The 115,343-nt window shown below is 44.5% G+C and carries 88 protein-coding genes, 1 tRNA gene and 2 pseudogenes (1 of these 91 cut by a window edge); 42 read left to right on the top strand and 49 right to left on the bottom strand.

Annotated features, from left to right (window positions below; translation table 11 throughout):
• Positions 1-1,874, bottom strand: partial view of a polyribonucleotide nucleotidyltransferase gene (gene pnp / locus ONT19_RS12805; RefSeq protein WP_022120777.1) — the 5' portion only. It extends 445 nt beyond the left edge of the window; only the first 1,874 of its 2,319 coding nucleotides appear in the window; the start codon lies at positions 1,872-1,874; its stop codon lies off the left edge, out of view.
• Positions 1,875-2,070: 196 nt separating this feature from the next.
• Here pnp and ONT19_RS12800 point away from each other — a divergent pair, with 196 nt between their 5' ends.
• The 9 genes from ONT19_RS12800 (at position 2,071) to ONT19_RS12760 (ending at position 12,465) form a co-directional block, all read left to right on the top strand.
• Positions 2,071-3,249: a TlpA disulfide reductase family protein gene (locus tag ONT19_RS12800; protein ID WP_022120778.1), complete on the top strand. Its 1,179-nt coding sequence runs from the start codon at positions 2,071-2,073 to the stop codon at positions 3,247-3,249.
• 181 nt (positions 3,250-3,430) lie between these two features.
• The gene (locus tag ONT19_RS12795) at positions 3,431-4,885 is read left to right on the top strand and encodes a sialate O-acetylesterase (protein WP_264952126.1); all 1,455 of its coding nucleotides are present in this window, start codon (positions 3,431-3,433) and stop codon (positions 4,883-4,885) included.
• Between the two features lie 104 nt (positions 4,886-4,989).
• Positions 4,990-5,517 (top strand): NUDIX hydrolase, encoded by a 528-nt coding sequence (locus ONT19_RS12790; RefSeq protein WP_153072581.1) that lies wholly within the window; start codon positions 4,990-4,992, stop codon positions 5,515-5,517.
• A gap of 124 nt (positions 5,518-5,641) precedes the next feature.
• Positions 5,642-7,972 carry a type I DNA topoisomerase gene (topA, locus tag ONT19_RS12785; protein WP_117695295.1) on the top strand — a complete coding sequence of 777 codons (2,331 nt, stop codon included), beginning with the start codon at positions 5,642-5,644 and terminating at the stop codon, positions 7,970-7,972.
• Between the two features lie 31 nt (positions 7,973-8,003).
• Entirely contained in the window at positions 8,004-8,531 is a 528-nt protein-coding gene (locus ONT19_RS12780; RefSeq protein ID WP_153072582.1) for a shikimate kinase, read from the top strand.
• A 70-nt stretch (positions 8,532-8,601) separates the two neighbouring features.
• On the top strand, positions 8,602-10,494 hold the full coding sequence (gene speA, locus ONT19_RS12775) for a biosynthetic arginine decarboxylase (RefSeq protein WP_118254296.1): 1,893 nt from the start codon (positions 8,602-8,604) through the stop codon (positions 10,492-10,494).
• A gap of 81 nt (positions 10,495-10,575) precedes the next feature.
• Entirely contained in the window at positions 10,576-11,346 is a 771-nt protein-coding gene (gene argB / locus ONT19_RS12770; protein ID WP_022120784.1) for an acetylglutamate kinase, read from the top strand.
• Positions 11,347-11,459: 113 nt separating this feature from the next.
• Positions 11,460-11,975: an RNA polymerase sigma factor gene (locus ONT19_RS12765; protein ID WP_153072583.1), complete on the top strand. Its 516-nt coding sequence runs from the start codon at positions 11,460-11,462 to the stop codon at positions 11,973-11,975.
• The gene (locus ONT19_RS12760; protein ID WP_118153548.1) at positions 11,965-12,465 is read left to right on the top strand and encodes a pyruvate ferredoxin oxidoreductase; all 501 of its coding nucleotides are present in this window, start codon (positions 11,965-11,967) and stop codon (positions 12,463-12,465) included. Before ONT19_RS12765 ends, ONT19_RS12760 begins: the two co-directional genes overlap by 11 nt.
• 760 nt (positions 12,466-13,225) lie before the next feature.
• Here ONT19_RS12760 and ONT19_RS12755 read toward each other — a convergent pair.
• From ONT19_RS12755 to ONT19_RS12715, 9 genes are all read right to left on the bottom strand, one after another.
• Positions 13,226-13,702 (bottom strand): hypothetical protein, encoded by a 477-nt coding sequence (locus ONT19_RS12755; RefSeq protein WP_234564732.1) that lies wholly within the window; start codon positions 13,700-13,702, stop codon positions 13,226-13,228.
• A gap of 12 nt (positions 13,703-13,714) precedes the next feature.
• Positions 13,715-15,916, bottom strand: a complete 2,202-nt coding sequence (locus tag ONT19_RS12750; RefSeq protein ID WP_264952125.1) for a peptidase domain-containing ABC transporter — start codon at positions 15,914-15,916, stop codon at positions 13,715-13,717.
• Positions 15,917-15,943: 27 nt separating this feature from the next.
• Entirely contained in the window at positions 15,944-18,214 is a 2,271-nt protein-coding gene (locus tag ONT19_RS12745; protein ID WP_118155356.1) for an outer membrane beta-barrel protein, read from the bottom strand.
• Positions 18,192-19,475 (bottom strand): radical SAM/SPASM domain-containing protein, encoded by a 1,284-nt coding sequence (locus ONT19_RS12740; RefSeq protein ID WP_118155354.1) that lies wholly within the window; start codon positions 19,473-19,475, stop codon positions 18,192-18,194. Before ONT19_RS12740 ends, ONT19_RS12745 begins: the two co-directional genes overlap by 23 nt.
• Positions 19,476-19,536: 61 nt before the next feature.
• Positions 19,537-19,725, bottom strand: a complete 189-nt coding sequence (locus tag ONT19_RS12735; protein WP_118155352.1) for a hypothetical protein — start codon at positions 19,723-19,725, stop codon at positions 19,537-19,539.
• Between the two features lie 189 nt (positions 19,726-19,914).
• Positions 19,915-20,670, bottom strand: coding sequence for a hypothetical protein (locus ONT19_RS12730; protein WP_117988607.1), 756 nt, complete (start codon positions 20,668-20,670; stop codon positions 19,915-19,917).
• Positions 20,671-20,702: 32 nt separating this feature from the next.
• Entirely contained in the window at positions 20,703-21,653 is a 951-nt protein-coding gene (locus tag ONT19_RS12725; protein WP_234564731.1) for a relaxase/mobilization nuclease domain-containing protein, read from the bottom strand.
• On the bottom strand, positions 21,650-22,063 hold the full coding sequence (locus ONT19_RS12720; protein ID WP_264952123.1) for a MobC family plasmid mobilization relaxosome protein: 414 nt from the start codon (positions 22,061-22,063) through the stop codon (positions 21,650-21,652). Before ONT19_RS12720 ends, ONT19_RS12725 begins: the two co-directional genes overlap by 4 nt.
• Positions 22,064-22,247: 184 nt before the next feature.
• On the bottom strand, positions 22,248-22,730 hold the full coding sequence (locus tag ONT19_RS12715) for a DUF3408 domain-containing protein (protein WP_218433792.1): 483 nt from the start codon (positions 22,728-22,730) through the stop codon (positions 22,248-22,250).
• Positions 22,731-23,127: 397 nt separating this feature from the next.
• Between ONT19_RS12715 and ONT19_RS12710 the strand changes: the two genes are divergently transcribed.
• Positions 23,128-23,439: a helix-turn-helix domain-containing protein gene (locus ONT19_RS12710; protein ID WP_008656559.1), complete on the top strand. Its 312-nt coding sequence runs from the start codon at positions 23,128-23,130 to the stop codon at positions 23,437-23,439.
• Positions 23,440-23,521: 82 nt separating this feature from the next.
• Complete coding sequence (locus ONT19_RS12705; RefSeq protein WP_025066990.1) at positions 23,522-23,830, top strand: helix-turn-helix domain-containing protein; 309 nt, start codon at positions 23,522-23,524, stop codon at positions 23,828-23,830.
• 238 nt (positions 23,831-24,068) lie between these two features.
• On the opposite strand, the gene ONT19_RS12700 is transcribed toward ONT19_RS12705, so the two are convergent.
• The 7 genes from ONT19_RS12700 to ONT19_RS12670 form a co-directional block, all read right to left on the bottom strand.
• Positions 24,069-24,431: a hypothetical protein gene (locus tag ONT19_RS12700; RefSeq protein ID WP_264952122.1), complete on the bottom strand. Its 363-nt coding sequence runs from the start codon at positions 24,429-24,431 to the stop codon at positions 24,069-24,071.
• Positions 24,428-25,639 (bottom strand): site-specific integrase, encoded by a 1,212-nt coding sequence (locus ONT19_RS12695; RefSeq protein WP_264952121.1) that lies wholly within the window; start codon positions 25,637-25,639, stop codon positions 24,428-24,430. The genes ONT19_RS12700 and ONT19_RS12695 overlap by 4 nt, the downstream gene beginning before the upstream one ends.
• Before the next feature lie 63 nt (positions 25,640-25,702).
• Positions 25,703-26,935 (bottom strand): phage integrase SAM-like domain-containing protein, encoded by a 1,233-nt coding sequence (locus ONT19_RS12690; protein WP_264952120.1) that lies wholly within the window; start codon positions 26,933-26,935, stop codon positions 25,703-25,705.
• 606 nt (positions 26,936-27,541) lie between these two features.
• The gene (locus ONT19_RS12685) at positions 27,542-28,420 is read right to left on the bottom strand and encodes a hypothetical protein (RefSeq protein ID WP_264952119.1); all 879 of its coding nucleotides are present in this window, start codon (positions 28,418-28,420) and stop codon (positions 27,542-27,544) included.
• A gap of 80 nt (positions 28,421-28,500) precedes the next feature.
• Complete coding sequence (locus ONT19_RS12680) at positions 28,501-29,334, bottom strand: CPBP family intramembrane glutamic endopeptidase (RefSeq protein ID WP_264952118.1); 834 nt, start codon at positions 29,332-29,334, stop codon at positions 28,501-28,503.
• A 51-nt stretch (positions 29,335-29,385) separates the two neighbouring features.
• Positions 29,386-30,324, bottom strand: coding sequence for a bifunctional riboflavin kinase/FAD synthetase (locus ONT19_RS12675; protein WP_119237944.1), 939 nt, complete (start codon positions 30,322-30,324; stop codon positions 29,386-29,388).
• A gap of 45 nt (positions 30,325-30,369) precedes the next feature.
• Positions 30,370-33,009: a calcium-translocating P-type ATPase, PMCA-type gene (locus ONT19_RS12670; RefSeq protein ID WP_264952117.1), complete on the bottom strand. Its 2,640-nt coding sequence runs from the start codon at positions 33,007-33,009 to the stop codon at positions 30,370-30,372.
• A 178-nt stretch (positions 33,010-33,187) separates the two neighbouring features.
• Between ONT19_RS12670 and ONT19_RS12665 the strand changes: the two genes are divergently transcribed.
• The 14 genes and pseudogenes from ONT19_RS12665 (at position 33,188) to pafA (ending at position 50,810) form a co-directional block, all read left to right on the top strand.
• Positions 33,188-33,261 (top strand) — tRNA-Ile (locus ONT19_RS12665).
• Between the two features lie 142 nt (positions 33,262-33,403).
• A complete protein-coding gene (locus ONT19_RS12660) occupies positions 33,404-34,675 on the top strand; it encodes a site-specific integrase (RefSeq protein ID WP_264952116.1) in 1,272 nt (423 codons plus the stop codon).
• A 72-nt stretch (positions 34,676-34,747) separates the two neighbouring features.
• Complete coding sequence (locus ONT19_RS12655) at positions 34,748-35,710, top strand: hypothetical protein (protein WP_153089756.1); 963 nt, start codon at positions 34,748-34,750, stop codon at positions 35,708-35,710.
• A 226-nt stretch (positions 35,711-35,936) separates the two neighbouring features.
• Positions 35,937-36,869 (top strand): IS4 family transposase, encoded by a 933-nt coding sequence (locus tag ONT19_RS12650; RefSeq protein WP_264952115.1) that lies wholly within the window; start codon positions 35,937-35,939, stop codon positions 36,867-36,869.
• 151 nt (positions 36,870-37,020) lie between these two features.
• Positions 37,021-38,229, top strand: a complete 1,209-nt coding sequence (locus ONT19_RS12645) for a site-specific integrase (protein ID WP_264952114.1) — start codon at positions 37,021-37,023, stop codon at positions 38,227-38,229.
• The gene (locus ONT19_RS12640; RefSeq protein ID WP_264952113.1) at positions 38,222-39,226 is read left to right on the top strand and encodes a tyrosine-type recombinase/integrase; all 1,005 of its coding nucleotides are present in this window, start codon (positions 38,222-38,224) and stop codon (positions 39,224-39,226) included. Before ONT19_RS12645 ends, ONT19_RS12640 begins: the two co-directional genes overlap by 8 nt.
• Positions 39,210-40,241: a site-specific integrase gene (locus ONT19_RS12635; RefSeq protein WP_264952112.1), complete on the top strand. Its 1,032-nt coding sequence runs from the start codon at positions 39,210-39,212 to the stop codon at positions 40,239-40,241. Before ONT19_RS12640 ends, ONT19_RS12635 begins: the two co-directional genes overlap by 17 nt.
• A 126-nt stretch (positions 40,242-40,367) precedes the next feature.
• A pseudogene (locus ONT19_RS16405) lies at positions 40,368-40,461 on the top strand (IS4 family transposase); the annotation flags it as partial.
• 316 nt (positions 40,462-40,777) lie between these two features.
• Complete coding sequence (locus ONT19_RS12625; protein ID WP_153089755.1) at positions 40,778-41,383, top strand: hypothetical protein; 606 nt, start codon at positions 40,778-40,780, stop codon at positions 41,381-41,383.
• A gap of 66 nt (positions 41,384-41,449) precedes the next feature.
• Positions 41,450-43,135, top strand: a complete 1,686-nt coding sequence (locus ONT19_RS12620) for a hypothetical protein (protein WP_264952111.1) — start codon at positions 41,450-41,452, stop codon at positions 43,133-43,135.
• An 875-nt stretch (positions 43,136-44,010) separates the two neighbouring features.
• Positions 44,011-45,003 (top strand): DUF3871 family protein, encoded by a 993-nt coding sequence (locus ONT19_RS12615; RefSeq protein WP_264952110.1) that lies wholly within the window; start codon positions 44,011-44,013, stop codon positions 45,001-45,003.
• 499 nt (positions 45,004-45,502) lie between these two features.
• A complete protein-coding gene (locus ONT19_RS12610; RefSeq protein WP_147347050.1) occupies positions 45,503-46,267 on the top strand; it encodes a hypothetical protein in 765 nt (254 codons plus the stop codon).
• Between the two features lie 880 nt (positions 46,268-47,147).
• Positions 47,148-49,118, top strand: coding sequence for a heavy metal translocating P-type ATPase (locus tag ONT19_RS12605; RefSeq protein WP_437183501.1), 1,971 nt, complete (start codon positions 47,148-47,150; stop codon positions 49,116-49,118).
• Positions 49,119-49,199: 81 nt separating this feature from the next.
• Complete coding sequence (pafA, locus tag ONT19_RS12600) at positions 49,200-50,810, top strand: alkaline phosphatase PafA (protein ID WP_264952107.1); 1,611 nt, start codon at positions 49,200-49,202, stop codon at positions 50,808-50,810.
• 110 nt (positions 50,811-50,920) lie between these two features.
• Here the strand turns inward: pafA and aat are convergent, their stop codons facing one another.
• From aat to ONT19_RS12580, 4 genes are all read right to left on the bottom strand, one after another.
• Positions 50,921-51,586 carry a leucyl/phenylalanyl-tRNA--protein transferase gene (aat, locus tag ONT19_RS12595; RefSeq protein WP_264952106.1) on the bottom strand — a complete coding sequence of 222 codons (666 nt, stop codon included), beginning with the start codon at positions 51,584-51,586 and terminating at the stop codon, positions 50,921-50,923.
• Positions 51,587-51,628: 42 nt separating this feature from the next.
• Complete coding sequence (locus tag ONT19_RS12590; protein ID WP_420377554.1) at positions 51,629-53,863, bottom strand: AAA family ATPase; 2,235 nt, start codon at positions 53,861-53,863, stop codon at positions 51,629-51,631.
• 110 nt (positions 53,864-53,973) lie between these two features.
• Entirely contained in the window at positions 53,974-54,276 is a 303-nt protein-coding gene (locus ONT19_RS12585; RefSeq protein WP_006849241.1) for an ATP-dependent Clp protease adaptor ClpS, read from the bottom strand.
• A gap of 10 nt (positions 54,277-54,286) precedes the next feature.
• A complete protein-coding gene (locus ONT19_RS12580; protein ID WP_118066656.1) occupies positions 54,287-54,793 on the bottom strand; it encodes a flavin reductase in 507 nt (168 codons plus the stop codon).
• A 381-nt stretch (positions 54,794-55,174) separates the two neighbouring features.
• Here ONT19_RS12580 and ONT19_RS12575 point away from each other — a divergent pair, with 381 nt between their 5' ends.
• Complete coding sequence (locus tag ONT19_RS12575; protein WP_264952105.1) at positions 55,175-57,232, top strand: TonB-dependent receptor plug domain-containing protein; 2,058 nt, start codon at positions 55,175-55,177, stop codon at positions 57,230-57,232.
• A 145-nt stretch (positions 57,233-57,377) separates the two neighbouring features.
• On the opposite strand, the gene ONT19_RS12570 is transcribed toward ONT19_RS12575, so the two are convergent.
• Complete coding sequence (locus ONT19_RS12570) at positions 57,378-58,361, bottom strand: cation diffusion facilitator family transporter (protein ID WP_437183498.1); 984 nt, start codon at positions 58,359-58,361, stop codon at positions 57,378-57,380.
• A 239-nt stretch (positions 58,362-58,600) separates the two neighbouring features.
• On the opposite strand from ONT19_RS12570, the gene ONT19_RS12565 reads away from it, so the two are divergent.
• Entirely contained in the window at positions 58,601-58,780 is a 180-nt protein-coding gene (locus ONT19_RS12565) for a hypothetical protein (RefSeq protein ID WP_264952104.1), read from the top strand.
• 253 nt (positions 58,781-59,033) lie between these two features.
• On the opposite strand, the gene ONT19_RS12560 is transcribed toward ONT19_RS12565, so the two are convergent.
• From ONT19_RS12560 to ONT19_RS12545, 4 genes and pseudogenes are all read right to left on the bottom strand, one after another.
• Positions 59,034-60,239: an IS256 family transposase gene (locus ONT19_RS12560; RefSeq protein ID WP_264952103.1), complete on the bottom strand. Its 1,206-nt coding sequence runs from the start codon at positions 60,237-60,239 to the stop codon at positions 59,034-59,036.
• A 151-nt stretch (positions 60,240-60,390) separates the two neighbouring features.
• Positions 60,391-60,705, bottom strand: a pseudogene (locus ONT19_RS12555) (energy transducer TonB); the annotation flags it as partial.
• A 906-nt stretch (positions 60,706-61,611) separates the two neighbouring features.
• Positions 61,612-62,442 (bottom strand): zinc ribbon domain-containing protein, encoded by an 831-nt coding sequence (locus ONT19_RS12550; protein WP_218433434.1) that lies wholly within the window; start codon positions 62,440-62,442, stop codon positions 61,612-61,614.
• 6 nt (positions 62,443-62,448) lie between these two features.
• Positions 62,449-63,054: a hypothetical protein gene (locus tag ONT19_RS12545; RefSeq protein ID WP_118139235.1), complete on the bottom strand. Its 606-nt coding sequence runs from the start codon at positions 63,052-63,054 to the stop codon at positions 62,449-62,451.
• Between the two features lie 757 nt (positions 63,055-63,811).
• On the opposite strand from ONT19_RS12545, the gene ONT19_RS12540 reads away from it, so the two are divergent.
• From ONT19_RS12540 to ONT19_RS12515, 6 genes are all read left to right on the top strand, one after another.
• Positions 63,812-65,041 (top strand): nucleoside recognition domain-containing protein, encoded by a 1,230-nt coding sequence (locus ONT19_RS12540; protein ID WP_089545119.1) that lies wholly within the window; start codon positions 63,812-63,814, stop codon positions 65,039-65,041.
• A 101-nt stretch (positions 65,042-65,142) separates the two neighbouring features.
• Positions 65,143-66,606 (top strand): oligosaccharide flippase family protein, encoded by a 1,464-nt coding sequence (locus ONT19_RS12535; RefSeq protein ID WP_022121361.1) that lies wholly within the window; start codon positions 65,143-65,145, stop codon positions 66,604-66,606.
• Positions 66,607-67,345: 739 nt separating this feature from the next.
• On the top strand, positions 67,346-67,885 hold the full coding sequence (locus tag ONT19_RS12530) for a hypothetical protein (protein ID WP_119237940.1): 540 nt from the start codon (positions 67,346-67,348) through the stop codon (positions 67,883-67,885).
• Positions 67,886-67,932: 47 nt separating this feature from the next.
• Positions 67,933-68,100 carry a hypothetical protein gene (locus ONT19_RS12525; protein ID WP_264952102.1) on the top strand — a complete coding sequence of 56 codons (168 nt, stop codon included), beginning with the start codon at positions 67,933-67,935 and terminating at the stop codon, positions 68,098-68,100.
• Positions 68,093-68,587 (top strand): hypothetical protein, encoded by a 495-nt coding sequence (locus ONT19_RS12520; RefSeq protein WP_264952101.1) that lies wholly within the window; start codon positions 68,093-68,095, stop codon positions 68,585-68,587. The genes ONT19_RS12525 and ONT19_RS12520 overlap by 8 nt, the downstream gene beginning before the upstream one ends.
• Positions 68,588-68,835: 248 nt before the next feature.
• Complete coding sequence (locus tag ONT19_RS12515; protein ID WP_264952100.1) at positions 68,836-70,977, top strand: S46 family peptidase; 2,142 nt, start codon at positions 68,836-68,838, stop codon at positions 70,975-70,977.
• Between the two features lie 153 nt (positions 70,978-71,130).
• Here the strand turns inward: ONT19_RS12515 and ONT19_RS12510 are convergent, their stop codons facing one another.
• The 7 genes from ONT19_RS12510 to ONT19_RS12480 form a co-directional block, all read right to left on the bottom strand.
• Positions 71,131-73,809 (bottom strand): beta-glycosidase, encoded by a 2,679-nt coding sequence (locus tag ONT19_RS12510; protein ID WP_264952099.1) that lies wholly within the window; start codon positions 73,807-73,809, stop codon positions 71,131-71,133.
• 14 nt (positions 73,810-73,823) lie between these two features.
• Positions 73,824-74,996: an ATP-binding protein gene (locus tag ONT19_RS12505; protein ID WP_264952098.1), complete on the bottom strand. Its 1,173-nt coding sequence runs from the start codon at positions 74,994-74,996 to the stop codon at positions 73,824-73,826.
• Positions 74,997-75,282: 286 nt separating this feature from the next.
• Complete coding sequence (locus ONT19_RS12500) at positions 75,283-76,740, bottom strand: IS4 family transposase (protein ID WP_234564684.1); 1,458 nt, start codon at positions 76,738-76,740, stop codon at positions 75,283-75,285.
• A 127-nt stretch (positions 76,741-76,867) separates the two neighbouring features.
• Positions 76,868-77,467: a hypothetical protein gene (locus ONT19_RS12495; RefSeq protein WP_118139729.1), complete on the bottom strand. Its 600-nt coding sequence runs from the start codon at positions 77,465-77,467 to the stop codon at positions 76,868-76,870.
• Positions 77,468-77,527: 60 nt separating this feature from the next.
• Complete coding sequence (locus tag ONT19_RS12490) at positions 77,528-78,115, bottom strand: hypothetical protein (protein WP_234564674.1); 588 nt, start codon at positions 78,113-78,115, stop codon at positions 77,528-77,530.
• A gap of 38 nt (positions 78,116-78,153) precedes the next feature.
• Positions 78,154-78,915: a hypothetical protein gene (locus ONT19_RS12485; protein ID WP_147334308.1), complete on the bottom strand. Its 762-nt coding sequence runs from the start codon at positions 78,913-78,915 to the stop codon at positions 78,154-78,156.
• Between the two features lie 590 nt (positions 78,916-79,505).
• The gene (locus tag ONT19_RS12480) at positions 79,506-81,464 is read right to left on the bottom strand and encodes a DEAD/DEAH box helicase (protein ID WP_264952097.1); all 1,959 of its coding nucleotides are present in this window, start codon (positions 81,462-81,464) and stop codon (positions 79,506-79,508) included.
• Between the two features lie 239 nt (positions 81,465-81,703).
• Between ONT19_RS12480 and ONT19_RS12475 the strand changes: the two genes are divergently transcribed.
• Together ONT19_RS12475 and ONT19_RS12470 are read left to right on the top strand one after the other, a co-directional pair.
• A complete protein-coding gene (locus ONT19_RS12475; RefSeq protein ID WP_264952096.1) occupies positions 81,704-83,071 on the top strand; it encodes a DUF3843 family protein in 1,368 nt (455 codons plus the stop codon).
• Positions 83,072-84,113: 1,042 nt separating this feature from the next.
• Positions 84,114-86,480, top strand: coding sequence for a leucine-rich repeat domain-containing protein (locus ONT19_RS12470; protein ID WP_264952095.1), 2,367 nt, complete (start codon positions 84,114-84,116; stop codon positions 86,478-86,480).
• 80 nt (positions 86,481-86,560) lie between these two features.
• Here ONT19_RS12470 and ONT19_RS12465 read toward each other — a convergent pair whose 3' ends face one another.
• The gene (locus ONT19_RS12465; protein ID WP_264952094.1) at positions 86,561-87,790 is read right to left on the bottom strand and encodes an alpha/beta hydrolase family protein; all 1,230 of its coding nucleotides are present in this window, start codon (positions 87,788-87,790) and stop codon (positions 86,561-86,563) included.
• Positions 87,791-87,964: 174 nt separating this feature from the next.
• Here ONT19_RS12465 and ONT19_RS12460 point away from each other — a divergent pair, with 174 nt between their 5' ends.
• Positions 87,965-88,498 (top strand): TIGR00730 family Rossman fold protein, encoded by a 534-nt coding sequence (locus ONT19_RS12460; RefSeq protein ID WP_264952093.1) that lies wholly within the window; start codon positions 87,965-87,967, stop codon positions 88,496-88,498.
• Between the two features lie 130 nt (positions 88,499-88,628).
• Here ONT19_RS12460 and ONT19_RS12455 read toward each other — a convergent pair whose 3' ends face one another.
• From ONT19_RS12455 to ONT19_RS12445, 3 genes are all read right to left on the bottom strand, one after another.
• Positions 88,629-89,879 (bottom strand): ATP-binding protein, encoded by a 1,251-nt coding sequence (locus ONT19_RS12455; RefSeq protein WP_022120143.1) that lies wholly within the window; start codon positions 89,877-89,879, stop codon positions 88,629-88,631.
• Between the two features lie 275 nt (positions 89,880-90,154).
• A complete protein-coding gene (locus ONT19_RS12450; protein WP_144152782.1) occupies positions 90,155-91,342 on the bottom strand; it encodes an FprA family A-type flavoprotein in 1,188 nt (395 codons plus the stop codon).
• Between the two features lie 16 nt (positions 91,343-91,358).
• A complete protein-coding gene (locus ONT19_RS12445; protein ID WP_264952092.1) occupies positions 91,359-92,294 on the bottom strand; it encodes a carbohydrate kinase family protein in 936 nt (311 codons plus the stop codon).
• A gap of 119 nt (positions 92,295-92,413) precedes the next feature.
• Between ONT19_RS12445 and ONT19_RS12440 the strand changes: the two genes are divergently transcribed.
• Complete coding sequence (locus ONT19_RS12440) at positions 92,414-93,682, top strand: M16 family metallopeptidase (protein ID WP_218458739.1); 1,269 nt, start codon at positions 92,414-92,416, stop codon at positions 93,680-93,682.
• A 924-nt stretch (positions 93,683-94,606) separates the two neighbouring features.
• Here ONT19_RS12440 and ONT19_RS12435 read toward each other — a convergent pair.
• The 6 genes from ONT19_RS12435 to dapB form a co-directional block, all read right to left on the bottom strand.
• Positions 94,607-97,150, bottom strand: coding sequence for a hypothetical protein (locus ONT19_RS12435; protein ID WP_147330142.1), 2,544 nt, complete (start codon positions 97,148-97,150; stop codon positions 94,607-94,609).
• Between the two features lie 203 nt (positions 97,151-97,353).
• A complete protein-coding gene (locus ONT19_RS12430; RefSeq protein WP_264952091.1) occupies positions 97,354-99,015 on the bottom strand; it encodes a hypothetical protein in 1,662 nt (553 codons plus the stop codon).
• A gap of 753 nt (positions 99,016-99,768) precedes the next feature.
• Positions 99,769-100,500, bottom strand: a complete 732-nt coding sequence (locus tag ONT19_RS12425) for a WbqC family protein (protein WP_264952090.1) — start codon at positions 100,498-100,500, stop codon at positions 99,769-99,771.
• A gap of 187 nt (positions 100,501-100,687) precedes the next feature.
• A complete protein-coding gene (locus tag ONT19_RS12420) occupies positions 100,688-101,128 on the bottom strand; it encodes a S26 family signal peptidase (protein ID WP_151201770.1) in 441 nt (146 codons plus the stop codon).
• 17 nt (positions 101,129-101,145) lie between these two features.
• On the bottom strand, positions 101,146-102,594 hold the full coding sequence (locus ONT19_RS12415) for a S26 family signal peptidase (protein WP_117694967.1): 1,449 nt from the start codon (positions 102,592-102,594) through the stop codon (positions 101,146-101,148).
• A gap of 9 nt (positions 102,595-102,603) precedes the next feature.
• Positions 102,604-103,365, bottom strand: a complete 762-nt coding sequence (dapB, locus tag ONT19_RS12410; RefSeq protein WP_264952089.1) for a 4-hydroxy-tetrahydrodipicolinate reductase — start codon at positions 103,363-103,365, stop codon at positions 102,604-102,606.
• A 161-nt stretch (positions 103,366-103,526) separates the two neighbouring features.
• Here dapB and ONT19_RS12405 point away from each other — a divergent pair, with 161 nt between their 5' ends.
• The 4 genes from ONT19_RS12405 (at position 103,527) to dusB (ending at position 107,672) form a co-directional block, all read left to right on the top strand.
• The gene (locus tag ONT19_RS12405; RefSeq protein ID WP_117694969.1) at positions 103,527-103,940 is read left to right on the top strand and encodes an acyl-CoA thioesterase; all 414 of its coding nucleotides are present in this window, start codon (positions 103,527-103,529) and stop codon (positions 103,938-103,940) included.
• A gap of 107 nt (positions 103,941-104,047) precedes the next feature.
• Positions 104,048-105,340, top strand: a complete 1,293-nt coding sequence (locus ONT19_RS12400) for a DUF2851 family protein (protein ID WP_264952088.1) — start codon at positions 104,048-104,050, stop codon at positions 105,338-105,340.
• A gap of 122 nt (positions 105,341-105,462) precedes the next feature.
• Positions 105,463-106,593 carry a DNA-processing protein DprA gene (gene dprA, locus ONT19_RS12395; RefSeq protein ID WP_264952087.1) on the top strand — a complete coding sequence of 377 codons (1,131 nt, stop codon included), beginning with the start codon at positions 105,463-105,465 and terminating at the stop codon, positions 106,591-106,593.
• A gap of 92 nt (positions 106,594-106,685) precedes the next feature.
• Positions 106,686-107,672, top strand: a complete 987-nt coding sequence (gene dusB / locus ONT19_RS12390) for a tRNA dihydrouridine synthase DusB (RefSeq protein ID WP_118152516.1) — start codon at positions 106,686-106,688, stop codon at positions 107,670-107,672.
• A gap of 266 nt (positions 107,673-107,938) precedes the next feature.
• On the opposite strand, the gene ybeY is transcribed toward dusB, so the two are convergent.
• The 3 genes from ybeY to ruvB are packed head-to-tail and all read right to left on the bottom strand — an operon-like array spanning position 107,939 to position 109,973.
• A complete protein-coding gene (gene ybeY, locus ONT19_RS12385; protein WP_006848933.1) occupies positions 107,939-108,373 on the bottom strand; it encodes an rRNA maturation RNase YbeY in 435 nt (144 codons plus the stop codon).
• A gap of 19 nt (positions 108,374-108,392) precedes the next feature.
• A complete protein-coding gene (gene coaD / locus ONT19_RS12380) occupies positions 108,393-108,878 on the bottom strand; it encodes a pantetheine-phosphate adenylyltransferase (RefSeq protein WP_118416948.1) in 486 nt (161 codons plus the stop codon).
• Positions 108,879-108,938: 60 nt separating this feature from the next.
• Complete coding sequence (gene ruvB, locus ONT19_RS12375) at positions 108,939-109,973, bottom strand: Holliday junction branch migration DNA helicase RuvB (protein ID WP_117587145.1); 1,035 nt, start codon at positions 109,971-109,973, stop codon at positions 108,939-108,941.
• Between the two features lie 273 nt (positions 109,974-110,246).
• Between ruvB and ONT19_RS12370 the strand changes: the two genes are divergently transcribed.
• Positions 110,247-111,218, top strand: coding sequence for a bile acid:sodium symporter family protein (locus ONT19_RS12370; protein WP_118191779.1), 972 nt, complete (start codon positions 110,247-110,249; stop codon positions 111,216-111,218).
• Between the two features lie 50 nt (positions 111,219-111,268).
• Here ONT19_RS12370 and ONT19_RS12365 read toward each other — a convergent pair whose 3' ends face one another.
• From ONT19_RS12365 to ONT19_RS12355, 3 genes are all read right to left on the bottom strand, one after another.
• Positions 111,269-112,144: a hypothetical protein gene (locus tag ONT19_RS12365; RefSeq protein ID WP_264952086.1), complete on the bottom strand. Its 876-nt coding sequence runs from the start codon at positions 112,142-112,144 to the stop codon at positions 111,269-111,271.
• A 4-nt stretch (positions 112,145-112,148) separates the two neighbouring features.
• Positions 112,149-113,396 (bottom strand): hypothetical protein, encoded by a 1,248-nt coding sequence (locus ONT19_RS12360; protein WP_217326523.1) that lies wholly within the window; start codon positions 113,394-113,396, stop codon positions 112,149-112,151.
• 300 nt (positions 113,397-113,696) lie between these two features.
• Entirely contained in the window at positions 113,697-115,280 is a 1,584-nt protein-coding gene (locus ONT19_RS12355) for a S41 family peptidase (protein WP_118080189.1), read from the bottom strand.
• Positions 115,281-115,343: the final 63 nt, after the last annotated feature.

Below are 115,343 nucleotides of genomic sequence, written 5' to 3'. Positions count from 1 at the left end.
TTAATCTTAGCCAAAGCTGCATCGATAGAATCCTTGTTAGGAGCAGATACCTGGACGTGACCCTTACCATCAGTCTCCTCGATAGTGATAGTAGCACCAGTATCCTCCTGCATCTGCTGGATAATCTTACCACCAGGGCCGATAACAGCACCGATGAACTCCTTAGGGATATCGAATGCTACGATACGTGGAACCTGTGGCTTCATCTCAGCACGTGGCTCAGAGATTGTCTCCATCATGCAGTTGAGGATGTGCTCACGACCAGCCTTAGCCTGCATCAAAGCCTCCTCAAGAATCTCGAAGCTCAAACCGTCGCACTTGATATCCATCTGTGTAGCAGTCAAGCCATCGCGGGTACCAGTGGTCTTGAAGTCCATATCACCCAAGTGGTCCTCATCACCGAGGATATCACTGAGGATAGCGTACTTGTCCTCACCTGGGTTCTTGATAAGACCCATAGCGATACCAGAAACTGGCTTCTTCATAGGAACACCTGCATCCATCAGGGCGAGAGTACCGGCACAAACAGTAGCCATAGAAGAAGAACCGTTAGACTCCAAGATCTGGCTTACCAAACGTACTGTGTAAGGGAAGTCTGTAGGAATCTGACCCTTCAAGCCACGCCATGCCAAGTGACCGTGACCAATCTCACGACGGCCTACGCCGCGCTGAGCCTTAGCCTCACCTGTAGAGAATGGAGGGAAGTTATAGTGAAGGAGGAAGCGCTGGTAGCTCTTCTCGAGCACACCGTCGATAAGCTTCTCGTCCATCTTTGTACCAAGAGTACATGTAGAGAGAGACATGGTCTCACCACGCTGGAAGATAGCGCTTCCGTGAGGCATTGGGAGTGGAGAAACCTCGCACCAGATAGGGCGGATTTCTGTAGTAGCACGGCCATCAAGGCGCAAGCCCTCGTCGAGGATGCAACGGCGCATAGCATCGCGCATTACGTCATCATAGTAGCGGGTAGCCTCAGCGTGCTTCTCCTCCAAGTCTTCCTCAGAAAGATCGGTATGAGCAGCGTCATACTTCTCGAGGAAATCAGCCAAAACCTTGTCGAAAGCATCCTGACGTGCATGCTTCTCCAAAGCCTGGTGGTTGATATCATAAGCTGGCTTGTAAAGCTCAGACTTAATCTGCTCACGGAGTTCCTCATCGTTGATCTCGTGGTCGTACTCACGCTTCACGTCAGTACCCTTCTCCTTAGCCAACTCATACTGGAGCTCGCACATAGGCTTGATAGCCTCGGCAGCCACCTTGAGGGCACCAATGAGATCCTGCTCAGAAACTTCCTTCATCTCACCTTCTACCATCATGATATTGTCCTTGGTAGCACCAACCATGATATCCATGTCAGCCTCTTCCATCTGCTGGAATGTAGGGTTAACAACATACTCACCATTGATACGAGCTACACGAACCTCAGAGATATAGTACTCGAAAGGAATATCTGAACAAGCCATGGCAGCTGAAGCAGCGAAACCTGCGAGGGCATCTGGCTGGTCAACACCATCGGCTGAGAGCAACATTACCTGTACGTAAACTTCTGCATGGTAGTTAGAAGGGAAAAGTGGACGCAGAGCACGGTCCACGAGGCGAGAGGTAAGGATTTCCTCATCGCTAGCCTTGCCTTCGCGCTTGGTGAAACCACCAGGGAAACGACCAGCAGCACTGTACTGCTCACGGTAATCTACTTGCAAAGGCATGAAATCTGTACCCGGAACTGCATCCTTTGCTGCACAAACAGTTGCGAGAAGTACTGTGTTACCCATGCGGAGAACCGCAGCACCATCAGCCTGTTTTGCAACTTTTCCGGTCTCAATTGTGATGGTTCTTCCATCAGGCAACTGAACACTTTTTGTAATTACGTTCATCTAAATTAAAAAACTTATTGTTTTGTCTAACATCTAAAATATCTAAAACGCTGCAAAGATACCTCTTTAATTATTAATAAACAAATAAATCAGCAATTATTTTCCACTTTTTTAAATAATTTATCTATAGAAGGTACATTATTCGCAATTTTATTACTATCTTTGCACTCGATAATTTTGCAAAATAATAAAATTCATGAAGATAACTAGACTCTTTTCAGTGGCAGCGATTATGGTAGCTGCACTGGCTTTGACTTCTTGTAACAACAAGAAATTCCACATCAACGGCAATATCACAGAGGCTCAGGACTCTATGCTCTATCTGGAGAACATCAGCCTGAACGGTCCTGTGAAAATCGACTCTGTGAAACTGGGCGAGGATGGCGCCTTTGCCTTCGACGAGGCTGCCATGGACTCTGTTACCCCAGAGTTCTACCGCTTACGCATCGCCAACCAAACCATCAATCTTTCCATCGATTCTACAGAAACCGTCAAGGTAAAGGCGGCTTATCCGCAGATGAGCTTCAAATACGAAGTGGAAGGTTCTGAAAACTGCAACAAGATTAAGGAGCTGTCTCTTAAGCAGATGACTCTCCAGAGCAATATCAACGGGCTCGTGAAAGATCCTAACATCGGCAACGATTCTATCGAATCCATCGTAGGCCGCATGCTTCAGGCTTACAAACAGGACATCAAGACCAACTACATCTTCAAGGAGCCAATGAAGGCATACGCTTACTATGCGCTCTTCCAAACGGTACAGTTGGGCAATGTGAATACACTTATCTTCAACCCTCGCAACAACAAAGACGACGTGAAGGTATTTGCTGCCGTAGCAACCAGTTGGGATACCTACTATCCTGGCGCTGAGCGTGGCAAGAACCTCCACAATATCGCCATCGAGGGAATGAAGGACATCCGCATCATCGAGAACCAGATGGCACAGCAGCAGATTGAGGCCAGCAAGGTGAGCGTAAACGGATGCATCGAACTTGCACTTCAGGACAACAAGGGACAGGTACGCCGTCTCTCCGACCTCAAGGGCAAGGTGGTACTGCTCGACTTCCATCTCTTCGCCAGCAAAGAGAGCACCAAGCGCATCATGATGTTGCGTGAACTCTACAACAAGTATCATGCTGCCGGACTGGAGATTTATCAGGTATCAGTAGACCCAGACGAGCACTTCTGGAAGACCTCTACCGCTGCCATCCCTTGGATTTGCGTACGCGATGAAGATGGCATTCAGGGCAAGAGTCTGGCTCTCTACAATGTCCAGAGCATTCCTACCTTCTTCCTGATTGACCGCACCAACACCCTGCAGGCACGTGATGCACAGATTAAGGACATAGAGGCAGCCATCAAGAACCTTCTTTAAGATAACCAGGAGTTAGAAGTTTGAAGAGAACAGTTTCGGTTTTTCATCTTCCAGCTTCTAACTCTTATTCTTTAACGTCAGTTCTGTATCTGCTTTCATGATAACATAGATGGCAATATCAGAATACAAACCATACAAGGAACTTAAGAACAAAAAACGATAAACTTTTAAACCCTAAAAAATGAATAAGAAATTTTTAGCAATGGCAGCCTTGGCACTTATCACAACAGGAGCGCAGGCTAAAGTAAAGTTGCCACACATCTTGGGTGACAACATGATTTTACAGCAAAACACAGAGGCTAGCCTCTGGGGATGGGACAAACCAGGAACCATCGTAGAGGTAACCACCTCATGGTCTGGGCAGAAATATTCTGCCAAGACCGGAAAGGATGGCAAATGGGCTATCAAAGTACAAACCCCGAAGGCGAGCTACACCCCACTCTCCATCACTTTCGATGATGGCGAAAAGACCACTCTCAACAATGTGCTGGCAGGAGAAGTATGGGTTTGTGCAGGTCAGAGCAACATGGAGATGCCTGTAAAAGGATTCGGCAACTGCCCTGTAGAAGGTTACAACAAGGCGGTGCTCGAAGCAAACCAGTACAAAGGCGTACATTACGTAAAGATTCCTAGCGTAATGAGCAGTAAGCCGTTAGACGATGCCAACTGCGAATGGAAGGAAGTTAACCCGGAAACCGTAGGCGATGCATCTGCTACAGGATACTTCTTTGCACAGGTTATAAACAAGACTCTTGATATTCCGGTAGGTCTGGTCATGGCAAACAAGGGTGGAAGCCGTGTAGAAAGCTGGCTCGACCGCGACTACCTGAAGAAGAACACCAAGGAAGATCTCGACTCTGTAAAGATGACCAAGAACCCTAAGTTTAAGTGGGATTTCCTCTACCCTCTTCTCTGGGGTAACGGAACTTTCCACCCTATCCTCAACTATAGCGTAAAGGGTATTCTCTTCTATCAGGGATGTTCTAACGTGGGCGACCCGGACGGCCAGTATACCAAACGTCTTGCCGACCTCGTTGCCCAGTGGCGCAGAGACTTCAAGCAGGGCGAACTGCCATTCTATTTCGTACAGATTGCACCTTATCATAATGGCGACGTAAATGGCGATTGGGGACCTAAGCTCCGTGAACAGCAGTTCAATGCAGCCAAGGTGATTCCAAACAGCGGCATCGTCTGTACCGAAGACCTGGTTTACCCATACGAGGTTGAGCAGATTCATCCATGTCAGAAACAGCCTGTAGGCGAACGTCTTGCACTCCAGGCACTCAGCAAGACCTATGGCATGAAGGGACTCTTCAGCGAGAGCATGACCTTCAAGGAGATGAAGATTGTAGGTGATACAGTAAAGGTGCATTTCGACAACACCTACGGAGCCTACAACCGCTTTGAAGGTATCGAAGGTTTCGAAGTTGCAGGCGAAGATAAGGTATTCCATAAGGCTACAGCCAAGCACTTCTGGCAGGAAGGCAACGATCCTTGGAATGAGTGCGTCATCGTAACCAGTCCTGAGGTAAAGAAACCAGTAGCCCTTCGCTACTGTTTCCGCAACTTCCAGCTCGGCAATATGGCAAATGCAGGCAACCTGCCTCTCTTCCCATTCCGTACAGATAATTGGTAAATATCAGATAACCAGCGGCCGATCTTTGTTCAGCAGTCAAAGACCGGCCGCTTTTCGATTATAACATGATGATAAATTCTTTTCCATTATACATTAATCATAATATGAGTCACGTATTAGATAAGTTTCAGTTTTGCCCGGTTTGCGGCTCTAATCATTTCGAAATCAACAACATCAAGAGCAAGAAGTGTAAGGACTGCGGATTCTCTTATTACCTCAATCCAAGCAGTGCTACGGTAGCTCTCATACTCAACAGTAAGGAAGAGCTCCTGGCAGTAAGGCGCAAGAAAGACCCAGCCAAGGGAGCACTCGATTTGCCAGGCGGTTTCGTCGACATGGATGAAACAGGTGAAGAAGGTATAGCAAGAGAGGTAAAAGAGGAAACCGGACTGGATGCAACTGACGTTAAGTATCAGTTCAGCTACCCAAATCTCTACCTTTACTCAGGTTTCATGGTTCATACCCTCGATATGTTCTATGAAGTGAAGGTGAAAGACGACACTCATATAGAAGCAATGGACGATGCTGAAGAATCATTCTGGATACCATTGAGCAGACTCAATCCTGATGAGTTTGCATTCGATTCCATACGCAAGGGGCTCCATCGTTATTTGGAAACAAAATTGGGGTAAAAAGGGTTCAATACAGCCAAATATGGCTCCCAAACATTAAAAAAACCAAAAAAAACACCATATAATAAGGTATAAGCAAAAAGTTTACTTACTTTTGCCAACCGAAAAAATTGTGTATAAGCTTATGCAAGAGAATTTAGTAATCGTCGAGAGCCCTGCGAAGGCTAAAAAGATCGAAGAGTTTTTAGGTAAGGACTATAAGGTTATGTCTTCTTACGGTCATATCCGTGACCTGAAGAAGAAGGAACTTAGTATAAACGAGAAAACCATGGAACCTGATTATGAGATTCCAGAGGAAAAGAAAAAACTCGTTACAGAATTGAAAACGAATGCGAAGAAAGCCAAGAAAATCTGGTTAGCATCCGATGAGGACCGCGAGGGAGAAGCCATCAGCTGGCACCTTTGCGAAGTACTGGGATTGGATGAGGAGAAGACAAACCGTATTGTCTTCCACGAGATTACCAAACAGGCTATTCTTGACGCAATCAAGAACCCACGCCATCTGGACATGAACCTGGTGAATGCCCAGCAGGCACGTCGTGTACTCGACCGACTGGTAGGTTTCAAGCTTTCTCCTATCTTGTGGAGAAAGGTTAAGCCAGCCCTTTCTGCAGGTCGTGTACAGAGTGTTGCTGTCCGTCTGATAGTAGAACGTGAGCGTGAAATCCAGAAGTTCCAGAGTGTTCCATACTATCGCGTTACCGCTATTTTCGCCCTGATCAGCGACAGCGGCAATGCAACAGAGGTAAAGGCAGAACTGGACCAGCGTTTCAATACCCACGAAGAGGTTGAAGCTTTCCTTGAGAAGTGTAAAGATGCTAAGTTTATGGTTGAATCTGTAACCAAAAAGCCTTTAAAGCGTTCTCCTGCACCACCTTTCACTACTTCTACTCTGCAACAGGAGGCAGCACGCAAGCTTGGTTTCACCGTTGTACAGACCATGATGATAGCCCAGAAACTTTACGAAAGCGGACGCATCACTTACATGCGAACCGATAGCGTAAACCTCTCTACGCTCTGTTCCAACGCCAGCAAAGATGAGATTATCAGAGAATATGGCAAGGAATACAGCCAGACTCGTGCCTACCACACCAGTTCAAAGGGTGCACAGGAAGCGCACGAGGCTATCCGTCCTACATATATGAATGAACCAACCATCGAAGGAACCGCTCAGGAGAAGCGCCTTTACGAACTCATCTGGAAGCGTACCATCGCATCTCAGATGGCTGACGCACAACTCGAAAAGACAACTATCAACATCAATATCGGCAACACAAGCGAAAAGTTTGTTGCTACCGGCGAGGTTGTTTCATTCGATGGCTTCCTCAAGGTTTATCTCGAGTCAACCGACGATGAAGAGCATGCTGAGGATTCTTCCCACATTCTTCCAGCCCTGAAAGAAGGCGATGAGTTGCAGCGCAGAGAAATCCTTGCTACAGAGAAGTATTCTCTGGCTCCTGCAAGATACACAGAGGCCAGTCTGGTGAAGAAACTGGAAGATCTCGGCATCGGCCGTCCATCTACCTATGCTCCAACTATCAGTACCATCCAGCAGCGTCAATACGTAGTAAAGGGTGACAAGACGGGTGAAGAGCGCACATTTACCATAGATTCTCTGAAGGGCATCAAGATAACCCAGAAGTTGAAGAAAGAGATGGCAGGCTCTGAAAAGGGCAAGCTTCTGCCTACTGATATCGGCATCGTAGTAAACGATTTCCTGATGGAGAACTTCCCGAACATCATGAACTACAACTTTACAGCAGACGTAGAGAAGAAGTTTGATGATATTGCAGAAGGAAAGACCGAATGGACCAACTGGATGAAGGATTTCGACAAGGGCTTTGAGCCTGAAGTGAAGGAAGTCCTGGAAGCCCGCAACCAGCACAAAGCCGGCGAGCGCAATCTCGGAAATGATCCAAAGACCGGAAAGCCAGTATTCGTCAAGATTGGCCGTTTTGGACCAGTGGTACAGATTGGTTCTGCAGAAGACAAAGACAAGCCTCAGTTTGCCCAATTGCCATCAGACAAGAGCATCGAAACCATCACCCTGGAAGAGGCTTTGGAACTCTTCAAGCTACCAAGAGAACTCGGTGATTATGAAGGCATTACTGTAACAGTTGGCTCTGGCCGATACGGCCCTTACATCCTCCATAACCGCAAGTATGTTTCTATTCCAAAGGAGGATGATCCGCTGACCATCACACTGGATAGAGCCATCGAACTGATCAAGGAAAAGCGCGAAGCCGAAGAGAAGCGCCATCTCAAAGTTTTCGATGAGGACGATAAGATGGAAATTCTCAATGGCAAGTATGGTCCATACATTGCTTACGACGGCAAGAATTACCGCATTCCAAAGGCAAAACATGAGAGTGCAGAGGAGCTTACATACGAGGAGTGTATGGAAATTATCAAAGCTGCTCCAGAACCAAAGGCTAGAGGCAGAAAGAAATCATAAACATGCCTCATTGACATAGAAACAGAAGAAAATGAAGTCAATCATCATCATAGGATACATGGGCGCCGGCAAGACAACGGTCGGCAAAGCCCTCGCCAAAGACCTTGGCGTTATGTTCTACGATCTCGACTGGTATATCGAGAGCCGAATGCGCAAGACCGTTAAACAGATCTTCGACGAAGTTGGAGAAGAGGGATTTCGCAAGATAGAGCACAATATGCTACACGAAGTGGCAGAGTTTGAAAATGTAGTGGTAAGTTGCGGAGGAGGAACACCATGTTTCTTCGACAATATGGACTACATGAACCAACTTGGCGAAACGTTTTACCTGAAGGCATCTCCAGAAACCCTTCACGCTCATCTGAAGATGGGCAAAGGCGTACGCCCTCTGCTGCTCAACAAAACACCGGAAGAGGTAGACGAGTTTATCCATGAGCAGCTGAAACTTCGAGAGCCTTACTACGAGAAGGCAAAACACATCATCGATATCAACGTGATGGACAATTATGATAAAATCAACGCTATTGTTCAGCAGATCAGAGACCTGCTGAACATATAGCCGTATCTAATAAAGTAATATATAATAAAGGTAACAAACAAAACTGATTTCCAGCAAGCAAGATTAGAAAATGAAGAAATGGACTATTGAAGACTCGAAGGAGCTCTACAACATCTGTGGTTGGGGTACTTCTTACTTTGGCATCAACGGCAAGGGTGATGTCTATGTAACTCCATGCAAGGACAACACGCAGATAGACCTGCGCGACATCATGGACGAGTTGGCATTACGCGACATCAACGCTCCCGTACTGCTCCGTTTCCCAGACATCCTCGACAACCGCATCGAGAAAACAGCCAGCTGTTTTCAAAAGGCAAAGGAAGAGTATGGATACAAGGGAGAAAACTTTGTCATCTATCCTATTAAGGTGAACCAGATGCAGCCGGTCGTTGAGGAGATTATCTCTCACGGCAAGAAGTTCAACCTCGGACTGGAGGCTGGCTCTAAGCCTGAACTCCACGCCGTCATCGCCGTACAGGCACAGAGCGACTCGCTCATCATCTGTAACGGCTACAAGGACGAGAGCTACATCGAACTTGCCTTGCTGGCTCAGAAGATGGGCAAGCGCATCTTTATCGTAGTAGAAAAGCTCAATGAGCTGGATATCATCGAAAAGGTAGCCAAAAAACTCAACGTAAAGCCAAACATCGGTATCCGCATCAAACTGGCTTCTTCAGGCTCAGGCAAATGGGCTGAAAGCGGCGGCGATGCATCTAAGTTCGGCTTGACCAGCGCAGAACTGCTCACAGCCCTCAAGAAGATAGACGAGATGGGGTTCCACGACTATCTGCGCCTTATCCACTTCCATATCGGAAGTCAGATTACCAAGATTCGCCGCATTCAGACTGCTCTCCGTGAGGCAGCCCAATTCTATATTAGCCTCCACAAGATGGGCTACAATGTAGATTTCGTAGATTGCGGTGGCGGACTCGGTGTAGATTACGACGGCACCCGCTCTTCAAGCAGCGAGAGTTCCGTAAACTACTCTATCCAGGAGTATGTGAACGACTGTGTCTATACATTCGTAGATGCAGCCAATAAGAACAATATCGAGCACCCTAACCTCATCACCGAGAGCGGCCGTTCGCTCTCTGCCCATCACTCAGTCTTGGTTATCGATGTCTTGGAGACAGCTTCCCTGCCAGAAATGCCAGAGGAGTTTGAGGCGAAGGAGACTGACCACCAGCTGGTGAAGGATCTTTATGAAATATGGGACAACCTGAATCCTCGCAACATGCTGGAAGACTGGCATGATGCCGAGCAGATTCGCGAAGAGGCATTGCAGCTTTTCTCTCACGGCATCGTAGATCTGAAGACCCGTGCAGAGATTGAGGCTATGTACTGGAGCGTGTGCCACGAGATCAACAATCTTGCCAAGCACATGAAGCATGTACCTGAGGAGCTCAGAGGATTGGATAAAATTCTTGCCGACAAGTATTTCTGCAACTTCTCTCTGTTCCAGAGCCTGCCAGACAGTTGGGCTATCGACCAGCTCTTCCCTATCATGCCTATCCAGCGCCTGAACGAGCGTCCTACCCGCAACGCTACCTTGCAAGACATCACCTGCGACAGCGACGGAAAGATTGCCAACTTCGTTACCGACGGTCATATAGGAAACGTTCTTCCTCTTCATCCATTGAAGAAGAACGAGCCATATTATCTCGGTGTATTCCTCGTTGGTGCCTACCAGGAGATTCTGGGCGACATGCACAATCTCTTCGGCGACACCAATGCTGCCCACATCTCTGTAAAGGACGGCAAATATAGCATCGACCAGATATTCGATGGCGAGACCGTAGAAGAGGTATTGGATTACGTACAGTACAATCCGAAGAAGCTCGTCCGCCAGTTGGAGCAGTGGGTAACCAAGAGTGTGAAAGAAGGCAAGATTTCGCTCGATGAGGGCAAGGAATTCCTGGGCACCTATAGAAATGGTCTCTTCGGATACACATATCTTCAGTAAGAATTAACAGTTGATAGTTAATAGTTTACAGCAAGATTGCCCTATAAACTATTAACTATTAACTATAAACTAAACTTAAAGATGGAAAAAGTAACAGTAGTAAAGGTAGGCGGTGCCATCGTTGAAGACAGCGAGCAGCTGGCACAGCTCTTGAAGGATTTCGCAGCCATTCCTGGCAAGAAAGTATTGGTACATGGCGGTGGCCGCCGTGCCACTAAGGTAGCCTCAGCCCTCGGCATAGAGAGCAAGATGGTAAACGGACGCCGTATCACCGATGCAGACATGCTGGAAGTGGTAACAATGGTTTATGGTGGTCTGGTCAACAAGAACCTGGTTGCCAAGCTCCAGGCTAACGGCGTGAATGCTCTCGGTCTGACCGGTGCTGATATGGACGTAATCCACAGTCACAAGCGTCCGTTGAAGGACGGTATCGACTTCGGATTCGTGGGCGATGTAGAGCGTGCCAACGGCAAGATGCTCCAGACCCTTATTAATGAAGGCATTACTCCAGTGATGGCCCCATTGACCCATGACGGCAAGGGCAATATCCTCAACACCAATGCCGACACCATAGCCAGCGAGACAGCCAAGGCTCTGGCTCCTTACTACGACGTGACATTGATATATAGTTTTGAAAAGAAAGGCGTGCTCAGTAATCCTGAGGATGACGACAGCGTGATTCCAGTAATTACCCATGCCGATTTTGAGAGATATAAAGCAGATGGTACCGTAGCAGGCGGCATGATTCCCAAGTTGGAGAATGCCCTTGCAGCCATCGATGCTGGTGTGAAAGAGGTGATTATCACCCTTGCTACCGCCATCGACGGAAAGCACGGAACGGTGATTAAGTGAAGAACGAAGAGTGAAGAATTCATCACTTTTTTTCTTAACAAGAGTTAAAAACAGAAATAAATTAAGATTGGTTGTAACTTTCTTATAGCATAGTCGTCATTAATTATAGAGGGATGAAAGAAATCAGTTTCCAGAACGATGTTTTGCCGCTGAAGAACAAACTCTTCAGGCTGGCCCTTCGCATTACTCTCAACCGGGAGGAAGCGGAAGACGTTGTGCAGGATACGCTGATTAAAGTCTGGAACGCCCGCGACAGATGGCTGGAGCTTGACTCCATCGAGGCATACAGCCTCACCATCGCTCGCAACCTCTCGCTCGACCGCATCAAGAAGATGGAAAATCAGAATGATTCGCTGGAAGAGCAGAATACAGAAAGGTTAGACGAAAACACTTCTACCCCCTCAGAAAGGATGATTCAGAAAGACAAACTGGACATCGTAAGGAATATTATCGACGAGTTGCCTGAAAAGCAGCGCAGCTGTCTGCAGCTTCGAGACATCGAAGGAAAGTCCTACAAGGAAATAGCAGACATCCTCTGCATCACGGAAGACCAAGTAAAGGTGAACATCTTCAGGGCTCGTCAAACAGTCAAACAAAGATTTCAACAATTCGACAGATATGGATTATAAGTACATCAACCAACTTTTGGATCGCTACTGGAAGGGCGAGACTTCTCTCGAAGAAGAGGAGATTCTCCGTGCATTCTTCAGCCAGGACGAGTTGCCTGCCGAGCTGAAGCCATACCAAGCGCTCTTCTCTTACGAGATGGGCGAGGCTAAGCAAGAGGCGCTGGGTGATGACTTCGACCAGAAGATGATGGCGATGATTGAAGATGAATATACCAAGAAGCCTAACAAGGCAAAGGTGATTTCTTTGACAGAGCGCCTGAAGCCTCTCTTCAAGGCTGCTGCCGTGGTAGCTATCATCCTGACATTGGGCAATGCTGCTCAGGTACCTTTCCAGAGCAATGACATTGATTCTGTTGAAAACGTAGGATACATCAAGAGTGGCAAGGGCGTGTCCGTAGCCATGGGAGATTCTGCTTCGGTTGATTCTATGCAACGCACAGGCATCGATCAGGTAAGCACTCCAACAACGTCTCCAACGTTATTAAAGTAGATTATTTCTATGCTTTCTCTATAAAAAATCATGTTTAGTAAAACAATTCTGAAGCTGTGAAGTTTCAATTCTCTCAAATTTTTCATAACATACTAACGTAATAGGGCTGCCAGGATGTACTGGCAGCCCTTACTTATTTTATATATTTTGCACGCAAGCGTATGATAAAGGATACACAAGTAGCTCAATTTATTGCTACTGCGAAGCTTCATTTAAGTCTCCTTCCGGTCATCATTGATGACTCTTACTTACCTCAATATAAGACACTTAACCTGTTTAAGAAGGAGCGTTTGAGAGGTTATTTTTCCAGATGGGGGTTAACAGAGTTAACAGTTAACAGCCCAGAATGTATACTTCCCCCCACTCACATATAATAATAAGTATATATATTTATATATAATATAAGGTATGGGAGAGGGGAGGATGCAAAAAACAGCTGTTAACTGTTAACCTGTTAACCCTTTGCCCCTTTTGTTAACAAAACTAACTCGCTCTAATTTGGACTTTGATTGAAAATCAAGAAGTTGGGCGTTTGCCTATATTATATAGGTAACAATATGGAAACGAGCGGACTTCTGCTCGTTTCTGTATTTTGCAATATGCAAAGAACGCCTTAATTCGGGGACAAAGATACGATATTTTTCTAAATATCCAATGATTTACAAGAGGAATTTTATGGAAATTAGAACTTTTGCGTAAAATCTGATGCTTAGCAACACAATATGCATCCTAAAACAAACGGCAGGTGTTCGGACATAGACTATCCGAACACCTGTTGCCATAACGTTTTATTGCTGACAATGATTCTGACATCAGCTTTCATATACTTTTGCAGTATAGGAGTATTTTGTCCCTGTGTGCTCACTGTGGCTATAGCCATAAAATAGTTGCCATCTTCCCTATGTATGAGCTTGGCATTATGGCTTATAATGTTGCAGTTATAAGATACATTGTCGTTACCCTCGAAAGATACATGAGCCGTCCTTGGCTCATCGAAAAGGTACAAATACTTATATGGCACAAACACTTGCACTGTTCTTTGATTGATGACCTCACCATTAGCATCTATGGATATAGGATAAGGTATCTTGTAGAAAGCAACTGCGAGGGCGAGAACTATTATCGTAATGGCAACCGTTCCCAAGCTGACGAGGCGAGGAGGAACCTTGCCTATCACGTTCCTCACCTTCTCGCTTCTCAACTCGATATTATCTGTTTCTTTTTCTTTCTGTTCCATGTCAAAAGCATTTTAGTTTCCCAATTCCAACTGATTCTTCACAAGATTATAGTATGCTCCTCGCTTGGCTGTCAGCGATTCATGATTGCCAACTTCAACGACCTTACCATGGTCTATGACTACGATTTGGTCGGCATTCTTCACCGTGCTTAGGCGATGAGCCACAATCACAACAGTCTTGCCCTTGTAGAACTTATCCAAGTTCTCCACGATGCTTCTCTCGTTGTTAGCATCTAGCGAGTTGGTTGCCTCGTCAAGGAAGATATAGTCAGGATTCTTATACACCGCCCTCGCTATCAAGATGCGTTGTTTCTGTCCCTGGCTCAGTCCCACGCCATCACGTCCAATCTTGGTGTTGAACTTCAGAGGCAAAGCCATCACATAATCCTTGATACAAGCTATCTCGGCTGCTTTTAGCAACCGTTCCTTGTCTATGTCACCATCATCAACAGCAATGTTACGTGCGATACTCTCCGAGAAGATGACACCTTCCTGCATCACAACGCCACATTGTCTGCGCCACCATTTCTTGTTGAGCTTGTTGATGTCAGTATTGCCTATGTTGATTTGTCCCTCCAAGACAGGATAGTAACCAAGCATCAAACGAATGAGGGTGGTCTTTCCACTGCCAGATGCGCCAACAATGGCTGTCACCTTGCCTTGCGGAATGTGAATGTTCACATCGTCTATGGTCTTGCGCAAGGCATGTGGGTCATACTTGAACATGATGTTCTTGATGTCAATGCCCTCATTCTTATCTTCAATAGAAGTTAGCAAGCCTTCCTTTCCATTCTCATCATCCATCTGGTGAATCTCGTTGATACGTTCCAAACTAATCTTCACATCTTGCAGGGAATAGAAGAAGTTCATCAGTTGCTCCACAGGCGAGTTGAGCTGTCCGATGATGTATTGCACGGCAAGCATCATACCGAGTGTCATTTGACCATGAATCACAGCGGTAGCAGCCACTACCGTGATGATGATGTTCTTCACCTCGTTGATAAAGATACTTCCTGCCTCCTGTGTCTGTTGGAGTTTGAGTGATTTCATCTGCACTCCAAACAAGTCTGCTTGCGTATCTTCCCATTCCCATCTTCTGCGCTGTTCACAATCCTGCAACTTGATTTCCTGCATGGAAGTTATGAACTCGTAGGTCTTGTTGTTGTTGATGGCTTGCTGCTCAAACAGTTCGTAATCAAGCACCTTCCTCCGCTTCAAGAACAAAGTCATCCATGCACCATAGAGGATGCTTCCCAATAAGAAGATGGCAAACACCAATTTATTGTAGAAGAACAGCACCACCGAGAATACCACGAAAGTAAGCATGGCAAAAGCGATGTTGAGTGTCTGCTGAGTAAGGAAGTTGTTCACACGGCTATGGTCGTTCATCCTCTGCATCAAGTCACCCATGAGCTTCGTGTCAAAGAAAGACATCGGTAGCTTTAAGAGCTTGATGAAGAAGTCACTTACCAATGATATGTTGATACGTAAGGAAATGTGAAGCAACAACCATCTGCGGATAAAGTCGATTGCCGTTCTGCTGATTGTAAGCATCAACTGTCCCAACAGAATAAGCCAGACAAAGCCGATGTTTTGGTTCTTGATGCCGACATCCACGATGGATTGGGTAAGGAATGGCAGAACTAGTTGCAAGAGACTTCCAACTAACAAACCCAAGATGATTTGCCCGAAATACTTGCGATATTTTCTCACATACCCAAGGAGAAAGCGGAAAGACCTCTTCTCTTTGGTGTTCTCTTCGTCCTCCATCTTATAAGTGAAGAAAGCAGGAGTGGTTTCCAAAAGCATAGCAATGCCCCTGTCCTCACCATTAGACGAGGTGCTTATCCAATGCAGTTTGAATTCTTCTAGATTATAAGTTACTAATCCTTTGCCTGGGTCTCCGACATAAAACTTGTTCCCTTTTTTGACATTATATAAAACAACGAAGTGATTTTGATTCCAATGTAGAATGCAAGGTAATGGCATTTCCATTGTATCCTTAATGTCCAACCTTGCACAAAGTGTATGGAAACCTAATTGTATGGCAGTTTCGTTGATGCCATGCAAAGATACACCTTCCGCTGAAGAAGTACAAATACCCGACAGATAAGACAGAGAGTAATCTCGTCCATAATATTTGCAAATCATCTGCAAGCAGGCTATACCACATTGCATTGTGTCAAATTGATATGTTATTGGAAAACACTTCATTTCCATATTATTGTAAATAATTTATTGTTACTTAGCCGTGTTAAATTGGGTAAGACCTGCATCTTGATCCTTATTTCTCAAACGTTTACTTCCCTGATTATGCCCTTTTCCTTTTGTAAAATAATAGGTAAAGTTAACTGCAATTAAATTTTTAAAATTATTCCATTTTGTTTCTTCTTCAAAAGAGAAGTTTTTTATACTTGCATAAGTCCTATTTGGTTTTGGATTATGTATATACTCTACTCCCAAAGAAATTGATTTAATCTTATATAATATGGAAGTTGTTGTCTGAAAACCTGTTTGCTGAAAAATGTCGCCATTTGCAGTTGTCGTAGGAAAGTTTCCATTCCATGATATTTGCCATTTTTTAGGTAAGAGATTGACACTGACACCAGTGTTATGCATAGAATGCCGAATACATTGGTTAGGTGTGTCATACTTTGAATATTGATAATTATAATAGGGTTGGATATTAATCCAAGATGCTGGTTGATACCTAAAGGATACTGACGTACTTAGTTCATTTGCATTTTTTATTCTTGATATACTTTCTATCATATCATCTCCATAGCTAGCTATAACAGGAACGTTCTTACTAGGATAAAAGTCATTACTTACAGAAGCTACAAAATACCATTTTCTATCATTTGAACTATATTGATATTGTAGATTGGTTCCATAAACATAATATGGCTTTAAGCCCATGTTCCCTTGGAGGAAAAAATGTTCGTCAATCGCAACTTTGCTATCTGTAAGATTGCCTACATTAGGGACAATTGACCTTATGGAAGAAGTGAAACGCAAAGAAGACAACTTTGTACATTGTAAACTTAACGCTAATGAAGGGCGAAGAACCCAGTAGTCAAAGCTTTTTTTATCTGCGGTATTATAGTGATTATTTTCAATCCCAACTCCAAAAGTATAAGAAAAGTTACTTACACCCTTACTATATTCGCCATAAAAATATTCCTTTTGTGTGCCAACTTTCGAGAAACTATCTACATTATATGTTTGTGAAAAGTTTTTGTACAGATAATAGGCACCTAAGCCAAAACTGCCGTTAAATAATTTACAATTATAAAGCAACTCTGCAATTATAGAATAAGATTTATTATCTATATTGTTTTCTAATTTTTGAGAAGAACAATCATTTAAAATATTGTTGGAATTGGATTTGTAGAATGTATTGAGGACATTCAGAGAAATGTTTTTATCCTTATTGAAAGAATAGTGATAGTACAAATCTACAGAAAGTCCATTATAGTCACTTTTTAGCCTTCGAGAATTAGAAATATTTTCCGCATCATTGATATTTTGCTCATATTTCTGAGTGCCTGGATTTTTTGTGAATTCTATTTGAGAACTAAACAGACTTTTGCCTTGACTATGTTGGTAATTTACCTGCCCAATATGAAATTGTCCGACATATACTCCAGAAGTGCCTTGGTAAATGTTACTTTTATTTCCATAACGGTAGCTATTATTCATAAGGTTACTATTCAAATCACGATAGTCGATAAAATAAGCCGCTGAAATGGTGTTTAATGAATCTTGATAGGTCATGGATGCTAAATTGGTTCCATATCCAGCATTTACTCCATTTTTAGTACTTAAATAAAATGTATATAGCGTATCATTTTGCTTTTTTGTAACAACATCAATCACAGCTCCAATACCTTCATGTGCATAACGTGCTGGAGGATAACTATAATAATTAACATATTTGATGTCATTCGGTTTGAGTAACATTAAATCTCTAGCAGTTCTGCGAATTCCGTCAATAAGGACAAGGACGCTTTTGTTATCTACAGTCGTAATACCTATTTCTGCTGGGTTGGTCTTAAACTGTGGCAAACAACTAATTGTTTCTAAGGCATTCGTTCCAATTTTCCTATCGTTTTCCGACAGAAAGATTTGGTCTTTATTACCAAAACTTCTTAAAGATTGTGACGTAATGACAACTTCATTAAGCTTCAAAGAATCTTCTTGAAGTTCAATAGTCCAAGTCTCAGAATTACGAAAAGTTCTGAAAAAGTTTTTGTAGCCAATTGATGAGATTTTCACGATTCCCTCTTTGCTTTTTGAGATTAACTCAAAAGTTCCATCAGTTTTACTAGTCGTTCCTTGTATAAAGGATGAATCTCGTGTGTTGAGCAGAGAAACGTTCACAAACGACAAAGGGTCACCATTGTTATTGATGACCTTTCCTTTTATTACAGTATTTTGTGCATAACTTAAAATGGGTAATCCTATAAAAAGTAGAAATGCACACAGTCTATTTAACACTTTTCGTTTCATAAATTGTATCAATATAGTTTACTAAAGAATCTTCTATATGGAAATCTACATTTTCAAGTTTGCATGCTTTTGTATAATTGTCACGGGGACAAACTCCCATGCACAATGGCAAATATTTACATTGCAAGCATCTCTTATTTTCAAAGAAAACCATTTTGTATTTCTTTATAAAGTCATGATTCCATTTTATGCTTCCATCTGGCTCAATCTCTCCATGAGTACACTTCTCATACAAATCGTTTGAAGCGGTACATTTTACGACATCCCCATTATAATTAATTGCATTGTAGTATTTACGATTAGCATAACAAGGAATAAACGTATTTACCGCATCAAAATGGACAGTATTATATCCAGATGCATGAAATTTTTGCAGTATTGTCTTTACGCTTTCATATCTGCTTTTACGAACATTTTCTTGCCATACTTTTTTAGGCATAACACGGACTTTACAACGATTTTGTGGAGAAATAATTTGGTTTACTTCCTCTACAATAATTTGATCTAAGTTTTCTTCCGTATAGTTTATTCTCAATAAAATTTCTATTGATGAACTATTGCTAAGAATATATTCTATATTATTCAAGACATGAGTAAATGCAGATGGACAATTATTTTGAAATTTTACTTTGTCATGTTGCTCTTTAGGACCATCAAGAGTTATTTGAAATCTTTTAAACCCTAAAGTTACTAAATCTGGGCATATTTTAGGAAGTAAATAGTATCCATTTGTAGTTGCTGTGGTTGAATAAGGTATTTGTTTTTGTGCACAAAGTTTCTGTGCATATTCACAAATAGGCAATATGACTTGCTTGAAATATAGGAAGGGTTCTCCACCAAACCACTCGATTTGTAATGACTTTATTTTTTCAACATTTATCATGTAATTTATATGTGTCTTTACTTTATCAATGGTGGCAACAGACATCTTTGAACCAACATGGTCTTGAATGCAATACCAACATTTAAAATTACAATTAAGTGTTGGCAGTATTGTTAGCAAATAGTCTTTACGACAAACTTGTTCATTATATTTTTCCCGAATAATATCCAATTCTTTGGTGTTGTCAGAAACTATAAAACCTTTTTCAACAAGACGAGAGCAAAAGTTTGTAGGAAGCATATTGATGTTATCATTCATGATATGCTCCAATTTCTTTCCCAAAGAAATTGGTACTTTGAAAAAAGTATGATTAATTCCATTGTACCAATAAGAATAGGAGTTTTTATGTATAATGTAATTATAATTACTTACTTTCATATTCTCTATATTTTAATAAAAAGGTAGGATGAAATTTCATCCTACCTAAAATTTTTCATTTTTACAAAGCTTTTGTACCATCACCAACAGATGGCTTTTGAATTGGCACTTGAATGATCGTACAATTACATCCTACAACATTGTTTGAACAACCTGTTTGTGATGCTTCTGCGCTTGCTGTACCACCCATAATATCTAATGTTTCCAAGGTGGACAACTCACTTTGAGTGAAAAGTTTTAAATCTTTCATGCTTGTAAGTTTTAAAATAATCTACTCTATACACTTTTCGATTTCTGTGCCTTTTGTCAGAACGGTCTGTATTTATGTGCAAAAATAAAAAGACTTTTTGAAACAAAGTAATTATCAGAGAATATTTAAACTACATTAAGCAATGTTATACGTGTTTACACTTTGCATAATAATACAAAAATAACGTTTTCATTTACTTTTCTTACTGTTTATCTGCATTTTTATCCTATTTGATTCATCAATAAGTTGTCTTGCTATACTATCTTTATATGATGCTACCTCAACCATTTTATGGTGTTGATAGACAGAATCTTCATAAACATCAACTCTGGTTCTGAGCTTGTATATCACATCTTCATCTCGTTGCACATTGAAATGCTTTTCGATGTAGCGAATATTCGGGTCATCAGATGGAAGAAACATTTTCAATGCCCTATATTTCAAGTCTGCCTCCTCCCAATCTTGATGCTCTCGCCATTGGGTGAGATTGCCCCAAATGGAAATGACAAGAGATAGAGCCAATCCACCTATGAAAAGAAGAACATTCTTTGAGATTGGCTCGAAGCGATGGGTTACAACCTTCTTTTGAGGTGAATTGTTCAACACTTCAAGTTTGTCCTGCAATGCCTTCGAGGAAACATCATTCTCTTGTCTCATCAGCTTGATGGCATTAACAAAGAACTTGCTTCGCTGCTCATTTTTGCTAAGTTCTACCTTGATAAGGTCAACAAAAACAACAATGGCATCTCTTAATTTGGATATTTTACCTCTGATTTCCTCTTCTTTGATAAACATCGCATTGATTGACATATCCAACTTGGTTATGTCATTACTTGCAGGAACGGTTTCCGCTCCTGCGTTCTTTGTGGAGGCAGAAAGTTCATCGACTTTCTGCTCCAATCTCTCAACTGTGCCGTAGATGGCTTCCAATAGTTCTTCTTTCATGTTCGATTCTATTTTTAAGTCTGTAACTTGCATCAAAGGCTGAAGCCCTTTCTGCGTTTTCTCTTTTTCTTCTTGGATGATTCATCCTCTGGGAATTGCTCAAAGGTCTGAGCATTGGCTGGAGCAAAAAGTCCAATGGAAGAAATACCGCCCCAAGGGTCTTGGGTATGTTCTGCCGTTGGTTGAGTCTGTTCTACTTGGTGACAACTTGTTTGTCCTCCCTGCATAGATTCGGCTCTTGGCGATACACGATTATGCTCTGTGCCAAGTCTTGCATCCAACTTGCCAAAGCTGCATTCTCTGCAAATCTGCGTACCCTTGAAACTATATCCGTCCTTGCAGAATCGGATGCCTTGCACCTTGGTTCGCTCCTTGTCCTTATAGACTAACTCCAAGAGAACACCTCGCTTTGCAAGTTCATTCTTGAACTTCTGCCAACTATCAGCGCCTTTCAAGGCATCCTTGACGGCATTGTGAATCTCGTATTTGGCACGCTCAGCATTGCGTAACTTGCGAGTATTAGTATTGCTCTTGTCCGTTCCGCAGGTCAATCCATACTTGGATTTTAGAGCCTTGGTCACCTGCTCATTACGCCTGTAATCATTCCTGTCTGATATGAGCTTGCCCTCATTTTTGATGCGGTTGTACACGATATGACAATGTGGATTGTCCGTATTGTGATGCCTTACGATGATGAATTGGGTATCGGTGATGCCCATCATCTGCATGTATTCAAGGGCTATCTTAGCCATGAACTCATCCGTCAAACGTGGCTTGTCCTCTGGTTTGAAGCTCAATGCAATGTGTCCCACAGGCTTCTTAATTCTTGGATTTAGCTGCCTCTGTAGCTCAAAACTTTGAGCCATCTCGGCATTCGTGCCGAGCAACACGCCATCTGAGGCGATGATTTTCGCCTCGTCCTTGCCTGTAACATAGCGGATGCAACCACCAAATGAGCTGCCCTTCTTTAGCTTGCCTATCATGTGGTATCCTCCTTTCTGCCCATACTGCTTAGCTTCGGTTTATAACTTGCTTGGCGATACTCGCCAAGGATTGCTTTCAATCTTCTCAACAAGTCCACCACATACACATGGGTTTCCTGGAACCCTCTCTGATGCGACAGCTTGGTAAGTTGGTTGAGGTTGTTCGCCATGCCAATGAGGTGCTTGGCGATGGCTACCGTCTCTGCGTTGTGTCCGCTGACCACCTCGCCGTTCAAGGCGGACTCACGGATGTACTCCGCCAACTTGCAGTTGGCTTTTCTCGCCCTCAGTCTCAAAGCCTCGTAGCTTGGCTTTGAGAACTTCACCGTGACAGACTTCGAGAGCTTGCGAACCCTGCCCGTGGGCGGTCTTCCGCCCTTTCTCCTATTCTGTTCCTGTACGTTTGTCATTCGATATACTGTTTACAGTTGGTACACTCACTTTCTGCGACCGTCGGGAGCAAAAAATCTCCGCCCTCATGGTGGAGCGAGGCGTTTTGGGATTCCCAAAACATAACCTCGCTCCCTCTCAGAACACGTTAGTTGGAACTACAGCCTTTCAGCTATCCACGTCCAAGGTCGCAGACCTTAATTCTCACAATTTGCGCCAAGCCTCGAAGTCCTCTTCATAAAGGCTTAGGTGGTGGCGCACGATGTTCTCGATGATGCCCGATACGCTCATGCGTCTCCCTCCGAGGATGCGGACGACACGATCAAGACGGTCTCGTACATCGGAACTGACGAAGACCGGCTTGCGGTCGTCAATCCTTGGAACTTGGAGGAAGGTCTGCTGATACTCCTCCAATGTCGCCTTGCGCTGCTTGCCGCTGATGCGCTTCAGCGGATTCGGTGGCGATTGAGCCTCGTTCGTTGATGTTTCCTCTCTATAGGGAGTTGTTGCAGCAACTTTCTCTACAATTGCTCTCAACTCTGGGTTCTCTACATCATCATAGAGAGAATCACAACTACTTGGATTGGCTTTGTTGCCATACGTAGATGGTTTAACAAAATCCAAATACTCTTTTTCCATCAGCTCCTTTTGCTCAGGAGCCAAGACTGCATCTTTTGTTCTTGCCATAGCTTATGCTGTTTTATTTGTTAGTATAGTGGTCACGGTTTGCACCATTGACCGATTGTCGGGTGCAAAGTAAGTGTACTGAGTGCAGCCATGCAACTGATTGGGTGTAACGTGGCAATTTAGTTGTGGCTTGCTTATTTGCATACCGAGATAGTTGTGAGAACTTCAACGTATTTCTCAACTCATCATTGTTCATGTATTCGTTGCAGTCGTGCAAGTTTTTCTTGTTGTTTTTGGCGTTGAAGTCGGCAAACCCCGGCAACATACTGCCACAGAAATTGAAAACGCTTGTTTTTAGATTGCCGTGCCTTATCTTTGCACTCACAAACGTGGAGCACAGCATATGCGTGGAGCTTTGCGACATATAACATAGTATTAACTTAGAAAAAAGAAAAGTATGGGATTCATCGTATTCGAGGAAGAGGCATTCAACTATCTTGATGCCCAGTTGGAGAACTTCGTGAAGCGCATGGACAGAATCCGTGAGCGCAGTGAGGACAAGACCATGAACAAGTGGCTCGACACGCAGGACGTGTGTCAGACGCTCAACATCTGCCCACGGACAGTGCAGACGCTTCGGGACAACGGAACTTTGGCTTATACGCAAATCAGCCACAAGACCTACTACAAGCCGGAGGACGTGATGGCTATCGTAGCAGTAGTGGAGGACAAGAAAAAGGACATGCGCTTTCGCAAGCGCACAGGTTAGGCTGTCAATATACAACAGCCACTTAATCCAATGCAGCAAGTAAAACGAGTAACGTAAGTATCAACAATAAAACGAGACAACTATGAGCAATGAAGTAATGACAAGAAACAGCGAGTGGATGAACCACATCGTGAACCACCTCAACCGAATGGTTGACAATTTTGAACGTGCCGTGATGAACTACCGTCCCATGCTTGATGGTGAGCGCTTCATGACGGACAAGGAGCTTTGTGCCAGGCTGCAACTGAGCCGAAGAACCCTGCAGGACTACCGAAACAACGGTGTCATCCCGTATATCCAGCTTGGCGGAAAGATACTCTACCGCGAGTCCGACATTCAGAAGATTCTGATGGCTAACTATCGTGAGGCGTACAGAATGAAGGGCTTGTAGGAGAAATACATGTCCTTGATGAGTGGGGTGAAATGAACAAGGCGACAACGTATAACTTACCGAGCGTGGTTGTTATAGGTTGTCGCCTCGTTTTATTGGCTATACCGAGTTGGTCGTGTTTGCCGGGTATCATTTGTGTTACCTGTATAAATCTAATACCATGCTAAAACACACTGCGGTGGTTCGCCCAAGTGGCTGGAGGCGCAAAGCCTCCAAGGAACGTTGCTTTATGGCAGGTCTATGCCATTGCGTTCTCTGTAAAGATACAGACCAGTTTCGTGCGGCTTGTCTGCTTGCCGATGACGGACTGCATGATGAACTCCCGAAAGGCTCTGCTCTCAATGCTGTCAATACGGAAGGCTACCGCAATGACGAGTTCAAGGCTATACACATCATAGCTGATGCGGTCGTTCTTCCTGACATGACGGTGTACACCCTGCTCTTTCAGAATGCCATCCTTGAATATAGCCTTGACAGCCTTGCGCACATAGCAGCCGAACACATTATACATGTCGGCAATCTCCTGCATGGTCATCCATACAGTATCGGTCGGCATGGATACCGTTCCGCTCTCGCTGATAGTTATAACTCCTCTGTTCATTTTCCAATAGTTTTTTCGTTCGACAATCTGTTCCTTTCTCGCTTGGCAATAAGCTTATCCATGTCATTTGAAATCTTCTGCTCCGTCACCTGCGCATAGACCTGTGTGCTTGTAATGTCTGCGTGTCCCATCATCTTGGCTATGCTGCCGATGGGAATTTCCTCGTTGAGCATCAAGACTCCGAATGTATGGCGGCTGGCGTGGAATCCCAACTTATTACTTATGCCAAGCACCATTCCAAGGGTATGCACATCAAGATAGATGTCTTTCTTCTCACCCAGTGGAAAAACAGGCTTGCTGTCGTCCGTGGTATTGTAGAGCGAAAGAATCTTCTCGGCTATCGGATGGAGTGGCACGAAGAACTCCACGCCTGTCTTCTCTCTTTCCTTGCGGATGAACTTCCTACCCTCGGAGTTCTCACTGACATGGTGAGGGTACAGTTTCTTTACATCTATATAGGATAAGGAGGTGAGCGAGGCAAAAATGAAACATCTGCGTGCAAGCTCCGTTCGCTCGTCAGCCATCGGGGTAGAGAGCATCCTGATGAAGTCTGCCTTGCTGATATGGGTCATCTTCGGGGCTGCCTTCTTCTCATACCCTATCCTGGCTATGGGATTGAAGCGGATAATGCTCCTGTCCACTGCCTTGTACATCAACATGTTCAGCCAGAGAAGGCAATGGTTCACGTAGCTGTCGATACGTCCCTGGTCTCGTTTCAGGAATAGCTTGTATTCCTCCCCGAAATTCTCGTCTATGTCCTCAAAGGCGATGTCGTCCTTATCCAACGAATGGACAAAGGCTCTCAGGTTCTTCTGCCATGTCCGCTTGTGCAGAAAGGTCTGTCTGGCTTTTGAGGTTCGATACCATTCCACGATGGTATCACCAAAGTTCAGCAAGAACCTTCCTGTCGTGTCCTTGTCCTTCAACACAGCCTTCAGCATTTCCACGGTGATGATGCCATTGGCGGTAAGAAGTGAGTTGTATTTATCCTTGACCTCAGCAAGGAAACTTGCCAATCGTCCGTTGTCCCTTGCATTCCGTACCTCTCCCTTCTTGGCGTTCCACTCCTGTGGTGTACAGGATATGCCTGTGGAAATGGCTGCGCTTTTGCCGTCAACGGTGATGCGGCAAAGTATGTTGGCTGTTCCGTCTGCCTTCACCTTCTGTCTGTTGATGTAAGGCAAAATTGAAAATGTACTTCTGCTCATAGTTGTTGTCCTTATAATATAATAATGTAGTTGAACTGTAAAAAGAAAAGTTGAAAGCCTTGTTCATAATGCGAGAACGAAGTCCTTCTCGGTTGCAGCGATGAACTTGTCCATGTCCTCAAACAGCTTCTTCTGGGTCACTCTCGCATACCGCTGCGTCATCTTCACATCCTTGTGACCGAGCATCTTGCAGATGGTCTCCATCGGCACACCAGCCTCCAGCGTAATGAGGCTGGCGAACGAGTGTCGTCCCGAATGGTAGGAATAGGTCTTGCTCGTTTCCGCCAACTTGCAGATGGTGATGAGATCGATACGAACACGATTCGTGCTCAGCAATGGGAAAAGGGTATCTCTTGCCACGTCCTCGTATTTCGCCATCAGCTCCAACGCCTCGGGCAGGAGTTTCACCCTGGCAAGTGTTCCGGTCTTCTTGCGGTTATAGACGAGCCATTTGTCACCATCCTCCAACACCTTGACATTGGCTTTCGTGATGGAAACGGTGTCTATGAAGGCTGTTCCTGCATAGCAGGCGAAAAGGAACAGGTCACGGCTAACGGATAGTCTCGGCTTGTCTTCGGGCAGTTCCACATCACGGATTTTTATGAAATCAGACATGCTGAGAGCCTTGGGTGTCGTAACCCTTGGAGTGCCAACCCGATAATGGGCGAACAGCAGGTTCTTGCACAAGCCTCGCTCAAAGGCAATGCGGCACATCTTCTTGAAGAGCGACACATAGATGGTGATGGTTCCTGATGAAAAGCCTTTCTCGTCAAGCAAGTAATGGTGAAAGTCACTGATGAAAGGCTCGGTCAGCTGTCCGAAAGCCAAATCAGTCAACCTATACTTCTCCCTGATGAACTCAGCGAGATTCTTGCGAATCTTTCTGTAAGTCCAGACACTGCTCTTCGACATATCGATGCCCTCATGGGTGCTGAGTTCACTGATATGCTCGTCCACGAAGGAGAGAAGGGTGGTCTGTGTCTTGACGCTGCCCTGCAAAGCCTCCTTGACATCCTTAGCCTCGAAGTCCGTTCTCTTTTCCACAAGCACATCGAATGCCTTTTGGATGGAAAGCAACAACTGCTCGATGTCCTTGTTGGTTTCCACGGCTTCCTTGCTCTTGCCCTCCAATCGGCTGGCACGAGGATTCCAAAGCGATGGAGAGCAAGACAACTTGCAGGAGAACTGCGCCATAGTCCTGTTCACCGTGATGCGTCCCATGATGGGAGCTTTTCCATTCTTGTCCTTTCCGCTCTTTTTTAGGTAGAGCAACACCTTGAATTTTTCGATTTTCATAACGCTTACATTTTGAGTGTGCAAATATAATCATTTTGTAAGCGTTCCTTGATACGCAAAACATTGAGAATCAGCGCAATAAAATCCGTTGATGCACAAAGTTGCCTTTCCGCATTGTTACCTGCTTTGCATAGGTAACTGTGGCTCACGATTTAGTAACTGAACTACTTCAATATTCCTCACTCGCTTGCTTTATGGCGATTTGGCAACTTTGTGCAAATCTGCTCATTCCCAACTGTTTACGTTCCAACCTCTCTTATTCTCCTTTGGCTGCTTTAGAGTTTTATGTTAATAATCCTAACTCATAGTTTTCTCCACTTAAACTCACCGTTTCTCGGTGCAGAAGTCATCGTTTTCTTCTTGGGAATACATCGCCTACCGGATGGAAATCCTTGCTTTTCTTTACAAATTCATGCTAAAAAAATAACACGGACAAATTGAATTTGTCCGGACAAATTGTCCGGCGACTTATAAATCTCTGATTATTTGACAGTTACAAACTTCCGGACAAACAAGCCGGACAAATTCAATTTGTCCGGCTTGTTTTTTTCTGGCGGAATCAGCCATTTTTGTTTATTGCCAATAAATAAATCTGCGTTTTTTTATTTACTGGCAATAAACAAATCGGATATAAGTTCTATCATCAAAGCTTTTATTGCCCTCTACGATGCCCTTGGTGGCGATAAAGGAATGGATGTTCTGAGGGTCGTTGGCAATCTGCTCTGCCAATGCAGCCTCACTCGCTGCCAAGGTTGGCTTCAGGAACGGATAGCCATCGCTCGCCAAGACTATCTCGGAGGAAGAAGATGGAATTGTATCTGATGCAGAAGCGGAGTCAGAGCAAGGGACAGAATCTGATGCTGGAACAGAATCCTGAACAGAACTAGAGTCTGAAACAGAGACAACCTTCACTCCCTCCCGATAGATAGGGAATCCATCGATAACCGTATAGGTCTGGTTCTGCCCCAAAAGCATCGCCTTGATAAGCAATGGCTCTATCTGCTTTCTAGCCTCAGCAGGCGAAAGGCCCTGCTCTATCAACTCTACCCTCTTACGGGCAATTTTCTCCTCATAAGGCTTGCCATTCTCATAGAGTTTTCCATCAATGATTGCCTGGCAATCGCCCACCATCCATACTTCATTCCTTGTCCGGCTATAAAGGATAGCCGAGGCGGTAAGCCGCTCTTCCGGATGCTCCTTCAACCGCTCTTCCACCCCAAACTTTTCATACACCTTATTATATATATACGCCGTTACGCCCTGGCAGAATTCATCTACCGAGGCATCCGCCTTCAGTTCCTCCCGGATATATTCCGAGATAAGCATCATGGCGTATCTTCCATTCTTCATATCAGAATTGAGATGCTTCGGCGTTTTGCTCGTACTGCCATCTATCACAGCGATGAAATCATCGGTAACTACCATTCCATCCTCACAAGCCTCCTGGCTCTTCTTTCCTATGATACTGCTTTCTATAATCTTCATAAAATCTACTTATCTATCCGGTTATATATCTGAAAAAAGGCTACCCATCCAGGTAACCTTTTTACTCGTTTATTTATCTCTTAAGCCTTCACCTTCTTTAATCTGATAACCAGCTGTATGAAACTTGGAATCATGATGCAGAGAGAGAAGCCTACGGCATAATACATGGTCTTGTCATCACCATGGAAGAGGTCGATGAGTTTGCCATCGCTCTGAGGCATGATATTGGACAGGACATACGCCATCGTATTATTCACCCAGTGGAGCAGGATGCCCGGAACAAGACTCTTGGTGCGATAATACATCCAACCCAGGAGTAAGCCCAGCAGGAGAGCATTGACAAACTGCGCTACGTTGGCGTGAGCCAGACCGAAGATGGCAGCCGAAATCATGATGGCTACCCAATGGTTCTTCTTGCTCATAAGACCCAGCAGGGTGCGGAGAATGGCTCCACGGAACACAACCTCCTCAGCAAAAGGCGCCAGAACGCCGATAGCCACATAACCCCAAGGCTCCTTCATGAGCGATGCGAGTATCTGCTCGGCATTCTCGTCCATCTCGATGCCTATCTGCTCATATATGAGCTCCAGAGGAATGATGGTTCCCAGGGCGAACAATGCCACCCAGAGAAGCGTTGCCCAAGGCTTGGAAAGCAGATAATCGCGGGTCAGCGGTGTCCACTTCGTCTTCAGGAAGATGACGAGGGTGATAACGTTGCTGAACGCTGAGGTAAGCGCCATCAGGATAGGATTGCTGCCCGAACTGACAGCCAGGAGCGTTGCCTGGTAACCTTCGCCCTTAATGCCCGCCCAGATTCCTGCGCCAGCATACATCACGATAATCTGTACTACTATAAATATAATCAGGTAGAGGACGATATCCGTCAAACCTCTCTTTAAATTAATCTTTGCCATTGCTTTTACTGTTTATAATTAATCGTTTATAGTTTAATAGCATTCTCGCTATCATTCCGCTTCCTTTTCAAAGAGATCCAGCACGGTCTGCTCATCCTCTTTCAGCTGCGCCGCCAACTCCTCGGGACTGTCAAACTTCTGTTCGCCCCTTATTCGCTTCACGAAGCTTACGAGCAAGAGCTGGTCATAAATATCCCCGTCGAAATTGAAGATGTGCGTCTCTAGCGTCAGTTGTCTGCCATTGAAGGTTGGGCGATTGCCCACATTCATCATTCCCCGTTTCCATACCACCGTATTCTCCAGTCTTACCCTTACGGCATAGACACCAGGAGCAGGAATCAGCTGTCCGAAGTGAGAGATGTCGAGATTGGCTGTAGGGAAACCGAGCTTTCTGCCTTCATGGAATCCATTCACCACCTTTCCGATGAGGGTGTATGGGAAACCGAGGCACCGGGCTGCCATCTCCACTTCTCCCTCTTTCAGGAAAGAGCGGATGACGGAAGAAGAGATGTTGATGCCATCTATCTGGAAGGCTTCGTTCCTGATTACCTCGATGCCCATCTCCTTGCCGTAGCGCACGTAATCTTCGAAAGTCTCCTCGCGGTTGTGACCGAAGCGATGGTCGTAGCCGATGAAGAGTTTCCTTACGTTGAGATGGTCGTGGAGCACCTGCTGCATAAACTCTCTTGCCGACATGGCAGCCATCGCCTTGTCGAAATGCAGCACCACAGCATTATCCACTTCTGTCTTCGAAAGCAGCAGCAGTTTGGAGTCGAGTGTGCTCAGCATCTCTGGCTGATAATCTGCCTGCAATACCTTGCGGGGATGCGCATCAAAGGTGATGACGGTAGATTGCAAGCCATCCTTTCGTGCCGTCTCTACGAGATGATGAATCAGGAACTGATGTCCCCGATGCACCCCGTCGAAGAAACCAATCGTTGCCACACAAGGCGGCAACTGCACGATATCGTTATAATGTATTGTATTCATAAGGACTGTCTTTAACATTCATTTCAGAAGAAGAACTCCGATGGATTATCTTCTCTTTGCTATCATTCTCTTAAAAGCTCTCCACAGCTCGCCCGCCCAAAGTACAACGGAGGTTGAGCCGATGATGAGCAGCCACTCATGGAGCGACAATGGTGTGGTGCGGAACATTTCGCCACCAAAGGTTACGATAATCCACTGACCCACCAATACCAGTACAAGCACCAGAATCATTCCCTTATCCTTCAGGAAATGGCGGAATGCAGTATGATGGCTCATCAGCGCCTTGGCATTGAAGAGGTTCCAGAACTGAATCATCACGAAGGTGGTGAAGAACATGGTCAGTTCATGCACATCTACGCCACCCTTGCCTCTGCGCTCACAGTAAACCAGCAGGGCAAACATAACGAGGAAGAAGACGATGCCGCAGAACAGGATACCGAAACCGATGCTCTTGTTGATGATGAAATCGGATGCCTTGCGTGGTTTATCCTTCATCACCTCGTGAGATGGAGGCAATGAGGCAAGTGCCAAGGCTGCGAAGGTATCCATGATAAGGTTCACCCAAAGAATCTGGGTTACCGTCAACGGCATTTCAGTTCCGATAACTGAGCCGCCAAGCACCAGCAGGAGGGCTGCTACGTTTACTACCAACTGGAAGAAGAGGAAGCGCTGCAGGTTGCGATAGAGCGAGCGTCCCCACATCACGGCATTGGCGATAGACTTGAAGGAATCATCGAGCAGGGTCATATCCGAAGCCTCCTTAGCCACGGAAGTTCCCGAACCCAGCGACAAGCCCACGTGAGCATAGTGAAGCGCCGGAGCATCGTTGGTACCGTCGCCTGTTACGGCAACCACCTCGCCACGCTTCTGGAGCATGGCCACCAGTCGCTGCTTATCGGTAGGACGAGCACGGCTCATCACACGGATATCCTTCGCCCGTTCGTAAGCCTCTTCGTCAGAAAGAGCCTCCCACTGTTCGCCCGTAATCATCTGCTGGTCGAGCGAGGTCAGAGAGCCATCTGCTCCGATATTCTCAGGTTCATCTTCAAAGACACCTATCTGCTTGCCTATCTCCAAAGCGGTGGCAGCCGTATCACCCGTAACCACCTTCACCTCGATACCCGCATGGCGGCACTCCTGCACGGCAGCAGGAACATCCGGACGGATAGGATCGGCAATGGCTGCAATGGCCTGCAACTGAAGGTCGTTGGCATCGAGAAGTGCTACCACTTCGGCAGTAGAGGTTCTGGAAGTTCTCATGATAGAAGCTTCTATCTTCTTATAGGCGAACGCCAGGGTTCTCATCGCCTTATGCTGCCACTCATCGAGTTCTTCGGCTGACTGTCTCAGCATTCTATCTTCGATGATGCATTTCTTCATCACGATTTCAGGCGCACCCTTCACGAAGAGATAGGTCTCGCCATCAACTTCTGCCAAGGTTGCCATCATCTTTCTCTCGGTAGAGAAAGGCAACTGCTTGAGCACGTTCACCTGCTTGCGGAGTTCTTCATAATCCTTGCCCTGGGCATCGAGCCAGAGCAGGAGAGCCGACTCGGTAGGGTTTCCGATAGGTTTGCCGTCATTCAACTCGGCTGTAGAGTTGAGGGCAATGGCAGTATCGAGCAGCGCCTCATCGCCCTGCTTGAGTTCCAGGGCACTCACCTGCATCTTGTTCTGGGTAAGTGTACCGGTTTTATCGGTACAGATCACGGTAACGGCACCCATGGTTTCGCAGGCATGGAGCTTGCGCACCAGATTGTTCGACTTCAGCATTCTTCGCATGTTGAGCGCCAGAGAAAGGGTAATCGCCATCGGCAATCCCTCCGGCACCGCCATCACAATCAGGGTAACAGCCATCATGAAGTATTTCAACACGATTTCTGCCATATAGAAATAATCCTTGCCGCCCCATACCGGATTGGTGAGGATATCGTGAATCAGGAAGATGAAGAAGGCTGCCACAGATACTACAGAGCCTACCTTGGAAATCATCTTAGCCAACTTGTCGAGCTGCATGTGAAGCGGTGTCTCCACCGAAGTCTGTTCGGTAGATTTCTTCGCTACCTTACCAATCTCGGTAGCATCGCCCACGGCAGTAACCACGAACTCGCCCCTGCCATTCATCACCATGGTAGAACGGAGGATGACGTTGCGAGGATAGGCACCATCGCCACCGCCTTCCAGAGATTTCTCGGCAACAGGTTCGCCCGTAAGGGCAGATTCGTTAATCTGCAGGTCGTTGCAGACGATGAGTTCTCCATCGGCAGGCACCTCGTCGCCCACTTCTACGAGCACTACATCTCCCACCACCACATCGTGGCGCGGAATCTCCATCACCTTACCATTGCGGCGCACCTTAACCGGCTGCTCTTCGCTGAGCGCCGTGAGCAGATTAAACTTCTTGGCAGCATCGCGCTCAAAGTAGAAGCCCACGGTAGTAGCAAGGAAAACTGCCACGAAGATACCGATGGTCTCCATGAAATTCTTTTCGATAAAAGCAAGGATAAGGGATACAAAAGCCGCCACAAGAAGTATCTGGATAATCGGGTCGCGATATTTATCCAAATACAATTTCCATAATGAAGTACGTTGAGGAGGGGTAAGCACGTTCTTGCCATGCTGTTCCCTACTCTGTTTAACTTGTTCATCGGTAAGACCGATTCTTTTATTTTTGTCTATGTCCATTTCTGAATAGAAATTCTTTTCCTTTTTTGTACGATTAATAAGTACATACGCACGTGTGCGCACATAATTTGGTGCAAAGATACGCTATTTTTCTGATTCTAAGAAAATTTTTAAGATTTTATTTGGTTATTTGCCCAAAATCTAGTATCTTTGCACTCGAATTTAATAAAAATTCAACGGACTTGTAGCTCAGTTGGTTAGAGCAACAGACTCATAATCTGGAGGTCCTAGGTTCAAGCCCTAGCTGGTCCACAAGGTTAAGCATCTGAATATTAGATACTTAACCTATTTTTGTTTCTAGACCTTTCTGGATTAAGAAATACAACCACCAGAGCTTTTCCTCTTTATTTGCTACATTGTTGACTGATTGTTGACTAATTAAATTAAACGTAACATGCTGACAATCAAAGCAGAAATTAAAAAAGGAGAGCTTAAAGCAAATGGTACTTACAATGTAAAGATACGCTTTACGCTCAATCGTAAGGTGAAGAGACTATCATCGAGTCTTTTCGTTTCTCCAAAGGACTTAACTAAATCTGGAGATTTCAAGAAAACAACCAAGATTTACAAAGAGATTGAGAACTTAGTACAAGGGTACAAGAACAAGTGCAATGAAATGCAGGTTGATTTAAACAGCTATTCTCTTGATGATATTTTCAAGCACCTAAAGTTTGAGGATATGAAAGACAAGGAGATTGACTTTATCGACTTTTCCAGAAAGTGGATAGCTAAGGCTACCATAAAAGGAGCAAACAATTACAAGACCGTTCTCAACTCACTCACTTCATTTATTGGACGTGACAGCCTCAACATTTCAGAAATCAATTTATCCTTTATCACAGGATATGCTGATTATATAAAGAAATGTAGAGAAGCTAAAATAGAGAAGTTGGAGAAAGCAGGGAAGCGTGTTCCATCTAACAGAATGATGTCTTTATATTTAGGCAGTTTACGACACCTATTTAAGGAGGCACAGAAGGAATACAATAACTACGACAATGGTTTGATACTTATTCCATCATCCCCTTTCGATAATTTCAAGATTCCGAAACAGGAGGCAACCCGAAAGAGAGCACTTGATAAAGCCACCATCAAGAAGATTTATGCTCTTCCATATAGGAATACAAGTAAAGGAATCAAGGGGACGTGCAGATACGACCTAGCTAAAGATTGCTTTATCTTATCTTTTGGGCTAATCGGCATGAACTCTGTTGACCTTTATAACGTGACAGATTACAAAGATGGTAAGCTGACATACTACAGAACCAAGACAAAAGCACGTAGAAATGACAAGGCGAAGATGGTGGTTGATGTTCCTCCAATGCTGAAACCTTTGATTGAGAAGTACAGAGACAAATCTGGCAAACGAGTCTTCAACTTCTATCAATATTACGCAAACGACAAAGGCTTCAATAAGGCGATAAATCGAGGCTTGAAAGAAATTGGCTCAGAATTAGCTATAGATGATTTGGAGTTTTACGCTGCAAGACATTCATGGGCTACCCTAGCCATTAACAAGGTTGGCATAGACAAATTCACTGTCCATGCAGCACTCAACCACGTTGATGAGTCTATGAGAGTGACCGACATTTATATCGAGCGAGACTTTCAGAACGAGAATAAAGCTAATGGAAAGGTCGTAAAATACGTTTTTGGGACAAAATAATAAAGATTTCCTCATTTACATTTGCGTAGGTGAGGATTTCTTTTTAATTTTGCAGCAAAAAGATATACTTATATGGAACAAGGAAACAACAAAATCAGTAGCATACCTATGCTATCAGAAATACTAGACAAGACAAATGAAGAAATCTGCAATCTGCCACAATTTGAATACATTAACGAAATTGTAAATTCATTTGGCATAGGGCAAAAATCACCAATCCACCCTACTATTATATTTGCGTTGAGATATAATTATGCCATCACGACAAAAGAGGAAGTACTAAGACTGTCTGAGCCTAGCTATTATTCCGCACATAAAGAAAGCATAGATAAAGCAAAAAGCTATATAGATTGTCACATGAATGGATTAGGAGACAGTTTTATAATTAGAGATATATGGAAAAGATACGTAGATAACCAACTTTTAATGCTGACATTAGAAACTTATAGTTTTGACACCATTAAGTTCTGGTTTCTACTTATATTCATATATGACTACATCGAGAACACAAAAATAGACATGGGGCATAGCATTCTAAACTCTATAGCTAATTCTAAAAAAATTACAATAGAAATGGAGAGCGATGAAAAGAAAACAATTGACGATACTTCAACTTTATCAAATTTGAAATTTCTCTTCAACAAATTAGATAGTCTTTCTACATTGGCTATAGAAAATAATTTAATCTCACAAGAAGACACTATACGATTAAAAGTAGCATTAAACGAAATAATGATATATAAAGAAGAACTCAGAATAGGAAATAAAATTTTGCTCTTTGACGATATGTTCTACAGACATTTTCTATCTGACAAAATCTATAAAGTTCCTCAAACTCAAACTAAGGATATGGCTACAGGAAAAGAAATCCTTTCTTCCAGAGTTTGGTACACCCTAGGCTATGGAGATGACAAATATAATGAAGTAAACCATTTTGGCGAACACTCAAGACCATATGACAGCTTATTAAGAAAGCAACGTAAAACACGTAAAGGATTCCATTTATGGAAATTTTGGAATTTTCTATACGACTAATTATTATGTGTACTTTTCGTCAAGATTAGTACACATTTTTTTTGCGTACTTTTTCAATATAAAGGAACGCAAGCCATGTTTTCATTTTATTTGCTCGCATCACTAGTGTCCCGTTAAAACGAGACGATTATTAAATAAGTTATTAATACTCAAAAGTTTACGGACTTTTTATAGTGTATTCGATTTGATTTTGTATCTTTGCACGCATATTTAAAATACGTGTGCGATGAACAAAGGCAAAACTATATTCTCTCAGATTATGTCACTTATACCAGAACGTGATTTCAAAACTTGTGTAGACCGTTATAAGGGAAACTACAGAGCAAGAAACTTCTCTTGCAAAGACCAATTCCTAGTAATGAGCTATGCTCAATTAACAGGTCGTGATAGTCTTCGAGATATAGAAAACTGCCTTACGGCACTCTCCAGCAAACTTTACCATTGTGGTATTAGTTATGCTGTACCACGTAATACTCTAGCAAAAGCTAACGAGAAGCGAGATTGGCATATCTATAAAGATTTTGCAGACGTTCTTTTGAAAAAAGTACGTCCTCTTTATGTCAAAGACAAGTTCAGATTAGACCTAGACAACATGGTATATGCTTTTGATAGCAGTACTATAAGTCTGTGTCTCAAATTATGTCCTTGGGCAAAGTATCGCAAAAACAAAGGTGGCATCAAAATGCACACATTAGTCGATTTGCGAGGAAATCTTCCAGTCTCAGTTTATTTGACTTCTGCATCGGTTAATGATGTAAAAGCTCTTGATGATCTCTACATAGAACCTTCTGCTATCTATTTGATGGACAGAGGATATGTAGATTTCAACAGACTCTTCAAGTTGATAACTAAGAAGAATGCATTCTTTGTTACTAGGGCAAAAGATAACATGCTTTTTGAAGTTGTATCAGAAGCCGAAGTTGACAAGAGTACTGGTATCATTTCTGATGAACGTATCAAATTAACAGGACTACATACTGCCAAATGGTATCCTGAAGAACTTAGAATGGTAACCTATGAGGACTATGCAACAAGTAAGGTGTATAGGTTTCTCACAAACAACATGGAATATGAAGCGCTTACCATATCTGAATTATATAGGGAAAGATGGAACGTGGAACTTTACTTTTATGACAAGAATATCATTATGTCAAGTTAGACAGATTTGACCTGTGAAAAATTGTTGATTATATGAATTTTACAGCAAAAACTTATCATAAATACTTCTCATAACGTTATATTACAGTATAGGGCATAAGCCCCAAAACTAAATATTATATATTATGCAAGAAGTAAAGATTCAAGTCCTAATGGATCGATGCATCAAGTACTTTGAAGACCATTGTTACACAGAGAATAGAATATCTGTGTATAAATGTCTATGGCGTAAAGGCATCGTCCACTACATGTCGGCTCACGACATTGAGAATTATTCCCCTTCTATTGGTGAAGAGTTCCTGTCAACCTGTCATCATTATGGTGAGATTCGTCACCAGGAGCGTGAAATGATTCGCAGTATTCAAGTCCTTGACGATATGCTTTCGTTAGGGCTTATACGTAAGCGTTGTTTCACTCCTGTTTTCCATACCCTCGATGGGAAGATTGGCATGGAGATGGAAAAACTCATCATCCATCTTACTTCTCTTCGTAGAAGTCTGGTGACTATAAATGACTATCGTTTGTATCTAAGCGAGTTCTTAACTCATCTCAATCTCAGTGGTGTCAACAGTGTGTCCGAGATTGCGGATAAACACATCTTGTCGTTTGTCTCGTCCCATCCGACCAACAAGGTAAACATAGTTTCTGCCCTGCGTGTCCTCTTTCGTTTCTGGAAAGCGGAGCATATTGTAGATGGAAGGTTTGATGGTCTGTTTGACACATATAAGCTGCGCAAGAAAGAGCGTATTCCTTCGTTTTACACAGCAGCAGAGGTAAATATAGTAGAGAACTCCGTGAATAGAAGCAGCGGCGTTGGCAAGAGAAACTATGCAATGTTATTACTTGCATCACGTTTGGGGTTGCGAGCTTCGGACATAGCCAACCTACAGTTCTCTAATATAGACTGGGACAACAATGTACTAACCCTTGTGATGCATAAGACCGGAAAGGTCATAGAGTTGCCATTGCTTGCGGATGTTGGTAATGCCATCATAGATTACTTGCAGCATGGAAGACCTCAGACAGTTTCACAGAATGTATTTCTTTCTTGCAAGGCACCTTATGTGCCAGCAACCAAAAGTATGGTATGCTCTGCAATAAACAACATCATCTGTAAATCCGGAATAGATGTATCGGCCAAGCATCATGGTCCACATTCTCTACGTCATTCTCTTGCAAGCGTCATGCTTGAGAAAGGCACGACGTTACCTGTCATATCCGAATCGCTAGGGCATCGCAGTACGGAAACAACTCTCACTTATCTTAAGATTGACATAAAGTCTTTGATAGAGTGTGCCATTCCTGTACCGCCAGTTCCAGATGCCTTTTACAAACAGAGAGGAGGTGCGTTCTATGGCTGAGCAATTTAAATATTCCAGCGTGTTAGCCTCATATATGAATCATCTTCTTGACATTAAAATATCTGCAGGAATCAGTGCGTTGCGTACCAGATGGATATTGAAAGAGATTGACGACTTTGCCAATGCAGAGTGCCTAAAGGATCCTCATATCAAAGAGGTGTTCTTCAAAAAGTGGAGAGCTACACGTGTGGCGGACTGTGACAGAACTTTATATTCCAAATGTTCCGTATGGTGTCAATTGACAAGACTGATGTGCAGGTGTGGCTGTGTATGCTTCATTCCACGAATGCCCAAGCAACCGAAGTCTGATTTTACTCCGTATATATTCACAAAGGAGCAGATTGGCGCAATCTTTTCTGCAGCGGACGAATATAGACTATATGACATACGCATGGGTACAGCTCTCATAGCCATGCCAGCTCTTCTTCGTTTACTATATAGTACAGGAATGCGTATATCTGAGGCTCTTTCCATCCGCAACAAACATGTTCATCTGGATGAAGGTTACATTCGCTTAGATAAAACCAAGAACGGAAGTGAAAGGATCGTACCTTTATGTGAGTCGATGAAGACGGTACTTACATCTTATATGGAGTATAGAAACAATATGCCCATCAAAGACATAGCTGCAGGAAATGGTTTTTTGTTTGTAAAATCGGACGGGACTAGCATCAAGGCTAATAGTGTATATCAGCATCTGCGCAAATTGCTGGACACATGCGGAATTCCCCATAAGGGGAATCATCATGGACCACGCGTTCACGACCTGCGACATACGAATGCAGTACATGCTCTTGTACAGATGGGGCACAAAGGAATGGACTTGTATGCCAGTTTGCCAATTCTCTCAACATGCCTGGGACATCACTCGCTGAAAGCGACAGAGCAGTATGTTCGCCTCACATGCAACATGTATCCAGAATTGGAAGAGCAATGTTCTGAAATCAACGCTTTTGTCTATCCAAAGATATGTAAAGCCTATGACTACGACGACTGACTTTGCCAAACATTTAAGCCGCTTTCTGGTAGAATACCTGCCTCATGAGCGTAATGTAAGCCCTAACACCATATCCTCCTATAGAGATGCATTTGTACAATTTATTGACTTCATGAAAGATATTAAAGGAATCACAGTTGAAAAATTGCAATTGAAACATCTCACGAGAGTAAGTGTAACCGAGTATCTCGAATGGCTACTTAACAAGCGAAAATGCTCTGCAGCGACACGTAACTATCGGCTTGCTGCCATTCATTCTTTTTGTCATTACTTGCAATATAGCGTCATAGAAATGATAGAAGAATGGCAAAAGATCCTAACTATTAAAGCCATAAAAACATCAGGGACAACACTTAACTACCTGACAATAGAAGGTATCAAGTTGTTGCTGGCTCAGCCTGATACATCAACTTGGAGAGGCCGAAGAAATCTCGCTTTACTCTCACTAATGTATGATACGGGAGCAAGAGTCTCTGAAATAGCAGATCTTACTGTGGATAGTGTGCGCATAACCCATGAGCCATATACCATACGTCTGTTCGGAAAAGGACGCAAAGCACGAATAGTACCGCTTGTAAAGGAACAGGTGTCAATTCTATGTGAATATATGGAAGAGAATCATCTTAACGATTGCAACAAAGCTGCGTCTCCACTTTTCTATAATGGCAGAAATGAAAAGCTAACGCGTGAGGGTATCACATACATTCTTTGTACTTATGCAAACATGGCAAGGAAGGTGTCTCCAGAACTTATTCCGCAAAGGATTAGTTGTCACTCTATACGTCATAGTCGAGCTATGCATCTTCTACAGGCTGGAGTCAACCTTATTTATATTAGAGATTTGCTAGGACATGTCTCTATTCAAACAACGGACATTTATGCTCGTGCAGACTCTAAAGCAAAACGTGAGGCGTTCGAAAAGGCGTATACAGATCTCACACCTAACCGAGAGGCTGATAAATCTTGGGAAAACAATAAAAATCTCAGAGATTGGCTCAGAGGTCTGAAGAAATAGTTATCATTATGAGAAGTCGAACGGAGAAGCATTCTCCTAAAGTTCTGATCTTCAATAATACTTTTCCATTCACTTCTCATAATGTTATTCTTGTCATAAAAGTAATTATGTAAAGCTTCTCATAATTACTTTAAATGGATTAAGCAACACCTTCACATCAAATCCTTTTATGGAACTTCCGAGAATGCCATATATCTGCAAATCTGGATTGCCATATGCACATACTTGCTTTTAGCTTATGCAAAGAAAGTGATGCACATAGATCAATCGCTACACACTATTTCAAAGAACGTGGGTCTATTCCTTACGGACAAGACTCCTTTAAATGAATTGTTTAACAAAGCTGTTCCAACAGAAGAGACGGAGGATTGGCTATATCCTAGCCTTTTCAGACCCGATGATTTCTAAACGGGACAGCAGTGTGCTCGCATGAAATTTCTTCTGTACCTTTGCAACCGCATTCCGAAACTGAGAAGCAAGATGTACATAGCTTTGATGTGGGTAGGTGTAAGTTAAATCTTCTAAATTGAATTAATATGGAAGATAAAATACAGACGGCGAAGCAAAACGCCATAGAGTTAGCTAACGTCACCGAATCGGTGACAAGTGACGAACTTTTAAATAAAAAAGGAGGTGAAATTGAAAAGTTGAGACAGAGATATAATCTCAACGCTATCTCTGGCTACGAAGGTACAAAATATGCCAATGATGAGGCACATGCAGAATTAAAAAGCATGATGGAAAGAGGAGAAAGACTTAGCCTCTATTTCACTATTGACAATTATGGTGTAGAAGCTATTAGTGTGGAGAGCAAGACTACAGGGCGTTTTAATTATCAATTAACCCCAAATGGCTTTTTATGGATAATAAAATATCTAACGAATAAAGAGAGCGAGGATTTCAACGTAGCTCCCTTAGAAGTTACACCATCCGATGAAACTGATGCGAGTACTTTCCGAAAGGATATGTTGAAACTCTTCTGTGAAAATGAAATGGGGCGAATCCAATTCACCCCAGAGTTCCGTGACCGAACAGGGAAATTATCTGCAACAGCAAGTTTCCCTTATGGACAAATATTTTTCTTTATGGAGAGAGACCAAGAGTTGGTAGAATATCTAAGAGGCAAGAACCTCATTAGATGAATTATTAACTAAGGTTTGGGGAGAGTGCTAGCCTCTTCCCTACCTTTATCAAATTAAAAGAGAAAAATGAGAAAGAAAGAATTAATAATAAACAAAGGACAATATTTGTCCGATATTTATAGCATCGAGCCAAACACGATTCTGTGCAAGACCCTTACAGGTTTAGGTGCTACATACACAGAGATTAAGGCGAAGCGTAACTCTATTATCGTAGAGCCTAATGTACCACCTATCATAGGTAAATGTAACGACAAGAAGCATAAGAAAGACAACTTGTTTGCAGTCAAAAAAGATGTCAGCATTTCAAGTGTTACAGAATACTTATCTCAAACTATCAAGCAAAAGAAGTACATCAAGATTATCTGCACACCAGAGAGCTTCAATTATAAGGTAAAACAAGCTTTTGAAGAAGCAGAATTGGACATGTACACAAACTGTTTCATGCTCATGGACGAGTGTCACAAACTAGTTAAAGATATTGATTATCGTGAGGATATTGCACTCCCCATGAAAGACTTCTTTATGTTCAAGGACAAAGCTATGGTTTCAGCGACCCCTATTGTTCCATCTGACCCTAGGTTTGAAGAGCAACACTTTACCCTTATAGAAGTCAAGCCTAACTATGACTATTTAAAGCCTATCACACTTGTCCACACCAACAATGTCTTAGAAGCCATGAGAGTAACTATAGAGAAGAGAAAGAAAGAGCTAGAATCACCAAGAAGTCTGTGCCTCTTCATTAACAGAACTGATATGATTCTTCAAGTTATCGAAAAACTTGGAATCAAAAAGGACAGTGTAGTGTTCTGCTCTAGTAACAGCACCACCAAACTGAACGAAGCAGGAATAAAAGCTGTCGAGAATTGGAACATCAAGGAGCAAAAGCCTTTTATGTTCTTTACTAGTCGTTTCTATGCAGCATTAGATATTGAGCTAAAAGTACAGCCAGACATCATGTTTGTGACTGAGCCATATCTATATGAATACACGATAATAGACCCATGCACCGATGCCGTTCAAGCTATCGGAAGATTCCGTAATGGAGTTTCATCTACAACTCATATAGTCAGCACCAACAAGGATTTTCCTATCAGAGACGAAAAAGGCATAAACGAGTACATCAAAGCTAGTGAAGAAGCATACAACACCATCTTACGCTTATACGATTGTGCTCCAAGTCTAGAATTTAGGAATGCTTACAAGGCAGCTTTAGACCAACTCCCATTTAAAAACAAATTTATGAGATATGGAGAAATTGACTATTTCGCCCAAGATAACTACAGAGACGAAGCCTTAGTCAAATCCGCCTATAACAACTTTGACGATTTGGTGAAAAGATACGAACGTGCCAAACAATTTTATATAGTTAAAGGGATGCCTCTCTATTGGAAGTTTGGGGATAAAGAGCGACTAAAATTGGAAAAAAGTTCCAAATACATAAAGCAGTTCCGAAAAGAAGCTGTTGACATATTGGAATCGCTTAAAGAAGACATGGATTTGCCTATGGTCAGATACAACATTGAAGAATTGCGCAGCAAAGATGCTTTTATCGTTAATGCTTATGAAACATTAGGAAAAGAAGTTATCGAAAAATGCAACTATAACGAGAAGCGCATAAAGGAAGCTATCATAATGAAAGACTTCGAGAAGAAAAGAAATGGGCAAGAATGCGTCCAATTACTAAAAAATTCTTTCAAAGTGAACAATAAGTACGAACGCTCATTTATAGAAAGAACTTCTCAGAATCTTTGATATGGTAAGAATTTCACCAAAAGAGAAAGTAACAGGAACCTATATCAAAAAATTCTTCGATGTGAAAGAATGTAAGGTGAAAGGGAAAAGAGCATATCTCATTGTTGAAAGTCTGATATAAGGTAGAACATTTTTTCTTGTTTTTCTTCAATAAAGGGGGAAATTGAAAAATGTACTCTTGAAAAAGAAATATAGATTATCCGAATATAATATCGCTATTTGGAGGATGCCAATAATGGTGTCCTCCATTTTAGCCCCAAAGTCGTTTCTATTTTTCAAGAATCATGTTCCAAGTACAGCATCAATAGAAAATAAGTCTAAAATCTTGCTCTAAAAAATATCAGAAATCACTTGGATTTTTCAAGAATATACATATCATCGTCTAAGAAGATGGAACTAGTTTTCACTTTTTGACCATAAATTTTAATAATTATCTGATTAATCAAACTAAGCCGTGAGCCTCAACGCTTGCGGCTTTTTTCGTTTTTATACCATCCTTTAACAAGGGGAGCACAGGGCAAGCCAACCCATTTTTTCTATTTCACCTGACCATTCCAAAACTATCCTACAACACCAATATACAGCCTCAACTTTTTCAACCTAGCGAATTAGTTAGGAAACATCATATCTCCAAAAATCAGAAGTTTAGAGAAGAGAGAAGATGACTAAAAATAAGGACTTTACACATTACTATATATTATGCCCCCTACTTTATATCTCCCCATGTGTTCTACAAAAGACGGTGGACATACACTTTAGTCCCCTCCTCACTCTTAGATAGAAAAATAAATATATATATAAATAGCCCATGTACTAACGTCAATATTTATATAGAGATTATAAACAACATTATTCACTTCTAATTTATTGAGATTATGAACAACATTATTTTATTGCCACAGGCACAGAGAACAAATCACATCGAGGATGCAGTTATCTTGGACGAGTTTAAAGCAGAGAATCACTTTATCGAGGCTAACACGCAAGAGGTAACTTTCGAGCACTTAAAGAACGATTGCATCACTCCTGTTTTTGCTAAGGACAACGAGTTGACCATCAACCACGCTGACTTTATTGAGACCATCGAGGATGCAACCAGAACTTTCTTCCATGGTCAAAAGGTTAGAACTCCAAGCATTCGAGTTTCACATGTAATCAAGGGTAGAATACCAGAGGCTGTTAGAAAGCCTGCCAATCAACTCTTGGATTCAGACAAGACCATCTACTATGAACGTGCAGCATTCAGCATCGACATTCCTACGGTCTTTGAGACTGTAATGGGTAACAAGCTGAACCTATCCATCGTAGGAGTTAGAGCATACAACCAGATGAACTTATATTCCAAGAAATCACCAGAGCTATTCAGACTAGCTATCGGTTTCAAGAATCAAGTTTGCTGCAACATGTGCATCTTTACAGATGGCTACAAAGAGGATTTGAGAGTGACATCTACTAATGAACTCTATCGTGCAGCCTTGGAGCTATTCAACAGTTTCAATCCTGCTAGACAACTTCAACGACTCCACTCGTTAGGGAACACCACCATGAACGAACATCAGTTTTGCCAGATACTTGGCAAGATGAGACTCTATCAGTGCTTACCTAATTACTATCAGAGAAACATTCCTAAGATGTTGCTAACTGATACACAGATTAACAGCGTAGCCAAAGCATACATCAATGATGAGAACTTTAATAGTTTTGGAGAGGACATCAACATGTGGAAGTTCTACAACCTGTTAACAGGAGCTAACAAGTCTAGCTATATAGACTCATTCTTGGATAGAAGCCTCAACACCACCCAACTTGCACTTGGCATCAATGCAGCCTTGCATGGTGACGAGCGATATAAATGGTTTATCGACTAACCACAGACAGGACATCTATCAGAAATGGTAGGTGTCCTTTAGTTACTAACTAATAAGCAAAAGACGCTTCATTGATATATGTAGCTATGAGAGAAACTAAGCTGAAATGTTAAATCTCAACATATATTAGAAGAAAGACAGACAAATTCTTGGTCAATCAAACAATTATTGCTAAATTTGCACCAATTCTACAAGGAGTAGAAGTACATATTTAGAATGAGCGTTTGAAGTTATCTTAACATAGAATCTGGACAATTCTAACGACATAGGTAACAGGTCAAGGTGCTCATGCTTTCATGTTGCATATATATACTCATATATATAACACATGGAGCATGGGCTATTGTCTGTTTATATGTCGCAAGCAGTCCAGAGCTTTATGTTAGTAAACATCAATAGTCCCCATGCTCCTTTCTTTATGTGTCAACCAATAAACAATTTACAGCAAAAGCCGTCTGGGGATTCAAGACTGAATTATTAAATTTAAACTTACAGATTTATGAAACAATTCAAATTTTTAGCAATGGCAATCTTTGCTATGATTATGTCAATTGGATTCGTTGCTTGTAGCAGCGATGATGATGATAACAATGGTGGTGGTAGCATTACAAGTGGCAAGAAACTTGTACGCATCAGTAGTAAATATGAGACCATAAACTTTACTTATGGAGAAGATGGTAAACTCACTAGAGCTTCAAGAAACGTAAATGGAAATTCTGAATACATAAACCTTGATTGGTCGGGTAACACTATCACGCTTACAACTCATGCTAGATGGGATGAGAACCCTTGTACTATTACTCTTGATAATGGAAAAATCTCAAAAGCTACTGATGGTGAAGAGACATATAAGGCTGCCTATTCGGGAAACTATCTTTCTCAAATTACTGGCTACAATATCAACAAATATACATGGGAGAATGGTAATATCGTAAATTACAAAGAAGTTAGTGAAGGTAACACCTATAACTGTACTTATTATACCGATATGCCTAACAAGCATTCTGTCTTTGATGTTGATGCACTAGGATTCGATGATGCGATTTTAGCGGAATATGGTAATCTTCTTATTATGGCTCATCCAACCTTGTTTGGTCTCAACAACAAGAACCTATTAAAGAGCGTTACAGATAGTGAAGGATATACACTTTCTTATACATACGAACTTGATGGAGATGGCTATCCTGTAAAGATAACCGAAACCGAGAAAAAGAACCAATATGATTCTGGTAGCCCAGAAGTTTACACTTTAACTTGGGAATAGAATATAATTACAACATATCAAATACTTGCCAACTTCTTCTTTCATGTGGAGGTTGGCTTTATTTTTGCTAATTATCAACAAAAATTTGGTTACCCAAATGGTTGCCAAATCAAATAAAAACATTATCTTTGCAGTCATACACCAACATATATCAATATGACAGAATACAAGAGACAAGACATCACGACAGAACTTCGTGGAGCACTTCAAGAAGTGAAAGACCATATCAAGGGTAAGAAGCGACTCCAATCCTTAGATAGTCTTCTTGATGAATTATAAGAGACATGGGGGTTCTCTCTATAAAATGAATCCCTAAAAACTTTGCATCGTGCAATCTATCGTTGCACCTGCATAAAGGATGATTGTTGACTCATTGTTGACTAATTTCATTCTTTCAGTGTTCATTAACAGGTTGACAAATAGCATAAAAAGACTTGTAGCTCAGTTGGTTACACCTTGCTAAGTCCGCAGGAGTTAGTAAGGCTCGGCACAGACTCATAATCTGGAGGTCCTAGGTTCAAGCCCTAGCTGGTCCACGCTTCTATTACAGCGACTTACGAGCAATCGTAGGCCGCTGTTTTTCTTTTTTCACAAAACGTATCCGACAGAAAAAAAAAAGGCCAACTGGAGCTTTTGCAACCAAGTTGCAGAAACCTTTTCGTAATTTTGCAACCGAAATAGAAAAAGGAACTGAATGTTCCTGGTTATATAGAACTAAAAGTATTGCAAAATTATGGAAGAAATGAAACATTCTCACGAACATCATCATGAATGCCATTGTGAAGATTCTCACGAACATCATCATGACTGCTCATGCGGCACAGAAGAACATGAGCACCAGGGGTGCGGTTGCCACCATCATCACCATGAAGAAGGCGGTTTGAAATCCAAACTCTTTCTGATAGGAGCAACCATCATCCTCCTGATTATCGCTGTTTTCATCGAAAAGGAATACAGTCTGGCTACCTGGCAGTTGCTCCTCGTCTATCTCATTCCTTATTTATTGATAGGACATGAGACGCTGGGCGAAGCTGCAGAAGGTATTGCCAAGGGCGATATGTTTAACGAAAACTTTCTGATGGCTATTGCAACCATCGGAGCACTTTGCATCGGATTCTTCCCAGGATCAGATACAGAATTCCCGGAGGCAGTCTTTGTGATGCTCTTCTTTCAGGTGGGCGAACTCTTCGAAGGATATGCGGAAGGAAAGAGCCGCGACAGTATTTCGCATCTGATGAATATCCGACCGGATGTAGCGAATGTTGAAAGAAACGGAAAAGTAGAGTCAGTTTCGCCGGAAGACGTCAAGATAGGAGAAACTATCGTAATCCGTCCGGGAGAGAAAGTTCCATTGGATGGTATTGTTGTTGAGGGAAGCTCAGCCTTGAATACCATTGCCCTGACAGGTGAGAGTATGCCACGGGATTTAAATGAAGGCGATACTATCATGTCCGGTTGCATCAACCTTTCAGGAGTAGTTCGTGTACGCACCACCAAGAGTTTTGGCGAGAGTACCGTATCCAAGATTATTTCTCTGGTAGAGAGTGCAGACAAGAACAAGTCGAAGAGCGAGGCTTTCATCACCCGTTTCGCCCGAGTCTATACTCCTATCGTTGTTTTCGCAGCCATTGCCCTGGCGGTTATTCCTCCATTCCTGGCAGCAACAGGAATCGTAGGTGAAGGAACCTTTGGCGAGAACTTCCCATTATGGCTCAACCGCGCCTTGATATTCCTGGTAGTTTCCTGTCCTTGCGCCCTGGTTATCAGCGTGCCCCTCACCTTCTTTGGCGGCATCGGCGGAGCATCCCGGAATGGTATTCTCATCAAGGGCAGCAACTATATGGATGCTTTAGCCAAGGTGGGAACCGTTGTGTTCGACAAGACCGGAACTCTGACCCACGGAGAGTTTGCCGTAGCGGCTGTTCATGCTGATGATTCCTGCCCAGACCATTCATCCCACGATGCAGATAATGTACATGTTGGCGAATATTCTGACAAGGAGAAGATTCTGCTGCATTTGGCGGCTCATGCTGAACATTTCACTACCCACCCTATCGGCGCAGCCCTGCGTTCTGCCTTCCCGCAAGAAGCAACGGATGGCTGCGAGGTGACCGATGTAGAGGAAATTGCAGGACAAGGTATCCGTGCCAAAGTGAACAGCAAGGTGGTTTGCGTGGGCAACAAGAAGATGATGGAAAACATCGGTGCCCAATGGCACGACTGCAACCAGGTGGGAACCATCATCCACGTCGCCATTGATGGCAAGTACGCGGGACATATTGTGATCAACGACACCCTTAAGGAAGGAAGCGCCCATGCCATCAGAGAGCTGAAAGAACTTGGAATAGAGAAAACGGTAATGCTGACGGGTGACCGCAGAGAAGTGGGAGAAGATGTTGCCCACAAACTGGGACTGGACGAGTGCCGCGCAGAACTGCTGCCAACCGACAAGGTTTCGCATGTAGAACAACTGCTGAAGACAAAACCAGCAGGCAAGACACTCGCTTACGTAGGCGATGGCATCAACGATGCCCCTGTATTGAAACGTGCCGATGTGGGCATTGCCATGGGTGGACTGGGTAGCGATGCTGCCATCGAAGCTGCCGATGTAGTACTGATGGATGATGACCCTAGAAAGATTGCCCTTGCCGTAAAGATAGCCAGAAGAACCATTCATATCGCTCACGAGAACGTGATATTTGCCATCGGAGTAAAGGTTGCCGTACTGATTCTCGCCACCATTGGTCTCGGCACCATGTGGATGGCTGTCTTTGCCGATGTAGGTGTTACGGTACTGGCTGTATTGAACGCCATGAGAAGTTTGGGTAAAAATCGTCTTTTTTATCGTTAAATACCAAAATAAGTTGTATCTTTGCAGCCGAATTCTAATATACAATACTGAATGGTTATGTATAAAAAAGACATTTTGACTATGAATAAGATTATCAAACTCATCTTCGTGCTCTGCTGCTTCTGCGGCATTGCACAGGCTCAGCCTCAACGTCCTAAGCTCGTTGTAGGCATCGTTATCGACCAGATGCGATGGGATTATCTCTATCGCTACTACGCCCGCTACGGCGAAGGCGGATTCAAGAGAATGCTCGGAGAAGGATTCAGCGTAGAAAACTGCAAGATTCCTTACATCCCTTCGGTTACAGCCATCGGCCACTCTTCTATCTGGACCGGTTCCGTTCCTTCCATCCACGGAATTGCAGGAAATAACTTCATGAAAGATGGAAAAGTAGTGTATTGTACTGCCGACGATACCGTCAACCCGGTAGGTTCTGACAGCAAGGCTGGCAAGATGTCGCCTCGCAATCTGTGGGTAACCACCATCGGCGATGAACTCCGTCTGGCTACCAACAACCGCTCTAAGGTGATTGGTGTAGCCTTGAAAGACAGAGCATCCATCCTCCCTGCGGGCCATCACGCCAATGGCGCTTTCTGGTTTAATGACAAGTCGGGCAAGTTCATCACCAGTACTTTCTATATGGATAAGTTGCCTGAGTGGGTGAACAAGTTCAACAAGCAGAAACTCCCTAACAAGTATCTTTCCAAGAAATGGGAGACGCTCTACCCTATCGATTCCTACAAGGAGAGCACCAGCGATGACAACAACTACGAGAATGGAATTGTTGAAGGCGAAAAGGCTGTATTGCCACTCGACCTGCCTACCTTATATAAAAAGCATGGTTACAAGATTCTCCGCAGTACCCCATTCGGCTGCAACCTGACTTTCGATATTGCCAAGGCTGCCATTGAGGGAGAAAATCTGGGTAGAAACACAGATACTGATTTGCTGACCATCAGCTGCTCAAGCACCGATTACATCGGTCATCAGGTGGGCGTAAACGCTATCGAAACAGAGGATTGCTATCTTAGATTAGATAAGGCTCTGGCAGATTTCTTCGCTTATCTCGACCAGACCGTGGGCAAGGGAAATTATCTCACCTTCCTCACCGCCGACCATGGAGGCGTAAACAACGCCACCTTCCTGCAAGACCAGCGAATCCCTGCCGGCATCTGGAACAAGAAGGGACTGGTAGATGAATTGAACAAGAGTCTGAAGACAAAGTTCAACACCGACAAGGACCTAGTAAAGACCATTATGAACTATCAGGTATTCTTCAATACAGACATCATCGAGGAACTCGGTCTGGATTACGCAGCCATCAAGCAGGTGGTAGTAGACAGACTGAAGAAAGACAAGGACGTGCACTATGCCTTCGACATGGAGAAGACCTCTATCGAGAGCATCCCTGAAGAGCTGAAGTTCCGCGCCATTAACGGTTATAACCGTGAGCGCAGCGGAGGTGTTCAGATTGTACTGAAACCAGGTCACTACGATTATTACAGCAGCAAGGGAACTACCCACGGAGCATGGAATCCATACGATATCCATATTCCTTGCCTGTTTATGGGTTGGGGCATCCAGCACGGCGAGAGTGCCCAGCCTCACTATATGACAGATATTGCCGCTACCGTTTGTGCGATGCTGCATATTCAGGCACCTAACGGCTGCATCGGCACACCGATATTCTAATAAAAAGCAAAAAGCCAGATAATAACAAAGGCTAGGTTCACGATTCTGGGAACCTAGCCTTTATTTTTTATTCAAAAGAAGATGTTCTTCTATTCCGAGAAGAACATCTCTTATTCTTCGTTCATAATCTTCATATATTCCTCGTAAGAAATATATCTGCCACCCATCGATTTGAGATGAGGAGTCTCCAACTGACAATCTATCATCTTGCCACCGTGCTCCTGCAAGTATCTGGCAAGGAAGATGAGGGCAATCTTAGAAGCTGACGGAACCCTGGAGAACATGCTTTCTCCGATAAAAACCTTGCCGATGGTGACACCATAAAGTCCCCCCACCAGTTCATCAGTTTCATTATCCCATACCTCTACGCTCGCCGCAAAGCCCTGCTTATGGAGGGCAGTAAATGCCTGGATGATGTTCTCGCCCAGCCATGCGCCATCTTCCCAATACCGTCCGTTGGTCTTGCTGCATCCCCGTATTGCGCCATCGAAATCTTCGTTGATTCCTACGCTGTACCGGTTCTTTCTCATCAGGGTACGCATGGAATGACTGATGTGGATTTCATCAGGGAAGATGACGAAACGCTTCATCGGACAGAACCAGAGTATTTCAGGCTGGTCACGGAAACTATACCAGGGAAAGATGCCATTGCTATAAGCCAGCAACAGGCGGTCGATACTCAAATCGCCACCAATCGCAAAGCATCCATCCTCATCGCCATAATGCGGATCGGGAAAATAAATCTCGTCCGCAGTATCATCTATCTGTAATATCATACGCTTATCTTTTATCAAGAAATTCTTGACTAGACTTTCATTCTAATAATTAATCACCAGTTCCTTTCCGTCAAAGTCGACATGCGCCTTGCCACTCTTCTTGAGTTTGCCGAAGAGCAGCGCCTTCATCAGGATCGGTTTCAGGCGGTTACCGATGACACGGTCCATCTCGCGGGCACCATATTCCTTGGTAAAGCCCCATTTCAGCAACTGTTCACGCGCAGCATCGGTTAACGTTACGGTAACTCCCTTTGCAGCCAGTTTCGCATCAAGTTGACGAAGTTTCTTGGCAAGAATCAGCTCAGCCATGTGCTTATCCATATCGTTGAACACCACCATGTCAGAAAGTCGGTTGATAAACTCAGGCTTGAAAGTCTTCTTCACCTGTGCCAGCATCGCTTCGCCACGACTTACGTTTCCATTGAAACCTACGCTAGCCCGTGAAGCATATTGTGCTCCGGCATTTGAGGTCATGATGAGAATCACGTTACGGAAATCAGCCTTCTGACCCTTGTTATCAGTCAGACGGGCATAGTCCATTACCTGGAGCAGGATGTTGTAGATATCGCTATGCGCCTTCTCTATCTCATCGAGCAGGAGTACACAGTTTGGCGTCTTGCGGATGGCATCGGTCAGAAGTCCTCCATCCTCATAACCCACGTATCCGGCTGGCGAACCGATGAGTTTTGCCACGGTATGCTTCTCGGTATATTCACTCATATCGAAGCGTACCAGTTCGATGCCGAGTTCCTTGGCCAACTGTCGTGCCACCTCGGTTTTTCCTACTCCGGTAGGTCCCACGAAGAGGAGCGAAGCCAATGGTTTGTCATCATCTGTCAATCCCGCCTTTGCCATCATCACAGCCTCAACCACCTTGTCTACAGCCTTGTCCTGACCGTAAATCTTGTCGAGTATGCGCTGGCGGAGCGTAGCCAAAGCATCGTTATTCTCATCTTTCATCGCAGCCGCATCAATCTTGCAGACTTTAATCAGAATCTGCTGGATGATAGACTTGGTAACATAAGAGCGCTGGCGAGATTCTACCGGATGCACCTCCAGATAAGCACCCGCCTCATCCATCAGGTCGATGGCCTTGTCTGGCAGACAGCGGTTGCTGATATATTTGGCGCTGGCACGGACGGCATATTCCAGGGCGTCCTTGCGATAGGTTACATTGTGGAACTTGTTGTATTTATACTGCAAGCCCTCCAATATTTTGATAGCCTCCTCCTCGGTAGGTTCCTTGATATCTATCTGCTGGAACCGGCGCACGATGCCCTTGCTCTGAGCCATGTAACGGTTATATTCCTCGTAGGTGGTAGAGCCGATGAAACGGATATCGCCTGCCTCCAGATATTGCTTCAGCATATTGGATGCATCAGGTCCGCCATCTGAGCCACGACCGGCACCTATCATATTATGAATCTCATCGATGTAGATAATGGTATTGCCTTCCTTCACGGCTCCCTCCATCACCATCTTGATGCGTTTCTCGAAGTCGCCGCGATATTGGGCACCGGCAAGCATCTGTCCCATATCCATGCCGTAGATGCGAGCCCCCTTGAGGCGTTCAGGAACCTGGTTTTCGTTGATGAGTTTGGCGAGACCATAGACCAGAGCTGTCTTGCCGACTCCGGCTTCTCCGATGTGGAGCGGATTGTTCTTCTCGGCACGGCAGAGCACCTGGATGGTTCTGTCCAGTTCCTGTTCTCTTCCGATGAGCGGATTGTGCTCTTCTACCTTGTCAGAAATACAGGTAACCAGCTGATGCCAATCCTGTACAACCTGTCTTCTGCCTTCTTCCTCGTCGTCGTCATACTCGTTGGCATAATCGTCATCATCAAAGTCTGCTCCCATGCCCATGCCAGCCTCTCCAGTATCTTCTCCTATAGGATAATAACTGTCAACGCTCGCCAGGAACTCGCCCTGCCGGTCGCCCACATTCTTGCACAGCAGGAAAGCGGCTTCTGAATTCTGCAAGCCAAACATCGCCTGCACAAAATGGGGTACATTCACCAGCTGTCTGTCGGCAGCAGCAGCCAGGGCGCACGCCGTTCCAAACATGGTTTTGAAGAGCGATGACGGCTCTGGCAGATACTTGATGGTTTCAGGCACACGCTCCTGCTTGGCGAGCCATTCCACCAAGTCTTCGTGCATTTTGAGGCTGTCTACGCCTTCTTCCTGCAGCGCCTGACAGAATGCATACTGCCTGAGCAACGCCAGCAGCATGTGCTCGGGCATCACGAACTCGTGATCGAAGAACCGGGCTTGCTTCATGGCATCGTCCATCAGAACACTCATATATCGGGTCAATCCCATATTATCCATTCTATTCTTTCCTTTCTTTTTCTTAGCATATATTGGGGATATTTCCCCGAAATCAACGCCTATTCCGGCATATAAGTGAGTTTAAGCGGAAACTTCTGCGTACGGGCTTTCTCCATCGCTTTCTCCACTTTACTCTTGGCGATGTCATAGCTGTAGGTGCCCACCACGGCTTTTTCTTCGTGATGAACCTTGAGCATGATTGCTTCAGCCTCAGCCTGCGACTTGAAGAAGATGGATTCGAGGATTTCTACCACGAAGTCCATCGGTGTGAAGTCGTCGTTGAACATCATTACCACGTAACGCCCCGGCTCCTTGAGCCTGGTTTTCTGGCGTTCACGAATTGCTGTTTGTTCTTGAGCCATATTTTAATTCTTACTTTTTATAAGCATTGGTAATCTCCACAACATAAACATCGTGGAATCCACCCTTGGCACCATACCATTGGAGCAGGTCCTTGTCGAGGAACTTCTCGGCGGTCATACTGTCTTTATAAAGTTTGTGGCATTCCAGGGTGAGTCGTGACTGCTCGAAACCAATGCAGCCATTATCGGTTTCTACAGGAATCAGTCCTGTTTCCTTCACCTTATCCAAATCGCGTCCGCTCTTAGAGCCGCAGAAGTTATAAATCTTCCGAGCCTCCTCGCTGTTGCCGAGGAAAGAGAGAGTCATGAATTCATTCTCCTCGATGATGCCGTGGGTGAAACGCTCCGGACGGATAAAGACCACAGCCACCGGCTTGTTCCAAAGCCATCCCAAACAGCCCCAAGAGGCGGTCATCATATTGAAATGATCCTTGTTGCCGGCACATACCAGCATCCACTCCTTACCAATAGTCTCGAAGACGTTGTCATTCAGTTCTTTTACGTTGATCTTTTCCATCTTATCTGTTCCTTTCTTTTTAATTTCTAATTACCATAAAATTGCGACAGCAGTATTCTGATTGCTGAATGCTGCCCATATCAACTGCAAAGATACAAGAATAATCTGAAAAAGCGAATGTTTCTTTAAGAAAATCGCATCACCCTATTGAGGATTATGCCTAATTAATACTTTTTTATGCCACAAGAAGGCTGAATTGAATACGATTTGTGAGGTAGGAAACCGACCTTAATTTACATTAACTTTGTATCGGCAGTTGAAAAAATAATTCACATTTTATTTTGTCAGTTGCCCAAAAGGCAGTACCTTTGCACCCCGAATGCCGAAAGCTGGGAAGGCGGAAGGCTTCGATTTATTATTCATTTATAAACATTTAATTTAATGTACAAAACAATTTTCAACAAGCGCAACAGCTTGAAGTTCAACCGATTCTCTAACAAGAACTACTCACTCTTCGCAGTTTTGGGAAGAGAGGTACTTGTTGGCGCACTCAGCGTTGCTACCCTGAGCCATGCTAAGGCAGCAGGCGTAAGCACAGAGGGAGCCAAGGTTGACTCTACCCTCTACAAGGGCGGAAAGGCTTACGAGCTGGATGCGGTAAGCGTTACCGGATCTCGTGCGCCAATGACTGTAGAGCAGTCACCTAAGATTGTGTCTGTCATTACCCGCGACGATATTCATCGTGCGGCTGCGCAGACTATCAACGATGTATTGAAATTAGCTACCGGCGTGGATGTCCGTCAGCGTGGTGGCTTTGGTGTTCAGACGGATATCTCCATCAATGGTGGAACCTTCGACCAGATTACCATTCTCTTGAATGGCGTCAACATTTCCAATCCTCAGACTGGTCACAATGCTTCTGATTTTCCTGTAGCTCTTGCTGACATCGACCACATCGAAGTGCTCGAGGGGGCGGCATCGCGCTTATTCGGAACTTCAGCCTTCAATGGTGCCATCAACATCGTAACCAAGAAGGCTAAGAGTGAGGGGGTATCTGCAAGTGTAGAAGGCGGAAGCTTTGGAAGTTTCGGAGCACAGGGACGTGTGCAGACGGCTTTTGAAACGGGCAAGTGGACCCAGGCTTATTCCGTAAGCGGAGGCTACAAGCGCTCGGATGGCGGCACGGAGAACAGCGATTTCGAGAAGGGACAGGGCTACGGCAATCTCTCTTTCTCTTACGACCAGCGTTTCGACATCATCGCCCAGTTGGGTATTGCTAGCCAGAGCTACGGCGCCAATACTTTCTACAGCGCCAATTACAACAACCAATATGAGAAGACAGACCACGGTATGGCTTCTCTCAACCTGAGTCTGCATAACCAGGAGAAGACCTGGGAGATTGCGCCTCAATTCTATTATAACAAATTCAAGGATCACTACCAGCTGAAACGCGGTATAGCTGGAGCTGCAGCAGGCGAGAACTATCACGACCTAGATGTTTATGGTGGTGGACTGAATGCCAACGTGGCTTGGGCTTTGGGTAAGACCGCAGTAGGTTTCGACATCAGTAAGGAGTGCATCTACTCTACTGCATTGGGCGAGGAACTCGCAGAGAAAGACTATAAAGATATCTCGGGGTCTGATCGTCAATATACCCGAAAGGGCGAGCGCACCAATACCAACATCATGCTGGAGCACAACTTCATCTTCGGCGGCTTCACCTTGTCGGCTGGTGTCTTGGCTAACAAGAATACAGGTTTGGACAACGACTTCCGTTTCTATCCTGGTGTGGATATGAGTTATCGTCCTAACGACAACTGGAAGTTCTACGCTTCCTGGAACAAGGCATTGAGAATGCCTACCTACACCGACTTATACATAAATAATGTGGTGCAGCAGGGCGACATCAACCTAAACCCGGAGAAGAACTCCACCTTCAAGGTAGGTACTCAATATCGCCAGACTGGTTTTGCCGCAACCGTAAGCGGATTCTACGCACACGGCACCAACATGATTGACTGGGTTCAGACATCCGTGACCGAGCAGAACGACAGCCAGTATCACGTGATGAACATCGGAAAGCTCAACAACATGGGCTACAACGTGGATGCAACTATCTACATGAGAGAGTTGGTACCAAACAGTTTCATCACCCGCATCAAGTTGGGTTATGCTTACATCTATCAGGATCATAAGACTGAGACCAACATCCTGAAATCACTCTATGCATTGGAGTATCTGAAGCACAAGGCAGTATTCGGCCTGGATCATCAAATCTGGAACAAGCTTTCAGCATCATGGAGCGTAAGATGGCAGCAGAGAATGAATGGCTATCATCCATACACCAAGGTGGATTGCAAGCTGATGTGGGACGAGAAGAAATACAATATCTTCGTGAAAGCCGACAACATCACTTGCCACCGCTACTACGACCTCACAGCTGTTAAGCAGCCAGGTTTGTGGATTATGGCAGGAGCCAGCGTAAATCTCGGCCGATAATATAATCAGATAATAATCATCCCAAAAGATGATAAATATCCGAAACACGATTCGGATATCAAATAAAAAAACGAGCCTTGATGGAGGTTTCTTCCTTCCGTCAAGGCTCGTTTCCTTTTATTCCGGCTATTTCCTTTTATTTCAGTTATTCCGGTTTCTGATATTTTCCGTTCACTTTAATCGGTTCGAGATGGATTCCCACATGGGTATCTGCACCGAAGTGCTGCTTCAGTTTTGTTTCGATATGAGTAGCATGCTCATGCGCCTCATAAAGCGAAAGAGAACCCGGCATACGGACGTGCATTTCTATCGCAATCTTGTTTCCGATGCGACGGGTACGCAGGTTATGAATCTCTTCTACTCCCTGCTCTTCGTTCGCAATCTTCAGGATTTCATCTTCCTCAGTTTCTGGAAGACTGGCATCCGTCAGTTCTTTCACAGACTGCATCACCAGTCCCCAGGCAGCCTTGATGATGAAGGCACTCACGATGATGGCTGCAAGCGGATCGAGCACCGCCCACTTTTCTCCCAGGATGATGGCGCCACCAATACCGAACATCGTTCCGATACTCGATAAAGCATCGCTGCGATGATGCCAGGCATTCGCCACTACAGCCTCGGAATGATATTTCTTTCCGGCTTTAACCGTAAACTGATAAGCCCATTCCTTCATCACGATACTTACGATGGCAGCAATCAAGGCTACAACGCCCGGCTGCTGGAGTGTCTCGCCGCAGATGGCACGATAGGTCTTGGTTACGCCAGAATAACAGATCATCACACCCACCACGAATAGCGAAATACCGATGATGGCTGTGGCAAGCGTCTCGTATTTGCCATGCCCATAATCATGGTCCTTATCCTTCGGCTTATTGCCTAGTTTTACGAATACCAGTACCACCACATCGGTGGCGAAATCGGTAAGCGAATGGATGGCATCCGCTATCATGGCTGCAGAATGTCCGAGAATACCTGCAGCAAACTTCAGTACGAGCAGCACCACATTGATGATGCTTCCCGCTATCGTCACCTTATATACTTCCTTTACTCTATCCGCATCAGCGGAATGATTCTTTTTCGTTTCTGCGGGCATCTCTTGCTCGTTATTTATTCTCTCATTCTTGTCCATACTATAAAATATAACAGAAGTCCTTTGCTTCCTTAATAATGTTTTTGTATAACCAAATTCCTGTCTTTCATGAATTGAGCGGCAAAAGTACATCTTTTTTCTGAAATCGGATAAAAAGAGAGATTAAAAAAGTATAACGAATAGGGAATAATGTGATAGCGAAGAGAGAAAAGCATGGAATTTTGTGATAAAGTTGTATCTTTTTCTTGAAAACAGAGAAAAGAATAAGAAGAAAAACTATGGAATTCGACAAATCACCGAACTTAAAATATCAAGCCGTAACTGTTAATTCTGCGAAAGAAAATTGCGGAAATCCGCAAAAATTCTACATAGAATTAATAAAAGCATTCTTTTTGCAAAAGAAAAATGCGGAAATCCGCAAAAATCTTTCCTGTTATGATTGTAAATATAGAGACTAATATCTACCTTTGCTACGTATAGACGATAGTTTTATGAAGTATGTGATAACAGGCGACCTCATCAAAAAATACCAAAACGATGATGGCATCGTATTTATGGACGTATTTGATTTCTTGTTGGATAAAGATTCTATATGATAATTTATAAGGAAAGGGGGTGTAATTTAAACTGTGTCAAGGCTTGTTCTTAACTTTCATTCCCACTCCCTGCTGGGGGCATGCCCCCAGCAGGGAAGTCTTTTCGGCTGCAAAGTTACATAATTTTAAATCTATCTCCAAATTTTATTGCCAATTGTTGAGAAATTTGTCCCCAATTTGCCAGTGGCATAGTCCATTTCTTACGGATGTTGCGGTAAGCTAAGTACACAAGCTTCTCCAAAGAATTATCCGTAGGAAAGACCCCTTTAGTCTTTGTGACCTTTCTTACCTGTCTGTGATACCCCTCAACCGTATTGGTCGTATAAATGAGTTTACGGATGGCTGGAGTATATTGGAAATACTCTGTCAGACGTTCCCAATTGTCACGCCATGACTTGATGACAATTGGGTACATCTCTCCCCACTTAGACTCTAACAGGTCTAAATTAGCAGCAGCGGAGTCTTTGTTTACTGCACCATATACTGTTCTTAAATCCTTGATAAACTCCTTTTGATGCTTACTGCCAACATACTTGATAGAATTGCGTATCTGATGGACAATACAGAGCTGCACAGAACTCTCAGGAAATACGCTTTGGATGGCATCTGGGAAGCCTTTGAGACCATCAATACAACAAATCAAGAGGTCTCGAACACCACGGTTCTGAAGATCCGTAAGAACTTCTAGCCAGAAGTTAGCTCCTTCACTCTTAGACACATACATACCTAACAGTTCTTTTTGGCCTTCCTTGTTGATACCAAGAATGTTGTAAATGGCTCGTGTGACAGCTCTGCCATTCTCATCCTTTACCTTATAATGGATAGCATCAAGCCAGCAAATGGCATATACAGGATCGAGCATGCGAGACTTCCAGGCGGTGATTTCGGGTAATACACGGTCTGTTATAGAGCTGATAGTATCGGCTGATAGAGTTGTGTTGAACTCACGCTCAAAGTAGCTGCTGATGTCACGTGTGCTGGTGCCCATGGCGTACATCTCAATAATCTGGTCTGCCATGCCATTGGCAAGAATAGTCTCACGCTTCTTTACGGTCTCAGGTTGGAAAGTTCCGTCTCGGTCACGAGGAGTCTCTATAGTGACCTCACCATATTTTGTTTGAACCTTCTTACCCATCTTACCATTACGACGGTTGCCGGAAGAGCGTTCCTCTTCACTTAAATGAGCGTCCATCTCACCTTCGAGAGCTGAGTTGAGAATACGCTCTAACAATGGAGCTAATGCTCCGTCCTTGCCAAATAAGGCTTCACTACTACGCAACTGCTGAGCTGCTTTCTTGTAATCAATTTCTAAGTTGTCCATAATATAAAAACTGTGTTAAACTACTTTTATTGTAGCTTGACACAGTTTAGTTTACACTCTCTAAGGAAAAGGCTAATGGCTATCTTGGATATTTCCCCTCCAAGATTGCCATTTATCCCTAAGTAAATCGAGAGTTATAAACTCGAATATTTTATGAAAGCCCAAAGACTATCGGGATAGTATATTTCACCCTAACACAGTTTCCCTTAAGCTTCCCTGGTTTCCATTTAGGCATAGCCTTGACCATTCGCATAGCCTCTTTATCCAAAGTAGGATCAACACTTCTTGTAATCTCAACATCTGTAATTCTTCCATCTTTCTCGACAACAAATTTTACTATCACCCTACCTTGGATTCCATTTTCTTGTGCAACTACAGGATATTTGAGATTAGCCGCAATGAAGGATGATAAGGCATTAGAGCCACCAGGGAATGAAGGCATTTCTTCTACTTGTTCGTAAATTTTATCTGTATCAACCAATTCCGAATTGCCATCTATAGGCATCATAATCGACTTGACATGTTCCTCTTTTTTAAAGACATAGACATAATTTGTAAGATACTTGTTTTTTATCCCCAAATCATTAAATTTTACGACCAAAGGCTTGGCATCTTTATACGTTACCTTTGCTGTATCTGCATCTATGAAGAAATCATCATTTATTTCACCATAATACCCTTCTCTATTGCCTCCACGCCAAATCCAATAAGGCTTTCGATTTACGAGTATCGAAGTCGGACAAATCATATTCTGAACATAAACGAACTTGTCAAAACGACGTAGTCGCTTTGCAGTCTGAAATCCCCCATACTCATTAAAATCCTTTTGAAATTGTGGAGCTTCTGCTATAGGCACAGATACATATATAGTAGCTTTTATTTCATTAAAATTGCATGTAATAGGAAAATATTCTTTGTCTGCATTATACTTTTCCAAATCCAAGCTCCAATTTCCCCCCATTCTATCCTTAATTGCGTCATAGCAAATGGAGTCAAACACAAACTTTGAAGATTGCTGTAAACGCAGTTCGTAAGCTGTAGTCTTCTCGAATTCTCTTATCTCATTCCATGCACTAAATTTTTCCTTCACATTTTTCAAGACTCGTCCTCTGTCGGTCATTTCATATCGTTCCCGTTCTGAATTTTTTGCTGCATTCTCAATAAGTCTTTGCCAAAACAGTGTATTTGAATCCACCGACTTTTTATTTCTTGCACCTCTATTGTTCTTACCCATAGAAGTGGTCTTACCCTTAACCGTTTGAGACGTTTGCCCCATTTTTCTCATTTGAGGCTTTCTCGTTTGAGCATTGCTACCAACCATACATAGCAAAGCTACTATAAGTAAAATAATATGTTTCATAATTTTCCTTTTTTATAGAAAAGCATTAGTACTATTTATTTCCATCTTTATCCCATCATTTTCTCCTCGCGAAAATCTTACGAACCTTTGTCCATCCCACTCTTGAGATTTTCTGACGCAATAAGTTTGGAAGCCATATCCCTTATCTACGATTCTTACCAGAAAAGGATTCCAATCGTAATATGCTTTGTTTATCACTTCTGTTATATCCACGCCATCCAATTCCTTCCGTTCTTTCATCGGAAGTTCCATCACGCAGCTTCCATATTGGTTAAAAGCATCAACGGTATGACGTTCACACTCTGCAGAATGCCAAAACGTTTTACTAGGATACTTCATCTCCATTATCAGAAGCAATCTTCTTTTCAACTCGCCTGATACAATTGCAGGAAAGACAAAATCCTCGTATGATGTTTCATCGTCATAAACGTACACATTATCACCTCCATCCGTCAAATACCAGAAATAGTCATCACCCTCTTTCAGCATTTTAAATGCATATACTTCTTGTGCTTCGTCAGATAAAGTATCACCTTTTGTAGTTTGTGCTTTTGCTGCTTCTTTCACAAGCTCTCTGCCCCCTTCTTTCAGTCCTACTTTTATCCCAACAAACAGAATTACCACAAGTATAGCAGAAAGCACCTTCCAAGACTTTCGCCAGAAAGATGTTTTCTCCTCACGATCAACTGTGGTGCTTGCCTCTTCAGGCTCTATACTATCTACTTTTTGAGTCATAGACTTTTCTGTGTCAGCATCAAGCCATTCACCGCAATATCTACATTTTTTTGCCACGGCAAGGATTTCCTCCCCACAATAGGGGCAACGTTTATGCTTTGTATCCATACATTTCTATTTGTCAAACAAATCTTGATAAACCTTAGCCCATTCTCGCCAAGAATATCCACGAGAAGGATGACGCTGGCGAATCATAAGAGCCTTATCTTCGCCGCCAGTGCTAAACCAACGAGTATTAACCTCATCACCATTAGCCAGAAACAGTTTCTCACCATCTTTCTCGCCAAGAGGATAAAGTCTATTGAAGAGACCATAACCCCAAGTTATGATAACATCAGGTTTCAACTCTTCAAGAATTTCCTTGAATGCCGAAACAGAGCTATTAAACTCGTCAGAAGTATCCTTTACACCTGGTCTTGCTATATTGAACTGAATAAAATTGTAAAAAGCAAGTTGATTCCAAACGCATTCTCTATCATCTACAGATATTTCCCTGTTCAACAAAGCCTTTGTTTGGCTAGTATAGCCTCTATAGAAAGAGGCATCTTCACCACTTACAAAACCGTCCACAATTTCTTGAGTAAATGTATGGTGACAAGGAGCACCAGCATTTTCTTCATTATAATGGCTTAGTCCTAACAACAACACTTTCTTGCCACTATTCAAGAATCCTTTCTCGTAATCCTTACCAACAAAAGGATAAGCATTTACATGTTTCATACGCTATTCTATTTTAAAGTTATTAAATGTCGGGGACAAAGATAGTGATTCTACTTGACACTATCAAGTCCATAATGGTTCATAAGCGAAATTTCTTGATTTCGGCTTAACAAAAGTAGTAAAAATCGTTCTGTTTCATTGGTATATTATCATTTTGCCAGGTGTTCCCGAGACTTGGCGGGTTAAGATTTCGGTTTCGGCAAAATAAAAAAGCGTGGGAACTTACCTGTCACTCGTCCCACTCTCTGAGGCCTTCGCATTGCCCTGCACTGTTGAACGAGCAACGTCGAAGCCCACGCCGATATGTATACACTTTTCCCTATACGGATATAAGACCTATCGCTTTGACGCAATAAGCCATACCAGTAAAGGGATGTGAATTAACACATCCCGAGAGCACCTACCGTTGCTATGTTCATTGACAGTGCATGAAGTTTGCGAAGTTTCAGAAAGTCAAGAACAAAGCGCTAAGTATGCGCCTTTTCCATTATGTCGTGATCCTTACTCAGAATCATCGGCAAATATACGAATAATGTTTGAAAGAACAAAAGTTTTTAGCAAAAAATCTTCTTTGAGGGATAAAAATCATCAAATTCCTCCCTCTCTGAGGGATTTTTCTGTATTTAACCACGCTATGCGAAATTTTTATTGTACTTTTGCACCCGTGCTTGGAAAAGCAACAAACAGGCTCTCAAACCTTTCTACCAAGCTGGCAGAAAATTAGAGGCTATAGAAAATTGAAGAATTATACAAATAAATGGTTTTAAATTACATTTGGATAGCATTTTTCGTGATTGCGTTCATCTTCGCACTCATCGGATTGGCAATGGGAGATACGACTATCTTCCAGAAGATTGTAGATTCCACCTTCGACTCTTCCAAGAATGCCTTCGAGATTTCTCTCGGACTTACGGGCGTGCTCGCCCTCTGGCTTGGCATCATGAAGATTGGAGAGAAGGCGGGAGTAGTGAATGTGTTGGCCCGAGCACTCAGCCCGGTCTTCACCCGTCTCTTCCCCGATATTCCGAAGAACCATCCGGTGATGGGAAGCATCTTCATGAATATCGCTTCGAATATGCTGGGACTCGATAATGCGGCAACACCAACAGGATTGAAGGCGATGCAGCAGATGCAGGAGCTCAACACGAAAAAGGATACGGCAACGAACCCGATGATCATGTTCCTGGTTCTGAACACATCAGGACTCACCATCATCCCTACCACCATCCTCGCCTTCCGTGCCTCCTATGGTGCAGCCCAGCCTACGGATGTCTTCATCCCTATCCTGATGGCTACGCTCGTGGCTACGCTTGCCGGAATCATCATCACTTCGCTCTGGCAGCGCATCAATATCCTGCAGCCGGTATTGCTCGCTACTCTGTTGGGAATGTGCGCCTTCGTAGGCATCATCATATGGGGATTCGGACAGATGGACAAGGATACGATGAACACGGTTACCACCCTGGCTTCTAACATGATTCTCCTGGGCATCATCCTCTGTTTCATCCTGGCTGGTTTCTGGAAGAAGGTGAATGTATATGATGCATTTATCGAGGGAGCGAAGGAAGGTTTTACTACTGCGGTGAAGATTATCCCTTATCTCGTAGCGATTCTCGTGGGCATCGGCGTGTTCCGTGCTTCGGGAGCGATGGATATGGTGATTCAAGGCATTTCGTGGTCGGTAGAACAATGCGGTTTGAACGCTGATTTCGTAGGCGCCCTACCTACCGCCATCATGAAACCGCTGTCGGGAAGTGGTGCACGAGGCATGATGCTGGAGGCGATGAAGAACTATGGTCCTGATTCGTTTGTGGGCAGATTGAGCTGCATCTTCCAGGGTTCCACCGATACCACCTTCTATATATTGGCAGTATATTTCGGAAGCGTAAGCATCAGGAATACCCGCCACGCCGTGGCTTGCGGCTTGCTCGCCGATTTGGCTGGAGTCATCGCAGCAATCGCTATTGCATATTTATTCTTCGGATAAGAGTCTCCCACAGATTTCACAGATTTACACAGATAATCTTTGAATGACGGCGCAAGCCCAATTTAACATTTAATACTTAACATTCAACATTAAGAAAGATAATGGCAAGTTTAAAATCACTCGCAAAGGATACCGCCATCTATGGTTTGAGCAGTATCATCGGCAGATTCCTCAACTATCTGCTTGTACCACTCTATACGGCTAAGATCAGCGCCGCCAGTGGTGGTTATGGTGTTATCACCAACATGTACGCCTATACGGCGTTACTCCTCGTTATCCTGACCTACGGAATGGAGACCACCTTCTTCCGTTTCGTCAACAAGGAAGGAGAAAACTCAGAAAAGGTTTATCACACGGTATTGAGCATGGTGGGATTCACTTCCCTACTCTTCATCGCCCTGGTATTCCTCTTCATCACGCCTTTGAGCGATGCGATGGGCTATGCCGACCATCCGGCTTATGTATGGACCATGTTCGTAACCGTGGCTATTGATGCCTTCCAGTGCATTCCGTTCGCTTACCTCAGATACAAGAAGCGCCCGCTGAAGTTTGCCGCCTTCAAGTTGCTCTTCATCGGTCTGAACATTGCGCTCAACCTGGTTTACTACGTCATCATGGATGGTCACGATGTGGGTTATGCTTTCTACATCAACTTGGTTTGTACCGCCTCCATCACCTTCTGTTTCTACAAGGAGCTGAAGGAAGGATTCATGGGCGAGAAATGCTCCTGGAGCGAATGTAAGGTGCTCGTCAGGAAGATGATGGGCTACAGCTGGCCAATCCTCGTGCTCGGTATTGCCGGTATTCTGAACCAGACAGCCGACAAGATTCTCTTCCCTTACATCTATGAGAAGGGCGATGCTCATGCGCAGCTCGGAATCTACGGAGCAGCCAGCAAGATTGCGATGATCATGGCGATGATAACCCAGGCTTTCCGTTATGCTTACGAGCCATTCGTATTCGGCAAGGCGAAGGATAAGGACAACCGACAGACTTACGCTTCGGCGATGAAGTATTTCGTAATCTTCACCCTGCTCGCCTTCCTGGTGGTAGTAGGTTATCTGGATGTATTGCGCCACATCATCGGTCGCGACTACTGGGATGGTTTGAAGGTAGTGCCTATCGTAATGGCTGCCGAAATCATGATGGGAGTATATTTCAACCTCAGTTTCTGGTACAAGCTCATCGACAAGACCATCTGGGGTGCTTACTTCTCGGGCATCGGTTGTGCGGTATTGATTGCCATCAACGTTATCTTCGTACCAGTTTATGGTTACATCGCCTGTGCCTGGGCCGGTTTCGCAGGTTATGGAACAGCCATGCTTCTCTCCTACTTTGTAGGTCAGAAGAAGTATCCAATCAACTATCCGGTGAAGGAGATTATGATTTATGTGGTTCTCGCCCTCATCCTCTTCGCCGGAATGACCGAGGCTAACAGATACTTCTCCAGTGGAATTGCCTGCCTCATCAACACGGTGCTCATCCTCATCTTCGCCGCTTATCTCGTGAAGAAGGATTTCCCATTAAAGAGTCTGCCAGTGGTAGGAAAATACTTTAGAAAGTAAGAGATTCCAATCATTGAGATTATATTCCAAGAAGTCCGTGGACAATGTGTAAGTCCACGGACTTCTTTTGTTTATATTATACAGAACCTTCGCATGCGGTTCAAGAATAGACAAAAGGACCCAATGTTCCTGGTCCCGAGCAATACTCAGGATATAATAGCAGCCAGCAAGGCGCCCTGTAAGAGCTAAAGCAAACGGCTGAGTGAACGAAACGAGACGACTGAGTATTTTGAAGGATATGACTATGCAAGCTGAAGGATACGGCTCCGTTAACCGAAGGATACGGCTCCGTAAGCTGAAGAATATGACTGCGCAAGTGAAAGAAGGCGTCTGATCAGGTTCAAAGAGATAGAATATGGAGTTCAAGGAGACTGCTTCTAGGAAGTTGCCACTAGGCTCAGCAGTTCTGCTGAGCCTAGTCAGCAGGTCTGCTCACTGCAGTCAGCAGGTCTGCCGAGCCTAGTGACAACACCTTTTAATCGTACAACAATACCCCCTATAGTTGTACGACTGTACACCTTTTAGTTGTACAACTACACACCCTTCAGTTGTACAACTATAAACTTTTAGACGTACAACAATGAATCCACCGATTGTTCAACTTGACTTTTTCTCCCATTTTATACATCAAAAACAAGAAATAGTCCGAGAATTCTCAAAAAAAGTAATCTTCCTTTTCGTTATTCCCTCATAAAAGTATATCTTTGCAACGATTATTCCCTCATAAAAAATAAAGAGCATGAGAAAGATACTACAAGACAAAATCTGTATGAACGATATCAACAAGATATGCATCATGACACAAGGCAAGGAGAACGACCACCGGAAGGAAGAGCTTTACCAACTCACCTTCGATGAAAACGACCGCGTATCGTTCAATGCACTTTGGGCTTTAACCCATTTCGATGAAGCCAACAACCCTTGGCTCTTTCAGAAGCACGATGACCTGATAGATAGGGTTCTCGTAGAGAAGAATGAGACCAAGCGCCGCCTGATGCTTCAACTCCTTCTCCGTCAGCCTTTCGAGGAAGAATCACTCCGTTCTGATTTCATCGATTTCTGCATCGCCAAGATTACAGCCTGTTCCCAGCCCTACGCCATCCGCTGCTACTGCATGAAGCTCGCCTACGAGCAGATGAAGTACTATCCCGAACTCCTGGAAGAGTTAAGAATGGCCCTGGATATGCTGGAGCAAGAGGTTCTATCACCAGGAATGTTATCGGCAAAAAGGCAAATTATGAAGAAAATCAAGCGAAGCCTTGGAAAATTCGGGAAATAGTCGTAACTTTGCAAACGTAATATTCTAACAATATAATACATAAATGGATGGAGATACAACTGAACGATTATCACAAGAAAGTCAATGCCCAAAAGATGGTTTCCATGGCTTATTGGCGAGAGCATCCGCTTTCGCTGGAGGAGTGCTTAGCTCAATTCAAGCGCTTGCGGGAACAACGGCTTGCAAAATATTATAAAAATGAATCATATGAATAAATTTTCTAAAACAATAATAGTAATACTTATAGCAACATTTTTACTCATAATAATGTGCTATATTAGTAACAAGAAAGAGTCTTCATACTCTACACAAATTAATCAAGAACTCTATGAAGACAATCTTGTAGATACTATTTGTGAAAACATCAAGAAAGACTCCCTTGGTGAGTCTAAAGAAAAAGACTTAGATGAATATTTCAGAAAGCCTCACGTTAATATCAGAAAAAGCTATGTCTTAATTATGACAAGTACACCCAATGGCGGAATAGACTTTGAAGAAATAAAGCGTTTTTCTCATTATGTTAAAGACTTTGCTGTAAAAAACAATCTCTCATACGAAGAAGCAGATAGTCTTTTATATGAAAGAGAATGCAAGAGAAGATATAACAATTTACATCATCTCGATTCTTATTCTGATTTAGAATACGAAAATCAAATACTAAAAGATAGAGTTGAAGAATTGGAGAAAAAGCAAGACTATTAAATTTAAACAACTTCGCTCCATTCAAAGAGAGCCACCAATAAGGAAAGCCTTCGCAAGAGGAATGTACCGAGACCAAAAGGCGATCTATAGAAGAAAAGAAGGTACAACCAAACCAAAGAGCCCACTTTATAAACATACCTTGCAAAAAGTAGACAGAAAAGGTGGACTGAAAATTTAAAAGGTGGACAGAACTGGTGGAAAATGGATAATAATAACATCATAATAAAAATAGAAAACAAAAACAAGTAATGAAGAAAAAAGCAACGGTCCTTATCGCCTCTATCATGGCGTTCTGCGGAATCAATACCGCACACGCTGACGAGGGAATGTGGACGATTTACAACTTGCCAAACGCTGTGTATGAGATGATGCAGCGCGAAGGCTTCAGTATGACTTACGACCAGCTCTACAACGGCGAGAACGCCCTGAAGAATGCTGTGGTAAACTTCTCTGGCTATTGCTCGGGCGTAGTCGTTTCTCCAGACGGTTTGGTATTTACCAACCACCATTGCGGTTTCGAGGCTATCAGAAGCCACTCTACCGTGGAGCACGACTATATGCTCAACGGTTTCTTTGCTAAATCATACGCAGAGGAATTGCCTAACGAGAATATGTTCGTAAGCTTCATGGTTGAACAGAAGGATGTAACCGATAAGGTGATGAGCCTCGGATACGAGAAACTCGACAACAAAAAGCGTGATGAACTCATCGATTCTCTGGAGAATGAGATGACCCAAGAGGCGAAGAAGAACGATTCTACCCTCCATATCACCGTTCAGCCTTTCTACGAGGGCAACAAGTGGTACGCTACTACTTACCGCGACTTCACCGACCTGCGTCTGGTTTTCACCGTGCCAAAGTCTATGGGTAAGTTTGGTGGCGATACAGACAACTGGATGTGGCCTCGCCAGACCTGCGACTTCTCTGTATTCCGCATCTATGCTGACCCTAAGACCAATGGTCCTGCTGCCTACAGCAAGGACAATGTGCCTTATCATCCTAAGCGTTGGGCTCAGGTTTCTCTCCAGGGTTACAAGGATGGCGACTATGCGATGACCATGGGTTACCCAGGCAGCACAGAGCGCTATCTTTCAAGCTACGGAATCCAGACCATGCGCGATGCTGAGAATGCACCTCGTGCCCAGGTTCGTGGCGTAAAGCAGGAGGTGATGCAGAAGCACATGCGTGCCGACGAGGCTGTCCGCATCAAGTACGACAGCAAATACGCCAGCTCTTCCAACTACTGGAAGAATGCCATCGGTATGAACAAGTGTATCGACTCTATCGGCATCGTGAATCTGAAGCGTGAGTACGAAACCCGTCTCCGTGCTTGGCAGGATACAGCCAAGGCAGCCAACGACCTCGCCCACAAGGTAGATTTCGACAAGCTCGCCAAGCTCTACAAGGAGAGCGCAGACGTGAAGTATGCCTGGACCAACTTCTCTGAATCTTTCACCAGAAGAAGCAATATCGAGTTCTCTACCCGTGCCATCAAGCTCCAGACCAACATGGAGGTGAAGGGCCCTGAGAAGAACAAGAAGAAGCAGTATCATGAGTTTGAAGATAACTCTGCAGAATGGGATATGGCGCTCGATAAGGAGGTGCTCGCTACCCTCTTGAAGAACTACAAGGAGCACGTAGATGCAAAGTGGTTGCCTAAGTTCTACAAGACCATCGATACTGAGTTTGGCGGCAACTACGCCAAGTATGTGGATTATCTCTGGGAGAAGTCGCTCATCATGAAGAAGGGTGCCAAGCTCTATTTCAACAAGAAGGGATATGAGAAGGATCCAGGCGTAAGCTTCGGTATGGATCTGAACGATGTATATGGCGATTTCGCTGCTCAGATGGGCAGCATCAACGACAGTATCGCCGAGCAGGAGAAGTATCTCTGTGCTGCTAAACTCCGTATGGAGGAAGACATGCCTCACTACAGCGACGCCAACTTCACCATGCGATTGAGCTACGGTCAGGTAGGCGGTTTCGACCTCGGTGGCAAGCCATCAGGCTATTATACCACAGCCGAGAGTCTCGTTGAGAAGATGAAGAAGGGCGATAAGGTCATCGATTACTACGCTGAGCCTATCATGCACGAGCTTCTCTCTGAGAAGGATTTCGGCAAGTATCAGGATAAGGCGACTGGCAAGATGCAGCTCTGTTTCCTCACCAACAACGATATTACCGGCGGTAACTCTGGTAGCCCTATGTTCAACGGCAAGGGCGAGTTGATTGGTCTTGCCTTCGATGGCAACTGGGACAGTCTCAGTTCTGACATCAACTTCGACAAGCGTCTGGCTCGCTGCATCGGTGTGGATATTCGCTATGTGCTCTACCTGATGGATAAGTGGGGTCACGCAGACCGCCTCTTGAAGGAGATCAATGCGAAGTAAATCCTATCTCTAAATCAACAGAGATGATAGAATGGTTTATCCTGGGCTAAAGATTAGTCTCAGGATGATATAAAAAGAGCGGAAAATCAGCTGTTAACTGTTAACCTGTTAACTCCTGGCTTTCCGCTCTTATTTTTTCTTATAGGTTCTCAACTAATACTGCGAGATATTATTCAGTTCTTTCAAACTAACTTTTCTAGGCTCTTCCTTCAATGTCTTCAGCAAATCAGAGGCTGTCATCTTCACCTGAGGATTGAAATCGGCAGAGCGCATATAATCAATTATACTCTGATAGAAAGCCTTGCCTTCCGGATATTTCGAAGCCTTCTCCAAATCGCTCATGCAGACGAGAAGCTTTCCGGCTCCCACCTTCCATTCCATCACCAAACCCAACTTATGATTCCGCTCGATATTATCTATCACCTGAACAATCGGGCGATAATCCTTGGCGAAGTTGTCAAGCACCAGCGGATGCGATTCCTTGATAACTGGGAACCATTGCCAGTTGGTGTGCATTTCCGTAGGGAATCCCTTGAATATCGGATGTTCCGGATTCGTAAGAATGCCCAGAGTTCCTGGAGAAACCTTCTTCTTGTTGTTCTCGCAGATGGTCTTGAACATGCGATAATTCCAGTAATCGGTCTGGAAGAGTCCGCCAACAGTATAAGGAGTAGCATTATCTGCCTGCGAAAGCGTATCATCGGCAGCCACGAAATGACTGGAAGCCGTAGGCATCCAAAGCACCTTTCCGCCCTTTTCCAAGACTTTCACCACTTCATCATTCAAATCCTTGGCTATGATGACGCCCTTCTTTTCCATCGCCTTCTTCGGATAAACCCAAAGTTCGTAGGAGTTTCTCGCCTCTGTTCCTTCAATGTTTAATGTAAGAAGCAGCTTGGTAGGTTGCTGCACGTGGAAAACACCATTCAGTTCACCCACATCCACCAAACCTTCTTCGTATGAAAAGATGTTCAATACTCCCTCATCCTCAGCCATCAAGTCGCCCACATTCTTTCTCACTTCACCATCCTTGGTGCTGAAAGTTCCATCATCCATACAAAACAATCCGTTCTCGGCAGCCAGACGCCATTTCAGTTTCTTGCCCTTCAGCGAAGAACCGCCATAGTTGGCAACCTTTACCTTAGCCAGAATCTTCTCGCCATCCTCGAAGCAGAACTTCTTCATTTCCAGCAGAGGAACCACTGGCGAACACCACTGACGCCATTCCTCGGGCGTAGTGATTCCCTTGCTCTCCATAAACACATCCAGGATACCAACGAAAGCACTTCCCTGACCGGGATAATCCTGAATATCGAGCAATTGGAAGCCCGCCATATTCCGGGTTCTCAAATCCATCTCTATATCGGCTTTATAGAGTTTCACGCTCCATAAACCCGAAGCCTTGTGGAAATCATCTGCCTGCGAGAGCATTCCAGCTGCAGCCAGACGACGGCGGAAAACTTCGAAGTTATAAGGATGAAGCACTCCGGTGTATTTCTTCATTTCCCGATAATCAGGATAGGTCTGAAACTGTCCTGTTTCGTGAGAGATGATTGGGATTCCGGCCTTATCGCAAGCCTCATCAAAATTCATCGTAGAATTAGGATGGAAATGATTGATCATTCCTCCATCGTAGGCATCGGCAAACGAGAAGGAACCACGGGTATGGGTATTGTATTTGCCCCATCCCTCGCCTCCGATGCGACAAGTGGTGAAGTAATCCATTCCTTCTTTTATTCCCTGATAACCGAGATAGTAATTGCTTCCCAAGGTATAGTATTTATCGGGCGCAATCTTGCGGAAATCATCCACAAACTCCTTCATCTTGTCAATATCTCCCCAGAGTTCATTACCCAACGCCATCATTCTGAAAGATGGATGATGACCGTATTCTCTGAGGATGTTCTCGCCTTCCTGATGCAGGAACGCCATCAGCCTTTCATCCTTCTTGTCAAAAGAACCCCAGAAAGGAAGCTCCGGCTGGAGATAGATTCCCAGACTGTCCGCTGCCACGAAAGCCGCTTCCGGAGGGCACCAGGAATGAAAGCGCACATGGTTGATTCCATACTCCTTGCAGATTCCAAGATACTTCATCCAGCCTTCCACGCCCATTTCCACATGTCCCGTCAGCGGCCATACAGCTGCATCGTGCTTGCCACGGAGGAATATCCTATGACCATTGGCGTAGAAGTGGGCGCCCTTGATATGAAAATCCTTGGCGAAATCAGGCAATACATTTGAATTTTTCACTCTTCGTTCTTCACTCTTCACTTCCAGGCGTATCTCGCCGATAATTCCATTCCAGTTGGTCTGCGTATCTTCTGTATAAGCATGGCTGGAACCGTAAACCTGCTCAGGCACACCTCTTCCATTATCCACCACGATTTCCAGGAAATGCTTGCCCGGCTTCACCTTCTTTGGCAGAAGATAGCGCTGGGGAGTAGAGATGAAGTTGCAGGAATCCACCAGTTCTCCATCCACATACACCCAGGTTGGTCGGGTACGCTCCAGGAAGAGTTCTACCGGCTTCTTCTTCCAGTCCTTCGGGATATTGATTGTTCTGGAATATCTTGCAGCTCCTTTATAGGCATAGAGTCTCGTAAGATGCGTTGTTTCCATCGTATCTTTCGGAGCGAATCCCAGATGGTTCGTATCGATGGTGCCGGGAAGGATGGCACGCTTCACCTCACCCTGCGAGGCACGCTTACTCTTGGCAAAAGCGCTACCGCTCTTTCCCAACTCCACATTCCATTCACCAGCGAGCGAAATGCTCTGTGCTTGCAAACCCAGACTTACCAGTCCCAGACAAGCGATAAGAATAGTTTTCTTCATTAACTTATAATTGTCTAATAGTTCATACCAAAAGCCCAGAGAGGAATAACATTGCCCATGCCTGTCTCTATATCATCCTTCACAACATATCCTTCTTTAGCCTCAGAAATCTGCTTCTGACCTTTCTTTTTACCACCAATCTCAAAAGTCTTGTCTTCTATCTGGAAATCAGAGATTGGAGAATTGAAGACAGCATGATTCACACGCATCTGATTAAAAAAGAAAGTCTCTCGTTGATTGCCAATATCAGGTACCGAAGAAGAGAGAGCAAAGGAGAGATTGGTATTATCAAGATACACCTTTTCTACCTTGCCCAAACCACGCACACCTCCTGTGGACTCGTGAAGCTGGGCTATCAAACCTGCACGCTCCATCAGTTCGAAGTAATCGGGCAGATTATTGCGATCCACCTTGATAGTTGTAGCAATGGTACTCATGTTTGGCTTGAAAGGCACACTATCAGCTATTACCTGCATCAGTTCCTTCAATTTTCTGGACACCATCACCGTATAATTGGCATATTGTGGAATATCCGTCTCCAAAGTCATACTCACTACTTGATTCAGTCGCATCCGATAGCCCTCATCCTTAGAAAAAGGATAGTAGCCCTTGCGCAGATATTCATTAAACAATGCCAACGGATGCTCAATCTCCTCCGGCAAAACGACTTCATTATTTACGATTTGTTCCAATGTAGAAACAGGAATATCTAGGCCCTTTTCCATACCGATGTATTCGCGAAAAGACAAACCTTGCATCGTAAAGACCAGTACTCGTCGACTTAAATCTGCTGTACCTTTATAAATATCAAGCACAGAAGAACCGGTAAATACCACTTGCAAGGTTGGCAGATTATCGTATATCATTTTAAGTTCTGTAGCCCATCCCTTATATTTATGTATTTCATCGATAAAAAGATGCTTGCCTCCAAGTTGGCTAAACTTCATTGCTGTTTCAAAGAGAGTATGATTAGCGAAATAGATGGATTCCGCACTCACGTAGAGTGTGTCTTTCATCTGAAGATTCAATTTGATATACTGCAAAAGAAGTGTTGTCTTGCCGACTCCACGAGGTCCAACAAGAGCCGTCATCCGATTCGACCAAGGAATCTGATGATACATATATCGTAGGTATCGAGTATCGGTACGCTTGATAAGATTGTCTGAAAGTTGCTTCAAAAATTCCATATTTCTTTCCTTATTTGATGTTTACGGCTGCAAATATACAAAAATTGCGGTAAAAACACCGCAATTTACCAAAGAAATTGCTGTATTTTTACCGCAAAATATGGATATTGCATCAAAACATCCCATTTGATGCATATCTATCATAATTCGTCAGACTCTACATTTTGAGAATAATCCTCATATAATTCTAATTTCAGGTTTAGCTCTTGAAGTAGTCTGTAAAGTCTAAAAGTTGGGTAAGATATATATACTGCATCATTGAATATCAACAAAAATGGATGTTGTTTCATGCAACATTTTTCGTTCGTTCTCCATCTTCCAGCGCTTTAGCCATGACAAGATAAGCGGAGGCAGCTTCGTCATCATTAATCAGGCTCTCTTCCAGTTCGTCAATGGTAACACCAAGATGCTCGCAAAGAACTTCCAAAAGACGCTTTATGCAGTATAGCACTCGTTTCCAAAGAGTCAACGCCATAAGGTCTTCCTCCATATTTCCAAACAGTTCTCCCATGGTTTCATATTCAAAGAATCTCTTCTCTAAGGCCATAGTTATATATGTAAGGAAGCAGAGAGTACAATCGGCTATTTGCTCATCAAAGTCTCTACCAGCACATGCTCCGAGACCAAGATACTGCTTGCATTCCTTGTTCAGAACCTCTATGTTCCATCTAATTTGGTAAACCTCAAATGCCCTGACAAAAGACATACTGAGGTCTGTGCTCAACAAAACATTCCATCGATGGTTTCTGCCATATCTTATAAGAAAGATACGTACAGGCTGGTCTCCCAGTTTTCCTCTCAATGCGATATAATGGCACTTGTACCGTCTGCAGTTATGGCAAAATTGAGAATTGCCTTCATATAGTGCTATCAGTTCCATTGCATTGTGCAACTTCCCATTTACAGAGTACTTGGTGTTGCCCATCTTTGCCAATCCAACAAGGTTCAGATCACCCTTGCCGAGTTTGAGAACCTCGCTGATGAAGTATTCGCAGGTGAACCAGCTGTCACAAAGCACATACTTGGCACGTAAACTCTTGTGAGCCCATGCTCGTTTTAGCATTTCCACAGCAACTTGAAGCTTTGAATCCGTTGATTCTTTGAATCTCATGAAGTTAGGATCCTCTTTCTTGCGTTTTTTAGAGAAACGATTCTTACGTTGCTTTGCAGTAAGTCCGAAGTCCTTCTTCTTGCCCTTCTCGCAGTGAAGGGACATATCTATAGGTATCGTACTCTTTCCGTCAAAAAATGCGCATACCAACAGTTTGAATCCAAGGATACATTTACCCTGCACATGGTCAAAGACACGGCTGATTTGCTCTATGCCATAGCCTGTTTTCTCCAACGTAGTGTCGTCAAATATGTAACTTGCGTTATCAGAAGATACTTCGGCATGTTCCTTACGAAGAATTGCCAAAAAGCGAAGAGCCATCCCTATAAGGAGTTTGCGCCAGTCCATGGTAGCTCTGCGCATCATTCGATAATAGCAATTGTGACCTGTATTCAGAAGGTCATAATATGACTTCTTATACATGGAGTGTATGCTCTCACCTGCTATACGGAAAAGACAGAGAGACAGGATTAGCAGAACGGTAGGAATGCCTGCTTGCTTCTCCAAGGACATTCTACAGAGCAGATGACCAAGCCCAAATCGGGTGAAAAGAGACATTAAATTCGTTCTCAATGAACTTTTAACACTTAATATGTTGGACAACTCAGAAAAATTGCTTAATTTTGCATCAATAACAGTTACTCTTTAAATCGTTGTTTTATTGTTGTTTGACGATTACAAAGATACAACTTTTTATTGAGAAACTGTTATTTTTACCCCATTATTTTGGGGTGGGAAACTTTAGTTACCTTCTTTTATTTTACAGTTCATCATTAGAAGCTTTTTTTCCTTTTTTTGTCCAATACACTAATCTTGTCCCTATCATTATTTTCTTTTCTACAGCTTCATATCTAAAACAAGAGAGAGTTGAATAAACCTTATTCCTGCCCAAATAATAAGTTTCTGCATAAATCGTAGTATCCGTTGTAGCTATCGCTGATGGAGAATACTTTGCTTCCATTGCAATTTTTATATCTTTATAAGTACTCAATGCCGCTGCCTTATCTAAACCACTATTCATAAATCGAACAGCACTAAGAATATTATTGGTTCTTTCTACATCTAGCATTTGCCAACTAAGCCCACCAAAAGAAAAATATTGACTTTGGCGTGATCTAAAATGCAACAACTCATCCGTGCTGTATTGTTTATTCCAATAAAACCCATGGCTTTCTAATGTTGTAACAATTTTATCAACAGAAGCTTCTTTTCCTAAAACAAGACCATAAAATGTATCTTGTACTCTTTCATTCCATACTGTATCGAGTTTATCCTTACCAGATGTCGTTTGCTTATTGCCACAAGAGTTCATACCTATAGCCAACAACAAACAAAATATAACAAAAATCTTATTTTTCATAAATTATGTATCTATCATTAACCTAAAATATACTTCCAATCAAATGCATTACGCTTTAATTCAAAATCCTTCTCGAAGTTCATCCTTAAACCTTTCTGGATAAAGCCTTCTCTGAATACTTAACCACGATAAATATAAAACGTAGCTAAATTCATTGTTTTTAAAGACTTTATCCAATGGTTTACTTTCCGTTTGAAAGCGTACCTTTACTATTTGCCCTTCGATAATCTCTTTAAGTTTCTCTTCTTTAATCTCGAAAAACACAACAGCTCTATAACGATAAAAGACCTTACCATCTAAACGCTGTTCCTTTTTTATGTTACCACCATTTGCACCACATGAAAGTTCTATGACTTCACCTTTGTCGGTTTTCAACAAGAGAATACCTCTTGGAGGAAACTCACAAGGAGAATATAGACTTAAAAGACATGACACATGATATATATTCTTTGCACTTTCACACTGGACTAATAACGATAATGGAACCTTATCAAAAAAAGAGCCACAAACATGATAGCCTGTTGCAACCAATTGTCCCATATACTCTCCTCCCCATCCATCCTGCTCTATCTTGTATTGAGCATAGGTTTCCGTAAAAGAAAAGCAAAAAGCAAAAATTACAAAAATCTTAGATAACACTTTCTTCATAACGCTTCCTTTTTGATTCTTAAAATATACCCCAAACATTATAAACTAATTTCTGATTTGTATATACGTCCTTCTAAATATGGATTACTTTCCTCTAATTTATGTTTCAGAACTTGTGCACTGTTGCCACGCATAAAGGGAGATAATATCACCTCATCTATCAAAACATCAGAATCAATATCAAACACTGCGTAGTTTTTATCATAATTAGCTGATTCGTCATTAAAAATACCATTCAAAAAATAAAAACGAACCTCTTTTTCTCCTTTATATTGGTTCTGTTTTTGAAATAAGATTCCTTCAACTTCCTGTAAACTTGAATATCCGTTATAATACATCGGAGAACAACATATCAAATAAGGTTTAATTGCGTTTGGATCCAATGCTGCTATTACATTTCCCACTGTTGATTCAATACAAATACCACAATTGCCATGTGTATATGCTTGCCACATCAAAATGTCATCTTTGTTCAAAGTCCAACAAGAGGTAAGATAGTTTTGTGACTTCTTGAACATTTCTATCAATTCTATAGATGTATAGTTTTTCAGTACCACGCTTTTGCCTTCACATACATTCACAAAATTCTTAAATATGTCCTTCAATGGGACTTTTGTTCCTGCATCATAACAATCAGAAAAATGTTTCTTTGCAGAAATATAAAACTTTTTATCTAAGATTTGCAAGAAGCAATCAAAATCCATATAACGATAAATTTTAGTATCGTTATTGAATTCCTTTGCAGACTTATTTATGAAGAATTCTATCTGACTCTTAGGTTTAACATTTTCTTTCACCATCACATCATTTTTAAGATTTTCTATAAACAAAGCAATACATATACATTTCTCGTCCGAACTAAATTTAAATGGTTTTAAAGTTACTCATTAGTCTATTCTCCATCATCATCCCAGCACTTCGGATGAACCTCTAATTAAACGTGAAGCGTGGTACTGACTATGCCACGTTCTGAATTGGAGGTCCTAGGAAACCTTAACGCACGAATGTGAAATAGCAGCCCACGCTTGCGTGAGAACCACTATGCCACCCTTGTGCGTTTGAGAAATTTTCTAGGTTTCCAATTCACAAAATAAGCATAACGCTTCTTATTAATTTCTAACATGTCTGGAGATGATTTTCACCAAATCCGCCTCAAAGATACAAAAGATATTTGAAAACACAATAACTTTTGTAGAAAAGTTTAGAATTTCATGAAAAAAACTTGGAATGTTAGCTAAAATGTGTACTATCACAGAGTGCACCAATTGGCAATATCGTCTACATGCGTAGTATTAGGCATACATTATAAAATAGCAAAAGCCTGCATCAAACTGGGAGAATCATCCCATTCGATGCAGGCTTTCACCTTATTATATATCGTCTGCCTAAATTACTTCTTCTTAGGTCTGCGACGAGCCCAGCCTTCTTCTTCGAAGTTTGGCTCCTCGCCCTTGAACTTCACGTTGTCGTTGTTCTGGAAGAACTGACGCCAATCGCCTGTATCCTCCTGAGGGCGAGACTTTCTGCCGCCACGAGATTCGCCACGGCTTCCACGTCCTCCCTTTCCACGAGAATCACGAGAATCTCTTGCATCATCAGAAGAACCTCTGCGGCTGCGTCCGCCTCTTTCTGAAGAACGACCGCCTCTGCCCTCAGAACTGCGACCGCCACGGGCTGCTCTGCCATGACCTTCCTCATCAGCATCGTTACATCTTACGGTTCTGCCCTTGTACTCAGTACCGTTCAATGCCTTCATCACGCGCTTAGCATCCTCCTCAGGCACCTCGATATAGGCAAACTTACTCAGCAGGTCGATGTGACCCACCTCCTGGCGACCCTTCACATGCTTGTTCAGATACTGCATGATTTCGCCCGGATAGAAACCATCCGCCTTACCCAGGTTGATGAACAGTCTCTTGAAACCAGCCTCAGTCTCGTGCTTTCTGCGACCATTGGAAACCTTGCCACGGCCCTCGCCACGGCTGCCACGACCTTCGCCGCCACGGGAACCCTTGCCGGTCTCAGGCTTGATAATCTCAGGAGCATTCTTATAGTAATCGAGGAACTTACCGAAGGTGATGGTTACCATCTTCTTGATGATGTCCTCCTTGTCGATGTACTCAAACTGGCGGTTGATTTCTGCCATGTATGGTTCAATCTGATCCTCGTCCACATCGGTCTTCATGATGTCGTCCATGGTCTTGAAGAGCTGCTTCTTGCAGATTTCCTCTGGGGTAGGCAATACGCCGTCCACGAACTCCTTGCCAATCTGCTTCTCTATCTGGCGAACCTTGAACTTCTCTCTGGTATGGATGATAGAGATGGATGTTCCCTTCTTTCCGGCACGACCGGTACGGCCGCTTCGGTGGGTGTAGCTTGCCACATCATCAGGCAAACCATAGTTGATAACGTGAGTCAGATCATCTACATCCAGACCACGGGCAGCCACATCGGTAGCCACCAGGAACTGAACGGTATGGTTGCGGAACTTTTGCATGGTGAGGTCACGCTGCTGCTGACTCAAGTCGCCGTGCAGCGCCTCTGCATTATAACCATCCTTAATCAGCTTATCTGCAATATCCTGAGTCTCCAGCTTGGTACGGCAGAAGATAATTGCAAAGATGCGTGGATAGAAATCCACCACACGCTTCAGGGCGAGATACTTGTCCTTGGCATTTACCAGATAGTAGATGTGGTTTACATGCTCAGCACCCTCGTTGCGCGAACCCACTACGATTTCCTTGTGGTCGTGCAGGTAGTTGAGGGCAATCTTCTCGATGTCCTTGCTCATGGTAGCCGAGAAGAGCAGAGTGTTTCTATCTTCCGGAACGTTCTCAAAGATGGCATTGATGCTCTCAGAGAAGCCCATGTTCAGCATCTCGTCAGCCTCATCAAGCACCACATTGTTTACGTTCTCCAACTGAGCCACGCCACGATTAATCAAATCGAGCAGACGGCCAGGGGTAGCCACGATAATCTGCACACCATGCTTCAGGGTGCGAATCTGGCTTCCGATGTCGGTACCGCCATAAACAGCGGCAATATGCAAACCGTCGATGTACTTGGCAAAACTGTTCAAATCGTCTGCTATCTGGAGGCAGAGCTCACGTGTAGGACTGAGGATGATAGCCTGTGTCTGCTTGCTGCCGGCATCAGTTTTCTGGATTACCGGAATACCGTAAGATGCAGTCTTACCCGTACCGGTCTGCGCCAACGCAATCACGTCGTTCTTATTACCAAGCAAATATGGGATTACTTCTTCCTGAACTGGCATTGGATTCTCAAATCCAAGCTCTTCGATGGCATGGCGAATCTCCTCGCTCACGCCTAATTCTTCAAATGTCTTCAAATCTTTTTAACCTTAATTCATTATAATCAAAATGGAAGGCCGAATTCACCCTCCCAGCCATGAATTAGGGTGCAAAATCCTTCCGAAACGCTTGCGGCAATCCCACGCATTTATTAAGATTGCCTAAATTCGGGTGCAAAGATACGAAAAAAATGCGAGTTTCTTGCAGATTTCTGCAATATTTTATTACCTTTGCATGAAAGTTACAACAAACAGATAACCAAGAAAACTTGAAATATATGAAAAAAGTTATTTTCACCCAAGAATGGATTGCTTTGCATCCATACGAAAAAGCAGACGAAACAGATCTGTATTATACAGAACTCGCCAACGAAATATACCATGCTCTTGACGAGGCGTGCTACACCCATAACTTCAAGAATATGGATGACGCCAAGCAGCTGGCACTCAGCATTGCCGGTTATTTTGAAGATGTGATTTCGGGCACAGGCATTTGGAAGACTTTCACGGAAGAATGCAAGCAGCGCTACGGCACCTACATTCCTTTCTATGAGAAAGAAAGCGAATTCATCAAGAGTACGCTCAACGAAGATGACCCGGCTTACGACCCAGAGGAAATCAACATCGCTGATGTCAAGTTCCTGCTCTGGCACCATTACCAGCAGAGCAGTTTCGTACAGGAAGCCGTTCCTTTCCTCTTCGGAACCCTGGAACTGGCTGCCAAACTTGCCTACAACATTCTCGACAGAGAGTATGAAACGGCTCCGGAAAACGAGCGTCTTCTGACTTATCTCAGCGAAATGCCTGAGATAGAGGGCAACGCTGAAACGACCGAAGAGGAAATCGAGAAGAACAAGGAGTTGGATGAGATTCACCGTCGCGACACCCTGGCGTGGTTCCATTATGGCTGCTATTTCAACGTGGGCAACCAGAAGCGCCTGCAGTTTACCCTCCAGCAGATGGCAAACTCGCCTCAGGGTCTTACCGAACCGCTCGCTTATTCTGTGCAGATGGAAATGACTATCGTCGGCAGAAACAATCTTCTGGCGCTCACTTCTTACGAATGGCTCTGCAAGATTTGCAAGAACATGCCTACCCACAAGCTCTGGGAGGATGAGGAGTTCAGAAAGAAGGCTATAGAGCTACATGAAAAGGCAGATCATGAGAAGGCGATTCACGACTACAATCTGCTCAAAGCGAAGGGATACGAAGACAAGTTCATCTTCCTGGAAGATGTGAAGACGCTGAAGGAATTCCTCAAGGAGATTGAATTCGAGTTGCCAAAGGACATCCGATTCCCTCAGAAATACGAGAAAGGCATCATCTTAAGCGGAAGTCCATATACAGGCATCAACATCAGTTTCGGTCTGGCTCATTGCATCGCATCGCCTGAGAACCCATACTATGTACAGGAGCGTGCAGAGACCGACAGCTTTGGCATTATCAGCGGCAATGGTCTCCCATTCCCTTACGAAATTGTCTGCAAACTGATAGAAAACAACCTGATTCCTGATGCAAACATCTTTACAAGCCAGTATGTAAAGGAAGAAGGCTTGAAGATTACGCAGGCAAACCTCCAGTTCCTTGCCGATTACTACCTGATGGGTAGGAAGGATAAAGACCTGTCGCCTAAGGAGTTGTGGTAAAGATGCATTCAGCACACTCAAAAAGTTCACTACGCTAACCCCATTTTTAAAGCCGTTAGCGTAGTAGACTTTTACATATTTATAGAAGAAAGAGCGGAAAATCAGCTGTTAACTGTTAACTCTGTTAACCCCAAGCTGTTCTTCCGCTCTTTTTATTTTAGTATTTTCTCAGTTAGTTATTTCAAAATTACTAATTAAAAAAATCCCTGCGCTTGATTAACCAAGCTGCATAATCGGGAGTAAGGGAATAAAAACACAAGCAAAACACTTCTGCTCTTGCTCTGTCTTGAGCAAGAGAAGCGTCTTTCCGATACGCCTTCTGCCTATCATCACAGTGAAAAGGGAATGCTCAGCCGATTTTTCCCAGTTCCTGCGCAGTATCTCTATCTCCTTTTTCCGATCATAAAACTTCATAATGTAACAGCCGTTAAATTAATGTGTGTTAAATAAACTGTGCAAAGATACAATATTTTGTCGTCAAAATCCCCAAATCTCAAAAAAAACATACTTTTGGGGAATTTAAAGGCAAAAAGTTAAGATATAAGACAGATTAGAAACGCAAAAGTTTACTACGCTAACAACATTTTAAGGGGGTTAGCGTAGTAAACTCTTAACATAAAACTCAACCATCAGCACTAATGTGAATATTCGACTATACGCTTAGACAACATAAATTTCGTAAAAATCAAAAGTTTTTTAGGAAACATTCGTGAAAATCAAAAAGTTTTCGTACTTTTGCACTTGACAAACGAATGTGCGTCAGACATATTAGAACGAAGAGCGTTATTGAAACTTGACCTTCTTATCAAATTCTCGCAAAGTTTGAATACAGAAAAGGAAGAGTAGCAACAACGCCCAGGCTATGTATATATACTATCCCTTGGGATAACTATATACTCGTATTAGCGTGGGTGGCTGTTGCTTATCCTTTCTGTAGGCAATGCGAGAAGCCTGATAAGAGGATAGGTAATATACAGCCCCTCACGCTTTTTGCATATTAATTTATAGCCGATTAGGAGGAGCTAGGCATTTATTTCTGAACATGAAGACGAATTTACATTCCATTCGGCATCAATCATTCAAACTGATTGCTACATTACTCATGTTGTTGTTTACTAATGTTTGCTATGCCAAGTTGTTAGATGTAACCTTAACAGAAGGTGGTACTTTGAGACAATTTATTCCAAAAGAAGACTATGCTTCGATTACGGAGCTGAAAGTTTCAGGTCCTTTTAATAGTGAGGATCTTGATGTCATAAAAAATCTAACCAAATTAGAGATTCTTGATTTGTCAGATATTTATTTAGTAGAGGGGGAAAAATACTATTATGAAACTTACCAGAAACAATCCTCAAAAGAATATGACTACACTTATTTCTACACCTCGGAGAAAGATTCTATATCAAACAAACACGAACATAAAGGTTACCCCAAGCCTAATGGATACGACTGTTATTACCATCATACTTATTGTAATGATTTAAGATACGCATTCTGTCCCTACTACAACAATCATGAACTATACGCCAAACGACTTTACTGGCCAAAAAGTGTGAAGAAAATCGGCAACTACGCCTTCTCTGGAAGTGATTTACGTACCATTTACATAAGTGAGGACATTGAAGATATTGATAGTTTGTCTTTCAAAGGAGCCAACTTACTCGAAAATGTCTTTATTAATAGCAACAACAAAAAATATAAAGACATAAACGGTACTGTTTACTGTAAAACAAACAACGAAAAGATTTTTGAGGGACGCAAAACGGGGTTTGTTGTTTCAAAAGCAGAAAACAAACGTTCATTTCTTTACCTATATATTGACACCTTAAAAAGTGAAGCCAATACCGAACCTTTAAAACTTATAAGTGTAACCTGCAATGGCAAAACATTAATTTCTAAAGGGAAAGGTTGGGAAGGCGACCTTTGGGTATTAAAGGGAGTCTATTTCAAAGAAAGGGAAGTCGTAATTACTTATAAGGAAGGAGATATAGAAAAACAAAACGTATATACTTATCCTGCAACCAACCCTTATGTTGATCTTAATCTTCGAGAGACTGGATATACCTCTCTCAAATTCGAAGTTATCGCTGACGAAGGGGCTTCAGAAGTAGGTATCATCTCCAACAATAAAATTATAGCCAAAGGAATCCCTTCCACTTCAGTTAACTACAATTACCAAGAAGGGCGTACCTTTTGGTTTAACGACTTACCATGGGGAAGTTTTGGCAAATACTATGGATATGCCATCTATGAGGGGGATACCATAATGTCTGGCTATACTATATGTGGAACTAATTCCGCGGGATCATATATAATAAGTAAGAAAACTATTATAACCCCAACAAGTTGCACTGTCAAAGGAACATTTAATGTTGGAGAACAGTATATTGATAGCTGCGGATGGGAAATCTCGGATATGAAGACAGCTTGGGGAACAACAAAATGGACAAATAAACTAACACATAAATTTGTAGATTTAGTACCAGGCAAGACGTACTATGCTTATTTCATAGTTGATGCTAAAGGGCAACGTTACAGAAGTGATGCATACGAATTCTTTGCTCCAAGTGTTACATTTGAAAATCTACCAACGGACATGGTTTCAAATACAACCGCACGAATAAGTGCTAACACAAATTGCGATGCTACACATAACATTGGGTTTGAATGGCGAAAATATGATGCACCAGATTTGGTTCCTTCCACCTATTCTGAATGCCCAGTAATCAATGGCAAGTTATCTGGTACGCTAAACAATCTGAGTGCAAACACATACTATAAATATCGTCCATACTACAAAGATGCAAAGGGAGACTATACTTACGGTGATTGGTTAGCATTCGGAACATCAGACGCTTACGCTTATTTCAAGCCTGATGTTTTTACTTCTACCTATGAACAAAATGAGCAAAGTATAAAGTTGACAGGATACGTAATCGGTGGTTCCGACAAAATTACCAAACAAGGGTTTGAATATTGGACATCAAAAAGCCCAAACAAGACTGTCCTTGAATCTACAGGGCAATATATGCAAGCAGAAATAAAGGGACTCATTTCTGGGGCAACTTATTCATACCGAACATTTGCAACCACTAGCAAAGAAACCATATATGGTGACACTTTTGAGTTCTCTGTACCGAACACGACAGGGATTAATCACGCAGAACAAAATACTGAAGAAATGCAAATTTACTTCAATAGTCAAAAAGGAATCATGGTTTCTGTTGCAGACAAAGCCAACTCAAACTGCTCATATAGAATCAACAACATAAATGGGGATAATGTTGAGACTGGAAAAATTGTGGCTGATGAAAATTGGCATTCTGTCAAGAAACTATTACCAGGCATCTACATTATAAGAGTTAGCAATCTTAAAGAATCAAAGATTATAAAGGTTGCAATCAAATAAAAAAGAAGAAAGAGCGGAAAATCAGCTGTTAACTGTTAACTCTGTTAACCCCAGCTGTTCTTCCGCTCTTTATTTATTTCTTATTTCAAATTCTTATCCAGAAACTCCAGCATTTTCTCCTGCGCCTTCAATCCGCAGGAATGAGGGATTTCCCAAAGTTCCGTATCCAGCAGATTATCTGCTCCCTGACTCTTCCAAACCTTGTGCATTTCGGCGAAAGCATCTTTTACACCAGGTACGGGAAAGAGCTTATCTTTTGTGCCATTGATGAAGAGCATCGGCTTCGGACAGGCGAGGGAGGCAATGTGGGGATAATCGAGATATTGCCTCAACCCCGGGATGCAATTCGCAAAACCGCCATTCTCCTTTCTTCCGAATCTCCGAGTAAGCTGAGCGTCCGTAGTAATCATCCAGCAGATGGAAGCACCCGCCTTGATCCTATCCGATAAAGCAGAGAGCATCCACGAACGATAGGCTCCCATCGAACACCCAACGCATCCAATACGCTTCGCATCCACCATCGGCAGCGAAGCCAGGAACTCGGTACTGGAAATATCATCGTAAGTCATGAAGGCAGAGAGGTCTCTACCCAGCATCATCATGTTGCCGGCTATCAGGTCGTATTTGTTTCTATCCACGCCCTCCTTGCGGCCTCGTTCTCCCCACATCGGAGCATCTGCCGAAAAGACTACGTAGCCATGCTTCGCCAGATAATCGCCCACGTACTGATTATCGTAAAGTTGCCTTACCCACGCATCCGCATCATCCAGAATCTCCTGACAGAGCGCCTGCTTCGTAGGGGAATCTTTTTCTTCCGGAGTAAAGAAAGGGCGAATCATCTTCTCCTTTCCGATAAAGAGATGGGCACCATGATCATGAAGCGCATTGACTGTTGGGAATGGTCCCTTGCCATCCGGAATCAGGAGATAAGCCGTAATACGGGAATAGGCGTTGATATTAAAGGCGATTTTCTGCGCCTTATACCCGTCTCTCTGTTCCTCACCAAGCACTTCCATATCCCAAGCCGCAGCCGCTTTCGGAGGCGTCATCATGCATTCGAGAACCTTCGCCCTTGCCGCCTTCTTCCACTTCTTGAAGTTCCTGATAGGACTGTTGCCCCAAGCCATCGGATAGGTCAGTTCCTTCTTCAGCGTTTCTACATAGGTAGGAATCTCTCCCTGCCATTCATACTTCTCCCGCTTCTGAAGCTTCGGCTTCGGAGAGGTTTTTGCAAGCGACACAGAGGTCTGAGCAAGCGCCTCCGACACCTGCAACAATGCGATGATACTATATGTGATAATCCTTTTCATTCTCTTGTCTTGTTTTGTTAGAAATCTTTCTTCCTGTTTATAAGATTAGTTATTGTTTGCAAAATTAAGAAATTATCCGCAAAAAGAGCCCAATAATCTCGATATTTTTGCGTACCTTTGCCTAAAACATTCATAACAACAGATAAAACATCATCAAATAGAAGATAAAGCAATATGAAAATAGCAGTTTTTTGTTCAGCAAATAAGAATATCGACCCCGACTTCTTCACGATGACTGAAGAGATGGGAAAGTGGATGGCAGAGAACGGCCACGACCTGGTTTTCGGCGGCTGCAACTCTGGTCTGATGGATTGCATTGGCAAGGCAGTAAAGGCAAATGGCGGCAGAACCATCGGTGTGGTTCCTACGCTTGTAGAGCGAGGCGGCAGAACCTTCCCTGACCTCGACATCGAGATTCCGTGTGATAATCTCAGCGACCGCAAGGACCTGATGCTTGCCCAGAGCGACATCTTCGTAGCCCTTCCTGGCGGCGTCGGCACCCTGGATGAAATCTTCACCATCGCTGCCGCCCACACCATCGGCTACCATCACAAAATGGTGATTCTCTACAACATGAAAGGCTTCTGGAACTCCACCATCGCCCTATTGGATGACATGGCAGAGAAAAGCATGATTCGTGGCGATTGGCGAGATGTGATTGAAGTGGCGGATAACCTGGAAGAGCTGGCTAAGCTCTGCGAGGGATAGAACCCTCTATAGAAAAGTAAAGCTACCTTCTGCCGAATGACTTCTCGGTAGAAGGTAGCTTTACTTCATAATACATCATTTTATGACGTTTTTTTGTGTCAGACACAATTTTGGGGAGTAAAAACACGGTTTACTTCAGCATCCATTCCCAAGCAGGTATTATATGCACCGTCTTCCCATCCACGGTAAGCTCCTCTTTCTCATTTAGCGTAATGATGTAACCCTCTGATAAATCATAGATTTCCATCGCCTCTTGCAGGCCCTCTATCTCACGCTTGCGAGTCTTCTCATCATCCATCTTCACCGTAACCTGGTAAGCCTGGGTAATCCTTACACCTTCTCTCACCACAAAGTCGCACTCTTTCTTGTCGGCATGGTAGAACAAGTCGTAACCCCTTCGCAGCAATTCGATGAAAACGGCATTCTCCAGTTTTACACCATTGTTATCCGTGACATTGAAACCCATCCTGCTGATGATGGCATTATCTATAAAATACACCTTCTTCGGGCTCAACATCTGGGTCTTTACCGATGGAGCATACTTCAACAACTGGAATATCATGTAGGTTTGCTGAATATATTCCAGATAGTTCTTGATGGTTTCGGGATGGCGAATGCCCACTATCTTTCCCAGCGAGTTATAGGTAACACGCTGGGTGGCATTGCTGGCAAGATAAAATGCAAGTTCTTTAATTTCCTTGTCGTTTGTAAGACCATTGCGAGCCATCACATCCCGGAAGATAATGCTCTCATAAAGTGAGGACAGGTAACTGACGGAACCCGTCTGAAGATATTTCGGGAAACCACCCCTCTCCAAGAAATCACGGAAATGACCCAGCAGTTTGGAACGGCTCGCCATCAGATAGAAATCTTTCTGCGAAGGCTCAATATGCTCCAGCTGCAGGTATTCGGCAAAAGAGAAAGGATAAACCTCCACAGAGATATAACGCCCTGTGAGATGAGTGCCCATCTCCTTGCTCAGCATCCGGGCATTGGAGCCTGTCACCACCACCTTATTGCCTTCATTGTAAAGACGTCTGACAAAGGTTTCCCAACCCGCAATGTTTTGAATCTCATCAAAGTAATAGGTGTGTTGCTCACCGAAAAGCTCAAAGAAGCATTCCTGCAAGGTTGCAAAATCTTCAAGCTTAAAGTTTACGAGACGCTCATCGTCAAAATTGAAGAAGAAATCTTTCTCCTCCAACTTATCACGCAGTTGCTGCAGCAACACCGACTTTCCACATCGTCTTACACCAGTTATGATAAGGATTTCCGAGGTGGTAAGCCATTCCTCTTCTATGTGTCGAGGGATGGCATCCTGCATAAGATGCCTGCAGTTGTCCTGCTGCTCAAATATTATTTGTTTCAACAGTTCTTTCATTGCTTTACTATTTTATGATTCGTGGGCAAAAATAAGAAAAATATCTGAAAGTAGCAAGAGAAAAACAAAAATCTTTCATTCTGAATGAATAATTTTTCAGAAATCTTTCATTTTGAATGAACACTTTTACCTAAAACCTTTCATTTAGAATGAATAGTTTTCGATTAGTTCCTTAAAAAACAAAAGAAAGAGCGGAAAAACAACTGTTAACTGTTAACTCTGTTAACCCCAGTTGCCATTCCGCTCTTTTATAATAATCTCTAACAAGAAATCTTTTATTCTGCCAGCAGCTTCTCTGCCATAGCCTTACCCAGAGCCTCGCACTGCGCCTTTACCTCTGGAGTAATCGCCTGCTTCATATCTACAGGCTCGCCTACAGCCTCGTAGTGGAGCTTGGTTTCGTTCCACTCCTGAATCTTTGCTACTGCCTTGCTTGCCCAGCAATGAGAACCATACCAACCGAGGAGGTGGTTCTTGATGTCCTTATTGGCAAGCTCGGAGAGGAGAACCTCCATCTCGTGATAAAGACCGGCATTGTAGGTTGGAGCACCCACGATAAGGCCCTTGTAGCGGAAGATGTCGCGCAGGATGTAGCTGTGGTGAGTCTTCGAGATGTTGTACATTACGATGTTCTTCACGCCAGCCTTGCTTGCCGCACGGGCGATGATTTCAGCCATGCGCTCGGTATTGCCGTACATGGTTCCGTAGCAGATAACGAGGCCCGGCTCCGTCTCGTACTTCGACATCTTATCATACATGCCGATTACCTTCTCAATATGCTCGTGCCAAACCGGACCATGGGTTGAGCAGATGTAATCCAGCTCCACGCCAGCCAACTTCTTCAAGGCATTCTGAACAGGGATTCCATACTTACCCACAATGTTTGAGTAGTAGCGAACCATCTCCAGCCAGAAAGTCTCGCAGTTGATTTCCGTATCGATGATTCCGCCGTTCAGCGCACCGAAGCAGCCGAACGCATCACCTGAGAAGAGCACCTTGTTCTTTGCATCGAGCGTTACCATGGTCTCTGGCCAGTGAACCATAGGGATGAGAACGAAGCTCAGCTCGCGGTTGCCCAATGAAAGGGTTTCGCCATTCTTCACCTCTACCACGTCATCTGTTACGCCATAGAAGCCTTCGAGCATTCCCAGCGTCTTCTTGTTGCCCACAATCTTGATGTTAGGGTAATATTTCTTGATGAGGGCGATGGAGCCGCTGTGGTCAGGTTCCATGTGGTTGATGATAAGATAATCGATTTCTCGGTCGCCAATCACCTCGTGGATATTCTCGAGGAACTGGGTGAAGAAATCTACCTCTACAGTATCTACCAGCGCTACCTTCTCATCATCAATGATATAAGAGTTGTAGCTCACTCCATTAGGCAAAGGCCAGAGGCCCTCAAAACGATGCTTGTTGCGGTCGTTAACACCTACGTAATAAATCTTGTTTGTAATCTCAGTCATAATCTCTATATATATTTTATAATTCCTTCTTCTTTTGCTCTCCGAATTCCTTGGAAATATAATTGTAGATGTCCTTGCAGCATTCGGTGGAGAACTCCTGGGCACTCTTCAGCAGGCTATCCCATTGCGCCTCAGATAAGCCGCGGTCGATGTCCTCGCGGGTGATTCCATCCTTGATCAGTCCGAAAACGAAACCGGCATTGAAATTATCGCCAGCTCCGATAGTGCTCACCGGTTTCATCTTCTCCGAAGGATAACTCTTGGCAAAGCCGTTCTCGGCACGAACCTCTACAGGCTCAGCACCCTGGGTGCAGATAAACTTCTTGCAGTAGAAACTGATTTCGGCATTATAAACCTTATCCGCCTCCGGTTTCTTGTAGAGGATTCCAAAGTCCTCGTGGCTTCCGCGTACGAAATCAGCCATCTCCAGGTTCTCTATCAGATTAGGCGTAATCTTCATGATTTCGTTCTGATGAGAAGCACGGAAGTTGATGTCGTAATAAAGAATGGCGCCGTGCTCCTTCGCATACTCCAGGAAACCGGCAACCTGAGGACGGACCACAGGATTCAGGGCAAAGAACGAACCGAAGAGCACGATGTCGCCAGGATTGATTTCCGGTGTGGCGAACTCCAGCTGGTCGTGAGGATGATCTTTATAGAAGATGTAGTCGGCATTATTGTTCTCGTCGAGGAAAGCCAGCGAGAGCGGCGACTTCGATTCCGGGAAGATGCTCACATTGTCAGCATTCACCCCATTATCTCTCAAAAACTGAATCACATACTCTCCTATGCGGTCGTTGCCCGCCTCGCTGATGAACGAAGCATTTACGCCCGCACGGCCCAACGAAATGACTGCATTGAATGATGAGCCACCCGGTACTGCCTCTATCGGCTTGCCGCCCTTGAAGATGATGTCAAGCACGGTTTCTCCTATTCCTATTACTTTGCGCATTGTTTTTGTTGTCTATATTTGTTTTTTGGTGGCAAAGATAAGTCTTTTTGGCGATAATGCAAAATAAATGACTATTTTTTTGGATAAATTACATTTTCAGTGTAACTTTGCACCTTGAAATGAAATACAATACTTATACACTCGATAATGGACTCCGCATCATCCACCTGCCTTCAGACAGCAAGGTGGTGTATTGCGGTTACCAGATTAACGCCGGCACCCGAAACGAGGAGCCGGGCGAAGAAGGACTTGCCCACTTCTGCGAGCACGTTACTTTCAAGGGCACAGAGCGCCGCAAGGCGTGGCACATTCTCAACTGTCTGGAGAGCGTGGGAGGCGACCTGAACGCCTACACCAACAAGGAAGGCACGGTTTATTACTCAGCCATCCTCAAAGAGCACATCGCAAGAGCCGTAGATCTGCTCACCGACATCGTTTTCCATTCGGTTTATCCGCAAGCGGAAATCGACAAGGAGGTAGAGGTAATCTGCGATGAGATAGAGAGTTACAACGATTCTCCTGCCGAACTGATTTATGATGAATTCGAAAATATCATCTTCAAGGGTTCGCCGCTGGGCCACAATATCCTGGGCACAGCCGAACAGGTTCGCTCGTTCAAGACAGAAGATGCGCTGCGCTTTACAAGAAAGCTTTACCGGCCGGATAATGCGATATTCTTCGCTTACGGAGACATTGACTTCAAGAAGCTGGTAAGACTCTTGAAGAAGAGCTTTTTAAGTGAAGAACGAAGAGTGAAGAGTGAAAAATTCAATAGTCCAGAGGCGCAAGCCCAATTCAACATTCAACACTCAACATTCAACACTCAACACTCCTTCGAGGGGCAGACGATTGTGATGCAGAAGAATACGCATCAGGCTCATGTGATGATTGGAACCCGCGCCTACGATGTGAACGACAGCCGCAGAATGCCGCTCTATCTGCTCAACAATATGCTGGGCGGACCGGGAATGAATGCCAAGCTGAACCTAGCCCTGCGCGAGCACAACGGACTGGTTTACACCGTAGAGAGCACGATGGCGGCTTATGGCGATACGGGCATTTGGAGCATTTATTTCGGCTGCGATGAGCACGACGTGAAGCGCTGCCTCAGACTGGTTCGCAAGGAACTGGATAAGTTCATGCAGAAGCCGCTGAGCGAGGCGCAGCTCAAGGCCGCCAAGAAGCAGATAAAGGGACAGGTAGGCGTGGCTTGCGACAACCGCGAGAACTTTGCCCTCGACTTCGGCAAGAGCTTCCTTCACTATGGCTGGGAGAAGAACGTAGACCGACTCTACGAGCAGGTGGATGAGATTACAGCCGAACAGATACAGGCCGTGGCTCAGGAGTTGTTTGATAAAGACAGGCTCACCACGCTGATTTTCAGATAAATAAGAAACAAAGAAGGCAACAACTTGGGTCGTCATGCGACTTCCCTCGTTGTTGCCTTCGTAATTTAATGAATTAAAACTGCTTTTTTCTTAAAACAACTAACAATTAACCTAAAAACTTAAACCTAAAAACCTAAAATGAAAATCTATAAAACCTAAAACGAATTTTTAACAATCTATATATGAAATCCCCAATCAGAATTTATCACGAAAACTCTCAGGGGACAGTATGAATTTCAAATGAAAAGGAGTTTTTACTCTCCTCTCTGATTTCGGAAGCCCCTTCGGCTCCCTACTGTTACTCAGCTGTGCATTGCTGCCAGCCATTTTTTTAATCTCGGCTCTTTTGGAGCCCTTCGCATGGCTAATCTCCGATTAAGCCAACTTGTTGTTAATAGCACCAACTTCAGCTACACATGCAACAACTACTGCGATAATCATTCCTAATACTAACATAATCTTTTCCTTTCTTAAATTTGTTATCTTAAATATACAATCTTGTAGTTTTACCTAACAAAATCTTAACTCTCTTTATTTCTTACCTCCCGGAGGAGGATTTCTATGCTCTCTTAGCTTCGTAGCTTATTTGCCGCAGTTCATTCCGAGGTTCATACCTGCGCAAGCAACTACTGCGAATGCTACTACTGCTACTGTCATTATCCCGAACATTACCATAATCTTTTATCCTTTTTTCTTTTTCTGGTGCAAAGGTACAACTTTTTGTGTGCGCACACAAACATTTTAGGAGAAAAGTTTCAAAAAGCCCTTTTTTCTTGATTAAGGTCAAGGACATTTACATTCTCATTACAAAATCAGGCACGAATTACACGAATTCCACGGATTTAAGTCTCTCATGTCAATTAAACCACATTCATAATCTCATAGAACATCCGCGTAATCCGCATAATCCGTGCCTAATCTATTCTATGCAGCCATTCCTGGCGTTCCGTAGTGCCCATACTTGGCGATGAAACGGGCGGTCTTGGTGAAGGTGCCGTCCTCGTTCTTCATGATGAAGCCACGCTTCTTCCAGTTGCACAGCAGGATGGCAAGCTTCGTCTTGGTACCATGAACCTGACAGATGTTCTGAATCTCAGTCTTGTCAAAGGTGTCATGAACGTAGAGAAGAAGATTGCTCACACCGGGAGTATGACACACAGAGCGGCTGTCTGCATCTATCGCCTCCTGCATCTGATTGCCGAAGAAACGCATCTTGCACCACAAATCATACTTCACGCTCCATACGATGAAATCCTCTATCGCCTTCTCCCACTTCTCGCCATTCGCCAGATAAAGCACCATTGCGCGGCGGAAACCATTCGCCAGACCACGCTTGGCAAACTCGGCATAAGGCTTGTTGTAAGCCAGCTGAGCCATCTCCATAATCTCATTCTCCAGGCGCTCGATAAGCTGGCGGGCCTTACGGCACTCCTTGAAACCGCTGGCTGCGTTCAGCTGCTGGATGTAAGGAGAAAGCTGCGACTTGAACTGCGCATCATAACTGCCCACCTCCGGACGCGGAGCGAAATCGGGACGGATGATGGTGGCGAGCGACAGGCGGCTCACGGCTCCATCAGCCACCTCACGAACCGAGAAGAACTTCTGCGTAACGGCAATGGTGCTCGAAGCGTTCCAGTTGAAACGGGTCTTTACGCGGGCTGTAACGCTCTTGGTTCCTACTCGCTCCTGACCATCCTCTGAATTGTCCCAGCAGAGACGAATCAGCTGGCTAGGGTCGTTAAACTTCCTGAGCATGTCTACCTCATCCATCTTGCAGTAGAGATAAGCATCGCCAGCCTTCTGTACATCGTCGAGACGCTGGATGTAGGCAGCGCGGGTAAGGTCGGGCGAAACAATGCGGATGCAGATGTCTTCCGGGCGCACAGGCTTCTTCTTGTTGTCGCCCATGGTGTTCACCTCGTCCTTCCAGTCCTGCTCCTTCTGGCGGTTCACCTTATCCATCTGAACCAGGTCTTCGATGATGCAGTCGATTGGTCCGTTGACCAGCGATTTGCCTGACGACATGGCTGCAATGAGCAGATTCATCATCGCCGCCTCGTGCACCTGATTATCGGTGTAGCGGAAGGTTACGCCCTTAAGATGAGCGGCAAGCGCAGGGAAGACCGCCATTGCCACAGCCGCCTTGAAATCGGCAGGCACCTTGCTGGTGAGCAGCTTGATGAGCTTAGGCAGCTTGGCTGGCAACTGAGGAGGAACATCGGCATAGATTCCCGCCTTCTCGGTGGCCTGCTTGGCGAGATAGTTCTTGCGGGCAGTCTCTACCGCCTGCTTTACCAAATCCGGAATCGCGGTAGATTGCGCCACCTTGCAGGCATTCTCTACGGTGGCGAACGCCTTCGCCTCGTCTTCACCAAAGTTTTCTATTACCTGCTTGATCCAAGCCGCCTCACTATTACAGATGTATCTCAGCAGGCAGGCTTCACGATAAATGAAGTTGTTGCGGTTGCCGTGGACAGGAGCGCCGCCCATCAGCTCTACCAGCGCCTTCACAATCTCCTCGTAAGGAACGCCGTCGTAGGTCTGCTCATACTGCACGGCATTGGCAGCCTTTCTAGCCTTCTCCTCCTCGCTCACGATGGGTTCGAAGTCTACGGTTGGAGCAGCAGATGCATTCTGAGAGGCTGAGCTCTGAGAGGCTCCTGACCGGGCTGAATCTACATCCAGCGGACGGCCGTCGATATCCAGTCCTCTCTTTCTGTAAGCCTCACGGTATTCAGCCAGAGCTTCCTTATCCAGGCGCTTGTACCAGTCGTCGGCAGTATAAATCTGGCTTGCCGCATCGGTGATGAAGATGATGCGCTCCGGGGTTACGCAGCTAGGGTCTTCGGTGGCGTGGATGAGTTTGCAGAAGGCACTCTGAGCCTCAGCGATGGTCATTCCTACCGGGATGCGGATATCGATGTGGGCCTTGTTGCGGGCTGAGCGCTCGATGTGGAGCACCTTTCCCTTCCAGAGTTCAATGTCTTCGGCTGAGAAGATTTTCTCTCTGAAGAGCTTCTCTGTAGGCTCATCAAACATTCCGTTCAGCAGGAGGGCGTTCTTCACCGCTGGCTCAACCTCCTCAGGATTATCGATGTCTACGGTTGTCTGGAAGGTGAAAGCCTCCGGGTCGATGAATTTCTGGGCGCGATGGTCTTCGAGGAAGTGGAAGTAGTGAGGTGAGCGGAAAGGCAGCTGCTTCTTGAGGTCAGAAATCTTCCGGTCGAGCTGCTGGTAGGTTTCGCCCGCCTTCATCTCCTCCTGCTGCATCATCTGGTTCTGCTGGGCGGTGAGGTCACGAATCTGACCAACGAGCTGTGCGAGCCAAGGCTGCTTGGTAAGCTCGGTGTAGTAATCGAGGAGATGGGATGAAATCTGTCCCATGTTCGCTCTGCGGTTAGGGTTCATTGCGATGATGCGGCTGCTCATCTGCTTGCATTCATCAAAGGTTAATGATTTTTGTGTCATAAATCTATATTTTTTTAGTTGTAAAAGACAGGCTCTTTTTGCAGAAACCTGCCGCCTTCCATTCTGAAAAGCGGTGCAAAGATAAACAAAAAAAAAGCCGTTTGCAAGTTTTTTCTGAGGTAAAAAAGCAGGGGTATAATGAGGGGTATAAAAAGGTATAAAAGTATAAACAAAGGGTATAAGAGGGGTATATTAATACCCCGCTAACTACCATCTCCCGCCATCATCTCGTCATCTTTCATGGTGTTCGAGACTGGCACTTTCTTATCCACCAGTTTCGGCAAGATTTCCTTCAAGTTCACATTCTCCGAACTGGCTGTTGTTCCCAAAATCATCTTGAAAGCATTCACGATATCACAATAACGATTGAATCTTTCCTTGCTTACCGAGCCCAACTCACCTGAATCAAGTCTCCACCACTCCAGAGCCGCATATTCGAAAGGTGCAGATTTCGCCTGCGTAAGATCCTTCCATTTGCAGAGCGGAGCACGCTCTGTATTCTCCGGAGGTAGTTTTTCGTACAGGTGGGCCAGATGTTTGCAGAAGGCTGTAGGAGTTTCCATATCGAATAGCCCCCACCCGTTTAAGAGTCGGAACACAGGGAACCAGTCGGATTGCTTTTTCACCAGCAATTCAGGACAGCCGTTTTTCTTATAAACCGCTATCTTCGGAATTACCAAATCAACCAGTTCCATGAATTTTTCTTTCTTCACTTCGTTCGAAGGCTTGGCACCCACCGCCTTCATCGCCTTCAGTGACTTCTCATCGCCGTGCTTGCCCCACTGCTTCACATCGTTCACCCTGCCGTTCATAATCATCAGCACGATGCCCGAGAGCAGCTGGAGCATCTTCTTTCTAGGCACACGCTTATAGAATACCTGACGGAGGAAATCTACCGGGTCGGCCTTGAATGTTGGGTAGAGATTGTGAGGGAAGGCGTGCAGCTGCTGTTCTATGGCGTCCAGCTGGTCTTTATAATCGTAGGTGCCCGTCTGCTTCTTCTTAATGGCATTCGGGGCCTCTACGAAGAAAGAATAGGCCGCACGCTCGCGGTAAGCCGAACTGGTGATGAATCCCATCTCGGTAAGCAGAACGGCCCGGAGGCGCTGCAGTTCCTCATCGTCTATCTGCTCCAGCTTATGAAGAATGCGGTTTCTGGCCTGCGTCATTTCGCGGGAATAATCGCTGCGCTGGATTTCGAGGAAACTGCTGAGCCGCTCTCTAGCCTCAGAAAGGCAATCAGAAAGTTCCTCGCGCAGCATCGCCTCAGTTTCTGCATCAAGAGAATGGTTCTCTGCCTGAGAAGAGGGTTTATCGGATGCAGAGGAGGAGTTATCGGACGCAGAAGAGCCTTTATCCGAAGCGCCTTCAGAGAGCGTATTCCTGAGGCGGATGATGCTGTTGATGACGCCTTCGAGCATCATGGTGCAGTCGCTGAAACGGGTGAGCTGTTCGATGGGCAGCACAGGACCGGAGTATTGCCAGTCATCATAAATCTTATCATCATATATTTCGCGGCGCGCCTGCTCCATCTCCTCATCAGAAACATCAGAGAGCACTCTCACCATGAGCTGCAATCCAGCCTTATCGCCTTCATTCTTACTGTTGCAGCCTATGCACCGGGTGCGCAGGTTCCGCTCCTTGCGGGCGATGATGAGGGCGCGCACGTCCTCGCCTTCCAGGGCTGAAACATAGCCTATGAGCTGCTGTTTGTCATAAGCTTTCACCGCCAGCATGTCGAAGGTGTTGGCGTCATCGGGCACGAGGCAGATGGTTCTCCCCTCTGCTTCTTTAGCATACTCTACCTCATGGCCTTTCACGTCATTATGGGTGAGTCCTACGATATGGAATGTGAGATTCTTCATTTTATGTTGTTATTATTGTTTTTACGTTTGTTTGCAGTCAGGTTACAAAAGTAAGGTTTTTCGGTGAAACCACCAAGCATTCTTGTTTAAATTTCCTAAAAGAGGGGGACGGAGAAGAGGGTGTTTTAAACTTCGGTTAGTTTATAGATGATAGTTTATAGCAATCTTGCGAACGGCTACGCCCTATCAACTGTTAACTATAAACTATTAACTTGTTGTTGGGGGGTTAACAGGGTTAACAGTTAACAGCAGTTTTTTGCATGGTCCCCCTCGCGTACCTTATTATATAATAATATATATATACTTATTTTTATATAAGTGTGTGGATGGAAGTATGCATTTTTGGGGTGTTAACTGTTAACCTGTTAACCTTTCCCTCTCAGAGCGCTCCTCTCCCATCAGAAATGCCCTCTCTCCCGATGCCTGCTAAAGATGGCTGGCTGAGCCTTGGCAGAAAAATCTCAAATGCCCTGCTACAGCCCGTTTTACGGGCTTATATGATGACTAGAGAGAGGCATAAATGATGGCTGGCGAGAGGCATAAATGATGGCAGAAAGAGGGCATAAATGATGGCTCACAAAGGGGATGGATCATGCATCGCGAGGGAAGAAATATTGCGTCGCGACGGAACGGGGAATGCATCGCGATGCAGAAAAAAGGGCTTTATAGAGCGGAAAACTATGAGTTGCGGGACAGAAAACTATGAGTAAGTTTTGTTAACGGGAGGGAAAACAACAAGGCGATACTCTTCTCTTACAGGAAGAATATCGCCTCGTTGCCTTCATTGAAAAGGAGGTCAAGGATGCTCATATTGGGCTGAAAACCGTGTTTCTGCCCGTAAACCTGGTAATAGCGCTTCGACTCGAATTCGGGGTCAGGAAGCGGTTTCTTGGGGCGAATCGCATCGCGGAAATCACTTATCTGAGTGTTGAATGTTGAGTGTTGAATGTTGAATTGGGCTTGCGCCTCAGGGCTATTGAATTGGCTTTCCCTTCGGTCGCCGAACGTTGTTTCTTCACTCTTCACTTTTCGTTCTTCACTCTTCACTTTTCGTTCTTCACTTAAAACGTATTCATCAGTAACGCTTATCTTTGGACGGATGTCGAGGAGCTCTATCATCTTCTCGGTTGTCTCCATGTTGAAATCGAAGAGGAACTCGTATTTCTTCTCGTAGAAGGGGCGGATGTCGTCCTGGTAATACTCGAAGAAAGGGCTCTCGCCATAGGCGGAAAGGAGCGCATTCCAATGCACGTGGCGCCAGTTGGCGTGGTCGGAGATGCGGATGTCCTTCATCGACAGAGAGATGTCGTGATTGGTGGGGATGGTGAGCGAGAGGGGGCCGTTGGTGGTAGGGATGATCATACGGTTACGATAGGTTTGCTTGATAAAGCTCTCGTGGCGCTCTATCAGGCATTCATCGTAGCGGTTCAGCTTCTGGTACCACTGGATGGGGCCGAAATATGTGGAGGAAAGAAGGGCTTTCAATTTCTGCTTTGTTATGAAGGGTTAATGATGAAGAGGGGGACGAGCGATGGAATCGCTCGGAACGGGGGCAGACGGGGGACAAGCTTCCGGCGGGACTCCAGGATGCAGCAAGCTGAAGCGAGGAACAGCGGAGCTCTAAGCAGCGGCGAGCAGCACGAGAGAGCGAGGGGGCAGCGGAGCGAGGAAGCTAGAACAGCTTATGGGCTTTGCCTATCATCTGGTGCTTGTGGACGAGCTGCTGGCCGGTTGGCGTCTTCAAGAGATAGAAGCGGCAATCCTTGCAGCCGCAGCGCTTGCAGCATACGGTTGGGATGACGAACTGCACGGTGTCGATGCGCAGCGTATCGCCAGGAAGCTTCTCTATCCTGCCTATGAAATGAGACTCGAAGACGCGCTTGCGGCGCTGGTTCTTGGGCTGGTAAACCACCGTATCGGTGAAAACAACCACATCGCCACGCCCGAAATTTTCGCAGTCAATCCTGTTCACTATCACCCGGTTGCCTGCCTTCAGCTGGGGCGGAAGCCCACCCTGAGGCACCGAGAAGATAGTGAAAACATAGGTACGCACTGCCCAAGCCAGGAGCAGCGACAACACCAATGCTATTAGGAATTTGACGGCAGTCTTCAATTCTTATTTCTTTTTTCTTACTTAATATTGTCTACGAAAGTGAAGAGGCGGTTCCAACGGATGCCTGAGAAGCCCGGATGATCTGGGCTGTGGCTCCACCAGATAAAGATAGGCTTGCCCACGATGTGATCCTCAGGCACGAAACCCCAGTAGCGGCTGTCGGCTGAGTTGTGGCGGTTGTCGCCCATCATCCAGTAGTAGTCGAGCTTGAAGGTGTAACTCTTCGCCAGCTTGCCGTTGATGAAGATGCGGCCAGCGTTGTCTACCTTCAGGTCGTTGCCCTCGTAAACCTTGATGCAACGCTCGTATACAGGCAGATTCTTCAGCGTCAGAGCGATGCTCTCGCCCTTCTTCGGAATCCAAACCGGACCGTAATTATCTCTTGTCCAGCCGGTATAGGCGTTGAGCGGATAGAGGTCGCCATAGGTTGCATCCGTATTGATAGAGATGCTCTCTACGAGGTTTCTGTTCGCCTTCAGCGCCAGATAAGCCTTCTTGGTGAGTGGAATCACGCCGCTCTGATTATACATCAGCAGGTCTTCGTTGGTGATTCCCAGCTCATCGGCAAGGTCGATAGGGAACTCGCCCTTGAGCTTCATCTTATAAGTATACTGCACGTTATCAGGCTCCTTGTTCGCCTTTCCGTTCAGATAAACGATGCGGTTCTTGATCTGCAGGGTCTGACCAGGCAAGCCCACGCAGCGCTTTACATAGTTCTCGCGGCGGTCGGTAGGACGGCTGATAATGTCGCCATATTCGCCCGGCATACTGCTGATGTAGTTGCGGCCTGTAGCATAAACCTGCTCAAAATAGTGGCGCTGCTGCAATGGGTTCATCGCACGTACATCCTTTTCCTGTCCGTTCTGCTGCATCAGCTGGTCGCCGATGCTGTAAACCATCTGATAGTAATCATTCGCCTGATAGCGCTCCTCATTGACGAGCGTATCGCCTGCAGGATAGTTGAACACCACGATGTCGTTGAGCTTCACGTTGCCCAAACCCTTTACGCGGCGGTAATCCCAGTGAGGCCACTCCACGTAGCTCTTCACGTTGACCAGCGGCATGGTGTGCTGGGTGAGCGGCATGGTGAGCGGAGTTTCAGGGATACGAGGACCATAGCTTACCTTGCTCACAAAGAGATAGTCGCCCGTAAGGAGACTCTTTTCGAGAGAGGAAGACGGAATGACGTAGTTCTGGAAGAAGAAGAGGTTGATGAAATAAACCGCTACGAGCGCGAACACCAGCGCATCTACCCAGCTCATGATGAAACGGATAGGACCTTCCTCATCCTTCCACCACTGCCAGTGAATCTTCTTGGTGATGTAAACATCGAAGATGAATGGAACCACGATGAGTCCCAGCCAACTTTCTACCCAAACCAGAAAGAGAAGATAGAGGGCGAGAACCACTGCGAACTTCGCCCACTGTACCTTCATATTGAGTTTTTGTTTCTCTTTATCTATCATAACTTCTGCTTAGAACTTAAATAAATCTGATGTGGTGAGCAAGCCGGAATGGTTGGCTGTAAACTCGGCTGCGAGAACGGCTCCCAGGGCGAAACCCTTGCGTGAATGGGCACTGTGCTCGATGGTAATCATATCAGCATCGCTGTCATACATCACGGCGTGGATTCCCGGAACCTCGCCATCGCGTACGCAGTTGATAACCAAATCCTCATCGGTGATGTTTGCATCGCCCTCATCGTGATGGCCATCCTCAGTCCAGTAAGTTACGCCACGCTTCCAATCCTTCTTTCTGTCGATGTTGTCGATGATTTCCTCGGCAAGGGTGATGGCTGTTCCAGATGGCGCATCGAGCTTATGAACGTGGTGGGTTTCCTGCATGCATACTGAGTACTGTGGGAAACCATTCATGATTTTAGCCAGATAACGGTTTACGGCAGAGAAAATGGCTACACCGATGCTGAAGTTAGACGCCCAGAAGAGGGTCTGCTTACCATCGGCGCAGAGCTTCTCCACGTCTTCCTTATGGTCTTTCATCCAACCTGTAGAACCTGAAACCACCTTCACGTTGTGAGAGAAAGCCTTCAGATAGTTGCCGTAGGCGGCAGTAGGGTTGGTAAACTCAATGGCAACATCGGCAGAGCAGAACTCCGAGCTGTCGATGTCTTGAGGGTTATTCACGTCAATCTTACAAACAATTTCGTGGCCACGCTGCAGGGCGATCTCCTCGATCATGTGTCCCATCTTTCCGTAGCCGATCAAAGCAATTTTCATCTTTATCTATTTTTTATTTGTTCTATTCGGCAAAAATACACATTTTTCTTCGAAAAACCTTGAAAAATCCTTGTTATTATAATAATAAATAGAAAATTTTGGTTATTTTTGCAGTGATTTAAGGCTTTTAGCCTCATTTAGTAACTAAAAAAGAGAAAATTATGAGCAGATATATTTTTGAGACGAAGATGGAAGTAAGAGATTATGAGTGCGATATTGAGGGCATCGTGAACAATGCCAACTATCTGCACTACATGGAACATACCCGCCATCTCTTTCTGAAGGAATGCGGCCTCAGTTTTGCCGAAATGCACAACAAGGGCGTGGATGCTGTGGTGGCGAGAATGAACCTGCAGTATAAGGTTCCGCTGCAATGCGATGATGAATTCTTCTCGCGTCTGTGGCTGGAGAAGCAGGGCGTGAGATATGTTTTCCATCAGGACATCTTCCGTGCCAAGGACGAGAAACTCTGCCTCAAGGCAACCGTAGAGCTCGTCTGCCTCATCAACGGAAAGCTGGGCAACAGCGAGGACTACGACAAGGCATTCGAGAAATATTTCTCATCCCAAGGTTAACAGGTTAACAGTTAACAGCTGATTTTTCAATACCCCCCTTCCGCACACGAGCGAAGAACTTGCGTTCCGAAAGAGGCAATCCTATAAACCATAAAAGCCGAAACAATATGGAGCAACTCCTTCACTACGTGTGGAAGCACAAGCTCTTCCCACTCTCTCCACTCACCACCACCTGGCACCAGGCTGTGGAAGTAATTGACCCCGGACTGCACAACCGCAATGCAGGGCCCGATTTCTTCAATGCCAAAATCAAACTCAACGGAACCCTATGGGTGGGAAACGTGGAGATTCACGACAAGGCAAGCGACTGGTATGTGCACGGACATGATAAGGATGAACGCTACGACAACGTCATCCTGCACGTTTGCGGAACCATCGATGTAGAAGCCAAGAACTCGAAAGGCGAGCCCCTCGTGCAGTTGCAGCTCGACATCCCCGAAAACGTATCGAAACATTATCAGGAACTGCTGAGCATCGACCAGTATCCTCCCTGCTACCAGATTATCCCATCGCTCACCCGCCTCACCGTGCACAGTTGGATGAGCGCCCTGCAAACCGAGCGCTTATCTCAGAAAACCGATGCAATAGAGGCGCGCGTGAAGCAATGTAACGGCGATTGGGAGAACGCCTACTTCGTGACCCTGGCGCGCAACTACGGGTTCGGAATCAACGGCGACGCGTTCGAGCAGTGGGCTTACCATCTGCCGCTGAGAGCCGTAGACCATCATCGCGACGACCTCTTCCAGATAGAAGCCATCTTCCTGGGGCAAGCCGGACTGCTGGAGCTGAACACCATTCCCGAAAGATATCAGAAAGACGCACTGAACGACGGGTATTTCTCCCGGTTGAGGAACGAATATCTCTATCTCTCGCATAAATTCTCACTGCAGCCGATGGATTACAAGCAGTGGCGCTTCCTGCGCCTGCGTCCGCAGAACTTCCCTCACATCCGCATCTCGCAGTTAGCCAATCTTTATTATAACCGCCGGGCCAGCCTCAGCCAGCTGCTCGAGGCAAGCACGGTGAAGGAGGCGAAGCAGGTGCTCTCAACCAGCGTTACGGAGTATTGGGAAACCCATTATACCTTCGGCAGCACGAGCATCCGTAACGAGAAGCATCTCTCCCCTTTCTCGCTCAATCTGCTCATCATCAACACCGTGGTTCCCATCCTCTTTGCCTATGGAAGGCACCGGGGAGAGGAGAAATACTGCGACCGCGCCTTCGACTTCCTGGAGGAGCTGAAGGCCGAGAATAACCACATAGTAAGGATGTGGAAGCAATGCGGGCTGCCGGTGGAGAACGCCGGGGATAGCCAGGCGCTCATACAGCTGAAGAAGGAATACTGCGACAGGAAGGAATGCCTGAGGTGCAGGATAGGGTATGAATACTTGAAGAGATAAAGGGGGACGAGCGCTGGAATCGCTCGGAACGGGGGCAAGAGGGAGCTATGCTTGCTGCTGCTTGCTGACTGCTGCTTGCTGCTTTATTCTTTTTTCATTTATTAATTATTATTTTTAAGATTATGGGTGACCAACAGGAAATATTAAATACTATACTTTTAACAAGGCTCAATTACTTCAGCCTGGCAGGAATGCTGGAGCTATACAGAAAGGTAGGCTCCGCCACGCTCATCCTGGAGCATAAGAACAACCTAAGAGACATCCTCCCCGATGCCTCGGATAAACTCGTGAGCGCTATCCAGAACTGCGAAGAAGCCCGAAAACGCGCAGAGGAAGAACTGGAGTACGACATACGCTACGGAATAGAACCCATTCCGATGAACGACGACCACTATCCGCAACGCCTCAAAGACTGCGATGACGCACCCCTCATCCTCTTCTATAAAGGCAACGCCAACCTCAACCAGCAGCGCGTCATCAACATCGTGGGAACCCGCCACTGCACGCCTTACGGCGAAGACCTCATCCGCCGCTTCATCACCGACCTGAAGCAGCTCTCGCCCAACGTGCTCATCATGAGCGGACTTGCCTACGGAGTGGACATCGTGGCGCACCGCCAGGCACTCGCCAGCGGCTACGAAACCATAGGCGTGCTGGCTCACGGTCTGGATGACCTCTACCCCCGTCAGCACCGGGAAACGGCGGCAAGAATGATAGAACAGGGCGGACTGCTCACCGAATTCCTTACCCGTACAAACGCTGATAAGATAAACTTCGTGCGCCGCAACCGCATCGTAGCGGGAATGTCGGATGCCTGCATCCTGATAGAGAGCGCAGCTCATGGCGGCGGCCTCATCACCTGCGATATTTCGCAATCCTACGGTAGGGACGTCTTCACCTTCCCGGGCAGGATAGACGACCACTACAGCGAGGGCTGCAACAACCTGATACGCAACAACGGCGCCACGCTCATCACCAGTGCCGAGGACTTCGTGAAGGATATGGGCTGGCAGGATGATACAACCCTGATGCGAGCCAAGCAGCAAGGCATCGAGCGCAGCCTCTTCCCGGAATTATCTCCAGAGGAGCAACTCATCGTAGATGTCCTCTCCAAGACCAACGACCTGCAAGTGAATCTCATCTCCGTAAAGACGAATATCGACATTTCTCGCCTCACTTCCCTCCTCTTCACATTGGAGATGAAGGGAGTCATCAAGACCTTTGCAGGGGGAATGTATCATCTTTTGAAGTAGTATTTTCTTTATTTTCAGAAAAAAGCAGTAACTTTGCAGCCGCAAAAAAGAAGATATACATCATAGGAATAAGAAGATTTCACTCGAAACTCATGAAAATAGGAAATATAGAATTTGGGCCTCAGCCCCTCTTCCTCGCTCCGATGGAAGACGTAACGGATATTGGCTTTCGCATGCTCTGCAAGCGATTCGGAGCCGCCATGGTTTATACTGAGTTCGTATCGGCGGAAGCCCTGGTGCGAAGCATCAAGAGCACAGTCAGCAAGCTTACGATAAGCGATGAAGAGCGCCCTGTGGGCATTCAGATTTACGGCAGAACCACCGAGGATATGGTGGAAGCTGCCAAAATCGTAGAACAGGCGAAGCCGGATGTGATTGATATTAACTTCGGTTGCCCGGTGAAGAAGGTTGCCGGAAAGGGTGCAGGAGCCGGAATGCTCCGCAATATTCCGCTGATGCTGGATATTACAAGAGAAGTGGTGAAGGCGGTAAACGTGCCGGTAACTGTGAAAACCCGATTGGGATGGGATTGCGAGAACCTCATCATCACCGACCTTGCCGAGCAGCTACAGGATTGCGGAATCCAGGCGCTCACCATCCACGGCAGAACCCGTAGTCAGATGTACACCGGAGAAGCTGACTGGAGCCTCATAGGAGAGGTGAAGAACAATCCCCGCATCCATATTCCTATCATCGGCAACGGCGATATTACGACCCCGGAAGAAGCCAAGCTTGCCTTCGAGAGATACGGCGTAGATGCGGTAATGATTGGCCGCGCCACCTTCGGCCGCCCTTGGATTTTCAAGGAAATACGCGATTACTTAGACAATACGGGTGCAGCCCCACTCACCGTAGATGAGAAAATCGACCTCCTGGAGGAGCAGCTCCGCATCAACGTGGAGCGCATCGATGAGTACAGAGGCATTCTCCACACCCGTCGCCACCTTGCCGCCTCCCCTATCTTCAAGGGCATTCCCGATTTTCGCCAGACGAGAATCGCCATGCTGAGAGCCACGACCGTGGAGGAACTGAAAGAGATATTGAAAGAATGCCGGGAAAGAATAAAGGCGATAGAATAAAGCAAAACGCCCTGTAGGAGCAAAAGCCTCGTATATGAAAGTTTTTGCCTTTACAGGGCGAATCCGTTATATCTTCCTTATACCCAGGGTGTTGCCCTGGGCTAAGAGCTTGCTGGGCTTTCAGCCCGCTACATTAACCACATTAAGGAGTTAACTGTTCATCTTAACTGCCAAGAGTTAACAGGTTAACAGTTAACAGCTGTTTTTCTATACTTCGACCGAGAAATTCGAAGAAACCTAGCTTCCTCAAATTATAGAGAAGGGCTTTACTTCTTCAATATTGAAGCACCTTCGAGCAGGGCGAGCGCCTTATTCTCGTTCTCCTCCATGATTTCACGCTCTCCCGGGCCCTTGTCGTTGATTCCGCAGAGGTGCAGGATGCCATGGATGATGACGCGATGGAGCTCATCATCGTAGGTCTTGCCAAACTGCTCGGCATTGGTGCGGACTGTATCGAGCGAAATCACGATGTCGCCGTTAATCACATCATCCTCATCATAATCGAAGGTGATGACATCGGTATAGTAATCATGACCCAGATACTCGTTGTTCACTTCGAGAATCTTCTCGTCATCCACAAACATATAGCCAATCTCACCCACCTTGCGGCCATGAGAGGCTGCTACCTTGCGAATCCAGGCACTCGTATCACGTTTCTTGATCTTTGGCATTTTCACGCCATCTACATTGTATGTTATCATACGCTTCTTCCTCCTATTTTTATTTTATTTTTGGTAAAAATTCATCTACTTCTCTTCCGAAGAACCTCAATTCCCTAACCAGCGTTGAGCTGATGCTGCTGTATCTTGGGTCGGAAAACAGCAGGATGGTTTCTACGCCGCCCAACTGCTTGTTGATATCAGCCTGCTCTCGCTCGTACTCGAAATCCTTGGCAGAACGGACGCCACGAACCAGAAACCTGGCTCCCAGGCGATGCGCCAAATCGATGGTGAGATCATCGTAAGAAACCACCTCCAGGCGATAACCCTTAGATGCATCCTCCACATCCACCAACTCCGAACATTCCTTCGGAAAAACAGCCTTAATATCCTCCACACGCTTCGAGATTTCCTCGCTGGCGTGCTTCAGCTTGCTCACCGCCACTGCAATCACGAGCTTGTCAAACATGGGCAAGGCACGCTCAGCAATGTTCTGATGTCCTATCGTAAATGGGTCGAATGTACCCGTAAAAATCCCAATCTTCATAAATGTTTATCCTTTTACGGCGCTAGCCCTAATTCAACATTCAACATTTAACATTCAACATTACTCAAACAAGTCTCCCTGCATAATATTGCTTGTATACGGATTTCTGCCGAGATGCTCGTAGGCAAGCGGCGTTGCCATTCTTCCTCGCGGCGTACGCTTGATGAAACCCTCCATGATAAGGAACGGCTCGTAAACCTCCTCTACGGTGCCGCCATCCTCGCCTATTGCCGTGGCAATGGTGCTTACGCCTACCGGACCGCCACGGAACTTGTCGATGATGGTGGTGAGAATCTTATTATCAATCTCATCCAAGCCATACTGGTCGATGTTGAGCGCCTTGAGCGCCATTTGGGCAATATCGTAAGTGATGGTTCCGTTGCCCTTTACCTGGGCAAAATCACGCACTCTTCTGAGCAGAGAATTGGCGATACGAGGGGTTCCGCGCGAACGGCGGGAGATTTCCACTGCCGCCTCATCCTCTATCGGCACCTTCAGGAGCATCGCACTTCGCTTGATAATCTTCTGAAGCGTAGCCGGGTCGTAATATTCCAGATGCAGATTGATTCCGAAACGGGCACGCAATGGGGCTGTAAGCAGACCGCTTCTCGTTGTCGCTCCCACGAGGGTAAACGGATTCAGATCTATCTGTATGCTGCGAGCCGAAGGACCCTTATCTATCATGATGTCGATGCGGTAATCCTCCATCGCCGAATAGAGATACTCCTCTACGACAGGCGAAAGACGGTGGATTTCATCGATGAAGAGCACATCGTTGGGCTCCAGCGAGGTAAGGATTCCCGCCAGATCGCCCGGCTTATCAAGCACAGGACCCGATGTAATCTTGAATCCTACGCCCAGTTCGTTGGCGATGATGTTGCTCAGCGTGGTCTTACCCAATCCCGGCGGACCGTGGAGGAGCGTATGGTCGAGCGGTTCGCCACGATATTTGGCAGCCTCAACAAAGACCTCGAGATTTTCTACCACGCCATTCTGTCCGCTGAAATCAGAAAACTTCAACGGGCGCAGCGCCTTCTCGAATTCCTTTTCGGCAGGCGAAACCATTTCTTGTCTTATATCAAAATCTTCGTTCATTCTATGACTATTATCGATAATATGGGTGCAAAGTTACACATTTGTTGCGGAATTAAAGAAGAAAAGCCGAATTATTTTGCCCATGATTTTGCACAATCCCAAAAGATTCGTGCAGATTTGCAAGCGCTACCCTATAAAAATGTTATAATTTATCATTTTCTTGCGGAATAATTTGTTTATCCGATAGAAAAGACGTACTTTTGCACTCGATATTGAAAGCGAGGAAAGAAATAAATAAGAGAGAAATATCAGGATTTTAAAAGAAATAGAATTATGCTTAAGTTATTCCAAGGGCTCAGCAAGCTGCTGGCCAATTACACATCTATCTTCGTGATAGGTGTTGCAGTGTTCACATTCTTCTTCCCACATACCTTCGACTGGGTGCGCGGAACTACTCAAACCGTCATTCTCGGCATCATCATGCTCACCATGGGTCTGACCTTGACCACCAACGACTTCAAGATTCTGGCTCAGCGCCCGCTGGATGTCTTCATCGGAGCCTGTGCCCAGTTTATCATCATGCCTGGCGTGGCTTACACCCTGGTTCATGTGTGGCATCTTGACCCAGCCCTGGCACTCGGAATCCTGCTGGTAGGTTGCTGTCCGGGCGGCGTTTCGAGCAACATTATGAGTTATCTGTGTCATGGCGATGTAGCTTTCTCCGTAGGAATGACCTGCGCCTCTACCATTCTTGCACCGGTGATGACTCCGCTGCTGATGAAGATTACGGCAGGCGAGATTATCCATGTAGATGCTGTGGGAATGTTCATCAACATCCTCATCGTAACGATTATTCCTGTGGCCATCGGCTGCGCCCTCAACTATATTTACGGCAAGAAAGACTGCTTCCCTACCATCCAGAGTCTGATGCCGGGCATCAGCGTTACGTGTCTGGCAATCATCGTAGGCGGTGTGATTTCTACGGTTCATGATGACCTCGTAGCCCGCGGCTTATCGCTCTTCCTTTGGACTTTCGCCGTGGTTTTCTGCCACAACACGCTGGGTTACCTTCTGGGTTGGCTTGCCGGCAAATGTGCCGGATTCAATACTGCCAAGAAGCGTACCATCAGTATTGAGGTAGGAATGCAGAACGCCGGTCTTGCCACGGTACTGGCCGGCAATTTCTTCGCTGCCCAGCCTCTCGCCGTATTGCCTTGCGCCATCAGCTGCGCCTGGCACAGCATTTCCGGCACCATCCTTGCCGGAATCTATCTGAAATGGGATCGCATGCACAATGCCAGATAATTACTATCCAAAAGAAGCTACAACTAGAGAAAAGAGAACTCCCTAAATTCTCATTTCTCTAGTTTACAAGTTCCCGTAGGATAACGTAATGTTGCTATTCCCTTGACATACAGATGGGTGTTTTGTGTGAAATTCCGGACAACGACTTCGGTATTTATCTTCTCTTCGATATATCCAACATAGATGGACACATTATCCGAGATTGCGTCTCCAAAGGAAGGAACCTCAAATGAACAACTTTTCCAAAACTCTTCTGTTATTGGAATTCTAACAGACGAACCAAATATTTTTTTTTCATCCTTAAGTCCATTTATCATCGGGACATTGATTTTTGAATTCACTCCCAAAGGCAATAGTTTCTCTATTTCATGTGCTTTATCGAAAGCTAACAGAGCATAAGCATCAGACAAAGGATACACTGTTACTTGGCTCTTGCCTTCTTCTGAATGTATCTTAATATCTTGCTTTTCAAAACAAGGACTTGCACTAAGTTTTTCCATGTATTTCACAGTATCAATCACACAGGAATCAGCCTTATCCAAAGTTATATCAAGTTTGTTCTCTTCATCGAAATCTCTATAAGAAACTATAAAATGTTGCTCTTGCAGCTCACGATTTTTACCAATCTCTACAAATAAACGTTGTCTACTAATATAGGCTTTTAAGTAATTATAACCTACGGTTTCAAGCGAAACAGAATCATTATTTTCACATTCCTTATAAACAAGAGTTTTCTTATCTTGTATATAAGAGATATGAGCATCACTTGACACTGGAAAAGACCGTTTTCCTCCATCAGAAGACATAACAAGCATCGTAGTATCCAGATTGCCCTCTGTCCCATTATCCTTACAAGAAATCAAACATGCTTGCAAAGAAAACATTGCAAGCATGCTCATTATACAACAATTATATCTTTTTTTCATATATCTAGTCAAATGTTACTCTAGTAGATGGTATTCCTTCAAATTTCTTTGATTTTAACACATTGCCAGACAAATCTTCCTCTTGCACGTCTACCAGTATATTTGTACATGATACGTTATTCCAGATACCTTGCTCAGTTAAAGTCACTCCCGTATTTTTCCCTTTAAGTACAGCAGTATATTTCAACTCACATGTTTTTTGCCCTACAGAAATAGTTACACGGATTCTTGTTTTAGGTGCAACTTTTATAGGGAAATCATAATTCCTACTATCTTCTATACTCTCGCTTTCTCCATAATTCCATGTACTATTCTTTCCAATCTCCACATGAGCAGAACCACTAACTATTCCGACACCAACCTTGACATCATGAGAGACTTTGGTATTTATACTTGTACTTCTTGAAAAATTGGAAACATTAGTCGCTTTCTTACTAACATTAGTTGTGAGTTCTTGCGCCAAACTAGAATTATTTGTATAAATTTCTTCTATTACAAAGTCTGGACTGTCTAGAAAACGACTAGCAGCATTATCAACCTTCAAACTCTTCACTTCAAATTCATCATTCGGAGTAATTATAAACTCTTGATTGCCTTTACTTGCATATTTCTGAAATTTTAATTGATTATCCTCCACAGCCAAGGCCAAACTATAGATATCGCTCCATCCTCCAGGACCTTGTTCTAGAACTTGTGTATTTTTTAAGACAAAAGAGTATTCTGTCTGCCCTTTAGAGATTTCCCAATAGCCCCCATTTGTCGGTTCTCCGCTTAAAGCATATAAAGACCAGACACTAGAACCTTTTTGAGTTGCAGCACCTAGATAATATTTATTATCAGAAAGTTTATATGGAGTTATGTAGACCTCATCTGTAAGAGGGTCTTCGTGCAAAACAAATAGATTATCTTCCGTATTCGAAGAAAAGTTACTTAAAGTAATAGCTTTGTGCAATCCATTATATTGCAAAAACTTTTTATTATAGATATTCTGAACAACCTGAATATTTACAGGAAAGCCTAAAATATCTTTTATGCCAACTTCTCCTGTTGAAGAGTAAGATGAGCGAGTTTTCAAGCTCTTCCTCATCTCGTTATAAAATGCAGAATAAGGAGATGATGCCACAACTAAAGAGTCCTCAAAATTTGAGAAAATTTCTTCATTAGACACACTATCAGTCCCAAAATCAACATCTTGCTTGCAACCACAAAACAAAAGTAGCGTAAATGCTAATAGAAATACTATTTTTTTCATTTCATTCATAAAAAATGCAATACTAATTTTTTACTTAAATACTATTTACGAATGGAATGATGCTATCACAAACGTACTGCTTTATCTGTAAATAAAACCATCCCAAATATTGTGCAAATATAATAAAAAAAACACCAAAAAGAAGCTTAACACCATAAATATAACGATATTTAACATACTTAACTATAACCTAGAGTTGCTAATAATTATCAAAAGGTCTACAAGAAATAAAAGAGGGTGCGCCATACTGTTTTTGACACCCTCTTTTATTTCTTGTTAACAGCGTCAACAGTTAACAGTTTATTTCCCCGTAGTCAGCAGCTGCACGGCGCGCTGAACTATCTCGTTTGTCTCGTTCCAAACCTGGAAGTATTGGCTCATATCCCAGATATCTCGCGCTACAAGGGCTTTCAGCTGCAGGGCGAGGTATTTCTTCGTCTGAATTAATTCAGCCTCATCCTTCGGCTCTATCTTCTCCTTCTTGCCCTCGGCGATAATGCCATCTATCAGCGAAGAAGGAACCTCGTAGGTGGCGAGGAACTTATCGAAATCCTTATACTGGCTCTTCAGCTCCTTACGATGCGCATCGATGAACTTCAGACTGTGGTTGATGACGATACTCTTGGCTGCCAACTGACGGTGCATCTTGGTGTACTTGGTTGTATCCAGCGGAACGAAATAATCTGGCATGATTCCACCACCACCATAAACTACACGATGCTTGCGCAAGGTATAATACTTCAGACTGTCTGAAAGATGGATGCTGTCCTGATTGGTGAACTCGCCATGCTTGTAACGCTTGTCCAGATCCATCGCATAATCCAATCTGTCACCTTTCTTATATGGCTTCTGGATGCATCTGCCGCTAGGCGTATAGTAATGGGCGATGGTGAGACGAATCTCGCTGCCATCATCAAAGGTCAGCGGACGCTGCACCAATCCCTTGCCGAAGGTTCTGCGACCAACCACTACGCCACGGTCCTGATCCTGGATGGCTCCGGAAACAATCTCGGCGGCAGAAGCGGTAAACTCATTGGTGAGCACCACCACCTTGCCCTTGCGCCATCTGCCGTTAGCCTGCGCCTTATATTCCTGGCGAGGCGCTGCACGACCGCTGGTATAAACGATGAGATCGCCCTTCTGCAGGAACTCGTTGGCTATCTGAGCCGCAGCCTGAAGATAGCCTCCGCCATTATCCTCAAGGTCGAAGATAAGGTCCTTCATTCCCTTCTTTTTCAGCGAATCCATCGCTATTGTTACCTCTTTATGACTGGTAAGACCGAAGCTTCCCAATCGGATGTATCCGATGCCCGGACGAATCATATAAGCCGCATCCATCGTAGTTACCGGAATTTTATCGCGCTTTACCTTAAAGATGAGCTTATCCTTGATGCCACGGCGCACGATGGTAAGGTTCACCGTTGTTCCCTTAGGACCACGAAGGCGCTTCATGATTTCCTCCTTGCTCATCTTAACGCCCGAAATGGCAGTATCGTTTACAGCCACAATGCGGTCGCCGGCAATGATTCCCACCTTCTCAGAAGGTCCGTTCGTAACCGGCTGGATAACGAGCAGCGTATCATCTACCATGTTAAACTGCACGCCAATGCCATCAAAACTGCCGTTCAGCGGCTCGTTCATCGCCTTGGTTTCCTTGGCTGTAGCGTAAGAAGAATGAGGGTCAAGCTTTTCGAGCATGCCTCGGATGGCGTCCTCTACGAGCTTATTCTCATCCACACTATCCACATAAAGGTTGGTAATGGCGATTTCAGCCCTTCCCAACTTCTCTATCGGGCTGTTCTTGCCCATCTTGATACGCAACTGGGCACTGGCAGAAGTTACTGCCAGGAATGCTACAAGTGCTATGAATAGATATTTCTTCATTTCTTAAAACTTAAAGTTTATGAAAGAGAGAAATCCTTCAAGAGTTAACAGGTTAACAGTTAA

Origin of the sequence: Segatella copri, assembly GCF_026015625.1 — a bacterium.
Taxonomy (GTDB): domain Bacteria; phylum Bacteroidota; class Bacteroidia; order Bacteroidales; family Bacteroidaceae; genus Prevotella; species Prevotella copri_H.
The sequence above is the reverse complement of the archived record's forward strand: the minus strand, read 5'-3'. Positions and strand labels throughout refer to the sequence as shown.

What these genes read in the sequence shown, in the direction of transcription:
- ONT19_RS12800 (WP_022120778.1), top strand. Translation starts at nt 2,071, where the DNA reads ATGAAGATAACTAGACTCTTTTCAGTGGCAGCGATTATGGTAGCTGCA.
- ONT19_RS12795 (WP_264952126.1), top strand. Translation starts at nt 3,431, where the DNA reads ATGAATAAGAAATTTTTAGCAATGGCAGCCTTGGCACTTATCACAACA.
- ONT19_RS12790 (WP_153072581.1), top strand. Translation starts at nt 4,990, where the DNA reads ATGAGTCACGTATTAGATAAGTTTCAGTTTTGCCCGGTTTGCGGCTCT.
- topA (WP_117695295.1), top strand. Translation starts at nt 5,642, where the DNA reads ATGCAAGAGAATTTAGTAATCGTCGAGAGCCCTGCGAAGGCTAAAAAG.
- ONT19_RS12780 (WP_153072582.1), top strand. Translation starts at nt 8,004, where the DNA reads ATGAAGTCAATCATCATCATAGGATACATGGGCGCCGGCAAGACAACG.
- speA (WP_118254296.1), top strand. Translation starts at nt 8,602, where the DNA reads ATGAAGAAATGGACTATTGAAGACTCGAAGGAGCTCTACAACATCTGT.
- argB (WP_022120784.1), top strand. Translation starts at nt 10,576, where the DNA reads ATGGAAAAAGTAACAGTAGTAAAGGTAGGCGGTGCCATCGTTGAAGAC.
- ONT19_RS12765 (WP_153072583.1), top strand. Translation starts at nt 11,460, where the DNA reads ATGAAAGAAATCAGTTTCCAGAACGATGTTTTGCCGCTGAAGAACAAA.
- ONT19_RS12760 (WP_118153548.1), top strand. Translation starts at nt 11,965, where the DNA reads ATGGATTATAAGTACATCAACCAACTTTTGGATCGCTACTGGAAGGGC.
- ONT19_RS12755 (WP_234564732.1), bottom strand. Translation starts at nt 13,702, where the DNA reads ATGGAACAGAAAGAAAAAGAAACAGATAATATCGAGTTGAGAAGCGAG.
- ONT19_RS12750 (WP_264952125.1), bottom strand. Translation starts at nt 15,916, where the DNA reads ATGAAGTGTTTTCCAATAACATATCAATTTGACACAATGCAATGTGGT.
- ONT19_RS12745 (WP_118155356.1), bottom strand. Translation starts at nt 18,214, where the DNA reads ATGAAACGAAAAGTGTTAAATAGACTGTGTGCATTTCTACTTTTTATA.
- ONT19_RS12740 (WP_118155354.1), bottom strand. Translation starts at nt 19,475, where the DNA reads ATGAAAGTAAGTAATTATAATTACATTATACATAAAAACTCCTATTCT.
- ONT19_RS12735 (WP_118155352.1), bottom strand. Translation starts at nt 19,725, where the DNA reads ATGAAAGATTTAAAACTTTTCACTCAAAGTGAGTTGTCCACCTTGGAA.
- ONT19_RS12730 (WP_117988607.1), bottom strand. Translation starts at nt 20,670, where the DNA reads ATGAAAGAAGAACTATTGGAAGCCATCTACGGCACAGTTGAGAGATTG.
- ONT19_RS12725 (WP_234564731.1), bottom strand. Translation starts at nt 21,653, where the DNA reads ATGATAGGCAAGCTAAAGAAGGGCAGCTCATTTGGTGGTTGCATCCGC.
- ONT19_RS12720 (WP_264952123.1), bottom strand. Translation starts at nt 22,063, where the DNA reads ATGACAAACGTACAGGAACAGAATAGGAGAAAGGGCGGAAGACCGCCC.
- ONT19_RS12715 (WP_218433792.1), bottom strand. Translation starts at nt 22,730, where the DNA reads ATGGCAAGAACAAAAGATGCAGTCTTGGCTCCTGAGCAAAAGGAGCTG.
- ONT19_RS12710 (WP_008656559.1), top strand. Translation starts at nt 23,128, where the DNA reads ATGGGATTCATCGTATTCGAGGAAGAGGCATTCAACTATCTTGATGCC.
- ONT19_RS12705 (WP_025066990.1), top strand. Translation starts at nt 23,522, where the DNA reads ATGAGCAATGAAGTAATGACAAGAAACAGCGAGTGGATGAACCACATC.
- ONT19_RS12700 (WP_264952122.1), bottom strand. Translation starts at nt 24,431, where the DNA reads ATGAACAGAGGAGTTATAACTATCAGCGAGAGCGGAACGGTATCCATG.
- ONT19_RS12695 (WP_264952121.1), bottom strand. Translation starts at nt 25,639, where the DNA reads ATGAGCAGAAGTACATTTTCAATTTTGCCTTACATCAACAGACAGAAG.
- ONT19_RS12690 (WP_264952120.1), bottom strand. Translation starts at nt 26,935, where the DNA reads ATGAAAATCGAAAAATTCAAGGTGTTGCTCTACCTAAAAAAGAGCGGA.
- ONT19_RS12685 (WP_264952119.1), bottom strand. Translation starts at nt 28,420, where the DNA reads ATGAAGATTATAGAAAGCAGTATCATAGGAAAGAAGAGCCAGGAGGCT.
- ONT19_RS12680 (WP_264952118.1), bottom strand. Translation starts at nt 29,334, where the DNA reads ATGGCAAAGATTAATTTAAAGAGAGGTTTGACGGATATCGTCCTCTAC.
- ONT19_RS12675 (WP_119237944.1), bottom strand. Translation starts at nt 30,324, where the DNA reads ATGAATACAATACATTATAACGATATCGTGCAGTTGCCGCCTTGTGTG.
- ONT19_RS12670 (WP_264952117.1), bottom strand. Translation starts at nt 33,009, where the DNA reads ATGGACATAGACAAAAATAAAAGAATCGGTCTTACCGATGAACAAGTT.
- ONT19_RS12660 (WP_264952116.1), top strand. Translation starts at nt 33,404, where the DNA reads ATGCTGACAATCAAAGCAGAAATTAAAAAAGGAGAGCTTAAAGCAAAT.
- ONT19_RS12655 (WP_153089756.1), top strand. Translation starts at nt 34,748, where the DNA reads ATGGAACAAGGAAACAACAAAATCAGTAGCATACCTATGCTATCAGAA.
- ONT19_RS12650 (WP_264952115.1), top strand. Translation starts at nt 35,937, where the DNA reads ATGAACAAAGGCAAAACTATATTCTCTCAGATTATGTCACTTATACCA.
- ONT19_RS12645 (WP_264952114.1), top strand. Translation starts at nt 37,021, where the DNA reads ATGGATCGATGCATCAAGTACTTTGAAGACCATTGTTACACAGAGAAT.
- ONT19_RS12640 (WP_264952113.1), top strand. Translation starts at nt 38,222, where the DNA reads ATGGCTGAGCAATTTAAATATTCCAGCGTGTTAGCCTCATATATGAAT.
- ONT19_RS12635 (WP_264952112.1), top strand. Translation starts at nt 39,210, where the DNA reads ATGACTACGACGACTGACTTTGCCAAACATTTAAGCCGCTTTCTGGTA.
- ONT19_RS12625 (WP_153089755.1), top strand. Translation starts at nt 40,778, where the DNA reads ATGGAAGATAAAATACAGACGGCGAAGCAAAACGCCATAGAGTTAGCT.
- ONT19_RS12620 (WP_264952111.1), top strand. Translation starts at nt 41,450, where the DNA reads ATGAGAAAGAAAGAATTAATAATAAACAAAGGACAATATTTGTCCGAT.
- ONT19_RS12615 (WP_264952110.1), top strand. Translation starts at nt 44,011, where the DNA reads ATGAACAACATTATTTTATTGCCACAGGCACAGAGAACAAATCACATC.
- ONT19_RS12610 (WP_147347050.1), top strand. Translation starts at nt 45,503, where the DNA reads ATGAAACAATTCAAATTTTTAGCAATGGCAATCTTTGCTATGATTATG.
- pafA (WP_264952107.1), top strand. Translation starts at nt 49,200, where the DNA reads ATGAATAAGATTATCAAACTCATCTTCGTGCTCTGCTGCTTCTGCGGC.
- aat (WP_264952106.1), bottom strand. Translation starts at nt 51,586, where the DNA reads ATGATATTACAGATAGATGATACTGCGGACGAGATTTATTTTCCCGAT.
- ONT19_RS12590 (WP_420377554.1), bottom strand. Translation starts at nt 53,863, where the DNA reads ATGAAGCAAGCCCGGTTCTTCGATCACGAGTTCGTGATGCCCGAGCAC.
- ONT19_RS12585 (WP_006849241.1), bottom strand. Translation starts at nt 54,276, where the DNA reads ATGGCTCAAGAACAAACAGCAATTCGTGAACGCCAGAAAACCAGGCTC.
- ONT19_RS12580 (WP_118066656.1), bottom strand. Translation starts at nt 54,793, where the DNA reads ATGGAAAAGATCAACGTAAAAGAACTGAATGACAACGTCTTCGAGACT.
- ONT19_RS12575 (WP_264952105.1), top strand. Translation starts at nt 55,175, where the DNA reads ATGTACAAAACAATTTTCAACAAGCGCAACAGCTTGAAGTTCAACCGA.
- ONT19_RS12570 (WP_437183498.1), bottom strand. Translation starts at nt 58,361, where the DNA reads ATGGACAAGAATGAGAGAATAAATAACGAGCAAGAGATGCCCGCAGAA.
- ONT19_RS12565 (WP_264952104.1), top strand. Translation starts at nt 58,601, where the DNA reads ATGGAATTCGACAAATCACCGAACTTAAAATATCAAGCCGTAACTGTT.
- ONT19_RS12560 (WP_264952103.1), bottom strand. Translation starts at nt 60,239, where the DNA reads ATGGACAACTTAGAAATTGATTACAAGAAAGCAGCTCAGCAGTTGCGT.
- ONT19_RS12550 (WP_218433434.1), bottom strand. Translation starts at nt 62,442, where the DNA reads ATGGATACAAAGCATAAACGTTGCCCCTATTGTGGGGAGGAAATCCTT.
- ONT19_RS12545 (WP_118139235.1), bottom strand. Translation starts at nt 63,054, where the DNA reads ATGAAACATGTAAATGCTTATCCTTTTGTTGGTAAGGATTACGAGAAA.
- ONT19_RS12540 (WP_089545119.1), top strand. Translation starts at nt 63,812, where the DNA reads ATGGTTTTAAATTACATTTGGATAGCATTTTTCGTGATTGCGTTCATC.
- ONT19_RS12535 (WP_022121361.1), top strand. Translation starts at nt 65,143, where the DNA reads ATGGCAAGTTTAAAATCACTCGCAAAGGATACCGCCATCTATGGTTTG.
- ONT19_RS12530 (WP_119237940.1), top strand. Translation starts at nt 67,346, where the DNA reads ATGAGAAAGATACTACAAGACAAAATCTGTATGAACGATATCAACAAG.
- ONT19_RS12525 (WP_264952102.1), top strand. Translation starts at nt 67,933, where the DNA reads ATGGAGATACAACTGAACGATTATCACAAGAAAGTCAATGCCCAAAAG.
- ONT19_RS12520 (WP_264952101.1), top strand. Translation starts at nt 68,093, where the DNA reads ATGAATAAATTTTCTAAAACAATAATAGTAATACTTATAGCAACATTT.
- ONT19_RS12515 (WP_264952100.1), top strand. Translation starts at nt 68,836, where the DNA reads ATGAAGAAAAAAGCAACGGTCCTTATCGCCTCTATCATGGCGTTCTGC.
- ONT19_RS12510 (WP_264952099.1), bottom strand. Translation starts at nt 73,809, where the DNA reads ATGAAGAAAACTATTCTTATCGCTTGTCTGGGACTGGTAAGTCTGGGT.
- ONT19_RS12505 (WP_264952098.1), bottom strand. Translation starts at nt 74,996, where the DNA reads ATGGAATTTTTGAAGCAACTTTCAGACAATCTTATCAAGCGTACCGAT.
- ONT19_RS12495 (WP_118139729.1), bottom strand. Translation starts at nt 77,467, where the DNA reads ATGAAAAATAAGATTTTTGTTATATTTTGTTTGTTGTTGGCTATAGGT.
- ONT19_RS12490 (WP_234564674.1), bottom strand. Translation starts at nt 78,115, where the DNA reads ATGAAGAAAGTGTTATCTAAGATTTTTGTAATTTTTGCTTTTTGCTTT.
- ONT19_RS12485 (WP_147334308.1), bottom strand. Translation starts at nt 78,915, where the DNA reads ATGGTGAAAGAAAATGTTAAACCTAAGAGTCAGATAGAATTCTTCATA.
- ONT19_RS12475 (WP_264952096.1), top strand. Translation starts at nt 81,704, where the DNA reads ATGAAAAAAGTTATTTTCACCCAAGAATGGATTGCTTTGCATCCATAC.
- ONT19_RS12470 (WP_264952095.1), top strand. Translation starts at nt 84,114, where the DNA reads ATGAAGACGAATTTACATTCCATTCGGCATCAATCATTCAAACTGATT.
- ONT19_RS12465 (WP_264952094.1), bottom strand. Translation starts at nt 87,790, where the DNA reads ATGAAAAGGATTATCACATATAGTATCATCGCATTGTTGCAGGTGTCG.
- ONT19_RS12460 (WP_264952093.1), top strand. Translation starts at nt 87,965, where the DNA reads ATGAAAATAGCAGTTTTTTGTTCAGCAAATAAGAATATCGACCCCGAC.
- ONT19_RS12455 (WP_022120143.1), bottom strand. Translation starts at nt 89,879, where the DNA reads ATGAAAGAACTGTTGAAACAAATAATATTTGAGCAGCAGGACAACTGC.
- ONT19_RS12450 (WP_144152782.1), bottom strand. Translation starts at nt 91,342, where the DNA reads ATGACTGAGATTACAAACAAGATTTATTACGTAGGTGTTAACGACCGC.
- ONT19_RS12445 (WP_264952092.1), bottom strand. Translation starts at nt 92,294, where the DNA reads ATGCGCAAAGTAATAGGAATAGGAGAAACCGTGCTTGACATCATCTTC.
- ONT19_RS12440 (WP_218458739.1), top strand. Translation starts at nt 92,414, where the DNA reads ATGAAATACAATACTTATACACTCGATAATGGACTCCGCATCATCCAC.
- ONT19_RS12435 (WP_147330142.1), bottom strand. Translation starts at nt 97,150, where the DNA reads ATGACACAAAAATCATTAACCTTTGATGAATGCAAGCAGATGAGCAGC.
- ONT19_RS12430 (WP_264952091.1), bottom strand. Translation starts at nt 99,015, where the DNA reads ATGAAGAATCTCACATTCCATATCGTAGGACTCACCCATAATGACGTG.
- ONT19_RS12415 (WP_117694967.1), bottom strand. Translation starts at nt 102,594, where the DNA reads ATGATAGATAAAGAGAAACAAAAACTCAATATGAAGGTACAGTGGGCG.
- dapB (WP_264952089.1), bottom strand. Translation starts at nt 103,365, where the DNA reads ATGAAAATTGCTTTGATCGGCTACGGAAAGATGGGACACATGATCGAG.
- ONT19_RS12405 (WP_117694969.1), top strand. Translation starts at nt 103,527, where the DNA reads ATGAGCAGATATATTTTTGAGACGAAGATGGAAGTAAGAGATTATGAG.
- ONT19_RS12400 (WP_264952088.1), top strand. Translation starts at nt 104,048, where the DNA reads ATGGAGCAACTCCTTCACTACGTGTGGAAGCACAAGCTCTTCCCACTC.
- dprA (WP_264952087.1), top strand. Translation starts at nt 105,463, where the DNA reads ATGGGTGACCAACAGGAAATATTAAATACTATACTTTTAACAAGGCTC.
- dusB (WP_118152516.1), top strand. Translation starts at nt 106,686, where the DNA reads ATGAAAATAGGAAATATAGAATTTGGGCCTCAGCCCCTCTTCCTCGCT.
- ybeY (WP_006848933.1), bottom strand. Translation starts at nt 108,373, where the DNA reads ATGATAACATACAATGTAGATGGCGTGAAAATGCCAAAGATCAAGAAA.
- coaD (WP_118416948.1), bottom strand. Translation starts at nt 108,878, where the DNA reads ATGAAGATTGGGATTTTTACGGGTACATTCGACCCATTTACGATAGGA.
- ruvB (WP_117587145.1), bottom strand. Translation starts at nt 109,973, where the DNA reads ATGAACGAAGATTTTGATATAAGACAAGAAATGGTTTCGCCTGCCGAA.
- ONT19_RS12370 (WP_118191779.1), top strand. Translation starts at nt 110,247, where the DNA reads ATGCTTAAGTTATTCCAAGGGCTCAGCAAGCTGCTGGCCAATTACACA.
- ONT19_RS12365 (WP_264952086.1), bottom strand. Translation starts at nt 112,144, where the DNA reads ATGAAAAAAAGATATAATTGTTGTATAATGAGCATGCTTGCAATGTTT.
- ONT19_RS12360 (WP_217326523.1), bottom strand. Translation starts at nt 113,396, where the DNA reads ATGAAAAAAATAGTATTTCTATTAGCATTTACGCTACTTTTGTTTTGT.
- ONT19_RS12355 (WP_118080189.1), bottom strand. Translation starts at nt 115,280, where the DNA reads ATGAAGAAATATCTATTCATAGCACTTGTAGCATTCCTGGCAGTAACT.